The 101465-nt window shown below is 65.1% G+C and carries 94 protein-coding genes, 1 tRNA gene and 1 riboswitch (1 of these 96 cut by a window edge); of the genes, 37 read left to right on the top strand and 58 right to left on the bottom strand.

Annotated elements, in window-relative coordinates; genetic code table 11:
* Nucleotides 1-191 precede the first annotated feature (191 nt).
* Both DOM67_RS01950 and DOM67_RS01945 read left to right on the top strand, forming a co-directional pair.
* Nucleotides 192-1121 carry a transposase gene (locus DOM67_RS01950; RefSeq protein ID WP_110673984.1) on the top strand — a complete coding sequence of 310 codons (930 nt, stop codon included), beginning with the start codon at nt 192-194 and terminating at the stop codon, nt 1119-1121.
* Between the two features lie 106 nt (nt 1122-1227).
* Nucleotides 1228-1515: a DUF4235 domain-containing protein gene (locus DOM67_RS01945; RefSeq protein WP_110673983.1), complete on the top strand. Its 288-nt coding sequence runs from the start codon at nt 1228-1230 to the stop codon at nt 1513-1515.
* 39 nt (nt 1516-1554) lie between these two features.
* On the opposite strand, the gene fhuE is transcribed toward DOM67_RS01945, so the two are convergent.
* The 3 genes from fhuE to DOM67_RS01930 all read right to left on the bottom strand — a co-directional run bounded on the left by fhuE (nt 1555) and on the right by DOM67_RS01930 (nt 6274).
* Nucleotides 1555-3729 (bottom strand): ferric-rhodotorulic acid/ferric-coprogen receptor FhuE, encoded by a 2175-nt coding sequence (fhuE, locus tag DOM67_RS01940; protein WP_110673982.1) that lies wholly within the window; start codon nt 3727-3729, stop codon nt 1555-1557.
* Nucleotides 3730-3934: 205 nt separating this feature from the next.
* Nucleotides 3935-5242: an AGE family epimerase/isomerase gene (locus DOM67_RS01935; protein WP_110673981.1), complete on the bottom strand. Its 1308-nt coding sequence runs from the start codon at nt 5240-5242 to the stop codon at nt 3935-3937.
* 168 nt (nt 5243-5410) lie between these two features.
* A complete protein-coding gene (locus tag DOM67_RS01930; protein WP_110673980.1) occupies nt 5411-6274 on the bottom strand; it encodes an SDR family oxidoreductase in 864 nt (287 codons plus the stop codon).
* Nucleotides 6275-6978: 704 nt separating this feature from the next.
* Between DOM67_RS01930 and DOM67_RS01925 the strand changes: the two genes are divergently transcribed.
* The 4 genes from DOM67_RS01925 to DOM67_RS01910 all read left to right on the top strand — a co-directional run bounded on the left by DOM67_RS01925 (nt 6979) and on the right by DOM67_RS01910 (nt 11702).
* Nucleotides 6979-7887: a LysR family transcriptional regulator gene (locus tag DOM67_RS01925; protein WP_110673979.1), complete on the top strand. Its 909-nt coding sequence runs from the start codon at nt 6979-6981 to the stop codon at nt 7885-7887.
* On the top strand, nt 7888-9468 hold the full coding sequence (locus DOM67_RS01920; RefSeq protein ID WP_110673978.1) for a BCCT family transporter: 1581 nt from the start codon (nt 7888-7890) through the stop codon (nt 9466-9468). It abuts the gene before it with no gap.
* A gap of 88 nt (nt 9469-9556) precedes the next feature.
* Nucleotides 9557-10426: a hypothetical protein gene (locus DOM67_RS01915; RefSeq protein WP_110673977.1), complete on the top strand. Its 870-nt coding sequence runs from the start codon at nt 9557-9559 to the stop codon at nt 10424-10426.
* Nucleotides 10427-10430: 4 nt separating this feature from the next.
* Nucleotides 10431-11702 carry a Xaa-Pro peptidase family protein gene (locus tag DOM67_RS01910; protein WP_110674007.1) on the top strand — a complete coding sequence of 424 codons (1272 nt, stop codon included), beginning with the start codon at nt 10431-10433 and terminating at the stop codon, nt 11700-11702.
* A gap of 216 nt (nt 11703-11918) precedes the next feature.
* On the opposite strand, the gene DOM67_RS01905 is transcribed toward DOM67_RS01910, so the two are convergent.
* On the bottom strand, nt 11919-12626 hold the full coding sequence (locus DOM67_RS01905) for a VIT family protein (protein WP_110673976.1): 708 nt from the start codon (nt 12624-12626) through the stop codon (nt 11919-11921).
* A gap of 190 nt (nt 12627-12816) precedes the next feature.
* Here DOM67_RS01905 and DOM67_RS01900 point away from each other — a divergent pair, with 190 nt between their 5' ends.
* The gene (locus DOM67_RS01900) at nt 12817-13356 is read left to right on the top strand and encodes a cytochrome b (RefSeq protein ID WP_110673975.1); all 540 of its coding nucleotides are present in this window, start codon (nt 12817-12819) and stop codon (nt 13354-13356) included.
* Nucleotides 13357-13437: 81 nt separating this feature from the next.
* On the opposite strand, the gene DOM67_RS01895 is transcribed toward DOM67_RS01900, so the two are convergent.
* Together DOM67_RS01895 and denD are read right to left on the bottom strand one after the other, a co-directional pair.
* Nucleotides 13438-14823, bottom strand: a complete 1386-nt coding sequence (locus tag DOM67_RS01895; RefSeq protein WP_110673974.1) for a gluconate:H+ symporter — start codon at nt 14821-14823, stop codon at nt 13438-13440.
* Nucleotides 14820-15803 (bottom strand): D-erythronate dehydrogenase, encoded by a 984-nt coding sequence (gene denD / locus DOM67_RS01890; RefSeq protein WP_110673973.1) that lies wholly within the window; start codon nt 15801-15803, stop codon nt 14820-14822. The genes DOM67_RS01895 and denD overlap by 4 nt, the downstream gene beginning before the upstream one ends.
* Nucleotides 15804-16028: 225 nt before the next feature.
* On the opposite strand from denD, the gene DOM67_RS01885 reads away from it, so the two are divergent.
* The 3 genes from DOM67_RS01885 (at nt 16029) to otnI (ending at nt 18624) form a co-directional block, all read left to right on the top strand.
* Nucleotides 16029-16781 (top strand): FadR/GntR family transcriptional regulator, encoded by a 753-nt coding sequence (locus DOM67_RS01885; protein WP_110673972.1) that lies wholly within the window; start codon nt 16029-16031, stop codon nt 16779-16781.
* A 15-nt stretch (nt 16782-16796) separates the two neighbouring features.
* The gene (gene ltnD / locus DOM67_RS01880) at nt 16797-17744 is read left to right on the top strand and encodes an L-threonate dehydrogenase (protein WP_198651696.1); all 948 of its coding nucleotides are present in this window, start codon (nt 16797-16799) and stop codon (nt 17742-17744) included.
* A 103-nt stretch (nt 17745-17847) separates the two neighbouring features.
* Nucleotides 17848-18624: a 2-oxo-tetronate isomerase gene (gene otnI, locus DOM67_RS01875; protein WP_110673971.1), complete on the top strand. Its 777-nt coding sequence runs from the start codon at nt 17848-17850 to the stop codon at nt 18622-18624.
* 1 nt (nt 18625) lies between these two features.
* On the opposite strand, the gene DOM67_RS01870 is transcribed toward otnI, so the two are convergent.
* A complete protein-coding gene (locus tag DOM67_RS01870; RefSeq protein WP_110673970.1) occupies nt 18626-19315 on the bottom strand; it encodes a S1-like domain-containing RNA-binding protein in 690 nt (229 codons plus the stop codon).
* A gap of 301 nt (nt 19316-19616) precedes the next feature.
* Between DOM67_RS01870 and DOM67_RS01865 the strand changes: the two genes are divergently transcribed.
* Nucleotides 19617-19979 (top strand): hypothetical protein, encoded by a 363-nt coding sequence (locus tag DOM67_RS01865; RefSeq protein WP_110673969.1) that lies wholly within the window; start codon nt 19617-19619, stop codon nt 19977-19979.
* Nucleotides 19980-20543: 564 nt separating this feature from the next.
* Here DOM67_RS01865 and DOM67_RS19945 read toward each other — a convergent pair.
* Nucleotides 20544-20888 (bottom strand): hypothetical protein, encoded by a 345-nt coding sequence (locus DOM67_RS19945; RefSeq protein ID WP_198651695.1) that lies wholly within the window; start codon nt 20886-20888, stop codon nt 20544-20546.
* 162 nt (nt 20889-21050) lie between these two features.
* Here DOM67_RS19945 and DOM67_RS01855 point away from each other — a divergent pair, with 162 nt between their 5' ends.
* The 3 genes from DOM67_RS01855 (at nt 21051) to DOM67_RS01845 (ending at nt 22839) form a co-directional block, all read left to right on the top strand.
* Nucleotides 21051-21449 (top strand): helix-turn-helix transcriptional regulator, encoded by a 399-nt coding sequence (locus tag DOM67_RS01855; RefSeq protein ID WP_110673968.1) that lies wholly within the window; start codon nt 21051-21053, stop codon nt 21447-21449.
* 231 nt (nt 21450-21680) lie between these two features.
* The gene (locus DOM67_RS01850) at nt 21681-22061 is read left to right on the top strand and encodes a hypothetical protein (protein WP_110673967.1); all 381 of its coding nucleotides are present in this window, start codon (nt 21681-21683) and stop codon (nt 22059-22061) included.
* 79 nt (nt 22062-22140) lie between these two features.
* On the top strand, nt 22141-22839 hold the full coding sequence (locus tag DOM67_RS01845; protein ID WP_110673966.1) for an aspartate/glutamate racemase family protein: 699 nt from the start codon (nt 22141-22143) through the stop codon (nt 22837-22839).
* Nucleotides 22840-22879: 40 nt separating this feature from the next.
* Here DOM67_RS01845 and DOM67_RS01840 read toward each other — a convergent pair whose 3' ends face one another.
* Nucleotides 22880-23290, bottom strand: a complete 411-nt coding sequence (locus DOM67_RS01840) for a helix-turn-helix domain-containing protein (protein WP_232825103.1) — start codon at nt 23288-23290, stop codon at nt 22880-22882.
* A gap of 65 nt (nt 23291-23355) precedes the next feature.
* On the opposite strand from DOM67_RS01840, the gene DOM67_RS01835 reads away from it, so the two are divergent.
* Nucleotides 23356-24054 carry a cation diffusion facilitator family transporter gene (locus tag DOM67_RS01835; protein WP_110673964.1) on the top strand — a complete coding sequence of 233 codons (699 nt, stop codon included), beginning with the start codon at nt 23356-23358 and terminating at the stop codon, nt 24052-24054.
* Between the two features lie 89 nt (nt 24055-24143).
* On the opposite strand, the gene DOM67_RS01830 is transcribed toward DOM67_RS01835, so the two are convergent.
* Nucleotides 24144-24220, bottom strand: a tRNA-Arg gene (locus DOM67_RS01830).
* 342 nt (nt 24221-24562) lie between these two features.
* Here DOM67_RS01830 and DOM67_RS01825 point away from each other — a divergent pair.
* The gene (locus tag DOM67_RS01825; RefSeq protein ID WP_198651694.1) at nt 24563-26242 is read left to right on the top strand and encodes a methyl-accepting chemotaxis protein; all 1680 of its coding nucleotides are present in this window, start codon (nt 24563-24565) and stop codon (nt 26240-26242) included.
* A 162-nt stretch (nt 26243-26404) separates the two neighbouring features.
* Here the strand turns inward: DOM67_RS01825 and metC are convergent, their stop codons facing one another.
* From metC to DOM67_RS01810, 3 genes are all read right to left on the bottom strand, one after another.
* Nucleotides 26405-27574 (bottom strand): cystathionine beta-lyase, encoded by a 1170-nt coding sequence (gene metC, locus DOM67_RS01820; RefSeq protein WP_110673962.1) that lies wholly within the window; start codon nt 27572-27574, stop codon nt 26405-26407.
* A 108-nt stretch (nt 27575-27682) separates the two neighbouring features.
* Nucleotides 27683-29248 carry a rhodanese-like domain-containing protein gene (locus DOM67_RS01815; RefSeq protein WP_110673961.1) on the bottom strand — a complete coding sequence of 522 codons (1566 nt, stop codon included), beginning with the start codon at nt 29246-29248 and terminating at the stop codon, nt 27683-27685.
* Nucleotides 29248-29850, bottom strand: a complete 603-nt coding sequence (locus DOM67_RS01810; RefSeq protein WP_110673960.1) for a cysteine dioxygenase family protein — start codon at nt 29848-29850, stop codon at nt 29248-29250. The genes DOM67_RS01815 and DOM67_RS01810 overlap by 1 nt, the downstream gene beginning before the upstream one ends.
* A 138-nt stretch (nt 29851-29988) precedes the next feature.
* Between DOM67_RS01810 and DOM67_RS01805 the strand changes: the two genes are divergently transcribed.
* Nucleotides 29989-30846 (top strand): LysR substrate-binding domain-containing protein, encoded by an 858-nt coding sequence (locus tag DOM67_RS01805; protein ID WP_110673959.1) that lies wholly within the window; start codon nt 29989-29991, stop codon nt 30844-30846.
* A gap of 42 nt (nt 30847-30888) precedes the next feature.
* Here the strand turns inward: DOM67_RS01805 and DOM67_RS01800 are convergent, their stop codons facing one another.
* The 4 genes from DOM67_RS01800 to rep all read right to left on the bottom strand — a co-directional run bounded on the left by DOM67_RS01800 (nt 30889) and on the right by rep (nt 36033).
* Nucleotides 30889-32400: a tripartite tricarboxylate transporter permease gene (locus DOM67_RS01800; RefSeq protein WP_110673958.1), complete on the bottom strand. Its 1512-nt coding sequence runs from the start codon at nt 32398-32400 to the stop codon at nt 30889-30891.
* 19 nt (nt 32401-32419) lie between these two features.
* Nucleotides 32420-32875 carry a hypothetical protein gene (locus DOM67_RS01795; RefSeq protein ID WP_110673957.1) on the bottom strand — a complete coding sequence of 152 codons (456 nt, stop codon included), beginning with the start codon at nt 32873-32875 and terminating at the stop codon, nt 32420-32422.
* On the bottom strand, nt 32872-33828 hold the full coding sequence (locus DOM67_RS01790; protein ID WP_110673956.1) for a tripartite tricarboxylate transporter substrate binding protein: 957 nt from the start codon (nt 33826-33828) through the stop codon (nt 32872-32874). The genes DOM67_RS01795 and DOM67_RS01790 overlap by 4 nt, the downstream gene beginning before the upstream one ends.
* Nucleotides 33829-33969: 141 nt before the next feature.
* On the bottom strand, nt 33970-36033 hold the full coding sequence (gene rep, locus DOM67_RS01785) for a DNA helicase Rep (RefSeq protein WP_110673955.1): 2064 nt from the start codon (nt 36031-36033) through the stop codon (nt 33970-33972).
* A gap of 78 nt (nt 36034-36111) precedes the next feature.
* Between rep and DOM67_RS01780 the strand changes: the two genes are divergently transcribed.
* The gene (locus DOM67_RS01780; protein WP_110673954.1) at nt 36112-36567 is read left to right on the top strand and encodes a GNAT family N-acetyltransferase; all 456 of its coding nucleotides are present in this window, start codon (nt 36112-36114) and stop codon (nt 36565-36567) included.
* 21 nt (nt 36568-36588) lie between these two features.
* Here DOM67_RS01780 and trmL read toward each other — a convergent pair whose 3' ends face one another.
* From trmL to pyrE, 3 genes are all read right to left on the bottom strand, one after another.
* Nucleotides 36589-37059 carry a tRNA (uridine(34)/cytosine(34)/5-carboxymethylaminomethyluridine(34)-2'-O)-methyltransferase TrmL gene (gene trmL / locus DOM67_RS01775; protein WP_110673953.1) on the bottom strand — a complete coding sequence of 157 codons (471 nt, stop codon included), beginning with the start codon at nt 37057-37059 and terminating at the stop codon, nt 36589-36591.
* A 138-nt stretch (nt 37060-37197) separates the two neighbouring features.
* Nucleotides 37198-37767, bottom strand: coding sequence for a YfaZ family outer membrane protein (locus DOM67_RS01770; RefSeq protein WP_110673952.1), 570 nt, complete (start codon nt 37765-37767; stop codon nt 37198-37200).
* Nucleotides 37768-37917: 150 nt separating this feature from the next.
* The gene (gene pyrE, locus DOM67_RS01765) at nt 37918-38619 is read right to left on the bottom strand and encodes an orotate phosphoribosyltransferase (RefSeq protein WP_110673951.1); all 702 of its coding nucleotides are present in this window, start codon (nt 38617-38619) and stop codon (nt 37918-37920) included.
* Nucleotides 38620-38746: 127 nt separating this feature from the next.
* On the opposite strand from pyrE, the gene DOM67_RS01760 reads away from it, so the two are divergent.
* Nucleotides 38747-39514 (top strand): exodeoxyribonuclease III, encoded by a 768-nt coding sequence (locus DOM67_RS01760; protein WP_035470213.1) that lies wholly within the window; start codon nt 38747-38749, stop codon nt 39512-39514.
* A 121-nt stretch (nt 39515-39635) separates the two neighbouring features.
* Here the strand turns inward: DOM67_RS01760 and poxB are convergent, their stop codons facing one another.
* On the bottom strand, nt 39636-41369 hold the full coding sequence (gene poxB / locus DOM67_RS01755; RefSeq protein WP_110673950.1) for a ubiquinone-dependent pyruvate dehydrogenase: 1734 nt from the start codon (nt 41367-41369) through the stop codon (nt 39636-39638).
* 159 nt (nt 41370-41528) lie between these two features.
* Nucleotides 41529-42251, bottom strand: a complete 723-nt coding sequence (gene rph / locus DOM67_RS01750; protein WP_110673949.1) for a ribonuclease PH — start codon at nt 42249-42251, stop codon at nt 41529-41531.
* Between the two features lie 214 nt (nt 42252-42465).
* Between rph and DOM67_RS01745 the strand changes: the two genes are divergently transcribed.
* Nucleotides 42466-43329, top strand: a complete 864-nt coding sequence (locus DOM67_RS01745) for a YicC/YloC family endoribonuclease (protein WP_110673948.1) — start codon at nt 42466-42468, stop codon at nt 43327-43329.
* 115 nt (nt 43330-43444) lie between these two features.
* On the opposite strand, the gene DOM67_RS01740 is transcribed toward DOM67_RS01745, so the two are convergent.
* The 4 genes from DOM67_RS01740 to chrA all read right to left on the bottom strand — a co-directional run bounded on the left by DOM67_RS01740 (nt 43445) and on the right by chrA (nt 47112).
* Nucleotides 43445-43780 carry a DUF190 domain-containing protein gene (locus DOM67_RS01740; RefSeq protein ID WP_110673947.1) on the bottom strand — a complete coding sequence of 112 codons (336 nt, stop codon included), beginning with the start codon at nt 43778-43780 and terminating at the stop codon, nt 43445-43447.
* A gap of 60 nt (nt 43781-43840) precedes the next feature.
* Nucleotides 43841-44368: an inorganic diphosphatase gene (gene ppa / locus DOM67_RS01735; RefSeq protein ID WP_110673946.1), complete on the bottom strand. Its 528-nt coding sequence runs from the start codon at nt 44366-44368 to the stop codon at nt 43841-43843.
* A 31-nt stretch (nt 44369-44399) separates the two neighbouring features.
* Nucleotides 44400-45704, bottom strand: coding sequence for a phosphopyruvate hydratase (eno, locus tag DOM67_RS01730; protein WP_110673945.1), 1305 nt, complete (start codon nt 45702-45704; stop codon nt 44400-44402).
* Between the two features lie 60 nt (nt 45705-45764).
* A riboswitch (Fluoride riboswitch) is annotated at nt 45765-45827 on the bottom strand.
* A gap of 82 nt (nt 45828-45909) precedes the next feature.
* Nucleotides 45910-47112 carry a chromate efflux transporter gene (gene chrA, locus DOM67_RS01725; RefSeq protein ID WP_110673944.1) on the bottom strand — a complete coding sequence of 401 codons (1203 nt, stop codon included), beginning with the start codon at nt 47110-47112 and terminating at the stop codon, nt 45910-45912.
* Between the two features lie 496 nt (nt 47113-47608).
* Between chrA and DOM67_RS01720 the strand changes: the two genes are divergently transcribed.
* Nucleotides 47609-48769: a carbohydrate porin gene (locus DOM67_RS01720; protein ID WP_157958768.1), complete on the top strand. Its 1161-nt coding sequence runs from the start codon at nt 47609-47611 to the stop codon at nt 48767-48769.
* On the opposite strand, the gene DOM67_RS19720 is transcribed toward DOM67_RS01720, so the two are convergent.
* A complete protein-coding gene (locus DOM67_RS19720; protein WP_157958767.1) occupies nt 48760-48990 on the bottom strand; it encodes a hypothetical protein in 231 nt (76 codons plus the stop codon). The two genes, DOM67_RS01720 and DOM67_RS19720, sit on opposite strands and share 10 nt — an antisense overlap.
* 317 nt (nt 48991-49307) lie before the next feature.
* Between DOM67_RS19720 and dsbD the strand changes: the two genes are divergently transcribed.
* The 3 genes from dsbD (at nt 49308) to dsbG (ending at nt 52878) form a co-directional block, all read left to right on the top strand.
* On the top strand, nt 49308-51200 hold the full coding sequence (gene dsbD, locus DOM67_RS01715; protein WP_110673942.1) for a protein-disulfide reductase DsbD: 1893 nt from the start codon (nt 49308-49310) through the stop codon (nt 51198-51200).
* A 2-nt stretch (nt 51201-51202) separates the two neighbouring features.
* Complete coding sequence (locus tag DOM67_RS01710) at nt 51203-52027, top strand: redoxin family protein (protein ID WP_110673941.1); 825 nt, start codon at nt 51203-51205, stop codon at nt 52025-52027.
* Between the two features lie 68 nt (nt 52028-52095).
* Entirely contained in the window at nt 52096-52878 is a 783-nt protein-coding gene (gene dsbG / locus DOM67_RS01705) for a thiol:disulfide interchange protein DsbG (protein WP_232825102.1), read from the top strand.
* Nucleotides 52879-52961: 83 nt separating this feature from the next.
* Here dsbG and DOM67_RS01700 read toward each other — a convergent pair whose 3' ends face one another.
* From DOM67_RS01700 to DOM67_RS01670, 7 genes are all read right to left on the bottom strand, one after another.
* A complete protein-coding gene (locus tag DOM67_RS01700) occupies nt 52962-54266 on the bottom strand; it encodes a sensor histidine kinase (RefSeq protein ID WP_110673939.1) in 1305 nt (434 codons plus the stop codon).
* Nucleotides 54263-54958 (bottom strand): response regulator, encoded by a 696-nt coding sequence (locus DOM67_RS01695; RefSeq protein ID WP_110673938.1) that lies wholly within the window; start codon nt 54956-54958, stop codon nt 54263-54265. Before DOM67_RS01695 ends, DOM67_RS01700 begins: the two co-directional genes overlap by 4 nt.
* A 75-nt stretch (nt 54959-55033) precedes the next feature.
* A complete protein-coding gene (locus tag DOM67_RS01690; RefSeq protein WP_110673937.1) occupies nt 55034-55447 on the bottom strand; it encodes a DUF6691 family protein in 414 nt (137 codons plus the stop codon).
* The gene (locus tag DOM67_RS01685) at nt 55444-55920 is read right to left on the bottom strand and encodes a YeeE/YedE family protein (protein WP_110673936.1); all 477 of its coding nucleotides are present in this window, start codon (nt 55918-55920) and stop codon (nt 55444-55446) included. Before DOM67_RS01685 ends, DOM67_RS01690 begins: the two co-directional genes overlap by 4 nt.
* 43 nt (nt 55921-55963) lie before the next feature.
* Nucleotides 55964-57754, bottom strand: a complete 1791-nt coding sequence (sulP, locus tag DOM67_RS01680; protein ID WP_110673935.1) for a sulfate permease — start codon at nt 57752-57754, stop codon at nt 55964-55966.
* Between the two features lie 52 nt (nt 57755-57806).
* On the bottom strand, nt 57807-59069 hold the full coding sequence (locus tag DOM67_RS01675) for an FAD/NAD(P)-binding oxidoreductase (protein WP_110673934.1): 1263 nt from the start codon (nt 59067-59069) through the stop codon (nt 57807-57809).
* Nucleotides 59070-59135: 66 nt separating this feature from the next.
* Nucleotides 59136-60050 (bottom strand): MBL fold metallo-hydrolase, encoded by a 915-nt coding sequence (locus DOM67_RS01670; RefSeq protein ID WP_110673933.1) that lies wholly within the window; start codon nt 60048-60050, stop codon nt 59136-59138.
* A 612-nt stretch (nt 60051-60662) separates the two neighbouring features.
* On the opposite strand from DOM67_RS01670, the gene DOM67_RS01665 reads away from it, so the two are divergent.
* Both DOM67_RS01665 and DOM67_RS01660 read left to right on the top strand, forming a co-directional pair.
* Nucleotides 60663-61118 (top strand): NUDIX domain-containing protein, encoded by a 456-nt coding sequence (locus DOM67_RS01665; protein WP_110673932.1) that lies wholly within the window; start codon nt 60663-60665, stop codon nt 61116-61118.
* A 34-nt stretch (nt 61119-61152) separates the two neighbouring features.
* Nucleotides 61153-61716 (top strand): AAA family ATPase, encoded by a 564-nt coding sequence (locus DOM67_RS01660; protein WP_110673931.1) that lies wholly within the window; start codon nt 61153-61155, stop codon nt 61714-61716.
* A gap of 406 nt (nt 61717-62122) precedes the next feature.
* Here the strand turns inward: DOM67_RS01660 and DOM67_RS01655 are convergent, their stop codons facing one another.
* A complete protein-coding gene (locus DOM67_RS01655; protein ID WP_232825101.1) occupies nt 62123-63574 on the bottom strand; it encodes an aspartate ammonia-lyase in 1452 nt (483 codons plus the stop codon).
* 277 nt (nt 63575-63851) lie between these two features.
* On the opposite strand from DOM67_RS01655, the gene DOM67_RS01650 reads away from it, so the two are divergent.
* The 3 genes from DOM67_RS01650 to DOM67_RS01640 all read left to right on the top strand — a co-directional run bounded on the left by DOM67_RS01650 (nt 63852) and on the right by DOM67_RS01640 (nt 66880).
* The gene (locus DOM67_RS01650) at nt 63852-64985 is read left to right on the top strand and encodes a tyramine oxidase subunit B (RefSeq protein WP_110673930.1); all 1134 of its coding nucleotides are present in this window, start codon (nt 63852-63854) and stop codon (nt 64983-64985) included.
* A gap of 82 nt (nt 64986-65067) precedes the next feature.
* Nucleotides 65068-65493, top strand: coding sequence for a Rid family hydrolase (locus tag DOM67_RS01645; RefSeq protein WP_110673929.1), 426 nt, complete (start codon nt 65068-65070; stop codon nt 65491-65493).
* Nucleotides 65494-65584: 91 nt separating this feature from the next.
* On the top strand, nt 65585-66880 hold the full coding sequence (locus DOM67_RS01640) for an FAD-binding oxidoreductase (protein WP_110673928.1): 1296 nt from the start codon (nt 65585-65587) through the stop codon (nt 66878-66880).
* 23 nt (nt 66881-66903) lie between these two features.
* Here the strand turns inward: DOM67_RS01640 and DOM67_RS01635 are convergent, their stop codons facing one another.
* Nucleotides 66904-67821 carry a helix-turn-helix domain-containing protein gene (locus DOM67_RS01635; RefSeq protein WP_157958766.1) on the bottom strand — a complete coding sequence of 306 codons (918 nt, stop codon included), beginning with the start codon at nt 67819-67821 and terminating at the stop codon, nt 66904-66906.
* Nucleotides 67822-67984: 163 nt separating this feature from the next.
* Between DOM67_RS01635 and feaR the strand changes: the two genes are divergently transcribed.
* Nucleotides 67985-68923 (top strand): transcriptional regulator FeaR, encoded by a 939-nt coding sequence (gene feaR, locus DOM67_RS01630; protein WP_110673926.1) that lies wholly within the window; start codon nt 67985-67987, stop codon nt 68921-68923.
* A 139-nt stretch (nt 68924-69062) separates the two neighbouring features.
* Here feaR and DOM67_RS01625 read toward each other — a convergent pair whose 3' ends face one another.
* From DOM67_RS01625 to DOM67_RS01615, 3 genes are all read right to left on the bottom strand, one after another.
* Nucleotides 69063-70547, bottom strand: a complete 1485-nt coding sequence (locus tag DOM67_RS01625; RefSeq protein ID WP_110673925.1) for an aldehyde dehydrogenase family protein — start codon at nt 70545-70547, stop codon at nt 69063-69065.
* A gap of 367 nt (nt 70548-70914) precedes the next feature.
* Nucleotides 70915-72258, bottom strand: coding sequence for an alginate export family protein (locus DOM67_RS01620; protein WP_232825100.1), 1344 nt, complete (start codon nt 72256-72258; stop codon nt 70915-70917).
* Nucleotides 72259-72748: 490 nt separating this feature from the next.
* Nucleotides 72749-74635 carry an FAD-binding monooxygenase gene (locus DOM67_RS01615; protein WP_110673924.1) on the bottom strand — a complete coding sequence of 629 codons (1887 nt, stop codon included), beginning with the start codon at nt 74633-74635 and terminating at the stop codon, nt 72749-72751.
* A gap of 441 nt (nt 74636-75076) precedes the next feature.
* Here DOM67_RS01615 and DOM67_RS01610 point away from each other — a divergent pair, with 441 nt between their 5' ends.
* From DOM67_RS01610 to DOM67_RS01590, 5 genes are all read left to right on the top strand, one after another.
* The gene (locus DOM67_RS01610) at nt 75077-75463 is read left to right on the top strand and encodes a 5-carboxymethyl-2-hydroxymuconate Delta-isomerase (RefSeq protein WP_110673923.1); all 387 of its coding nucleotides are present in this window, start codon (nt 75077-75079) and stop codon (nt 75461-75463) included.
* Nucleotides 75464-75491: 28 nt separating this feature from the next.
* Nucleotides 75492-77000, top strand: a complete 1509-nt coding sequence (hpaE, locus tag DOM67_RS01605; protein WP_110673922.1) for a 5-carboxymethyl-2-hydroxymuconate semialdehyde dehydrogenase — start codon at nt 75492-75494, stop codon at nt 76998-77000.
* Nucleotides 77001-77070: 70 nt separating this feature from the next.
* Nucleotides 77071-78051, top strand: a complete 981-nt coding sequence (hpaD, locus tag DOM67_RS01600) for a 3,4-dihydroxyphenylacetate 2,3-dioxygenase (protein WP_110673921.1) — start codon at nt 77071-77073, stop codon at nt 78049-78051.
* 71 nt (nt 78052-78122) lie between these two features.
* Complete coding sequence (locus tag DOM67_RS01595) at nt 78123-79013, top strand: fumarylacetoacetate hydrolase family protein (protein ID WP_110673920.1); 891 nt, start codon at nt 78123-78125, stop codon at nt 79011-79013.
* The gene (locus tag DOM67_RS01590) at nt 79000-79800 is read left to right on the top strand and encodes a 2-oxo-hepta-3-ene-1,7-dioic acid hydratase (RefSeq protein WP_110673919.1); all 801 of its coding nucleotides are present in this window, start codon (nt 79000-79002) and stop codon (nt 79798-79800) included. Before DOM67_RS01595 ends, DOM67_RS01590 begins: the two co-directional genes overlap by 14 nt.
* Nucleotides 79801-79812: 12 nt before the next feature.
* On the opposite strand, the gene hpaA is transcribed toward DOM67_RS01590, so the two are convergent.
* The gene (gene hpaA, locus DOM67_RS01585) at nt 79813-80712 is read right to left on the bottom strand and encodes a 4-hydroxyphenylacetate catabolism regulatory protein HpaA (protein ID WP_110673918.1); all 900 of its coding nucleotides are present in this window, start codon (nt 80710-80712) and stop codon (nt 79813-79815) included.
* A gap of 284 nt (nt 80713-80996) precedes the next feature.
* Between hpaA and hpaI the strand changes: the two genes are divergently transcribed.
* Nucleotides 80997-81803: a 4-hydroxy-2-oxoheptanedioate aldolase gene (gene hpaI / locus DOM67_RS01580; protein ID WP_110673917.1), complete on the top strand. Its 807-nt coding sequence runs from the start codon at nt 80997-80999 to the stop codon at nt 81801-81803.
* Between the two features lie 167 nt (nt 81804-81970).
* On the opposite strand, the gene DOM67_RS01575 is transcribed toward hpaI, so the two are convergent.
* The 4 genes from DOM67_RS01575 to DOM67_RS01560 all read right to left on the bottom strand — a co-directional run bounded on the left by DOM67_RS01575 (nt 81971) and on the right by DOM67_RS01560 (nt 86524).
* Nucleotides 81971-83416: an amidase gene (locus DOM67_RS01575; protein WP_110673916.1), complete on the bottom strand. Its 1446-nt coding sequence runs from the start codon at nt 83414-83416 to the stop codon at nt 81971-81973.
* Between the two features lie 10 nt (nt 83417-83426).
* The gene (locus DOM67_RS01570) at nt 83427-84668 is read right to left on the bottom strand and encodes an MFS transporter (RefSeq protein WP_110673915.1); all 1242 of its coding nucleotides are present in this window, start codon (nt 84666-84668) and stop codon (nt 83427-83429) included.
* 9 nt (nt 84669-84677) lie between these two features.
* The gene (locus DOM67_RS01565) at nt 84678-85562 is read right to left on the bottom strand and encodes a transporter (RefSeq protein WP_232825099.1); all 885 of its coding nucleotides are present in this window, start codon (nt 85560-85562) and stop codon (nt 84678-84680) included.
* A 101-nt stretch (nt 85563-85663) separates the two neighbouring features.
* On the bottom strand, nt 85664-86524 hold the full coding sequence (locus tag DOM67_RS01560; RefSeq protein ID WP_157958765.1) for a helix-turn-helix domain-containing protein: 861 nt from the start codon (nt 86522-86524) through the stop codon (nt 85664-85666).
* Nucleotides 86525-86998: 474 nt separating this feature from the next.
* Here DOM67_RS01560 and hpaR point away from each other — a divergent pair, with 474 nt between their 5' ends.
* On the top strand, nt 86999-87433 hold the full coding sequence (gene hpaR, locus DOM67_RS01555) for a homoprotocatechuate degradation operon regulator HpaR (protein WP_110673912.1): 435 nt from the start codon (nt 86999-87001) through the stop codon (nt 87431-87433).
* 98 nt (nt 87434-87531) lie between these two features.
* On the opposite strand, the gene DOM67_RS01550 is transcribed toward hpaR, so the two are convergent.
* The 14 genes from DOM67_RS01550 to DOM67_RS01485 all read right to left on the bottom strand — a co-directional run.
* On the bottom strand, nt 87532-88926 hold the full coding sequence (locus tag DOM67_RS01550; RefSeq protein WP_110673911.1) for an APC family permease: 1395 nt from the start codon (nt 88924-88926) through the stop codon (nt 87532-87534).
* A 217-nt stretch (nt 88927-89143) separates the two neighbouring features.
* Nucleotides 89144-90349 (bottom strand): MFS transporter, encoded by a 1206-nt coding sequence (locus tag DOM67_RS01545; protein WP_110673910.1) that lies wholly within the window; start codon nt 90347-90349, stop codon nt 89144-89146.
* A gap of 129 nt (nt 90350-90478) precedes the next feature.
* Nucleotides 90479-90955, bottom strand: coding sequence for a MarR family transcriptional regulator (locus DOM67_RS01540; RefSeq protein WP_110673909.1), 477 nt, complete (start codon nt 90953-90955; stop codon nt 90479-90481).
* A 157-nt stretch (nt 90956-91112) separates the two neighbouring features.
* Nucleotides 91113-92045 carry a helix-turn-helix domain-containing protein gene (locus tag DOM67_RS01535; RefSeq protein ID WP_110673908.1) on the bottom strand — a complete coding sequence of 311 codons (933 nt, stop codon included), beginning with the start codon at nt 92043-92045 and terminating at the stop codon, nt 91113-91115.
* A 78-nt stretch (nt 92046-92123) separates the two neighbouring features.
* On the bottom strand, nt 92124-93452 hold the full coding sequence (locus tag DOM67_RS01530) for a hypothetical protein (protein WP_110673907.1): 1329 nt from the start codon (nt 93450-93452) through the stop codon (nt 92124-92126).
* A 79-nt stretch (nt 93453-93531) separates the two neighbouring features.
* On the bottom strand, nt 93532-94962 hold the full coding sequence (locus tag DOM67_RS01525; protein ID WP_110673906.1) for an aldehyde dehydrogenase family protein: 1431 nt from the start codon (nt 94960-94962) through the stop codon (nt 93532-93534).
* Between the two features lie 43 nt (nt 94963-95005).
* Nucleotides 95006-96448 (bottom strand): APC family permease, encoded by a 1443-nt coding sequence (locus tag DOM67_RS01520; RefSeq protein ID WP_110673905.1) that lies wholly within the window; start codon nt 96446-96448, stop codon nt 95006-95008.
* A gap of 214 nt (nt 96449-96662) precedes the next feature.
* Nucleotides 96663-97517 (bottom strand): intradiol ring-cleavage dioxygenase, encoded by an 855-nt coding sequence (locus tag DOM67_RS01515; protein WP_110673904.1) that lies wholly within the window; start codon nt 97515-97517, stop codon nt 96663-96665.
* Between the two features lie 53 nt (nt 97518-97570).
* A complete protein-coding gene (locus tag DOM67_RS01510) occupies nt 97571-98629 on the bottom strand; it encodes a maleylacetate reductase (RefSeq protein ID WP_110673903.1) in 1059 nt (352 codons plus the stop codon).
* Nucleotides 98630-98637: 8 nt separating this feature from the next.
* Nucleotides 98638-99204, bottom strand: coding sequence for a nuclear transport factor 2 family protein (locus tag DOM67_RS01505; protein WP_110673902.1), 567 nt, complete (start codon nt 99202-99204; stop codon nt 98638-98640).
* 84 nt (nt 99205-99288) lie between these two features.
* Nucleotides 99289-100215 (bottom strand): flavin reductase, encoded by a 927-nt coding sequence (locus DOM67_RS01500; protein WP_110673901.1) that lies wholly within the window; start codon nt 100213-100215, stop codon nt 99289-99291.
* A 33-nt stretch (nt 100216-100248) separates the two neighbouring features.
* A complete protein-coding gene (locus DOM67_RS01495; RefSeq protein ID WP_110673900.1) occupies nt 100249-100440 on the bottom strand; it encodes a 2-hydroxymuconate tautomerase in 192 nt (63 codons plus the stop codon).
* Nucleotides 100441-100460: 20 nt separating this feature from the next.
* Complete coding sequence (locus DOM67_RS01490; protein WP_110673899.1) at nt 100461-101432, bottom strand: PDR/VanB family oxidoreductase; 972 nt, start codon at nt 101430-101432, stop codon at nt 100461-100463.
* A 5-nt stretch (nt 101433-101437) separates the two neighbouring features.
* Nucleotides 101438-101465, bottom strand: the end of a protein-coding gene (locus tag DOM67_RS01485) for an SDR family oxidoreductase (protein ID WP_110673898.1). 731 nt of this gene lie beyond the right edge of the window; 28 of the gene's 759 nt are visible here — the last part of the coding sequence; its start codon lies beyond the right edge, outside the window — the gene reads right to left on this strand; its stop codon occupies nt 101438-101440.

Here is a 101465-nt window from a genome sequence, read left to right as displayed (position 1 = left end):
GCGTGAGATATCCGCGCGCAGGTCCCATCCAATACGGTAATTGCCAAATAAAAGAAGGGTTATGGAAGCAAATCGATAACGCGTTACGCTAGTGAGGGCCTATCCGACGCCCGATACGCCACGCCATCGGGCACGCCACCATGGTCACACCATAATCGTCACGTCATCATATTCGGGAGAGCGTATTGCGCATGGCGACCGCCGATTCGACGCCATTTTCGACCTTCGAGATCCCGCCGACACGCCGCCACGTCGAGACCATCGATTTCATGCTGTCGCGCCCTGCCCTGGCGCTGCTGCCGGAGTCGCTGCGCCCGGCGGCGCGGGGATTTCTCGCCTATCTAGCCACGCTCCCCGGCAGCGCACCGCACGCCTGCCCCGTCTGTGACAGCCGCGCGATCCACCTGGCCATGCCCGCCGGTACCCGCGGCATGCGCCGCGACAGCTACCTCTGCCGCGACTGCCGCAAGCGCTTCACCGTCTTGACCGGCACGCCGCTGCGGCTGCTGCGCTCGGAGGAGAAGTGGAAGCCCTGGATGAGCTACCGCTTTCAGGGCTTCTCCCAGGAGCTGATCGCCAACTTCCTGGGCATCAGCAACAAGGCCTCGATGACCTGGAGCCGCGCCTTTCTCAAGGCCATGGCCGACTATGACACCGAGCTCCACGCCTGGTGGCAGGCGCATCAATCCACCGAGATCTCCGAGCTGACCGAAGAGGCGGCGCGGGCACTGGCCGAATGCCAGGCGATGCTGGCCGGGCTACGCGACACCAGCGACCGGCGCTGCCCCCACTGCGGCTCCGCCTCGGTTCAGGTGATCACCAGCCGCCGCGCCACCGAGTACCAGTGCCACGGCTGCCAGCGGCGCTACAGCAATCTCACCGAGACGCCGCTCTCTCATCTCCAGCACATCGAGCTATGGCCGGACTATGTGCGCCATCTCGTACTCGGCTATCACGACACCGAGCTGGAGCAGATCTTCGACCTGAGCAAGCCACTGACCAACCTCTGGCGCCAGCGCTTTCTGCAGCTACTCCAGGCGCGCTGGCCGCTGCTGGCCCACTGGACGCTGTGGCAGTGGTCGCGCCGCCGCGCCAACCCCGGCAGCGTGCCGCTGGCCTGAACTGCGAGCATGTGCTGCCAGCCCGCAGCGCCAGCACCATAGCCCCGCTGGCGGGGCGCCCGGGGATCGACCATGCTGGGGATTCAACCCCGGCAAGGAGGCCTGCATGAAACCGCAAACGCTATGGACACTCGTGGGCACCACGATGGCGATCGCCTCGGGCGTGGCCGCCCGGGAGGCGCTGAAGCACACCGCCAAGCGCAGCGCGTTCGAGCCACCGGTCAACCCCGATGACCCCGATGTGCGCTGGCGCGAGGCACTGCTGTGGGGCGCGGCCTCCGGTGCCGCCGTGGGCCTGGCGCGTATTCTGGGCTGGAAGATGGCCTCCAGCGGCATGCGCCGGGCCCGCCGTTCGCGGCATGGCCAGCGGCTGCTGTCACGCCTGGAGCGTTGACCCCGCTAGCCGGGAAAACCGCCAGCCGCCGGGGACGCCTCAAAACGTGTAGCTCAGCGTCGAGGTCACGTTGAGCGGTTCGCCATAGACGCCGTACGTATCGAAGTAGGCGTAGTACTTGCGGTCGAACAGGTTGTGCACATTGACCTGCAGCGCCAGATTCGACGTGAACTGGTAGCGCCCGAAGAGGTCGGCAAGAGTGTAGCTGGGCTGCTCGAAGTCGCGGGTCACGCCCTTGGGGCCGACCTGGCTGGCGTAGGTGCGGCTCTGCCAGCGCCAGCCGCCGCCCAGGGTGAGCTGGCGCCACTGCGGTACCCGGTAGCTGGCGAAAAGATTCGCCTGGGTGCGCGGCCGATCGCTGTTGAACGCGCCTTGCGCCGAGGTCGCCGTGTAATGGGTGAAGCCGGCTGTCAGCTCCAGATCGTCGGTGACCGCACCGCTGATCTCCATCTCGAAACCTTCACTGACCACGTCACTCACCGGGGTCGCCGTGGTGACCAGCGAGCCGGGGGTCAACACGATATCCGCCACGTTGTCCTGTTCGAGCCGGAACACGGCGAACGAGGCGTTGAGCAGGCCGTCCAACCAGGCCGCCTTGAGCCCGGTCTCGTAGTTCTTGCCCACCAGCGGGTCGAGATAGCCGTTGCCATCGGCCAAGCGGTAGCTCTGCGGCTGGAAGATCTCGGTGTAGCTGACATAGGCCGACCAGGTGTCATCGATCGCATAGATCAGCCCACCGTAGGGCGTGATATCGCTCTCGTGCTGCGCATGGTTGCCCAGCGTGCTCGACCAGGTCCGCCCGTGCCAGTCGGTGTAGCGTGCACCGAGAATCAGTGTCAGCGGGTCGGCCAGGGAGAAGCGAGCCACGCCGTAGAGCGCCTTCTGGCGGCTGCTGGCGCGCTCCGAGGGCGAGAAGTCGGGCCACGCCTGTGCCGGCGTGGCGCCGTTCCAGGCATCGAAGTCGTCGACCGCAAAGCCGTTGGTGAAGGCGTTCTCGTAGTCATTGGACTGGTCGTGATAGCTGCCCCCGAGCACCAGCTGGTGATGGCGGCCGAACAGCGAGAACGGCCCCTCGACATAGCTATCCACGCCGTCGACCCGGCGCTCACCGGTGTTCCACCCGGTGTAGTAGTAGACGCCCTGCCCCGTCTCCCGGTCCGGAAAGCCGTAGGGATAGGCGAGCCGCGAGTCCAGCGTGCTCTCTTCGTGGGTCGCCACGCCGTGCAGCGTCCAGCCCCCACCGAAGCGATGCTCGAGCTGGGCAAAGGTCTTCTTCGACTCCCACTCGTTGTAGGACCAGTCCGGCGCCACGCTGAACCCGCGGGTATAGTCCGTCTCGCTGCCGTCGCTGTACCACAGCGGCAGGCCACCCCAGGTCGGCGACGAGGTGCGGCCGCGCTGCGTGTCGTAACCCAGCGATAGCGTGGTGTCGTCGGTGACGTCGGCATCGATCACCAGATAACCGTAGCGCTTGCGCTCGCCGAAACGCTCGAGATAGCCATCACCCTCTTCATAGCCGCCGACGAACCGCGCCCGTACGTCACCCGAGCGGGTCAGCGGCGTGGTGACATCGACCACACTGCGCGAGCGATGCCAACTGCCGTAGCTAGCGCTGAGCGAACCGGTGACTTCACGACTGTCGGCATGCTTGCGCACGAAGTCGATCGAGGCGCCGGGGTTGCCCGCCCCGGTCAGCAGGCCGTTGGCACCGCGGACCACCTCGATCCGGTCATAGATCGCGGTGTTCAGCGCGCCATCGCCGAAATACCAGCGGCTATCGGTGTTGAGCGTGGGGATGCCGTCGTACTGGTAGCTGTTGATGCGAAAACCACGGGAATAGAAGTCGACGCGGCTGCTGTCGATCTGGTTCACCGAGACGCCCGTGGTGTGACTCAGGACATCCTCGACATCCCACAGCCCCTGATCCCGCATACGCTGCTGGGTGATGATGCTAACCGCCTGCGGCACCTCACGCAGTGTAACGTCGAAGCGCGTGCCGGCGGTGGTGGTGCGACGGGTATAGCCAACATCGTCATAGAGGCTCGGGGCGGAGACGGTCAGCGTCTGCAGCGCGGTCGTCTCCTCGCTGTGGGCCATGGTGGGCGAGAGCGGCAGCAGCGCAGCGGCCCCCAGCAGCAGCGGCAGCCGCGGACCGAGCGGCGTGCGCGCAGCACACGCCGACGGCGGCGCCCGATGGAGAACGGGGGTTGGCATGGTAGATCCCTTGGGTGGCATCGCAGTGCGACGCTCGTTGTCATGGCATCGCCGATGCCCAGCGAGCAAGCGCAGGCCCGGCGATTGCCCAGGATCTTATGCAAACAATTCTCATTTATCAACGCATGTGATAATCATCTTCAATTATGCACAGCGCGACTTCATCACCGCCTACCTTGGCGTCGAGCCGCGATCGCTCCGCGCCCTATAGCGCCCCATCGGCAATGGCGCGGGCCAGCGTGGGTGACAGCGGCAGGCGCGGCAGCAGCGTGGCCTGATAGGCGTGATAGAGATCGGGCTTGCCCGACCACACCTCGTTCGAGGGGCGGTTGTGACGGTCGAGCTCCTGCCACCAGCTGCCTCGCTCACGGTCGACCAGGTAGCTGTCGATGTAATCCCAGAAACGCCGGTACCAGGTTTCGTACTCGGCATCGCCGGTGCGCTTGAGCAGCGCCGCGGCCGTTGATGCTGCCTCCGCCAGGGTCCAGTGCATGCGCTCGTGCACCACCGGGTGGTCGTTCCAGTCGTGGGTGTAGATCAGCCCCGGTTCACCATCGACGTGCCAGGCCAGCTCGGTGGCGCGCCGGAACAGCCCCTGGGCATCCTCCAGCAGCCAGCCGGGGACGCTCTCGCCATGACGCTGCAAGCCACCCTCCAGATGCAGCATCAGCCGCGCCCACTCAAAGGCGTGGCCTGGGGTGGCGCCGTAGGGGCGAAACGGGTCCTTGGGGGTATCGCGGTTGTAGTCGCGCCACTCCTGCCACTCGCTATCGAAGTGCTCGACCACGCGGTAGTCGTTGGGACGCGCATGGGAATGGATGATCTTGTCGACGATGGAGAGCGCGCGCCGGTGCCACTTGGGCGCGTCGAGCACGTCGCCGAGCTGCAGGAAGGCCTCGGTGGCATGCATGTTGCTGTTGCCGCCGCGATACGCCTCGCTGTCGCGCCAGTCGCGCGAGAACCCTTCGCGCAGGCGGCCTTCGTCTTCGGACCAGAAGCGTGTCTCGATGACCTCGACGATCTCGTCGAGCAGCGCCTTGGCCGCCGGATCGCCGGCCTGCCAGGCGCTGGCAGCGGCCAGGGCGACGAAGGCGTGGATGTACGCCTGCTTGGTCTGGCTCTCGCCTTCCCGCGGTAACGCACCGTACCAGCCGCCGTGCTCGGCATCCCTGAGCGGGCCGCACAGGGCCGCCACGCCGTGGGCCACCAGCGGCGCCGCTCCGGGCTCGCCGCGCATCGTCGCCAGGGCGAAGCAGTGGGTCATGCGCGCAGTGATCATGGTGTCCGGGTGGGCATCCTCGGGCAGACGGCCATCGTCGTCCAGGGCAGCAAAGCCACACTGGGGATGGCGCGAGGCGCGATAGAACGCCAGCAGACGCCGCCCCTCCGTCTCCAGCCAGGCCCAGTGCGAGAGGCGGTTCAACCAGCTATCGCGCCGCGGCGGCAGATCCGACGAAGCGGCGGGCCGATAATTGCCCGTCAGGGGTATCCCGTTGCAATGACTATCAGACATGGATAACGGGCCTCCTCATGCCCGGGTGTCACGTTCACGCCTTGGCGCCCAGTGTCGGAGCCGTGCCCCGCTGCATCGATAATCCAGCGGTGCTAACTCATTGTCGATAACCCAGCGCCCATAACCCCCTGTGGGTAAGTCAGTGTCGAACACCCAACGCTGCAATTCTCAACCGTTGACCACGACGCCGCCATTGGGGTGAAGGGTCTGGCCGCTGATGAAAGAGGCATCCAGCGAGGCCAGAAAGACATAGCAGGGCCCCAGTTCCCAGGGCTGGGCGGCACGCCCCATCGGGGTCTCGCTGCCAAAATCCTCGAGCATCTGCGGATCGTGCGCCCCCAGCGTCGCCGGCTGCAGCGGCGTCCACACCGGCCCCGGCGCCACCGCGTTGACGCGCAACCCACGCCCGACCACCTGATTGGAGAGCGCGCGGGTAAAGCTGATGATCGCACCCTTGGTCGCGCTGTAGTCGACCAGAAAATCGGGGCCGATATAGGCGTTGACCGAGGCGGTGTTGATGATCGCATCGTCCTCGCCCAGATGCGGCAGCGCCGCCTTGGTGAGATAGAACATGCCATGCATGTTGGTGGCAAAGGTCTCCTCCCACTGGGTGTCGCTCAGCTCGGCGAGGTCGTTGCTCACCTGCTGGGTGCCGGCGTTGTTGACCAGGATATTGAGCCCGCCGAAGTGATCGATCACCTTGTCGAGCGACGCCCGACAGAAGGCCGCATCGCGCATGTCGCCAGCGATCAGCAGACAGCGGCGGCCCTCGGCCTCGACCAGGCGCTGGGTCTCGCGGGCATCGTCGTCTTCGCTGAGATACATCACCGCCACGTCGGCGCCCTCACGCGCGAAGTGGATCGCCACCGAACGACCGATGCCGCTGTCGGCACCGGTGATCAGCGCCACCTTGCCTTCGAGCTTGCCGCTGCCGCGATAGCCGTCACGGATGAAGACAGCCGGCGGCTGCATCAGGCTCTCCTTGCCGGGCAGTGTCTGCTGCTGGGCATGGATGTGGGTCTTCTTGACCATGATGTTACTCCCTGTAAGTGACCGTTTAACGAAAACACGACTTCACGCCGAGATGAATCGAATCAGCACGCCGAACGTGACAATAAAAGGCTTATTCGACATGACGTCGAGAGCTGCTTTCACACCTAGTTCAGGGTGCCCGTCCTGGCAAGCGCCGGCTCGTACAGACCGGTCTGGAAGCGACGATAAACGGCTGACCCGACATGGCATCGAGAGCGACTGTCACACCGGGTTCAGGGGCACGTCCTGGCAAGAGAGGGCCTGAACGGAACGGTCTGGAAGGGTTGACCTGAAAGACGGGCCTGGCCGGACGGGTCGCCCAAGCCACCGACGCCGTGGCCGTGGCCGTGGCCGTGGCCGTGGTGCCAGCCACTTTCTTCAGGCTCACCAGCGCGCAGTGCGATCTATACACGTAGCGAGAGCGGAGCGATGGCGGTGGTCATGGCCATGGCCATGGCCATGGCCATGGCAAAAGCGTCACTGATGGGGCACGTGTTGCACTTGGTCGTTGAGAGCACCAAATCTCAATCCATCAGCGTCGCCTTCGGGCACCGCTTTTTGTCTCAAATGGCTCATCGGCCTGACACCGCAGGGCGGCATTCATTAGAAATTCGTCGCAAAAGTGATGCAAACACTTATTTGACTGTGGGTTACCATGAGTATCGAATAGATTGCATATCAAGAACAAAAATGATGACTAGCGAATGCTCGATATCAAATATTACGTCTTGATCGACGCGGTCGAGCGACATGGATCTCTCCAGGCGGCGGCGGCCGCTATCGGTCTGACCCAGCCGGCGGCGACCCATCGCATCCGCGAGATGGAGCGAAGGCTGGCAGTTTCACTGTTCGAAAAGCGCGGCCGGCGTCTGTTTCTGACGCCGGCGGGATGGCGTTTGCTCGAGGCGGGCCGCGAGGTCATTCCCATTCTGATGGCAGCCGAGAGCGAGGCGTCTTTACTGGCACGTGGCGACCAGAAAGCGCTCAAATGGGGCGTCGACGCCTACGACATCGTGGATCGTATTCTGAGCAAGAGCATGGAGTACGACGTTCACCCGATCGAACTCCATCGGTTTTCTCCTCACACGATCCTCAGCGCGTTGTTCGATCAGCAGATCGACCTGGTACTGACGACCAATCCGCCTGTGCAGAAAGGCATCGAGACACTTCAACTGTTCGAGGACGAGCTCAAGGCGGTAGTGCCTGCAACGCACCCATTGGCCAGGCGAGAGTCCGTCAGCGCCGAGGAGATTGCAAGCGAGCCCTACTTGACCTTCAGCGCGGCTAGAGAGCCTGGCTACGAGTTCGATCTTTTTTTCCATCCGAGCCGTCAGGTGCCAGAGTCGATTCAGATCATTGAATCCGTCCGCTCGATTCTGGATGTCATCGCCACCACTCAGCGGGGCGTAACCATCCTTTCCTCCTGGATCATCGAGGCGGCTCAGATGCAGAAAACGCTCAAGACCATTCCTCTGCAGGACGTCAAAATTCCGGTGACCTGGCATCTCGCTTACCTAGACAAGGAGAGCATCAAAGAGCGGCTTCCGGCGCTAAAGGCAGTGTTTCAAAGCCTCATGAGAAGCCCTGACAGTCAATCAAAACGGAGTCCGTGAATGAGCAAAACCTCACTACGAAAAGCCACGTTTTATCCCTCGCTGACGCTATTGGGTGGAATGACAATTCTCGCCCTAGAGAACAGCGAATTCCTCCTCAAGATCACCAGCACCATACACGAATTCCTGATGAATGAGTTCAGCTGGCTCTATGCGCTATCCGCTTTTGCCCTGGTGCTCGTCGCGGCGGGCACTATGTTCTCTCCGATCGCGAAACTACGTATCGGTGGCGAGAGCGCAAAGCCTATATTGACCCGTTGGCAGTGGTGCTCCATCACGCTGTGCAGCTCGGTAGCCATAGGGCTACTTTTTTTTGCCGCCGCGGAGCCGATCTTTTTCATGTCGGCCCCACCCTTGACGCTCGGCGCCAAGGCGTTCTCGACCGAAAGCGGAGTAAACGGTATCGCTTCGCTCTACATGCACTGGTCCTTTACCACCTACGCTATCTACACCGTGCCCGCTTTGATGTTCGCGATCGCCCACTACAACCTGGGCATGAAATTCAGCATTTCATCGGCCATGACCGCGGCCCTCCCCATCAAGATGGGCCCCGTAACGCGTCAGATCATAGATGCGCTGGCACTGATCGCGCTGGTTGCCGGCATGGTCGCCTCCCTGGGTACCGGCGCCATGATGCTGGGCGGCGGCATCAATCGCTTGTTCGGAGTAGAGGTCACCGACTCGCTGATCGGTGCGCTGTGCATGATCGTCATGCTGGCCTCGGCGCTCTCCGCAGCGACGGGCCTGCTCAAGGGCATTCGCATTCTCTCCAGCTGGAACGCCCGCGCGCTGGTCTTCATGGCGGCGCTGGTACTGATTTTCGGCCCGACCTCTTTTATCGCCAACGGCGGTATCGATGCGCTGGGGCGCTATCTTTCCGGATTCGTCAAGAACAGTCTCAATACCGGCACGATCAACGGAAACGGCTGGCCACGCGCCTGGACGCTGTTTTTCTGGGCAAACTGGTTCGCCTGGGCCCCCGTCACCAGCATGTTCCTGGGCAAGATCTCGCGCGGCTACACGGTGCGCGAATTTCTGCTTTTCAATTTCCTCCTGCCGGCTTCATTCGTCCTGGTATGGTGTGCCACCTTCGGCGGCCTTGCGGTATTCACCGAGCTCAATAGTGCCCATATCCTCAGCCAGGCCTTGAAGAATAGCGGTCCGGGTGACGTCATCTGGGTGCTCCTGGAACAGCTCCCGGCGGCCCTGCTCTTCGTGGCGTTGTTTCTGTGTCTTTCGCTGGTCTCCTACATAACCGCTGCCGACTCAACCATCGACGCCATTTCTGGCATGTGCTGCAACAGCAGCACCAGCAGCGAGATCAACTCATCGCCCTACTACATCAAGCTGATCTGGGGTGCCATCATCTCCATCATCACCCTGGTGCTGACCGTCAACGGTGGCCTGGAAGCGCTCAAAATGATCTCGACCATCGGTGGCTTCATTGGACTCTTGATCGTCATGTGCGCCGCCGCTTCTCTAGTCAGAATCATCTGCTGGCCAACCCTGCTGCCCGAGTTAAAAGGCGGCGCAATCCTGCCCCCCTTGAAGACACCTAGCGTCAGGCACAACGACATATAATTTTTACATCGCCCGGACGTGCTGAATCTTCATTATTCATTTATCGAGATCTCAGTAGCATGAAGTTATCAGCCAAGGAGATATCATCATGGGTTTACAGCAGAAAAGACAGGATATGGCCACCCTCGAAGACATCGTCAACCTGGAGCGCTATCCGCTCAACGCCCCTGATTCCGAAAAATATCGCGAGTGTGTCGAGCGGATTAGCCGTCAGCTGGACGAGGATGGTTGCGCCCATTTCGCGCGCTTCATCCGCAGCGACCTGATCGAACGCCTGCGCGAAGAGAGCGAAGAGGTCGCGCCCAAGGCGCACTATCACAGTAATAAGGTCACACCCTACGCAACCGCCGATGACGACGCCTACCCGGAAGATCATCCCATGCGTCGCTTCCAAGCATTCAGCAACGGCTTCGTGGCCAAGGATCTCATCGACGAAGACAAACTCGTTCAGCGTCTCTATCGCAATCCGATCTTTCAGCAGTTCATCGCCGACTGTCTCCAGGAGGAGCGCATCTACGAATACGCCGATCCGATCGCTGGACTGGTCATCAACGTGATGCCGGAAAACACCACCTTGCCGTGGCACTTCGACACCAACGAATTCATCGTCAGCCTGATGACACGGCGGCCCGAGTCCGGCGGCGACTTCCAGTATGCGCCCAATATACGCACCCCGGGTCATGAGAACTTCGAAGAGGTTCAGCGCATACTCGATGGCGACCATGGAAAGGTAAAGTCGCTCACGCTCAACACCGGTGACCTTCAGTTGTTCAAAGGCCGCTACTCCATGCACCGTGTCGCCCCCACTCAAGGTCAGCGCCTTTGCGCGCTGCTGGGCTACGCCAAGGAGCCGGGCATGATCGGTCGCGTCAAGCGCACCCAGGATGTCTACGGGCGCGTCACCCAGGCGCACATCGATGCCGAAAATGCGCAGCGCGAAGACTCACTGGCTGGTTGATATCATGACAACACTTTACTCGACTACGTCGCAGCCCCATCCGGCGCTCAACTACAGCACGGTCGATTTCAAGGACACTCCGATCGACCGGGCACTGGAGCATCGCGTGGCGCTCTATCGCCTTGGCCGCCTGCGCCAGCAGGTCAAGGAGCACGATTTGAATGCGGTGGTGCTCTTCGATCCCATCAACATCCGCTACGCCTGCGGCGTGCGCAACATGCAGGTCTATTCCCAACGCAACCCGGCTCGCTACCTGGTCGTCCCGGCCGAGGGGCCGGTGGTGCTGTTCGAGTACCGTGCCTGTGGTCACCTCGCCAAGGATATGCCCACGATCGACGAGATTCGCGGCGCATCACCGATCATGCCGCTGCACAGCGGCCCGCACTCGCCCCGTCACGTCAGCCACTTCGTCGCCGATATCGAGGACGTGATGAGCCGTTCGACCTCGGGCGGCAAGCGCATCGGTATCGAGAGCGCGCCAACGGAAGTCGTGAGCGCCATGATCGAGCACGGCTACACGCTCGTAGACGCCTCGCGGCCGGTGGAGATCGCCAAATCCATCAAGAGCTTCGATGAACTCACCTTGATAGCCAAGTCGGTCGAGCTGACCGAGCAGGCCATGACCGTGATGGAGCGCGCCATCGAGCCCGGACTGACCGAAAACGCCCTGTGGTCGATTTTCCAGCAGAAGGTCATCGAAACCGGTGGCGAGTACATGGAGACCCGGCTTCTGAACTCCGGCGATCGCACCAATCCGTGGTTCCAGGAAACGTCGGACAAGAAGCTCGCCGCCGGCGAACTGATCGCCTTCGACACCGACACGGTCGGCGTCTACGGCTACTACACCGACTTCTCGCGGACCTTCTTCGTCGGCAGCGAAGGCGCAAGGCCCAGCGCCAAGCAGAAGGAGCTCTATTCACTGTCGCGAGACGAGATCGAGACCAACATCGCTTTGATGCGCCCGGGCATGTCGTTTCGAGAATACTCGGAAAAGGCGTGGAAGATTCCGGAAGGCTACCAGGAGCACCGTTATCTGGCCGTGGTCCACGGCTGCGGCATGACCGGCGAGTGGCCGATCATCTCGCACAGCATGGACTGGGACGAGGTCGGTTATGACGGTGTCATCCAGCCGGGCATGACACTGTGCGTCGAATCCTTCTGCGGCCACCGCGACGGCGGCGAAGGGGTCAAGCTCGAGGAGCAGGTGCTGGTGACCGAAACCGGCATACGCCGCATGTCCACCTACGGCTACTCGGACATCCTGACGCTGGACTGACATACGTTTCCCGCCGAGAGCGCGATGGCCTGGTGTCTGCTGGCGCTGGGCACGTTCGGGGTGGGCTTCGTGATCCCCTCGCTCGGCGGCACTCCTCTGGGCATCCACGCCGAGCGGGTTGACCGCCGCCCGGCGCTGACGCTCACCATCATGCTGATCGCGAGTGCGATGCTGTCAATCGGGTCTCGCCGTCGGGATACCGACGAACGGCCGGGCTCACCCCCCGGCGATCCCGAAGGCCCAGCCCACCACCGCCGTGGCGAGCATCGCCAGCACGCCCCAGAAGGTGACACGCACCACCGCCACCCGCGCCCGGGAGCCGCCGATACGCGCCGAGACCAGCCCCAGCAGCGCCAGGGCCAGCAGCGACCCAAGCGCCACCACCAGGGGTATCGCCAGTGCCGCGCGGGATAGCGCCCCTAACAGGGTAAAGGCCAGCGGCAGGGCCGCACCGGAGAAGAAGGAGAGTGCCGAGGTCCAGGCTGCCTGCAGCGGCTGCGCCGAGTTGACGCTGCTGAAACCCAGCTCGTCACGCGCGTGGGCGGCCAGCGCATCGTGCTGCATCAGCGTCTCGGCGACTTCATGGGCGAGCGGTGGCGACAGCCCACGGGTTTCGTAGATCTCCGCCAGCTCGCGCACCTCGAGTTCATAGTTGGCCTTGAGTTCGCGCCGCTCCCGCGCCAGATCGGCGTGCTCGGTATCCTTCTGCGAACTCACCGAGACGTACTCGCCGGCCGCCATCGACATCGCCCCGGCCACCGCCCCGGCGACACCGGCGGTCAAGACGCCGCCCAGGCCGGCACCGGCCGCCGCCATGCCGATCACCAGACTGGCGGTCGAAACGATACCGTCGTTGGCCCCCAGCACCGCGGCGCGCAGCCAGCCCACGCGGTCGGAATAGTGGCGCTCCTTGGGAATGTTCATCGCAGGCTCCTGTAGGGTCCGTTCCCATCTCATCGCGATGAGTTTGGCGTTGTTACCTTAAGACAAACCTAAGCCTGCCGCCTGTAGTCTGACCCCGTCGAACGCTCCCCGGGGGGCGGCGGCCGAAACCCGCCCCGGGAAGTGTGTCTCGACCTCGACGCCGACTCGTTCATCACCAGGACTGCCCGCCGTGAACTCGACATCTCCCCAGCGATACTCCGCCAAGGCCCGCCACTTCCACTGGAGCGTGGCATCCTTCGTCGTGCTGGCCTATGCGCTGATTCTCTCGACGGACCTCTTCCCACGCAGCAGCGGCATCCCCGAAGTGCTGCTGCAGAGCCACTTCTGGGCCGGTATCGGCGTGCTGCTGCTGGCGATACCGCGTTTGCTGGAGCGCCTGCGGCGCACGCCGCCGCCGGTCACTCCGGCGCTGCACCCGCAACTCGAGCGACTCTCGCGGGTCACCCACTGGGCGCTCTACGCCTTCCTGTTCGCGCAGCCGCTGCTCGGCATCTTCACCGTGTGGCTGAGCGACGGCGCCATTCCCGTGCCCGGCACGTCGCTGGCGCTGCCGTCGCCCTTCCCGGTCAGCCCCGCGCTGGGGCATGACGTGGAGTCCATACATACCACCCTGGGCACGATCTTCTACTACGTCATCGGGCTGCACCTGGCCGCGGTGTGCTGGCATCAGTTCGTGCGTAAGGACAATCTGCTCAAGCGCATGCTCTGACCCTCAGCCAAGCCATTAATCGACAGCGCCCGGGACTCTCGCGAGCCCCGGGCGCTGTCAGTGGAGAGACCACTGGGGTCACTACCCCAGGAAGGCGTTGGCGATCAGCAGCGCCACCAGGCTAGTGGCCCAGCCCAGCGTGGTCGGCACCGACAGCACCAGCAGCTGGTGCTTGGCGGTCTTGACCCCGAGCAGACGGTTGACCACCCAGAAGTAGCTGTCGTTGAAGTAGCTGAAGAAGAGCCCGCCCAGACACGCCGCCTGCGCCGCCAGCACCATGTTGACGTCGGGCATGGCGGAGAGGATCGGCGCCGAGATCGAGGCCCCGGTGATCATCGAGACCGTGCCGCTGCCCTGTACGAAGCGCACCAGGGTGGCGATCAGAAACGGAATCAGCACCGCCGGCAGCGCCAGCCCGGCAATGCTCTCGCCGATGTAGTCGCCGGCGCCGCTGGCCCGCAGCACCGCACCCAGCGCGCCCCCGGCACCGGTCACCAGCAGGATGATACCGGCGCTCTCGACCCCCTTCTCCAGGTGCGCCAGCACCTGATCCTTGGGCATCTTCGGCACCAGGCCGTAGACCGCCACCAGCACCCCGATGCCCACCGCGATGACCGGGTGGCCGATGAACTGCACCCCCTGGACGAAGGCACCCGGCGCACCGCTACCGCCGACCAGGGCGGTCACCAGGGTGTTCAGGAAGATCAACGCGATCGGCAACGCAATCGGCAGCACCGCCTTGGCCAGGGTCGGCAGTTCGGACTCCGCCAGCGGCGTGGCGACCGGGTCCGTCTCATCACGCTTGAGTGAGCCGGGCACGTCGCGCTCGATCATCGCTTCGATGCGTGGGCCCATGATGCGTGCATAGAGCACCATCACGATCAGCGCCGGCGCGGTGAACACGATGCCCCAGGCGATCATCAGCCCGATATCGACACCGAAGATACCGGCCACCCCGAGCGGGCCCGGGGTCGGCGGCACTGCACTGTGGGTCACCGCCAGCCCCGAGGCGAGCGCGATGCCCAGGGTGAGCACCGAGCGCCCGCTGTTGCGCGCCAGCGCCCGCACCAGCGGGTTGAGGATCACGTAGGCGGAGTCGCAGAAGATCGGAATCGAGACGATATAGCCGGTGATCGCCATGGCCCAATCCTCGCGCTCCTTGCCGAGCAGCCTGAGGATCGCGTAGGCCATGCGTTGCCCCGCCCCGGAGACTTCGAGAATCCGCCCCATCATCACCCCGAAACCGATCACCAGACCGATGGTGGAGAGCGTCTTGCCGAAACCGGTGGTGATCGCATCGATCACCGCATTGGGCGACATGCCGCCGATCAGACCGGCGATCGAAGCGGCGATCACCAGCGCCAGCAGCGCGTGCACCCGGGTTTTGATGACCAGCGCGATCATCACGAAGATGGCGATGCCCAGGCCGATGATGACCTGAGGCCCCGCGGCAGCAGCGTCTGTCATGAGTGGACTCCTTGATTGGATTTATCGTTGAGTTCGTCTTCCCGGTAGGCGCGGATGATGGCGTCGAAGTCGGCATCGGCACGCAGGCCCAGGGCCAGCGATTGCGTGACTTCCAGCCCGCCGGGCCAGCTGGCGACGATGGCATCGATGCGGTCATCGGGTACGAAGCGCACCCGTTCGCGCGCGGCCGCGCCGGCGCTGCGTTCGAGCGCCGCCAGCATCTCGTTCACGCTGACCGTGATGCCGGGCAGATTGAGGGTGCGCCAGGCGCCGAGCCGGGCAGCCGGCAGCGCCAGCGTCTGGGCCAGGTTCTCGACCACGGTGCGGGGTGATGAGAGCCACAACGGCAGCTCGCCGGACACCGGGCAGGTGGTCTCGACCCCGGCCAGCGGCTCGCGGATGATCGCGCTGGCGAACGACGACGCCGCCTGATTGGGCTTGCCGGGGCGCACCACGATGGTGGGCAGACGGCACACCCGGCCGTCGACGAAGCCACGTCGGCTGTAGTCGTTGACCAGCAGCTCGCCGATCGCCTTCTGCGCGCCGTAGGAGGAGCGCGGCTGCGGGCCGACCGCCTCGGCCACCGGCTGTGCCAGCCCCGGCCCGAACACCGCCAGCGAACTGGCGAACAGGAAACGCAGCGGCTGCGGGCGGTTGCGGCAAGCGTCGAGCAGCGTCCGCGTCGCCTCCAGATTGACCCGCATGCCGAGCTCGAAATCCGCCTCGGCCTGGGCGCTCACCACCGCGGCCAGGTGGCACACGGCGCCGGTATCCGCAGCAAACGCCGAGGCCACCAGCGCCGGATCGGCGACATCCCCGATCAGCGACTCCACCCGCGCATCGGCCAGCGGGCACGCCGCCAGATCGATCGAGGTCACGCGGGTGACCGGCCGTCCGTCGATGGCGATCTCTCCCGACAGCAGCCGGCTGATCAGTCTGGCGCCGAGAAAACCGGCGCCCCCTGTGACGATGACATGCATGCTAACTCTCCTGGTTGAGCGCCCCCGTCCGGCACCTGGCACTGCGGGGTCTGAATCCGGACGACTGCCTGACCAAAGGCGAATGGCGCTGGCGTTTGAGATTTAGCATCTTGTCTGACAAATTATGCATGGCAGCAATATCGCCATTGGTCGGATAGGGTCTACAGAGGCGCCACGACGGGGTTTCCCGGCGGCACACTACGACCAACGGATAAGGAGAATCCCTTGAGTGGAGACACCTCGACGCCCTCGCGCGGCCCGCAGCTCTCGGAGCAGGTGGCCGCACGTCTGAGCGATGCCATTCAGAGCGGCGAGTGGGCCCGCGGCGAGCGCCTGCCCACCGAGGCCGCCCTGGGCCAGCGCTTCGGCATCAGCCGTTCGGTGGTGCGCGAAGCGATCTCGATGCTGCGCAACGCCGGCCTGGTCACCTCGCGTCGCGGCAGCGGCAGCTTCGTCGCCGACGCGCCGACCGTATCTTTGCGTCTGGCCCTGCCCGACTCGGATCTGAGCTCGGTGATCGAGGTGCTCGAGCTGCGCCGGCCGCTGGAGGTGGAAGCGGCACGGCTCGCCGCCAGCCGCCGCACACCCTCGCAGCTACGGCGCATCCGCAACGCCATGGTGGATATCGACGAAGCGGTGGAGGCGGGCCTCTCCGGGGTGGAGCAGGATCTGGCCTTCCACCGCGCCATCGCCGAAGCCGCGCACAACGCCCACTTCACCGCGGTGCTCGACTTCTACAACCGCTTTCTGCACCACGCGATCCATGTCACGCGGACCAACGAGTCGCTACGCGAGACCTTCATGCAGCAGGTGGTCGCCGAGCACCAGACCATCGTCGACGCGATCGCCGCCGGCGACCCGGAAGCCGCGGCGCAGGCCGCCGCACGCCATCTGGAACACGCCGAGGTGCGTCTGCGCCAGGCACCCGAAGATCTGATCGCGCGTGTGCGGGCCCAGCGCCCGAACGCACCGGACTAACACAGGAGAGAAGGCATGACACAGACACACAGCGGCGCCGGCACCGTCATCGGACCCAGGGTCGGACTGATCGGGCTCGGCTCGATGGGCATGGGCATGGCCACCTCACTGGTCAAGGCCGGTTTCGAGACCTGGGGCTGCGATCTGCGCCCGGAGGCCCGCGAGCAGTTCGCCGCCGCCGGCGGCCACGCCGTCGCCACGCCGGCCGAGATGGCCACCGAGGTCGAAATCGTGCTCACCGTCGTGGTCAATGCCGAGCAGACCCGCGCGGCACTGTTCGGCGACGCCGGGTTGGTGCAGGCCAGCGGCGGCCTGGCGCCGGGCAGCGTGGTGATCTCGTGTGCGACCTGCGCCCCGGAAGCGGTGCGCGAACTCGGTGCGGAGCTCGCCGCCCACGATGTCCAGCTGCTCGACGCGCCGATCTCCGGCGGCTCGGTGAAGGCCGCCCAGGGCCAACTGACGATGATGATCTCCGGCCCCGCGCCGCTCTACGTGCGCACCGGCACGGTGCTCGATGCGCTCGCGGCCAAGGTCTTCCGGCTCGGCGACCAACTCGGCCAGGGCTCCCAGGTGAAGCTGGTCAATCAGTTGCTGGCGGGCGTGCATATCGCCGCCGCCGCCGAGGCGATGGCCTACGGCATTCGCGGTGGCTGTGACCCGCAGACCCTCTACGAGGTGATCACCCAGAGCGCCGGCAACTCCTGGATGTTCGAGAACCGGGTGCCGCACATCCTCGCCGGCGACTACACCCCGCACTCGGCAGTGGATATCTTCGTCAAGGATCTGGGGATCGTTCACGATACCGCCCATCGCGACAAGTTCCCGCTGCCGCTGACCGCCCAGGCGCTGAGCCAGTTCACCCTCGCCTCGGCCCAGGGCCTGGGGCGCGAGGACGACTCGGCGGTGGTCAAGGTCTACCCGGGCATCACCCTGCCCGGCAGCGCCGCCAACGACCCCGGCTGAATGGAATGCCCCTCGTCGAAAAGCGATAGTCGAAAAGAGACCGTCGAAAAGAGACCGTCGAAAAGAGACCGTCGAAAAAAGTAGCCGAAAAGAGAGCCACGCCATGCCACGCTTTGCCGCCAACCTGAGCATGATGTTCAACGAGGTGCCGTTTCTCGAGCGCTTCGCCCGCGCCGCCGAGTGCGGCTTTGCCGGGGTCGAGTTCCTGTTCCCCTATGCCTGCGAACCGGCGGCCATCGCCGCCGAGCTGCAGCGCCACGGGCTGACCCAGGTGCTGTTCAATCTACCGCCGGGGGAGTGGGAAGCGGGAGAGCGGGGGCTGGCCGCGCTGCCGGGGCGCGAGGCGGACTTCCGCGCCAGCGTCGACACCGCGCTGCGCTACGCCGAGGCGCTCGGCTGCACGCAGCTGCACGCCATGGCCGGGCTGGTGGCAGAGGGCGTATCACATCAGGCGATGCGCGAGGTCTATCTAGAGAATTTGCGCTTCGCCGCGCGCAAGCTGGCCGAACAGGGGCGCACGCTGCTGATCGAACCGATCAACACCCGCGACATGCCAGGCTACTTTCTCAACCACCAGGCCGAGGCCCACGCCCTGCTCGCCGAACTCGGCGAACCCAACGTCAAGGTGCAGATGGACTTCTATCACACCCAGATCATGGACGGAGACATCTGGAAGACCTACCAGCGCTACCGCGACGGGGTCGGCCACATTCAGATCGCCGGGGTGCCGGAGCGCCACGAGCCGGACACCGGCGAGGTCAACTATCCCTGGCTGTTCGGCCAGCTGGATGCGGCGGGCTACGCCGGCTGGCTGGGGTGCGAGTATCGGCCGCGGGGGGAGACAGCGGCGGGTCTGGGCTGGCTGGCAGCGTGGCGCTGATTCAGTCGGCGTCAGCGTCCCCGCGCAGGCGGATGCCGTCGGTCTCGATCACGATGCGGCGCTGCTTGTAGAGCCTGCCGATGGCCTGCTTGAAGGCGTTCTTGCTGACGCCGAGGCGGGCCTTGATCGTCTCCGCCGGGCTCTTGTCGCCAAGCGCCAGGAACCCATCGTGGCGGGCCAGTTCGGCGAGGATCTTCTCGCCCACCACGTCGAGCCGCGCCGAGCCCGGCGGCAACAGCGAGAGATCGAGCCGGCCATCCTCGCGCACCCGCTTCACATAGCCCTGGACACTATCGCCCCGGCGCAGCGGGCGGCTCATGTCATCGTGGTAGAGCAGGCCCCAGAAGCGGTGATTGACCACCGCCTTGGCGCCCAGGTCGGTGAGATCGGCGATGATCAGCTGCACCGCATCGCCCGCCGCCAGCCCCTCGGCCTCATCCTGCAGAAAGCGGTCGAGCTTCATGCTCGCCACCGGCCGCATGCGATCGTCGACATAGATCATCACCAGCACGCGCTTGCCTTCGTCGGGACGAAAGCGCTGCTCGCCGAACGGCAGCAGCAGCTCCTTGGGCCGGCCCCAGTTCAGGAAGGCACCGATATCCGTGACCCGCGACACGCGGAGATAGGCGACCTCGCCCACGTTGGCGTGGGGCTCGGCGCTCGGGCCAGCAGCAGGGGGGCGTGAAGACATGGGCAGATTCCTGAAGGGTGCATGGGCGGGCGATCGCGGCCCATCCTAGCGTGCCGACGCACCGGTGCAAGGCCGGGACATGGCGAGATACCACTTTCGTATCAATCGCATCGATAATCGAATTCGTCAGACTTGATTAGCAGACTAACGTAACCCTCTCCATACTGTCGTCAACGGTCGGGGGCAAGGAGACGCCCCCCGAAAACGGCCAGGAGCCGCTTTCGACGTCGCCCAGCGACGACCCGAAAGGGTGACCGCCACGGATGGCGGATCACACAACGATATGATTGGAGGTAACACCATGAAAGCACGTATTCTCGCAGCCGTCGCACTTGCCGTTGCACTGCCGACCGCCGCTCAGGCCAACAGCTTCATCAACGAGCACATCTTCGAGCAGCAGAGCGAGCAGCTCAACACGCAGCAGACCGCTCAATACCAGGCACTGCCGACCGCCTACAGCGTCGATACCGTCAGCGGTGGCCACAGCGCCGCAGCCGATCAATCGCTGCACAACGTCGCCGAAAAGACCCAGCTCTCGACCCAGATCCCGGCCGGCGGCAGCAGCCTGATCGCCCAGGGCCACAGCGCCGCAGCCGCTCAAGGCCTGGCCAACGCCAATCAGACTGGCCAGGACAACGGCAGCGTGAGCTTCTCCACGCTGTAATCGATACGCCAGACGGCTTATCATCGCCAAAACCGCCGGCCCAGTGCCGGCGGTTTTGCGTTCATGGTGCGATGAATCCCTGAGCACATGGCGAATTTACCGCCAGCAAAGCGTGCCTAAGGCTGATCGCCATGCGTCCGTTTGCGATACGGCAAACCTGTTTGCATTTCATGGCTCCCATCGAATGCAAGAGTCCCGCAGCCACTGTCGTCAACCAAGCTCTCTTGGCGCTGACATCCGCGGCAGAATCCCGGATCGCGGTGCCCACCATTGGGGCACTCGCCAGAGATCCCTCGAGTGTGATCCAGGCAAGGTCATACTCTCTTGTCCAGACTTTTTACGAAAATCAACTCCGCTCACTGATTTTTCTTATAAACCCTATGGTTTTGACTACTCTTCTGCCAAATCGCGCCAGGGATTCATGGCCTCGGGTTCGTTATCTGTCATCGTAAAGGGCCCGATATCGCTCTTCGGTAAACACCGGCTCGATGGCACGATACAACGACTCTTAAAAAACACCTGCACTCATTAGGTATTTGTATTTTAACTGCCCCCGGCAGGTCGCTATGATGAGCGCTCATGGTCTGAATACTGCCTGGCTTCGGCTGGGCTTTTTTGTGCCCCTTTCTCCTGCCGTCTCTCTGCCGCATTTGCCCCGCTCTCCTTCGGCTCCAGCGCTCGGTGGGGTAACGCGACAGGCTTGGCATTCGCCAGCAGCCACACGGCGCTGAACGCCCCTTCGCTGGCCATGGCCATGCGCTGCGCGTGGTGCGTCTCACCGGTGTACTCCGTGCGCGGCAGGCAGTCGCGGCGCAGCCATTTGCACACCGCCGAGGGAGAGACCCGGCAAATTCGCGCGCAGCGTGACACCCCGCCCACCCGCTCCACCGCAAATCGAATGGCACTCATGGCACCCTCGCTGAGCGTGTACTTTGGGTACACACATATCAGGCACTGAAAGTACATTCAAGCAGTGAGACTATTGAACCTATGGTTCACACTGGTCATCGAGACGATTTCAGCGCTCGTCTGCTCGAAGCACTCCGTCACGCAGGAAAGGACGGCCATGGGATGGGCGCTCGCCTAGCCCGAGCCGTGCGCGTCACGCCCAAGGCGGCAAGCAAATGGATCCACGGTGAAGCGCGCCCCAGCCATGACAAGAAGATCGCGCTGGCGCGCTGGCTGGGAGTACGCGAAGCCTGGCTGGACTACGGCCAGGGCCGCATGCTGCGCGATGACGCAGAGGCCGAAGCGAACTATGCGCGCCCCCCGCGAGAGGCCCTGGAGGTCGCGGAGCCATCGCCGGCCCGGCCGTTAGCGAGCGTCGAGCACACGCTGTCGCTCATCGAAGAGGCCGTGCTCGCCGGCGAACTGGAAGAGTCTGACCTACTGCTGCTGGAGCAACTGGTACAGCGCTTGCGGCGGACCAGTCATCCCCCCGCGGGCCAGCATGACGACGCCGACGCCTGAGCCACGCCACTTTATGGCTCTATCCCTATCGTAACCCTTCCTCGACAGCTCCGCTTTCCGACAACGCGGCTTTCTAGCAGCACGGCTTTCAAGCAGAGCGGCTTTGGCGACAACGCCGATAAAAGAGATTGAACTTACAGTCCTTTTATTATGTACTATAAGTACATTATTGGTAATTGTCTACGACCCGCCACCGCGCAGTCTGGCTCGGATGTTGATCACGAGGACGCCATGAACCGTTTTCGCTACAAAGACACGCTGGTGCTCGATGATGACTGGCTGCGGTTCGAAGTACCGATGCCGCCGCAGCGCTTTCGCTATACCGGCCGGCAGATCGCCACGATCTACGATAGCCATATCTGTCAGGCCGGCATTCCCGATATCGATACCGTCTACTGCGCGCACATTCAGCACGCCCCGAACATCGATAGCTATCAGCCGGCGCTCTACGTGCCGAGCCAGCACCACGCCATCGTCGTCATCGACCACCGCTTCGCGCTGGCGCGTCACGCCAAGGCGTGGATCGCAGATCGCGTGCGTGAGCTCATCATCGCCCGCCGCCAACCCTGGCCCGGCAGTCACCGTTCCCCCCTGCTCTCGAACCCCGCCTAGGCCCCGGCTCTCGCTTCCTGGCGACACTGGCATCGAGCGATCATCGATGATGTAGTGGCTGGCCAACAGGGAGGAACCCATGAAGACGATCGGTGTACTCGGTGGCATGAGCTGGGAATCGACCCAGAGCTACTATCGCCTGCTCAATGAAGGCGTGCGTCAGCGCCTGGGCGGGCACCACTCGGCCAGGATCGCGCTGGTGAGCGTCGACTTTGCCGAGATCGAAGCCCTACAGCGCAGTGGCCAATGGGACGAGGCCGGCCAACAGCTCGCGAAGGCGGCAGGCCAGGTGGAAGCCGCCGGTGCCGAGTGCCTGCTGCTGGCCACCAACACCATGCACAAGGTCGCCCCGGCCATCGACTCGGCGCTGGGCATTCCGCTGCTGCATATTGCCGATGCCACCGGCGAACGCCTGGCGGCAGACGGCATCGACCAGGTAGGGCTGCTGGGCACACGCTTCACCATGGAGCAGCCCTTCTATCGTGAACGCCTCACCGAGCGCTACGGCATTCACTGCCTGATCCCCGAAGAGGACGAGCGCGAGGCGGTCCACCGCATCATCTTCGAAGAGCTGGTTCAGGGCGTGATCAGCGAGGCGTCCCGCGAGCACTATCGCGACATCGTCGCCAACCTGCACGCCCGCGGCGCCCGCGCGATCATCCTAGGCTGTACCGAAATCGCCCTGCTGCTGAGCCCGCAGGACAGCGCACTGCCGCTCTACGACACCACCGCACTGCATGTGGAGATGGGGCTCGCCTTCGCGCTCGACGGCCGCTGAAAGACGACCGTTGAGAACGCCCGCCTGCCAAGGCAGGCGGTCAGGGGCCGTGGGCCCGCGAGAGCGACTCGATGATCTGGCAATCGGCGATCTTGTCGCCGTGACAGCAACGCTCGAGCCGGTCGAGTTCCTGCTCCAGCTGGCGAAGGTGCTTCAATCTCTCCCTGACCCGCGCCAGCTGTACATGAATGATCTCATCGACCCGATCGCACGGGGCCTCGTCGTCGTCGGCGAGCCCCAGCAGCGCTTTGACATCCTCCAGACTCAACCCCAACTGACGAGCGTGCTTGATGAAGATCAGGCGATCCCGCTCGCGCGCCGTATACAGGCGATAACCGCCCGCCGTCCGGGTGGCCGGCGACATCAGCCCCGCCCGCTCGTAATAGCGGATGGTCACCGCCTTGGTCTCTGTCGATTTGGCGAGCTGACCGATCGTGAGTCGCGACTCCATGACGCTTGACCCTATAGCCACTAGAACCTTCATGCTAGCAGCCGGTCATTCGAGGAGGTATCGGCATGGACTCCTGCTGCGAGAGCAAGGCTGGCGAGCTGGCACGGTTACGTGGCGCACAGGCCAGGGTGCTGTACGGGGTACTCGGCATCAACGGCGCGATGTTCGTGATCGAGTTCGTGGCGGGTTGGCTGGTCGGCTCGACCGCCCTGCTGGCGGATTCACTCGACATGTTCGGGGATGCCACCGTCTACGTGCTGACCCTTTACGCGCTCAACCGCAGCGAGAAGACGCGAGCCGGCGCGGCGCTGATCAAGAGCCTGTTCATGTTTGTCTTTGGCCTGGCGGTCATCGCCGAGGCCATCCACAAGAGCATCACCGGTAGCGTGCCCGACGTCGGCGCCATGGGTGCCATCGGGGCGCTGGCACTGGCGGCCAACACGGCCTGCTTCCTCATGCTGCTGCGCTACCGTTCGGCGGATCTCAATATGCGCTCGACCTGGCTCTGCTCGCGCAACGATCTCATCGCCAATAGCAGCGTGGTGCTGGCAGCGGTCGCGGTCAGTGTCACCGGCACGCTCTGGCCCGATGTGATCGTGGGGCTGGCCATCGCCGCGCTGTTTCTACACTCGGCCTGGCGGATCGGACACGAGGCGCTAGCCGCGTGGCGGGAGGCTGGGGCAGCCCGCGAAGAGACACCTCGGCCTGCCGGCAACGCCGAAGCCAGTAGCTGCTGCGGCGCGAAATCCTGTTGCGGTGATTGAGACGACTGGCGTCACGGCAGGAACAAGCCGCCCCCACAAACGAAAACCGCCACCCGGCGTGAGCACGGGTGGCGGTCTTTGTAACAATATGGCGCGCCCTAAAGGATTCGAACCTTTGACCTTTGCCTCCGGAGGGCAACGCTCTATCCAGCTGAGCTAAGGGCGCGTAGTGCAGGTTGTCACAAGCGGTGGTTCAACAAGCGCTTGGCCGTTCTGCGAACGGTGATTCGCCCGTTTGCGGCGCGGCCATCCTACCTGCTCGCCTGCAGGGTGTCCAGCCTCGGGCTGGCGCTGTCGTCATGATGGGCTAAGCTCAGCGGGCCCAAGGCTACGCAAATCTAAAATATTGTTACAATAGAAAACACTAATTGAACTTAGACGCGTTTTCTGCCGATATAGCTACTGGACACGCAAGCAAAGAATGAAGAAGAGCGCCGTCAAACCGGTGCCACCATCCGCCCAGCCAGGCGTGCAGGCAGCGGAACCACTATCCAAGGACACCCAAGCCATGTCATTCCTCAAGCGCAGCGTCAAACTCAGGCTCGGCACGAGTCTAGGCCTGTGTATCGCCATGCTGATCGCCACCGGCCTGATCGGGCTCTACGGCGCCAGCCAGGAGCGTGATCACGTCGAACGGACTTACACCAACAACCTGCTGCCCATCACCACACTGGCCCAGGTCCGTGCGGGTATTCTGCTCAACCGGGGGCTGATCGGCGAAGCGCTGACCTCGGGCCAGGACGCCGATCTGACCGAGATCAGACAGGAGATCGACGAGAACCGCCAGAGCGTCAAGGAAAACTGGGCCCGCTATGACAAGAACAGCGTCAAGAATGGTGCCGAAGCGGCAGCCGCCAAGGCGTTTCCCGAGCGCCTCGCCACCCTGGAGTCTCAACTCAATGGCATCATGAGCGACCTCAACGCCGGCAACCTCGCCAGCGCCACGGCGGCCATGAATGGCCCCGTGAAGCAGAGCTATGATGACACGCTGGAGAGTCTGCAGCAGGCGATCCAGGCCAATATCTCCCAGGCCGACACCGGCTTCGCCTCGGCTGAGAAGAGCTTCAGCGACCTGCGCATGCTGATCATCGGCAGCATCGTGCTGGCCACGCTGCTGGCCGTCTTGCTCACGCTGTGGCTGGTGCGCGGTGTCATGACCCCGCTGAGCAAGGCGCGGGAACTGGCCACGGCACTCGCCGAAGGGCGTCTGGATACCCATATCAATGTTACCTGCCAGGATGAGTTCGGCGACATGCTGCGCGATCTCACCTCGATGCAGGAACGTCTGACCCAGGTCGTCACCGCCGTACGCCATAACGCTGAATCCGTGCAGCAGGCGGCCGACGAGATTGCCCAGGGCACCGACGACCTCAACCGTCGTACCCAGGAGCAGGCCGCGAGTCTCGAGCAGACTGCCGCATCGATGGATGAGATCACCGCTACCGTGCGCCACAACGCCGACAACTCCTCCCAGGCCGATACACTGGTCGACGAAGTCAGCCTGCGTGCCCAGCAGGGCGGCGTGGTGGCCAAGCAGGCGATGCAGGCCATGGCGGAGATCAACGATTCGAGCCAGCGCATCTCCAGTATCGTCGGACTGATCGACAACATCGCCTTCCAGACCAACCTGCTGGCGCTCAACGCCTCGGTGGAAGCGGCACGTGCCGGCGAGCAGGGTCGTGGCTTCGCGGTCGTCGCCGGCGAAGTTCGCACCCTGGCCGGGCGCAGTGCCGATGCCGCCAAGGAGATCAAGGAGCTGGTGAAGGAGAGCGTAGAGAAGGTCGGCTCGGGCACACGCCTGGTGGATGACGCCGGCAACGCGCTCAACGAGATCGTCGAGGGGGTCAAGCGGGTCAACGACCTGATGGGCGAGATCGCCGTGGCCAGCCGCGAGCAGTCCCAGGGTATCGATCAGGTCAACCAGGCGGTATCGCAGATGGACACCGCGACACAGCAGAACGCCGGGCTGGTCGATCAATCGAGCACCTCCAGCCGTCAGCTGCTGGCACATGCCCGGTCGCTGTCCGAAGAGATGGCTTTCTTCAAGGTGAAAGAAGACCACGCCGCGTCGGCCAAGCGCCGCCCGCAGCCGTCGGTGAACGCGCCCCAGGCTCGGCTGGCGAACGCCAAGCCCAGCCAACCCAAGGCTACCGCCAAGCAGCAGGAAGAGGAGTGGACGACCTTCTGAGGCCGCCAGACCGCCGGCTCGACGCGAGCCGGCGGTAACCCATGGTTCCACCGTTCGATCGTAACCTTTGAAGGCCTGGCGTATCCGCCAGGCTTTTTTTCGTGCGAGGCCGGCTTTCCTGTGGATGCGGTTGGCGGAGGCGACTCACGGCCCGGCCATGGCTCAGCGCAGAACGGCCTGCCAGGCCTGGGCCAGATCAGCCTGCAGATCTTCGACGGCTTCCAGACCGACATGCAGCCGCAGGCAGGGCCCGCGGCTAGACCAGTCGGTAGAGAGGCTGCGCGCAGCGGCCACATTGCATGGCAACGCCAGGCTTTCGTAGCCCCCCCAGGATGAGCCGATGCCAAACAGGTGGAGGCTATCCACCAGGGTATCCACCTGAGCGTCACTCACCTCGCGCTCGAACTCGAGGGTGAGCAGGCCATTGCTGCCCCGAAAATCGCGCTGCCACCAGGCATGCCCCGGGTGCTCGGGGCGGCACGGCTGGTGTACCCGGGCGACCCGCGGCTGCTCGCAGAGCCAGCCGCCGAGCGCCTCGGCATGGCGGCCGTGGGCGTCCATGCGGCAAGCCAGCGTGCGAAGACCGCGTAGCGCCAGATAGGCGTCGTCGCTGCTCAGTGACTGACCCAGCGTGACCGCCATCTCACGCAGCCGCCGGCCGGTCTCGCCATTTGCGCTGACGCTGCCCATCATCACGTCGGAGTGGCCGACCACGTATTTGGTGCCCGCCATCAGCGACACCGTGGCCCCCAGCGACAGCGGCTGCATCAGCACACCGCTGGCCCAGGTGTTGTCCACCACCAGCGGTATCTCTCGGGCGCTCGTCAGCGCGGCCAGGGCGGGCAGGTCCTGCATTTCGTAGACCAGCGAGCCCGGTACCTCGGTGTAGACGAGACAGGTGTCGTCGGTCAGGAGCGACTGCAGATGCGCGACGCTGCCGTCGAAGTAGTCGACGCGTACGCCCCAGGGCCGCAACCACCCATCGACGATGCGTCGCAGCGGCTGGTAGACGCTATCGGCGACGATGATCTGAGCGCCGGGCCGGGCCAGGGTCATCAGCACCAGGTTGATCGCGGCCACACCGGAGGGCGTCAGCAGCGTCTGTTCGGCGCCCTCGAGGCGCGAGACGGCATCCTCCAGCGCGTAGGTGGTCGGGGTGCCGCGCCGGCCGTAGCTGAACGGACGCTCGCCCTGTTCGCGACGACGCTTGGTGTCGCGCATCTGGGCGAGCGAGTCGAAGGTGACGGTGCTGGTACGCACCACCGGGGGATTGACGGAGGCCGGCCCCGATTGGGGCCGGCCGATATGAAGCAGATCGGTTTCCAGCTGCATGCATGGCTCCCTGCCGGCACTCCGAGGCTCGGGCCGGCGGCGTTAGACAAGTGTCGTTGTTGGCTGTCCGCGCTCGCCGAATCGCCCCTCGGCGAGCGCCCGGGAGGATCAGATCGCGAAGGTGGCGCGCTCTTCAGCGTCGAGCTGTGCCAGCAAGCCGGTCTCCCACGCCAGATAGCGACGTGACGCTTCCAGATTGCCGTCGTGACGGTCGTGGACGAAGAACAGGTAGTCGATACACTCGGCATCGGCAGGGCTCTCCGGGGTCGAGACCAGGTCGATACCCTGGCTACGCCAGGTGTCGAGCGCCAGCGGCAGCCACTTCACGCGGTGAAACCCGCGCATCTTCAGGTCCGGCAGCAAGCAGGCCACGGCGCCGGCATCACCTACCAGCACGGTGTGTGCACCGGGGTCGAGATCGGCGAGCTGGGTCTCCAGCAGCGCACGATTGACCCAGCGGGCACCGCGAAGATGCGCCTGGCGATAGGCCATGCCGGGCTGCAGATCGAGCAGTTGGGCGCTATCGAGGGCCGCTGCCACCTCGAGCGTCGGCACGTCGGGGGTCACTTCCGCCACCCCGCGCCCCTCCGCCACCGCGATCTCGCCCCAGCCGCGGCGACCGCCCTCCAGCCACGCCACCTCGTGCCCCATCAGCGCCAGCCATGCCGCCACCATGGGGGCACGGCAGGCATCGTCATCGAGCAACACGATCCGCGCCCGGTAGACACCGACCCAGTGATCGGTGGCCTGGATCAGCTGCCCACCCGGCGCGTGAACCGCCTCGGGATGGCCGTCGTCGTGGTACTCCTCGGCGGTACGCACATCGAACAGATAGGTGGTGCGGGTCTCGTCGGCGAGCCAGTCATTGAGGCAAGCGGTGTCGATCGCCCGCGCCCCGTGCGCCGTTGCCGTGGTCTGCGCGGCCTGCGCCCAGCGCTCATCGACCGGCGCCCGCGCCGGGTAGCGGCGTTGGCTGCCGTACTCGAGTTCGAGCCCCGCCAGCCGCCAGCCCTGGGTCCCGTTCTCCAGGGCGTAGACCGGATTGTCGACCCCCAGCCAGCGCAGCGTCTGGGCGCCGACGATACTGCGCGTGCGGCCGGCGCAGTTGATCACCACCGGCGTCTCGCGATCGCCATCGAGCAGCGCCGGCAGCCGCCGGGCCAGCTCGCCATTGGGGCAGCACACGCTGCCGGGGATGTTCATCTTGTGGTACTCGGTCAGCGGGCGACCATCGAAGATGTGCAGCGGCTCGTGCCGCGCCTGCTTCGCGGCCAGCGTCTCGGCATCGATGACGGGCGTGTGGAAGCGCTCATGGGCCAGTTCGCCGAACGTCTTGCTGACCACATTGACCCCGGCGAAGCAGCCGAATCCGGCCTCGGTCCAGCCCTCGATGCCCCCCGCCAGCACGGCCACATCGCGATACCCCAAGGCGCTCAGGCGCTGCTGCGCATGGCGGGCTCGACCTTCGTCGGCGCGATCCATCACCACGATCGGCGCCGCCAGCCTGGGCACCAACCGGGTGATACCCGCCTCCAGCCGGCTGAGCGGCAGATTGACGACGTGAAACGGATGCGACATGCCGTACTCGCCGAACTCGCGCACGTCCAGAAACGCCAGCTCCGCACCCGCCGTGCCGAGTCGTGCCTTGAGTGCGGCAGGGGAAATCGTCGACATCAACGCGCTCCCGTCGAGCGCGTCTGCACGCCGATGTCCATCAGCCGACGGGTGCCGGCCTCGACATCGAAGGTGGTACGTTCGGTGAGCGTTTCCAGCGCGCGACCATAGAGGTGCAGGTGGCGAATCGGCTGCTCGCCCTCGATGAGCACCGAGTGGATATCGTTGGGCATCAGGGCCACGCCGCTACCGGCACCGATGCGCACCTCACGATCCACCTCGATTTCGGCCCTGCCTTCGACACTGCCGTCGTCGAGCCGCCGATAGAGCGTGTTCAGCTCCTCCCCCTCGACCCCGGCAATGCAGGCCCAGGTCGTGTGATCGTGGGGCGGAATCCGCTTACCCGGGCGCATCACGTTGAGATACAGGGCAAAAGTCTGCTCGGGGGTCTGATCGATCAGATAGCGCGCCTGGCGTTCGTCGGCCCCCGGCGGCGGGAACTCCGCCTCGTTCCAGAGTTCGCGCTGGGCGGCCAGCCCCTCGAGGGCCTTCAGCACCTCCGCCAGCGCATCACGGTTGACGCCCTGGCGTTCGATGATGTCACGCACGTGATGCAGCGTGGATTCGACGGTCTGTTGACGAATTTCAGCAGTGGGAGCCATGGCACGGTTTCCTCGGTAATGACAAACGATGAGCGCGTCGCAGGCGGCGCGTCCCGGTAGGAGAACCCCAAACTACTGCATTAAAGTTCTCCGATATATTAAGCTTTCAGGCCACAAACATAACGAGGTCTTAACAATATGCGGCATCTGGATCTCTCTCTGCTGCGCACCTTCGTGGCGATCTGCGACGAGTCGAGCTTCGCCCGGGCCGCGCTCAAGGTGCACAAGTCGCAGCCGGCGATCAGCCAGCAGATGCGACGTCTGGAGGAGGAGCTGCAGGTGTCGCTGTTCTTCAAGCAGGGGCGCCAGAAGCAGCTGACGCCGGCGGGTATCCGTCTGGCCGAATACGCCCGGCGGCTGCTGGCCCTGCACGACGAACTCTGGTCGACGCTGCACGATCAGGAGTTGAGCGGTCCGGTGCGCATCGGGGCGCCTGCCGATATCGCCGATACCGTACTCCCCGGCATCCTGCAGCGCTTTGCGCGTGCCAATCCGCGCCTGTCGATGGCGATCCATGTCGGCCGCAGCCCCGATCTGATGGACATGCTGTTCGCCGGCGAACTGGACCTGACCATCTCCACACGTCAGGCCGAAGACCGCGAGCATCTGCTTCTGCGCAGCTCACCGGTGGTGTGGCTCGCCGCCAGCGACTACCAGCTCGACGAGGGCGCACCGCTGCCGCTGGTGCTGGCCGACGAGCCGAGCATTTTCCGCCGCGTCGCGCTGGAGGCGCTCCAGCGCGCCGGCTGCGCCTACAAGGAGAGCTACGTCGCCCCCAACCTGGCCGGCATCAAGGCCGGGGTACGCGCGGGGCTCGGTATTACCGCCCGCAGCGTCGAGATGGTCACGCCGGAGTTTCGCGTACTGGGCGAGCGTCAGGGCCTGCCGCCGCTGCCGGACATGAACTTCTACCTCTACCTGCGCGACGACAATCCGAGCGAGGCGGCCACCAAGCTCTATCAGTTGATCGCCAGTCAGATCGGCGGGCGGGCGTGACTCCGGCGTCTCACAAAGACGGTGCCTCACAAAGACAGTGCCTCACGAAGCCAGCGCCTGTTGCCGCCGACGGAAGTAGCGTCGCCCCAGCGGCCAGAGCAGAAACAGCAGCGTGAACAGCAGCATGCCGGCGCTCAGCGGCTGCGTGACGAAGTAGGTGAACGAACCGTTCGACAGCGCCATGCTCTGGAAGAATGCGCGCTCGATCACCGGCGCCAGCACCAGCGCCAGGATGAATGGCGACAGCGGCACCTGCAGGCGATTGAACACGAAGCCGATGCCGCCGAAACAGACCGCTACCACAACCCCGAATACGCTGTTGCCGATGGCGTAGGCCCCCGTGAGGCATAGACAGGCGATCGATGCCGCCAGCAGCGGCTGGGGGATGGCCCGAATCAGATTCGGCACCAGCCGGGCCAGGAGCAGCCCCAGCGGGAACATCATCAGGTTGGCGATCACGAAGCAGATCACGATCAGATAGGCGACGTCGGGGCTGGCCTCGAATAGCCCGGGCCCGGGACGCAGCCCCTGGATCAAGAGCGCCCCCAGGAACAGCGCCGAGGTGGAGTTGCCCGGTATGCCCAGCGACAGCAGCGGCACCATCGAGCTGGCGACCACCGAGTTGTTGGCGGCTTCCGGGGCGGCCACGCCCTCCGGCAGGCCCTGGCCGCAGCGCTCGCCGAAGCGCCGTCTCACCCGCTCGTAGGCCAGGTAGATCGCGACCAGCATGCCGGCTCCCGGCAGAATACCGATCAGATTGCCCAGCGCGGAAGCGCTCAGCCAGGTCGGGAGCAGCCGCTTGATCATCGACGCCGACAGCAGCATGTCACCGAAGCGGATCGGCGTGCGGTCGATGCGATCGCCCGCCGCCGTCTCGGCGCGGGTGGAGAGCATCTCGAACACCACGCTCAGCCCGAACAGGCCGATCAGGATCGGCGTCAGCGGCAGCCCTTCGAAGAGCCAGAAGCTGCCGAAGGTGAACCGCGGGAAGCCCGCCTCGGGACTCATCCCGATCATCGCCACCAGCAGCCCGAGTAGACACGCAAAGGCGCTCTTCATGGCATTGCCGGCGCCCATGCCGACCACCGTCGATAGCCCCAGCACACTCAGCGAGAAGTACTCCGCAGGGCCGAACTTGAGCGCGTACTGAGCCAGCAGCGGGGCGAAGAACACCAGCACCAGCGCCGACAACGTACCGGCGAAGGTCGAGCTGTAGGTGGCGATCCCCAGTGCCATGCCGGCCTTGCCCTGCTTGACCATGGCATGACCATCGATGGCGGTGAGCACCGAGGAGGCGGTGCCGGGGATCTTGAGCAGAATGGCCGGGAACGAGCCGCCGAAGCAGGCCGAGCAGTAGACCCCCACCAGCAGGGGGAAGGCGATGTCCGGCGGCATGGCGAAGGTCACCGGCACCAGTACCGCCAGGGTGATGGTGTCGTTGAGCCCGGGAATGGAGCCGACCACCAGCCCCAGCGCCACGCCCGCACACAGACTCAACAGCGGCCACAGGCTGAACGCATGCAGCCCCGCGGCCCACAACGCAGAGTAATCCATCGAATGCTCCTCGGAGGGGTCAGGCGAACAGCGGGCCGAAGATCGGGCCCGGCAGGGCGACGCCCAGCAGGCCGCCGAACACCGCGCCGATCAGCGCCACCAGGGCCAGCGCCATGACCAGCAGGCGTCCGCCCAGCGGATAGCCCATGATCCAGGCACAGCCGACGAACAGGACCCACAGGCCGATATCCGCGCCGACCCACTCGATCAGCGCGACCGCCGCGATCACCAGGACCAGGGTCATCACCAGCCTGGCGCCACGCACCGCCTCGAAGTCGGCACGCTTGCCGGGGAAGCACCCCAGCGCGACGGCGCAGGCCAGCAGCAGATAACCGATGATCTCGGGCAGTGCCGCCGCCGACTCGGGGTAGCCTCGGCTGACGATCAGTACAGCGACCGCCAGACCGCCACAGAGGAGCGCCAGCGCGAGGTCGAAGCCCCGCGCCGGCGCCGAGATTCCCAGATGACGACTCACGACTGGCTTTCCAGCAGCGGAATCACCTGCTCCATCTGGGTGGCGGTCTTGTCGAGATACTGACGGAAGGCAGCGTCGTCACGGTAATCGACCTTGTAGCCGGCTGCGGCCATCCGCTCGATGAACTCGGGAGAGGTCAGCACCTTCTGCAGACGCGAAGCGAGCTCGGCTTCGACTTCGTCGGGCAGGCCGGCCGGTGCGCCGATGCCACGGAAGGTGCCCCACTGCACGTCGTCGCCGGTCACTTCCTGATAGGTCGGCACGTCCGGTGCCAGATCACTGCGGGCCTGGTCCATCACCGCCAGAATACGGATGTTGCCATCCTTGGCCGGCCCCACCGCCTCGCCCAGCGACATGAAGCCCGCCTGCACGTGGCCACCCATGAGCTGCTGCAGCTGCATGGCAGCGCTGGCATTGTGGACATAGCGGAAATCGAGCCCCTGCTGCTGGGCCAGCGCGAGGGCGGCGATATGGTGGGAGGTGGAGTTGCCGGGGGTGGCGATGCTGACGCTGCCATGGGAAGCCGCCGCCAGGAACGCCTCGAGATCGGGAAGGTCACCCTTGGCCGAGGTGACGATGACCTCCGGATCGAGGTTGTAGAGCGCCAGCGGCGTGAAGCTGTCGAGGTCGTAGCTGACGTCTTTCATCAGCGAGTTGTTGATCACCGACGAGGTCATCGCCAGCAGCGTATAGCCATCGGCCGGCGCGGAGCTCACGTAGGTCTGACCGACGACCGCCCCGCCACCCGGCATGTTCTTGACGATGAATTTCTTGCCGTCGAAGGCTTCCGGCGCCGCTTCGGCGATCATGCGACCGGTGATATCCACCGCTCCGCCGGAGGCGAAAGGCACGACGTAATCGATGTTCTTGTTGGGATAGTCAGCCGCCTGAGCCAGTGAGGCGGAGGCCAGCATGACCAGGGCGACGGAAAACGACGAGCGGAGGCGAATCATGGGAGGTCCTTGGTTGTGTTATGTATGGGACCCCCTCACGCTATCGCCGAACAGTTACGCCATCAATTAAACAAATCCGATTAATTTATAAGCATCCTTTAACTTTGACAGCCCCTATCGGCCTCCCGGCAGCCATTTCCTCTACCCCAGCAGCGACCTCAGCCCGGCGATGGCGCTCTGGCCACGCTCCTGCTTGCGCTCCGGGTTCTCCTTGTCGGCGCGTCCTTCCCACTCCAGATCGTCCGCCGGCAGTTCGTCGAGGAAGCGGCTCGGGGTGCAGTCGAGCAGTTCACCGTAAGCCTTGCGCTGGCGCGCCAGGGTCAGCGTCAGCGTGCGCCGGGCGCGGGTGATGCCGACATAGGCCAGGCGGCGCTCCTCTTCGATGGTGCCGGCCTCGATCGCGTTGCGGTGCGGCAGCAGCTCCTCCTCCAGGCCCATCAGATAGACATGGGGAAACTCGAGCCCCTTGGAGGCATGCATGGTGAGCAGTTGCACGCGGTCGGAGTCATCCTCCTCGGCCTGCTGCTCGAGGATGTCGCGCAGCACCAGGCGCGAGATCGCCGCCTGCACGTCGTCGGTCTCCTCGCTGGCCTCGCCCTCGTCGTCGTCGCGGTGCATCGACTTCTCGAGCTGGTCGATCAGCGTCCAGACGTTGGCCATGCGGCGCTCGGCGATGGTCGGCGCGCTGGCATTCTGGTAAAGCCAGGCTTCGTAATCCATGTCGCGGATCATCTCGCGGATCGCGGCGATGGCGTCGCCCTGGTCCATGCGCTTGCGCACACCGTCGATGAAATGCGCAAAGCGGCCGAGACGCTCTACCGCACGGGTCGGCAGCACCTGCTCCAGCCCCAGCTCACCACAGGCGGCGAACATCGAGCGCTGGCGTTCGCTCGCCTGACGTTCAATGACATAGTTGGCGAGCTTCTCCAGCGTGCCGGGGCCGATCTCCCGGCGCGGCACGTTGACGATGCGCAGGAAGGCGTTGTCGTCATCCGGATTGATCAGCAGGCGCAGATAGGCCATGGCGTCCTTGATCTCGTTGCGCGAGAAGAACGAGGTGCCACCGGAGAGCTTGTAGGGAATCTGGTGGTGCTGCAGCTTGAGCTCCAGCAGCCGAGCCTGGAAGTTGCCACGGTAGAGCACGGCGAAGTCGCGCCATTCGGCACGCTCCTTGATCCGCCGGGTGAGGATCTCGCCGGCCACGCGCTCGGCCTCAGCCTCCTCGTGACGGTTGACGATCACGCGGATCGCATCGCCCTGGCCCATGTCCGACCACAGGGTCTTGTCATAGACGTGGGGGTTGTTGGCGATCAGAGTATTGGCGGCGCGCAGGATGGTCGCGGTGGAGCGGTAGTTCTGCTCCAGCTTGATCACGTTCAGGCGTGGGAAATCCTCGCCCAGGGTGACCAGGTTCTCCGGGCGTGCGCCGCGCCAGGCATAGATCGACTGGTCGTCGTCGCCGACCACGGTGAAGGTGGCGCGTTCGTCCATCAGCATCTTCACCAGCTGGTACTGGCTGACGTTGGTGTCCTGGTACTCGTCCACCAGCATGTAGTGGATACGCTTGCGCCAGCGCGCCAGGGCTTCGGGGTCGCTCGACAGCAGCACCACCGGCAGCATGATCAGGTCGTCGAAGTCGACCGCGTTATAGGCCTTGAGATGGCGGTTGTAGGCCTCGTAGATGCGCGCGGCGTACTGCTCGTCCTCGTCCGCGGCGTGGGAGATCGCGTGCCCCGGCAGCACCAGGTCGTTCTTCCACTGGGAGATCTGGCTCTGCACCGCGCCGATCTGCTCGGCGTCGGTGTCGGCCTCCTTCTGCATCAGGTCGCGCAGCAGCGCCTTGGCATCTTCCGGGTCGAACAGCGAGAAGCCCGGGCGGAAGCCCAGCGCCTTGAGCTCGCGGCGGATGATGTTGAGCCCCAGGTTGTGGAAGGTGGAGACGGTCAGCCCGTGGCCCTCACGCCCCTTGAGCATCTGCCCCACGCGCTCCTTCATCTCGCGCGCCGCCTTGTTGGTGAAGGTGACCGCGGCGATCTTGCGCGCACTCATCCCGCACTCCTGGACCAGATAAGCGATCTTGGTGGTGATCACGCTAGTCTTGCCCGAGCCGGCCCCGGCCAGGACCAGACAGGGACCATCGATATAGCGCACCGCTTCCTGCTGGCGCGGGTTGAGCTTGGCAAGGCGTTGGCGGATATCGGACATGGGGGCAGAATCGCAGAGGTAGGAACGGTGAGATCAGAACGCTGACATGAGAACGATAGACAGGGAATGATACACCCCATGCAGATCAAAAGAGACGACCTGAGCGGGCCGGAGATCGCCGCGCTACTCGAAGCCCACCTGGCGGACTTCGCCCCCCACTCCCCGCCGGAGAGCCGGCATGCGCTGGATCTCTCGGCCCTGCGCCACCCGGACATATTCTTCTATAGCGTGTGGGAGGCAGGGGAACTGCTCGGCTGCGGGGCCTTCAAGCGCCTCGACGCGACACACGCCGAACTCAAGTCGATGCGCACCGACGCGCAGCACCTACGCCGCGGCGTGGCTCGCGCGCTACTCACCCATCTGATCGACGAAGCGCGGGCGGCGGGGTTCGAGCGCCTGAGTCTGGAGACCGGCTCGGCGGCGCACTTCGACCCGGCGCACAGGCTCTATGCGGCATTCGGCTTCGAGACCTGCGGGCCCTTCGGCGATTACGTCGAAGACCCCTACAGCGTGTTCATGACCCGGCGGCTGTAAACCCGATGCCCCAGGCCGCGCTCACACATCCACCGCCCCGGCGAAGTCGAGCTGGCGCCACGCCTCGAAGACGATGATGGCGCAGGCGTTGGAGAGGTTCAGGCTGCGGCTGTCGGCCAGCATGGGAATGCGCAGACGCTGCGCCGGCGGCAGGGCATCCAGCATCTCCTGGGGCAGGCCGCGGGTCTCGGGACCGAAGACCAGCGCATCGCCCTCGCGATAGTGGATATGGTTGTAGCCGTGGCGGCCGCGGGTCGAGACCGCGAAGACCCGCTCCGGGCCGACGGTTTCGAGAAACGCCGCCCAGTTGGCATGAACCTGGACCCGCGCCCACTCGTGATAGTCGAGGCCGGCGCGACGCAGCCGCTTGTCCTCCAGCTCGAAGGCCATCGGCTCGATCAGGTGCAGCCGAAAGCCGGTATTGGCACAGAGCCGGATGATGTTGCCGGTATTGGGCGGAATCTCGGGTTCGAACAGCACGATATCGAGCATGGCGACAGCCTCGCGGTGATGACGGGCATCAGCGCATGATACGCCATCGGCGCCCACATGGGGCGCCGATGGCAGGGCCAGTTACCGTGACCGGTTAAACAGGCTGGGTATCGCCGAGCTGATGGCAGATACGCGGCATCAGAAGCCGACGCTGACGCCCAGCACCGGCCCGCTGTCCAGCGTGTGCCCGTTGTCGTTGTCGAAGTCGGTGCGCAGGTAGCGGTAACCACCGTAGACGTAGGTGTGCGAGATGATGTTCACCCGCGCCTGGGCGCCGTACTCGTAGCTCTTGTCGATATCGCCGTGGGCCAGCCCCTTCGGCGTGTAGAAGCCGTAGGCGCCCACCGAGGTGAGCGGAATCGGGGTGTCGACGAAGGCCGAACCACCCAGACCCAGGCCGCCACCATTGCCGTAGTGGGTGTCCTGGTACTGATAGCGCCCGCCGACCGAGAGATCGATCCCCGGCAGCCACGGCGAGAACATCAGCGAGCCGGAGTACGCCTTGGCGTTATGGCCGCTGTCGTCGGTATTGAGATAGCCCACCCCGGCACGCAGGCTGGGCAGAATGGTCTGGCTGGCTTCGACCCCGAAGGAGTCCTTGCCGCCGTTGGCGGATACGCTCAGCGCCATCGCCTGCTGACTGGCGAAAACGAAGGTGGCGGTGGCGAGGGCGAAGCCCAAAGGTTTGAAATGGCTGCGCTTGATCATGTCACGTCTCCAGAAAGTCGCGCCGAAACGCGTTGGCCTTGCGGCTTAAGCGTGACATAATCCGGCAAATTATCAAACGGTGTTTTTAAACCGATTGTAATTCCCCGGTGCCCGACCCGAGCCGCCGGGGGAGCGGCCGCCTCGCCGGACTCAGCGCGTTTGGGTCACGCCGTAGCGGTCGCGGTAGGCGCGAATCGCCTCGGCGTGGTGGGCGAAGTCATCCCGCTCGCCCGCGCCGGGTTCGCGCGCTTCGAGATAGGCGAGCATCTGGTCGAGATTGACGATACTGATCACCGGCATGGCGTAGGCCGCCTCGACCTCCTGGATGGCGCTGTGCGGCTTGAGGCCGTCGCCATCCTGGCCGCGCTCCTGGCGGTCCAGCGCGATCACCACGCCGGCGGCACGCGCACCGGCGGCCTCGATCAGCTGCATGACTTCGCGGATGGCGGTGCCGGCGGTGATGACATCGTCGACGATCAGCACCCGGCCGCGCAGTTCGGCGCCGACGATGTTGCCGCCCTCGCCATGGTCCTTGGCTTCCTTACGGTTGAAAGCAAAGGGAATATCGCGGTCGTGATGGTCGGCCAGGGCAATGGCTGCGCTCGCCGCCAGCGAGATACCCTTGTAAGCTGGACCAAACAGTACATCTGTCTCGATCCCGCTGTCGGCGATTGCGCTGGCGTAGAAACGCCCCAGCCTGGCCAGGGCGCGGCCGGAACGGAACAGGCCGGCATTGAAGAAATAGGGACTGACCCGACCGGATTTGAGCGTGAACTCACCGAACCGCAGCGCCCCTTCGGCGATGGCAAATTCGATGAACTCTCGTTGATATGGTTGGATCTCCGCGCTCACTCGAGCCCCCCTGTGTCAGTCCCGGCCGTTGTCTTGTGTCGCTTGCGCCCCCATTTAAGGCGCTTCGCTTTTACCTAAATCTCGCAAGCTCGGGTATCATACACGCGCGACGAAGAAGGAACACGGTATGAAAATCGCCAGCATCAATGTCAACGGGATCCGTGACGCCGTCGAACGAGGCTTTCTCGATTGGCTGGCCGAGCAGGATGCCGATGTCGTCTGCGTGCAGAACCTGAAAGCCAAGAGCTTCGAGCTGGACGACAGCATCCTCTATCCGGAGGGTTACGAAGGATACTTCCTGGACGCCGAGCAGGACGGCTTCTCCGGCGTCGGGCTCTATTGTCGCAAGATCCCCAAGGCGATCATGTATGGCCTGGGCTTCGAGCAGTGCGATCACGAAGGGCGCTTTCTGCAGGCGGACTACGACCGCTTCAGCATCGCCACTTTCCTGATGCCGGACGGCCAGGACCCGGCCGCCAAGCAGACGTTCATGACCCAGTACCTCGAGTACCTGAACAAGATGGCGCGCAAGCGGCGCGAATACATCATCTGCGGCACCTGGCACATCGCGCACAAGACGCTCGACCTGGCCAACTGGACCGACAACCAGACGACCCCCGGCTTCAAGCCCGAAGAGCGGGCGTGGATGGATCAGGTCTTCGGCCCCACCGGGTTCATCGACACCTTCCGCGAGGTCAATCGCGACGCCAACCAGTACACCTGGTGGCCCAAGCTGGATCAGGAAGTGCCGCGGGCTCGTCAGGAGGGCTGGCGTCTCGACTATCAGGTGGTCGGCCCCAACTTCCGCCGCCACGTGAAGGACGCCTGGATCGATACCGATGCCACCTTCAGCGAGTTCGCTCCGCTGATCGTGGAGTATGATCTCGAACTCTGAGGCGAACCGGCCACACCTGGCCGGGCCCGATCTCGGAAACTAGACGCCCCGCTGATGCGGGGCGTCTTGCGTTGGGTACGACAGCGGGCGGCGTGACCGCCGCTGCCAGCCGTGGCGACGACTAGCCGCGTTGCCAGGGCCAGTTGGTCTTGACCAGATCGATCACCTCATCACCCCGGCCACTCATGATCGCGCGCAGGGTATAGAGGCTGAAGCCCTTGGCCTGCTCGGCCTGGATACGCGGCGGGATCGACAGCTCCTGCTTGGCCGTGCGCACGTCGACCAGCGCCGGGCCTGGATGTTCGAACGCCGCCGTCAGCGCCGCATCGAGCGCCTCGGAAGAGTCAACCCGCTGGCTGAACAGGCCCAGCGACTCGGCAACCTCGGCGAAGTTCGCCGGCGATAGATCGGTCACCTCGTCGACGAACCCAGCGGCCTTCATCTCCATCGCCACGAAACCCAGGGTCTGGTTGTTGTAGACCACGATCTTCACCGGTAGCTGCTGCTCGACCAGGGTGATCAGATCGCCCATCAACATGCTGATGCCGCCATCGCCGGCCAGCGCCACCACCTGACGATCGGGAAAGGCCGCCTGCCACCCCATCGCCTGCGGCGTCGCGGTCGCCATCGAGCCGTGCATGAACGAGCCGGTCAGGCGCCGCTGCCCGTTCATCGCCAGATAGCGCGCCGCCCACACCGTCGGCGTGCCCACGTCGCAGGTGAACACCGTGTCCGCGGCGGCAAGCTCGCTGACCCGTGCGGTCAGATACTGCGGATGCAGCGGCTCGCCCTCGGCGCGCGGCGTGGCCAGCTCGTCGAGCCCCTGGCGCGCCTTGTGGTAGTGCGCCTGGGTCTCCTCGAGGAAACTGCGATCGGGCTGTTCGGCCAGCCGCGGCAACAGTGCGTCCAGCGTGGCGCCGATATCCCCCACCAGCCCCTGGAGCAGCGAGCAGCGGCGCCCGAGATGCGTACCCCGCTCGTCGATCTGGACGATATTGCCGTGCTCGGGGAAGAAGTCGCGATAGGGGAAGTTGGTCCCCAGCATCAGCAGGAAGTCGCACTCCTTGAGCGCGTGATAGCCGGAGCTGAAGCCGATCAGCCCGGTCATGCCGACATCGTAGGGGTTGTCGTACTCCAGCGACTGCTTGCCGCGCAGGGCGTGGATCACCGGGGCGTTGAGCCGCTCGGCCAGCGCCACCACCTGGGCGTGATGGCCGTGGCAACCATAGCCGCCGAGAATCGCGATGCGCGAGTGGCCGGCGAGGTGCTCGGCCAGCGCATCCAGCGCCTCTGGCGGCGGCACCGCCACGGCGCGTACCGGGGCGTTCCAGCTCGCCTGCTTGACCGGCGCCGGCTGGAGCGCGACATCCCCCGGCACCACGATCACCGCCACCCGGCGCTGGGTCAGCGCCGTGTTCATGGCGGTCTCGAGTACCTGCGGCATCTGATCGGGTGAAGAGACCAGCGCGCAGTAGTCGCTGCACTCGCGGAACAGGTTCTCGGGGTGGGTCTCCTGGAAATAGCCCAGGCCGATCTCGCTGGAGGGAATCTGCGCCGCGATCGCCAGCATCGGCACGCCGGCGCGCTGGGCCTCGTAGAGGCCGTTGATCAGGTGCAGATTACCCGGGCCGCAGGAGCCGGCGCAGACGCTCAGCGCCTGGGTGGCATCGGCCTCGGCGCTGGCCGCCAGCGCCGCCACCTCTTCGTGGCGCACGCCGCGCCAGCGAATCTGCTCCTGACGGCGCAGGCTCTCGGTGAGGCCGTTGAGGGAGTCCCCCGGCAGGCCCCAGATATGACGTACGCCGGCACGGGCGAGTGTCTCGATGATCAGATCCGCGATGGTGAATTCGGCCACGTTGCTCTCCTGATGATGGTGGCCGCGCCGGCACAGCGCCAGGCTCGGCCCGGTGACTGATGGCTTGGGCTGAAGACTAGACTTTAGTCTAGTCCATCCCGTCCGCCACGCGAGTCGGGCCGAGTGCGGACCGAGTGAGAGCGGCGCGCCGTGGCGCGTTCAGCGACGGACGCCGAGCACCTCGCGCTGCTTGTCGAACAGGGTCTGGCAGCCGCCCTCGGCAAGATCGAGCATGGCATTGAGTTCGGCACGCGAGAATGCCTCGGCCTCAGCGGTGCCCTGCACCTCGATCAGCTTGCCATCCTCGGTCATCACCACGTTCATGTCGGTGTCGGCGGCGCTGTCCTCGGGGTAGTCCAGATCGAGCACCGGGGTGTTCTTGTAGACCCCGACCGAGATCGAGCTGACCAGCTGGCGAAAGGGGTCAGACTTGATCAGCTTCTTGCGCTGCATGTGCTGCAGCGCCTCGACCAGCGCCACGCAGGCACCGGTGATCGAGGCGGTACGCGTGCCGCCGTCGGCCTGGAGTACGTCGCAGTCCACGGTGATGGTGAATTCACCCAGCTTCTTCAGATCCACCGCCGCGCGCAGGCTGCGGCCGATCAGGCGCTGGATCTCCAGCGTGCGGCCACCCTGCTTGCCGCGCGCCGCCTCACGCCCGCCGCGGGTATGGGTGGCGCGGGGCAGCATGCCGTACTCGGCGGTGACCCAGCCCTGGTTCTTGCCGCGCAGCCAGCGCGGCACGCCGGCCTCGACGCTGGCGTTGCAGAGCACCTGGGTGTCACCGAAGCTCACCAGCACCGAGCCCTCGGCGTGGCGGGTGAAACCGCGGGTCAGCGTGACCTCGCGGGGCTGGTCGGGGCGTCGTCCACTCGGGCGCATGAAAGCCTCATCGAAAACCTATGAATTGAGACGCCACATTCTACCCGAGTGTGCGACGAATTCCCCGCCGGCCCGCCCTTCTCCCGCGGTGGCGATGCGCTACACTCGACCCCCACGCGATCTCACGCCGAGCGTGACGCTGTCCAAGCCAGAGACTGTCTGCGCACTAGACGCGACGCAAGACCCAGATGCCCCATGCGCTCAAGGACTTCCCATGCCCCATAGCATGACCGCTTTCTCCCGCCAGACCCATGATGCCGAGTGGGGCAGCCTGCAGCTCGAACTGCGCTCGGTGAACCAGCGCTATCTGGAGCCGCACTTCCGGCTCGCCGACGCGCTGCGCGACCTCGAACCGGCCTACCGCGACGCCCTGCGCCAGCGGCTTTCGCGGGGCAAGGTGGAGTGCACGCTACGCTTCGAACCGGCGGAGGGCGGCGCCACCCCGGAGATCAATGATGCCCAGTTGGCAGCGCTGGCCCAGGCCCTCGGCCAGGTACGCCAGACGCTGCCGGAAGCGCCGATGCCCAATGCGCTCGAGCTGCTCGCCCACCCCGGTGTGATGGCGAGCCAGCGCCTCGATCTGGACGCGGTCAAGGCCACCGCCCTGGCGCTGTTCGAGACCGCACTGACGGATCTGGAGAGCGGGCGTGCCCGCGAGGGCGAGCGTCTGGCGGCGCTGATCCGCGAGCGCCTGGACGGCGTACGCGAACAGATCGCCAGCGTGCGCGCGCACTTGCCCACGATGCTCGAACGCCAGCGCGCCCTGCTGCTCGAACGTCTGGAGAGCGCCCGCGCCGAGCTCGACCCGCAGCGGCTGGAAGCGGAGATGGTCCTGGTGGCCCAGAAGGCCGATGTCGCCGAAGAGCTAGACCGCCTGGAGACCCATGTCGGCGAGGTCGAGCGTCAGCTCAGACAGAAGGGGCCCATCGGCCGGCGGCTTGACTTCCTGATGCAGGAACTCAACCGCGAAGCCAACACCCTCTCCTCCAAGGCCGTGGTCGCCGAGACGACTCGCTGCGCGGTGGAACTGAAGGTGCTGATCGAACAGATGCGCGAGCAGATTCAGAATATCGAGTAGCGCCAAGGCGCTAGGGGTTGTGCGAAAAGTCGACGTGCCAGGCAGTTTCCGTACACAGCCTGGCGCGGACATCTACGACTGCGGCGAGCCAGCCATGCGAGAAGGGCTCCCGGCCTCAGCCGTTGTGTTCGTTCAGTTGACCGAAATGGACGGGGCGGCAGAGGCAAAATACCGGGGCGCCGGTGGCTTCGATGGCGTCGATGAAGCGCTCAGCCGCTTCCTCTCCCAGGGCGTAGATGAGCTCGACCGGCTGATCCGCCAGCTCGAAGAAATGGGCGGCGTGCATCCGGCCATCTTCTCCCACGCCCTCGACATCGCGACGCCAGGTCATCCGGGTGATACCGTGCGCTTCTGCCGTGTCCGTCACCAGATCCACGACACGCTTGCCCTCGTGACGGCGTGATTCCGGCACAATGAACGTGACTTCGTAACCGCTTTTCAGACGTTGCATATCTTCACCTCCCAGCCGGGCGGCCTGTCGCAGACCGTCCGGCTGACATGGTCGTCCGACCTATGCCTGGTAGCGCTCGACGGACGAGACGATCTCCTGACGCGCCTGGTCGAGATCCCCCCAACCATCCGTGCGTACCCACTTATCCTGTTCCAGCCGCTTGTACTGCTCGAAGAAGTGCACGATGCGCGCCAGTGTCGCGGGCTCCACGTCCTGCCAGCGGTGGATATTGTCATACAGCGGCGTCAAGTCGCTGTGCGGCACCGCCAGAATCTTGGTATCCGTCCCGTGCTCATCGGTCATGCGCAGCATGCCAATGGGGCGGCTGCGAATCACCACGCCGGGGTCCAGCGGACAGGGCGTCAGCACCAGCACGTCGATCGGGTCACCATCTTCGCTCAGGGTCTGAGGAATGAAGCCGTAGTTGGCTGGATAGACCATCGATGTCGACAGAAAACGGTCCACGAACAGGGTACCGCTGGGCTTGTGGCCTTCGTATTTGATAGGGCGGTGATTGACGGGTATTTCAATCACGACGTTGATGTCGTCCGGAATCGACTGGCCGGCTGCAATCAGGTCATAACTCATGGCATGACTCCCTCTACAGAGTGATGAACGTTCAGGCACTGCGCGTGCGGAAAGTCCCACGGCCGGCGAAGCTCGCCTGGCTGCCCAGTTCGTGTTCTATCCGCAGCAGTTGGTTGAACTTGGCGACCCGTTCGCTACGACAGCCCGATCCGGTTTTCATGTGCCCACAGCCGATCGCCACGGCCAGATCGGCAATGAAGGTATCCTCGCTGTCTCCGGATCGGTGGGAGAGATAGCAGCCGTAACCATGGCGATTGGCCAGGGCCACGCAGTCGAGGGTTTCGGTGACGGTGCCGATCTGGTTGGGCTTGATCAGCACCGAGTTGGCGACACCCCGATCGATGGCGCGCTGAAGCAATTCAGGGTTGGTGCACAGCAGATCGTCGCCGACCAGCTCCACCCGGCCTGCGAGCTGCCGCGTCAGTGTTTCCCAGCCGGCCCAGTCCTCCTCGCCCAGCGGGTCCTCGAGCAACAGGATCGGGTAGCGATCCAGCCACGCCTGCCACAGTTCGATCATCTCGTCGGCACTACGCAGGGCGTTGTCCGAATGACTGAACCAATACCCCCCGGTGTCGGCCATTTCGCTGGCCGCGGGGTCCAGCGCCAGTGAAATATCCTCGCCGGGGCGATACCCGGCCGCCTCGATGGCTTGGAGGATCAGCTCTACCGCCTGTTCGTTGCTCGTCAGCATCGGCGCGAATCCGCCTTCGTCACCGATCCCGGTGCCGAGGCCACTATCGGCCAGCAGGGTCTTGAGCGCATGGAAGGTCTCTTCCCCCATCCGAATCGCCTCGGCAAAAGAACTCGCCTGGTGGGGCACGATCTTGAACTCCTGGATATCCAGGTTGTTGCTGGCGTGCCGACCGCCGTTGATGACGTTCAGGCACGGCACCGGCAGCAGATGCGCGTTGCTCCCCCCCAGGTAGCGATAGAGCGGCTGGTGGTGATGACTGGCGGCGGCGCGGGTCAGCGCCATCGATACGGCCAGGATGGCGTTGGCACCCAGCTGCGATTTGCTGTCGGTGCCGTCGAGTTCGCACATGAGGCGATCCAGCCGACGCTGTTCGTCGGCCCGCTGGCCGATCAGTGCCGGGGCGATCAGATCGTTGATGTTGGCCACCGCCTTGAGCACGCCACGCCCCTGATAGCGAGCGGGGTCATCGTCACGCAGCTCGACGGCTTCACGACAGCCGGTAGAGGCGCCCGAGGGCACGATGGCGCGGCCGCTGGAGCCATCGTTGAGGGTCACGCAGGCCTCCACGGTGGGATTACCGCGGGAATCCAAAACTTCGAGGGCGAAAAGCGAAGAGATATGACAGGCAGGTTGTGCTGGCATGATGCCGCTCCTGAACATTCGCGAAAATGCCGCCAGCGATCACGCTGGGCAAGCTTCACGGGTTGAACAGGCATCATCAGCCGAAATGGCGGTTAAAGGAGGAATGCCATCTCCTTATTCCAACGTAGCACCCCCCTGACCTCCGCGCCAGGATGAATCGACAGCCTGTTGCGTGAACAGGTCGCGATCGCTTCGCGCCTCAGGCTCAACCCACGAGTCCGATACCCACCGCGGCCGCGACGAGCAGCACGACCACCCGCCACGCCGGCCAGTGGCAGCGCGTCAGCAGCCCAAAGCCCAGCGCTGCCAGGACGATATCCAGCGGCGCGACGATGGCGCTCTGCCAGATCGGGTCATACAGCGCCGCTGCGAGGATACCGACCACGGCGGCGTTGGTGCCCTGGATCAGCCGCTGCGCACTGGCCGAGGCGCGCAGCCGCTCCCAGTGGGGCAGCACACCGATCAACAGCAGCATGCCAGGTAGAAAGATCATGACCGTGGCCAGCGCCGCCAGCAGCCAGCCGTGAGTACCGGGGGCCATCGCCGCGCCCAGATAGGCGGCAAAGGTGAACAGCGGCCCCGGCACCGCCTGCGCCATGCCGTAGCCGGTGACGAAAACGCTCTGGGTGACCCAGCCGGGCTCGACCACCGCGGCCTCCAGCAGCGGTAGCACCACATGCCCGCCACCGAAGACCAGCGCACCAACGCGGTAGAAGGCCGCCATCACCGCAATCACCGCCCCGCCCCCTGACGCCGCCATCAGCGGCAACAGCAGCAGCAGTACCAAGAACACGATCAGCGCCGGCAGGCTCCAGCGCCGCGAGGGTGTCAGAGGGTGGGCGCTGGCCAGCATCGGCACCGGGCGGCAGCGCCACAGGCCGATGCCCGCGCCCATCATGATGGCGCCCAACTGACCGGCGGCGCCACCGAGCAGCAGCGCCAGGCACAGGGCGATCAGCGCAATGGCAGCGCGGATCAGGTCGGGACAGAGCTTGCCGGCCATGCCCCAGACCGCGTGGGCGACCACCGCGACCGCCACCAACTTGAGGCCATGGAGCAGCGCCTGACCGAGCTCACCCCCTAGAGCCGAGGCGCCGGCGGCGAACAGCACCAGCGCCACGGCAGAAGGCAACGTGAAGGCGCACCAGGCGACGAGCGCACCGGGCAGGCCGCCGCGGCGCAGGCCGATGGCAAAACCGACCTGGCTGCTGGCAGGCCCGGGCAGGAACTGGCACAGCGCAACCAGGTCGGCGAAGTCCGACTCGCCGAGCCAGCGTCGGCGCACCACGAACGCCTCGCGGAAGTAGCCCAGGTGCGCCACGGGCCCACCGAAGGAGGTGATCCCCAGCCAGAGAAAGATGCGGAATAGCTCCCCCAGGTGGGCAGCGGAGGCTTTGGGCGTGTGCATATGGCTCGCGCTTCGACGACGGTTCCTCCAGCCGCCACGGCAGCGCGCCGGGCGACTCCCGATCCCGGCTGGCCGGGGCAACGGCACTATCTCAGGTTCGGCAAACACCCGCCACAGTGCCACGGCGCCGGCCATCCGCCCCGTCGTGGGGCATCGAAATACGAGACTGTTTCGCTAGAGGAAGCCATTTCGTAACCAAATGTAAACAAAGCAGGCGCCAAATACACTCCCGTGTAACAAGCGGGCGGAAAGGCCATGCCCAGTCAGCGACGGCCGCTGGCGCCCCATGCGCTCACGGTACCGAATCAAGACACGCAGACGCCGCACACCGACAACAAGAGCAAAGAGACGCAGGGAAAAGAGAGCAAGAGGAAGGGAGCTGCCGACAGGGGCCGGCAGCTCGAAGATCGCCCGGGCGTGCAGGCCCGAACGATCACATGGCGCCCCATCACCCACCAGGCATCACAACACACCAGTTGGAAACGGGAATACACCGATGAAAAGCATAGCACACGATAGCCGCCTGCCATTGGCGGCCCTGGGCCTGCTGACGCTGGCACTGACCTCCACGGCGCACGCCGACCTGCGTCAAGAGACCGACGATGGTTACCTTTCCCTCGGCGGCGACGTGGAGCTGAATATCAACGCGCAGAACAACCAGACCGCGTCCGGCCCACTCTTCTCCGGCGATGCTGCCAAGAATCACGACGAGTATGACCAGGATGGCCGCATCCGGCTGACGTTCAAGGGCGAAAAACGCCACGCCGGTTACTATGCAAACTTCAAGGCGCAGCCGACGGTAAAAACCGCCGGCAAGATGGGCGTCGACGACGCCTGGCTGGCATTGGGCAACGACGCCGGCACACAGATGAAGATCGGACGCTTCAAGGCCTTCAACCTGTTCCCCAAGGGGCAGGACGTCTTCGTCAAATATAGCGGCGATACCTCGGACAGCCTCTATCGTGACGGGCGCGGCTATATCTACCAAGCCAAAGAAGCCCGAGGGCGTGCCGGCGATGCCGGGCAGGTGATGTTCAGCCAGAAAAGCGGCGACTTCTACGCCGAGATCTCGACCCTGTTCGGCGATCGCCGCGATCTGTTCGGCTCCAAGACCTATCACGGCTACAAGATCGACCCCAAGGACAACGCCAAGGACTTCTTCATGGTACGCCCGGTCGTCGCCTGGACCCCGGGCCCCTGGACGCTGGCTGCCGGCCTCGAAACCAATCTGGTCAACGACGCCCTGGTCGACGCCAACGGCACCGACATCAGCGACCGCCACGGCTACGCCACGCGCCTCTCCTACGCCGACGGCGAATGGACGCTGAACGCCAACCTGGCCTACATGGACGCCCCGGACGAAAAGGACTTCACGCTGGGGCTGAACGCGCTGTGGAACGATTTTGGCCTCGGCTATATCCACGCCCGCAACGACATCGATAACGTCAGCGAAAACGCCGACAGCGACAAGCTCATCTCCATGGCGGGCCGCTACAAGATCGACACCGTCTACACCTCCTACCGCTTCAGCGACGTGATGTCGCTCAAGGGTATGGAGATCTACCCGGGCGCCTACTACAGCCATCTCCGCCACGACGGTTCAGACAAGGCCGTGGACCGCTATGGCGTGCGGGTACGCTTCAAGTACTACTTCTGAGGTCCCAGTCGTCCCCTGGGGATGACAGGTATCGCCGCAGGCTGGCCAGGGAAGGCCGCCTTGCCGCTCTCTCTCGCTTGCCCTTCTCTCTTGCCCTTCCCTCTTGCTAGCCCCGCCACCCAGTGGCCCGGCGCCAGCCGGCGCGCCAGCCACCAACCCACCACCAGCGCCACCAGAAACGCCGCCAGCGAGCCCGAACCAGGCACTCGATAGATCCACACTCATATCTCCTTGGATAGCGTTCGCTGCGCTACGATACCCCTCTCTACTCCGCCGCCGAATGTGCCGCTGCCGGCGTGGCGAGACGGGGGTGACTCAAGGGCGCCGCCCCTCGACCGTGCAGGGCGCACCAGGAGACGCTGACCACCAGCTTCTTGACGGGTGGCGCGGCGCTGCTGACCGGGCTCCTGGTGGTCACCCGCCAGTAGGCTGGTACCGCCGGCTCTCGATATTCAGCGTGTCAAACATCGCTTCATCTTCAGCTCATCTCTCTGGTCCAACCTGCCAGCATCGAAACGAACAGGCACAGGAGTCGAGGATGCCATCTAGCCGGGAACGCTGGGCCGTGGCGCTGGTCCTGTTCGCCATGGCCACGCTGGCCATGGCGCAGGATCCGTTCGGGCAACAGAGCGACTTCCTGCCACCGGACCAGGCCTTCGCACCGACGCTGATACAAGACGGCGACGAGGTGAAAATCGACTGGCAGATCGAGCCCGGTTACTACCTCTATCGCCACAGCTTCTCTGCTCAGGCCGATGAGCGCGAACTGTCGCTCGACATCCCCGAGGGGGAAACCATCGAGGACGAGTATTTCGGCCGTTCCGAGATCTACCGTCATGCGTTGCGCATGACCACGCAGCCCGGGGAAGCCGATACCCTCACCCTTCACTGGCAGGGTTGCGCCGATGCCGGCCTCTGCTATCCACCCCAGCAGCGGACCTTCGATCTGGAGTCGGTCGCCGAGGCCTCGGGAAGCGACACCGCGAACGCGCCATCTGCCACGTCATCATCTGTCGCACCGAGCCCCGATCCCCAGACAGGCGCGGCGATGGCGGAAGATCAGCAGCTAGCGTCGCAGCTCGCCGGTGGCAACGGCATCTGGACGCTGGCAGCGTTCTTCGGCATGGGGCTGCTGTTGACCTTCACGCCTTGCGTGCTGCCGATGATCCCCATTCTCTCCAGTCTGATCGTTGGCCAACGTCGCAGCGGAGGGAATCCGCGCACCGCCGGCTTCATGCTCTCACTTGCCTATGTCCTTCCCATGGCCGCGACCTACGCGATACTGGGTGTGGCCGCGGCCATGGCCGGCGCCAATCTGCAGATGCTGTTCCAGAACGTCTGGTTCATCAGCATTTTCTCGGTGCTGTTCGTGGTGCTGGCGCTCGCCATGTTCGGGGCCTTCGAGCTCGAACTGCCACGGGCGCTGCGTCAACGCCTGGATGCGGGGCTGTCGAGACAACGCGGCGGCCGCTTCACGGGCGTCGCTGCCATGGGGGGGCTCTCCGCCCTGCTGGTCGGCCCCTGCATGACCGCTCCTCTCGCCGGCGCCCTGCTCTTCATCGCCGACACCGGCAATCCGTGGTTGGGCGGTGCGGCACTGCTCGCGCTGGGCCTCGGCATGGGCGCCCCGCTGGTGCTGATCGGCACGCTCGGCAGCCAGTTGCTGCCCAGGCCCGGCGCCTGGATGACCCGCGTCAAAGCGCTGTTCGGCTTCGTGCTGCTGGGCATGGCGATCTGGTTCGTCGCCCGAACCCTCTCGGATGCCATCGTTCTTGGCCTGTGGGGCGCACTGGGCCTGGGGGTAGCGATCTCTCTCGTCGCCATGGCGCGTGGTGCCGACCCGAATGGCAATCGCCTGGAAGAGAATAGGACGGGTAGCGTTCTCCCCCTGATGGCGACAACGTGCGCCGCGATCATCGGCTTATGGAGCGTGTTGATCCTGATCGGTGCCGCCGGTGGCGCCAAGGATCCGTGGCACCCCCTATCGGTCTACGTCCCGAGCGGTGTGGCAGCAACCTCGCAGGGTGCCAACGGAGCTGGGCCCATCGCGTTCGACGATGTAAAGGACCTGGCCACGCTCGAACGCCGCGTCCAGGCCAGCGCCAACAGCGGCCAGATGACACTGGTCGAATTCACTGCTGACTGGTGTGTCTCCTGCGAGGTCATCGAACGGGAAGTGTTCAGCGACCCGGCCGTGAAGGATGCTCTCCAGGACGTGCAGCGACTGAGTATCGACGTTACGGATTACGACGCCGAGGGCCAGGCGATCATGCAGCACTTCGGTGTCGTTGGACCACCGACCCTGATGTGGTTCGGCCCCAACGGTCAGGAGCAGCGCAGCGTCCGCATCATCGGCGAGGTGGATGCCGAAGCCTTTCTCGACCGCTATGCGCAAGCCAGACAGCGGGCCAACGAGTCCATGGAGGGCTGACCATGAATCCGCTCGATCGCAGTATCGCTCTGGGGCCCCTGGGCGTGAGTCTGGGTCAGCTTCTGCTGGTCGTGGCCATGATCGTCGCCCTGATCGTAGGTGCTTGGATGGGCCGTCGTCGACAGATCAGCGTCGGCGATGTCCTGTTCAATGCGTTGCTGTTCGGCGTGATGGCTGCACGCATCGTGTTCGTGGCCCGCTACTGGCAGAGCTACGACACGTTCTGGTCCTGGCTAGACATCCGGGATAGCGGGTTCGAGCCACTGGCGGGGCTGGTCATCGCTTTCATCTATCTGGCTTGGCGTTTCTGGCGGCAGCCGGCCATGCGCCGCCCCCTGGGTGCAGCGGTTCTCTCGGGTGCCCTGGCGTGGTCGATGACCGCTGGCGCCCTGACATTGATGACACCCCGCGGGGCGAGCCTGCCCTCGATCCCGCTAGCAGACCTCGATGGTTCGCCGGTGGTTCTGCCCACCGTACTGCAGGAAGTCGACCAACCCATGGTGGTCAATCTCTGGGCGAGCTGGTGCCCGCCCTGTCGTCGTGAGATGCCGATGCTGGAACAGGCCCAGCGAGAGCGGGGCGACGTGTCGTTCGTGTTCGTCAATCAGGGCGAGAGCGTCGAGGTCATCAAGACGTTTCTGCAGCGAGAGTCACTCACGCTCGATCACCTCTATCGCGATCCGAACATGACCTTCGGTCGGAAGGTGGGCGCGGTGGCGATGCCGACCACGCTCTACTACGACGCCGATGGCCAGCTCGTCGACACCCACTTCGGTGAGCTTTCCCGTGCCACGCTCGATCGCAGTCTCGAGCGCTTCGCTCCATGACGCCCCGGACGCGCGTTCAACCCAAGTGCTTCATTCGCCCCGGATATCCAGAAAAGGAGACGACAACGATGCAAGACCACGCCCCCCGAAGGATGCCACTGCGCCTCGCGCTGCCATTGGCCGCCGGTATTGCCCTGGCGACGAGCCTGCCCGCCGCCGCCGGCGACTGGCCCACGCCGATCCAGGCACTCGAGCGGCAGGGCCTCACCATTCACGGTGAATTCGACGCCCCCGGCGGGCTCAAGGGCTACGCTGCCAGCATTCGAGGGCAGAGCGTGGCCGCCTATCTGACGCCGGACGGCGATCATGCCGTCGTCGGCACGCTGATCGACGCCCAGGGCCGCGACGTCTCCGCCGGGCCGCTGGAAAAGCTCGTCGATGGACCAAAGAATGCCGAGCTATGGAAGGCAATGGCGGAGCAACACTGGGTTCGCGAGGGTGATACCGATGCCTCGCGCGTGGTCTACACCTTCAGCGATCCCAACTGCCCCTACTGCCGCAAGTTCTGGCAGGATGCTCAGCCCTGGGTCGAAAGCGGTGATGTGCAGATTCGTCATCTGATGGTGGGCATTCTGAAAGCGGACAGCCCTGAGAAGGCCGCCGCGATCCTGGCGGCAGACGATCCCAGCGCCGCGATCGCCGAGCACTATCGCACCGACGCCATGCCGGACAGCGAAGGAACCGATCAGAGCGAGCGGTGGGTCGCCGACAACACGCAAGTGATGCGCGACGCCCAGCTCCATGCCACACCGGTGATTTTCTATCAGGACGACGATGGCGCGGTGCACAAGGTCATGGGCGCCCCCGCACCGGACAAGCTGCGCACCATCATGGGTAGCGACTCGCCCTGAGCTTTCCTGTCCACCCCTGCTTATCCCCCTTATTCATCCCCCTTATTCATCCCCCCTGCTCACCCTCACCCGCCCCTGGCGAATCAGGCCAGGGGCAGCGAGAGCGTAACCCGCAGCCCGACATCATCGTCGGAGGCGAGCCGCAGGCTCCCGCCGGCCCGAGTGGCGATCGTCTCGACGATGGATAACCCCAGGCCGCTGCCCTGCGGATGATTGCCGCGATGGAAGCGCTCTGTCAGTCGGGCCAGTTCATCGGGCGGGATGGTCTCGCTCCGGTTGGCGATGTCGATCACGGCCATGCCATCCGTCTCGCGTGCCTCGACCTCGATCGGGGTGTCGGGCGAACCGTGACGCATGGCGTTCTCGAGCAGATTGCGCAGCGCGATCACCAGCAACTCCCCGGACAACGCAACGTGAAGCCGACCGACCGACGCGTGCCAGTGGCATCGACCACGACTGCCGGTCTCCACCATCGCGGCCTCCAGGGCGTCGTCAAGCCACGTAGAGTCGACACTCCCCCGAGTGATCTCCTCGCTCTCCATGCGTGCCAGCAACAGCAACTGGTCGAGCGTCTCCGTAAGCCGTCCCACCCCCGCCTCCGCCTGCTGCATCGCCTCCCGGCGGGGATCGCCGTCGACGCGTCGCGCGATCTGCAGATGGGTACGAATCGCGGTCAGCGGCGTGCGCAGTTCATGCGCGGCATCGTCAGTAAAGCGCTGCTCCAACTCCAGCATGCGCCGGGTGCGTGCCAGCAGGGTGTTGAACCCCTCGATCAGTGGGCGAATTTCCCCCGGCAAGCCGCGGATCGGCAGTGCCGAGAGATCGTCGTGATCGCGTGACATCAAGCGCCGCTGCAGCCTCGACAGCGGCGACAGCCCCCGGGTCACGCCCCACCACAGCGCGATCAGACTGCCGATCGACGCGAGCAGAAAGGGATAGAAAGCGGCACGGCGTACTTGGGCCAACAGTGACGCCCGTTCCCGCAGGCGATCCGCCACGGTGATGCGCTTGTCGTCGTCGACCAGGGTATAAACGCGCCAGCGCTGCCCATTGTGATCGCGGTCGCTATAGCCTTCGTCATCGACTGCGAGAACATCGTTCATTTCCGGATGCGTACCCGCCACCACCTGCCCGCGCAGCGAAGACACCCGGCACGCAACACCCTCGAGCGCAGGGATGGTCGATGTCTCGCCCACTTCTTCATCCCAGGCCGCCGCCGGCACGCGATCGAGCAGGCCGGCCACCATTCGCGCCGACTGTGCCAGACGCTGATCCAGCGAACGCTCGAGCTGGGTCGAGAGATCGCGCATCGACCACGCCGCCGTCAGCCCCCAGAGCAGCATCAGCGTGATCCCGAGCGTGGCGACGAGACGCAGCCGCAGGCTCATGAGGGCGTGTCGCCATGCAGTCGCTCGGCGGCGGCAAGCGCGCCGAGACGGTAGCCGACGCCCCGGACCGTCTCGATGACATCGCGTCCCAGCTTGCGACGCAACTGATAGATATGCACGTTGAGGGCGTTGCTCTCGATCTCGTCATCGATGCCGTAAAGGCGATCCTTCAGCTGGTCGGCGCTCAGGACCCGCCCACGCGCCCGCATCAGCGCCTCCAGCAGCATCAGCTCGCGACGCACCAGCGCCACCGGTGCGCCATCCAACGTCACGCTGCGAGCAACGGGGTCCATCGCCAGGTGCCCGTGACGAAGGGAGCGGTCGACCTGCCCGGCGCTGCGGCGCAACAGCGCCTGCAGCCTTGCCGTCAACTCATCAAGGTCGAATGGTTTGACCAGATAATCGTCGGCCCCGCCCTGAAGCCCTTCGACACGACTGGCCACGGCGTCTCTCGCCGTCAGCATCAGTACCGGCATGGCAATACCCGCACGACGCCACTGTTGCAGCAGCGTCAAACCATCGCCGTCAGGCAGACGGCGATCGAGCACCGCGGCATCGTAGTCGATCGCGGCCAGCGCCCCGCGTGCACCGTCCAGCGTGGTCACGGTATCGACGACGAAATCGCTCAGCGCCAGTCCCGCTTCGATGCCGGCCGCCACCGGTACATCGTCCTCCACGAGCAGTACGCGCATGTTTCTCCCGTTTTCACCCGATCCATTCCCGCCACAGTCTGGCGAACGGCGATGATGCCAGGATGAGTTGGCTCCTCAGTGAGCGGGAGAAAGCCGGCGCGCGAGCCACCATCCCACCACCATGGCCGCCAGAAACGCGGCCAGCGGCCCGCTCAGCCCCGGCAGCGAGGCCACTGCCGGCCCCGGGCAGTAGCCGGAGAGCCCCCAGCCGATACCGAAGAGCGCGGCGCCACCCAGCAGACGGGCATCCAGGTCGCGCCGGGTCGGCAGCTGGAACCGCCCCGCCAGCAGCGGCGTGCCGCGGCGCCACACCAGCCGGTAACCGATGAAGGTAGTGACCACGGCACCGCCGAGCACGAAGATCAGGGTCGGGTCCCAGGCGCCGGCGACATCGAGAAAGCCGATCACCCGGGCAGGGTCGGTCATGCCGCTCAGCGCCAGGCCCAGCCCGAACAGTAGTCCGGCGAGATAACCCGCCACGGGCTTCATGCGCCACCTCCCGCCAGATGGCGCACAACGAACACGGTGAGCATCGCCACCAGCAGAAAGACCAGCGTGGCGGCCAGTGAACGTGGAGAAAGACGGGCCAGCCCGCACACCCCGTGGCCGCTGGTGCAGCCACTGCCGAGCCCGGTGCCCAACCCGACCAGCAGCCCGGCGAGCAGCATCGTCGGCGTGCCCGCGAGCGGCGCGCCGATCACCGCGCTGACGCCGTGTGCCATGTCGCCAGGAGACGCCACATTGCCCCAGTCGAGACCCAGCAGCAGCAGTAACGTCGGGCCGGAGACCAGCCCCAGCAGGAACGCCAGCCGCCAGCCGCGGTCGCCGCCGCGCTCGAACAACGCACTGGAGAGAATCCCGCTGATGCCGGCGATCCGACCCAAGAGCCCCATCAGCAGGGTGGCGGAGAGCCCGATCAGCACACCGCCAGCGAGCCCGAACCCGGCACTCGATAGGTCCATCTTCATACCTCCTTGATAGCGTTCATGATCCCGTGAGCCACTTTCACTCCGCCGCCGAATGTGTCGCTGCCGGCGTGGCGAGACAGGGATGACTCAAGGGTGCGGCACCCCGACCATGCAGAGCGCACCAGGCGTCGAAGGTGCTCAGGAAGACCCGGCCGTTGAGCGTCTCCAGCAGCTCGGTACGGCTCAAGCGATCCATCACCGGTCCCTTCACTTCGGCCAGATGCAGCCCGATGCCGCGCTCGCGCAGGCGTCGGTTGAGCGACTCGAGACTCTCCAGCGCGCTGGCATCGATCACGTTGATCGCCTGGCACGCCAGCACCAGGTCATGGGGCGGCGGCGTGCGATTGACCACCGCGGTGACCAGATCTTCCAGATGGCGCACGTTGGCGAAATAGAGGCTCTCGTCGACCCGCAGAATGGCCACTCCGGCATCGGTCTCCACCGCGTGGCGGCGCACGTTGCGGAAGTGCTCGGTCCCCGGAATGCGACCCACCTCGGCGCTGTGGGGCCGGCTGGTGCCGTAGAGATGCAGCGCCAGCGACATGCCCACGCCGACCACGATCCCCACGTCCACGCCCAGGATCAGCGTCGCCAGCGCGGTGGCGGTCATCGCCACACCCTCGCCGCGGGCGTAGCGCCAGACCCGCGCGAACGCCGGCAGATCGATCAGCGACAGGGTGGCAATGACGATCGTCGCCGCCAGGGTCGCCAGCGGCAGCACGCCCAGCCAGGGCGACAGGCACAGCATGGCCAGGGCGATACCCACCGCGGTGAAGGCGCTGGCCGCCGGGGTGCGGGCACCGGCATCGAAGTTGACCACCGAGCGCGAGAAGCCGCCGGTGATCGGCATGCCACCGGTGAAGGCCGCGGCCAGATTGGCACCACCCAGACCGATCAGCTCCTGATCCGGGTCGACCCGCTCGCCGCGGCGCATCGCCAGTGCCTGGGCCACCGAGACCGACTCCACGTAGCCGACGATGCTGATCAGCACCGCCGAGCCCAGCAGCGATTGCCACAGCGCCGGGTCCCACTCGGGCAGGCGCAGCGGCGGCAGCCCGGCGGGAATCGGGCCGATCACCGCGACCTCACCGCCCAGCCAGCCGGCGCCGCCGGCGATGGCGGCGGCCAACGCGATGGTCACGATCGGGCCCAGCTTGACCAGCATGGCGGCCGCCCCCGTGGGTACGCCACAGCGCCCCAGCAGCGCCTTGCCGTGGCGGCGGATCGCCCATAGCAGCGCCAGCGAGCCCAGCCCGACCAGCAATGTCGGCAGGCTCAGCCCCGGTAGCGCCCCGGGCAGCGCCTGAGCCAGCGCCGGCAGCGTGGCCCCGGAGAGCTCGATGCCGAGCAGCGACTTGATCTGGCTCGCCGCGATCAGCAGCCCCGAGGCACTGACGAAGCCGGTCATCACCGGGTGGCTCAGGAAGTTGACCAGAAAGCCCAACCGACACAGCCCCATGATCAGCAGGATCGCCCCGGAGAGCAGCGCCAGCACCAGCGCCGCGGCGATATACGCCGCCGACCCCGCGGGGGCGACCGGTGCCAGGGCCGCGGCGGTCATCAGCGAGACCACCGCCATCGGGCCGACCGAGAGCGTCGCGCTGCTGCCGAGCAGGGTGTAGATCACCAGCGGCACCAGGCTGGCATAGAGCCCCACCACCGGCGGCAGACCGGCGAGCATGGCGTAGGCCAGCGCCTGCGGAATCAGCATCAGCGCGACGATGATCGAGGCGAGCAGATCCTGGCCCAGCAGGCCGGCGTGGTAGTGCCGCCCCCAGTCGAGGATCGGCAGCCAGCGCGCCCACCCGCGCCGAGGCAACGGGGTCATGCGCTCACGGCTCCGCTACCCGCCCGCCGCCGGCTCAGGAACCTGCGCATGCTCACCCCCGCGCCTGCGGCTTGGCCAGCCACTCGCGCCCCTTGAGCAGCAGGTGCCAGTAGATGAAGGGCAACTGCTGCGCCTTGAGGTGCCAGCCGAGCCGGGTCGGCCGGGTGGCCTGGTTGAGCCAGGCGGGAAAGGTCGGCTGCAGCTGGCCGCCGTAGCCGAACTCCGCCAGCACCACCCGGCCGCGCTCCACCGTCAGCGGGCAGGCGCCATACCCCGCATAGCCGGAAGGCATCGGCTTACCATCAAGTGCCGCCAGCAGGTTGTCCGCCACCACCGGCGCCTGCTTGCGCACAGCGGCGGCGGTCTTGGCGTTGCTGGTACCGCTGGCATCGCCAAGACCGAAGACATCCGGGTAACGGTTGTGCTGAAGGGTCTCGGCATCGAGATCGAGCCAGCCACCGGCGTTGGCCAGGGGCGAGTCACGCACCAGCCGTGGCGCGCGCTGGGGCGGCACCACGTGGAGCATATCGAAATCGGTCTCGATCTCCTCGCTGGACTCACCGTCGGTGACGCGAAAGCGCGCTTTCTGGGCCGTACCGTCCACGGCGATGAGATCCTGCTGGAACCGCTTGTGGATGCCATAGCGCTGAACGTAGGCATCCAGCGCCGGCACGAAGTCCGGGACGCCGAACATCACCCCGCCAGCGTTGTGGAAGTTGACCTCGATATCGCCCAGGACGTCCTGCTTTTCCCACTCATGGCAGGCGAGATACATCGCCTTCTGCGGTGCCCCGGCACACTTGATCGGCATCGGCGGCTGGGTGAACAGCGCCTTGCCGCCGCGCATGCCCTGCACCAGCGACCAGGTATAGGGCGCCAGATCGAAGCGGTAGTTGGAAGTGACGCCATGGCTGCCCAGGCTCTCCTCCAGCCCCTCGATCGCCTGCCAGTCGAGTTCCAGACCCGGCGCCACCACCAGCGCCCGGTAGCCGAGCGTCGAACCGTCACCCAGTACCACCTGGCGGGACTCCGGCAACAGGCGTTCGGCGCTGGTCTGGTGCCAGGTGACGAAGCCCGGCATTACCGAGCGCATCGAACGGCGCGTCTGCTCCGGAGTGAAGACGCCACCGCCGACCAGCGTCCAACCGGGCTGATAGAAGTGATCCTGCGCCGGCTCGACGATGGCGATATCGAGATCGGACTGGCGCCGATGCAGGCTCGCCGCGGTGGCGATGCCACCGGCACCGCCGCCGACGATCACCACATCATGGTGCCGGGTGGTGGATGCCGTCGAGGCGTCTGGGGTCTCACTCATGAGGCTGTCTCTCCTGCGGCCTGTACTTGTGTCATATCGATGGGGCGGCGTAGCGAGCGGGCCACCTCACTCCCAGGCCGCGCCCTCCAGCGCATCCAGCGGGATCTTGAGGTAGCGCTTGCCGTTCTCTTCCGGTTCCGGCAGACGGCCGCCGCGCACATTCACCTGCAGCGCATGCAGGATCAGCTTGGGCATCGGCAGCTCGTGATCGCGCTGCTGGCGCAGTGCGACGTACTCCGCCTCGCTGCTCTCGCCCAGGCGATGCTTGTTGTGCTGGCGCTGCTCGCGCACCGTGCTCTCCCACTGCGGCTCGCGGCCGTCGGGCATGTAGTCGTGGCCGGTGAATAGGCGGGTGTCATCGGGCAGGGCGAGAATCGCCTGAATCGAATGCCATAACTGGTGGGCGCTGCCCCCGGGGAAGTCGGCCCGGGCGGTGCCGAAGTCGGGCTGGAACAGGGTGTCGTGGACGAAAGCGGCGTCGCCGATCACATAGGTGACCGAGGCCAGGGTATGCCCCGGCGAGTGCATCACCCGTACCGGCAGTTCGCCCAGGGTGAAGGTCTCGCCATCGCTGAACAGGCGATCCCACTGGCTGCCATCGGTGGGCAGTGCCGGCCAGTTGTAGATGCGCTTCCACAGCGCCTGGACCTCGACCACCTGGGCGCCGATCGCCGTCGGCGCGCCGGTCTTGTCGTGCAGGTAGCGCGCGGCGGAGAAGTGATCGGCGTGAGGGTGGGTATCCAGAACCCACGCCACCTCGAGCCCTTCCCGGGCGATATAGGCGAGCAGCTCATCGGCGTGGTGGGTCGCGGTCGCCCCGGATTTTTCATCGTAGTCGAGCACCGGATCGATGATCGCGCAGCGGCGCGTGGCCGGGTCACTGACGACGTACTGGACGCTGAAGGTGCGCGGGTCGAAGAAACCGGCGACATCGGGCCGGCCGTGTTCCCGATCACCACGGGAGATAGCGAAGGTGTGCATGACGGCTCCTTGGTGGGCGACTTCCTCAGCATAACGCCATTTAAGTTCTAACGTTATACCTTTTTGAAATATAACTTATGCCGTTTTTCCTGCATGGAGACAGGCTTTCCGGTGCCTTGCTGGCCGCCTTGACCTACGACCGGGCCACTGGCGCGCAGCGGAACCGGACGGGCGAGTGACGCTGCGGGCCTTGGCGCTGTGCAAGCGCGCGAGCGCGGGTTTTCGCTTGCCAAAGTGGCCTTCTAGCCAGTCAGAGAGGCCCGATGAAAACAGAAGGTATGGGAATCAATGGGCTATGATGGGCCGAATTGGGCGGCCTCTCAGGGGTGTCGTACAGACGGGTTATCCCGTGGTCGACACTGTTGTCGACGGTATGGCCGGGTGGATTTTGTTCTTTTCGGTTGTGCTGCCGTTGGTGGCACCGCCGATGCTGAGACGGCCTTGTTGAGGCGGCACGACGACAGCTATCGATCGATATCACATCAGATAGCTATCCAGTAGCTGTCGGCCGATATCCCCCGGTGGTCTCTGTTTGAGAAGTCTGCCCTGCTGAGCCCGGCGGCGCATGAGAGGCGCTGCCTGAAGTGTTGTTTCCGTTAGCGGTGGTGAACGATGGAAGTGCGTTACTGCTCCAGATTGATGCTCGTGAACGAACAGAGTGCCTTGTTGCTGTTTCAATACCAGGATGAACATACGTCGTCTGCTTTTTGGGCCACGGCAGGCGGAGAACTGAAACCGGGTGAGTCCTATCTTCAGGCGGCCAGCCGGGAACTGTACGAAGAGACGGGGCTGCGCGAGGAGATCGGGCCGCTGGTGATGGAGCGCGAAGCAGTGTTCGCCGTTGCCCGCTCGCAGCCGGCGTTGTGGCGGGAACGTTATTACCTGGTGCGCTGCCCCAAGACGTCCCAGGTTTTCGCGGCGGATTGGACCGATGAGGAAAAGGCCACCATCCAGCGATGGAAGTGGTGGTCGCAGGAGGCGATGCACGCCGAGGGACGCCAAGCCTTCAAGCCCGAGAACCTGATCGACCTGCTGGCCGATATCATTGAGGGCAAGCCGGCAAAGTGAAGATCCCATCAAAGCACGACAGTGGAGAGCAGGGATGAACAGCGCCTTCGTGATCACCGGGGGCCCCGGCGGCGGCAAGACCACATTGCTGAACGCACTGCAGGAACGCGGATATCGCATTGCACCGGAGGCTGCCCGGCGGATCATCCGGGCCAGATTGGCACAGGGGCTGCCGCCCCGGCCGGACCCGGTCGCTTTCGCCCGGGACATCCTGGCCTCGGACATGGAGCAGCACCGGGCAGCGCAGGCCCATGAGGGCGTTACCTTCTTTGACCGCGGCGTGCTGGACGCGATGTATATGCTGGATATGGCGCATGCCATGACGCGACAGGAGGCGACCGACCTTGTCCAGCGCTTCCCCTACCATAATACCGTGTTCCTTCTGCCCCCCTGGGAGGACATCTACGGCACCGATGCAGAGCGCGACCAGAGCTTCGAGGATGCGGTGCAAGTCTTCGAGGGAATGAGTCGTTGGTACGCAGAGTGGGGTTACCAGACGGTGGAAGTGCCTCGAGTGTCCGTGGAGGAGCGCGTTGCGTTCGTTTTGACAGTCGGACCCGGCCTGGCTCTTGAAGCACGGCCTGGCAAAACCGTCTGACTCGATACAACCGATTCCGGCTATCCACGTAGTTCAGCGGCGAGTATCCATTGCCCGGCATTGATAATGAGGGGCGACGGTGATTGTCTTCGTCCCTCGACAACGCTGTCGCATTGAAGGAAGCCGCGACGGTCATGACCGTCGCGGCTTCTCTGTCTGCCCCCTCTTATAGACGTTGCCCAGGGTTTGTACGAAAAGTCAGCGAGCGAAGGCCAGACCGGGGCGCGTAGCCAAGGCGAAAATCGGCGAAAACGGACCGGGCTGGCGCTCCAGTTTACGAGGTGTAAATGAGCATTTTACTCGCTCCGCTCGCCCTTCGGGCCGTCCTTCGGACGTTCTGAACGTTGTTCAGTGAGCCGATTTTTTAACGCCGTATTGCCGAGCGCAGGTAGTTTTCGTACAGAGCCTAGACCCGCAGCGGCGCTAGCCTGGGCGCGATCATATTCTCCGGGCGCAGGATATCGGCAAGCGAGGCTTGATCGAGCAAGTTCTCCTCCAGCACCAGCTCCAGCACGCCGCGGCCGGAGACCAGCGCCTCGCGGGCGATGCGCGTGGCGTTGTCGTAGCCGATATGCGGGTTGAGCGCGGTGACCAGCCCGATCGAGCGCTCCACCATCTCGCGGCAGTGGGCCTCGTTGGCGGTGATGCCCTCGATGCAGTGCTCGCGCAGCATGTGCATGGCGCGGGTCAGCAGGCGGATGGAGTCGAACAGCTTGTAGGCGATCAGCGGCTCCATCACGTTCAACTGCAGTTGCCCGCCCTCGGCGGCCATGGTCAGCGCCAGGTCGTTGCCGATCACCTCGAACGCCACCTGGTTGACCGCCTCGGGGATCACCGGATTGACCTTGCCGGGCATGATCGAGCTGCCGGGCTGGCGCGGCGGCAGATTGATCTCGTTGAAGCCGGCACGCGGCCCGCTGGAGAGCAGGCGCAGGTCGTTGCAGATCTTGGAGAGCTTCACCGCCAGGCGCTTCAACATGCCCGAGAAGAGCACGAACGCCCCCATGTCGGAGGTGGCTTCGATCAGGTCCTGGGCCGGCACCAGCGGCTGGCCGCTGATCGCGCCGAGGCGCTCCACCGCCAGGCGCTGATAGCGCGGGTCGGAGTTGATCCCGGTGCCGATGGCGGTGCCACCCAGGTTGACCTCGCACAGCAGGCGCGGAATCTGCGCCTCCAGGTGGCCCAGATCCTCGCCCAGGGTGGTGGCGAAGGCGTTGAACTCCTGGCCCAGCGTCATCGGCACCGCATCCTGCAGCTGGGTGCGGCCCATCTTGAGCACGTCGGCGAAGGCCGCGCCCTTGTCCGCCAGCGCATCGCGCAGCTGCGCCAGACTGCCGAGCAGCGCATCGTGGCCCAGCAGCAGACCGAGGCGGATCGCGGTGGGGTAAGCGTCGTTGGTCGACTGCGCCATGTTGACGTGGTTGTTGGGGTGCAGGTGCGCGTAGTCACCCTTGGCGTGGCCGAGGTGTTCGAGTGCCAGATTGGCGATCACCTCGTTGGCGTTCATGTTGGTCGAGGTACCCGCCCCGCCCTGGATCATGTCGACCACGAACTGATCGTGGTGCTCGCCGGCGATCAGCGTCTGGCAGGCGTGGCGGATCGCTTCCAGACGGGTGGCGTCGAGATAGCCCAGCTCGTGATTGGCCTCCGCCGCGGCCTGCTTGACCATGGCCAGCGCGATCACCAGCTTGGGGTAGTGCGCCAGAGGCACGCCGCTCAGGTGGAAGTTCTCCACCGCACGCTGGGTCTGGATGCCGTAGTAGGCGCTCTGGGGCACGGGCAGCACGCCCAGCAGGTCCTTCTCTTCACGGGTGGGGATCGTGTCGGCGTCAGTGCCGAGATCCGGGGTCGCCATCATGGTGGGTATCGTCTTCAGTCAGGGGGTTCGAACGGCCTGGGCGCCGGGGTGCCGGCGCCGCTGGGCGTAAGGTAACGCCGCGCCGGCTCGCCTGCCCAATGCCGTTGCGTGGTGGTGCATGCCCGCCCGGCATGGGGAGAGCATCGCTGATGAGGAGACCGGTAACGACCCGGCAGCGCGGAAACGCATATGTTGCCGATCTGTGCTAACGCTGGCTCCAGAGGGTGCGCAATATGAGTCCGTGCATATCAAGAATAATATTGCGACGGAGTCAGCAATGAACGATACGAAGATCGATTTTATCTACCTGTCCGAGCAGGACATGATCCGCGCCGGCGTCACCGATATGGCCGCCTGCGTCGATACCATGGAAGAGGTCTTTCATCTTCTCCATACCGGTGACTACCGTATGGCCGGCCCCAACAATGACTCGCACGGCGCGATGATCATGTTCCCGGAGGAGTCGCCTTTCCCCACCATGCCCAAACCGACCGCGGACCGCCGCATGATGGCGATGCCGGCCTATCTGGGCGGCAGCTTCTGCACCTCCGGCGTGAAGTGGTACGGCTCCAACATCGCCAACCGCGACAAGGGCCTGCCCCGCTCCATTCTGATGTTCACGCTGACCGACCCGGACACCGCCGCGCCCCTGGCGTACATGTCGGCCAACCTGCTGTCGGCCTACCGTACCGGCGCGGTGCCGGGTGTCGGCGCGCGTCATCTGGCACGCAAGGATTCCCGTGTCGTCGGCCTTCTGGGCCCGGGCGTGATGGGCCGCACCAGCGTCGCCGCGTTCATGGCGACGTGCCCTGACATCGACACCGTCAAGGTCAAGGGTCGCAGCGAGAAGAGCGTCAACGAGTTCATCGACTGGGCCAAGACGCACTATCCGCAGTTGACCGTCGAGGTGGTCGATACGGCGGAAGCGGTGGTGCGCGACTCCGACATCGTGACCTACTGCGCCTCCGGGGAAGTCGGCGACCCCGACCAGTACCCCCTGGTCAAGCGCGAGTGGGTCAAGCCCGGTGCGTTTCTGGCGATGCCGGCACCGACCAACTTCGATGAAGGCCTGGAAGCGCCCGAGATCCGCAAGGTGCTCGACAACACCGGCCTTTACGAGGCCTGGTACGAGGAAGTGCCCAAGCCCGCGCACCACACCATTCCGCTGATCGGCGTGAAATTCATGGACATGCTGCACGCCGGCACCCTCGATGCCAGCGCGCTGGAGGACCTGGGTGCGATCGTCTCCGGCGATAGCCCGGGGCGCAGGAACGACGACGAGATCATCATGATGTCGGTCGGCGGCATGCCGGTCGAGGATGTCGCCTGGGCGACGGTGATCTACCGCAAGGCCGTGGAACAGGGCATCGGCGTCCGGCTGAATCTGTGGGATGAACCTGCCCTGAAATGAGCCGACACGGCCCCCGTTTGCGGGCATCGGCAGTATGGCCGGTGTCCGCCTTTTTCGTCGATTGCAACATGAGCGCCCTACCATGACTCACATCACCAAGGTCAAGACCGGTTCCCCCTTCGAAGAGCACGCCAGTTACTCCCGCGTGGTAGCCGTCGACAACTGGATCCTCGTCTCCAACACCGCCGGACGCCATCCGACCACCAAGCAGATTCCCGACGACGTCGGTGAGCAGTTGAAGCAGGTGTTCGCCAATATCGAGCGCGGCCTTGCCGCGGTCGACAGCAGCCTTGCCGACATCATATCCGCGAAAATCTTCATCCAGGACCCGGCCGACACCAACACCGTCATGGGTCTGTTCGGCGAGATCATGCGCGGCATCGACCCGGTCATCACCGTGACTTGCCCGCCGCTGGGTGCCGAGGTCTACAAGGTCGAGCTGGAAGTGACCGCCTATCGCGGCGCCGGCAGCGCCGAGATCCACCGGATCGACACCTCCGCACAGTGAGAGCTCGTCCGCGCCCCATCCGGGCGCCCGACAGGTGGCTGGCAGTGACCGGCCGCCTCCGGTTTGCCGACTCATCGACCAGGACACTTTCATGGCTCCAACCATTGCACCCGTCGATACCTCCAAGGATTTTCCCGACGCCACCACCGTGGTCATCATCGGTGGCGGCATTATCGGTCTGACCGCCGCGCTGACGCTCGCCGAGCGCGGTGTGCCGGTCGTCGTGCTGGAAAAGGGCCGGCTGGCCGGCGAGCAGTCCTCGCGTAACCTGGGCTGGGTTCGCAAGACCAATCGTCATCTCGAGGATGTGCCGCTGGCACTCGCCGCTGACACGCTGTGGGCGACCATGGCCGAGCGGACCGGCAGTGACGTCGGCTATCGCCAGTCGGGGATCATGTTTCTATCGCGCACCCCCGCTCAGCTGGCCGTGCACGAGGCCTGGCTCGACTCGGTATCCGAGCTGTCGCTGGACTCCAGGCTGCTGAGCCCCCGCGAGATCGACGCGCAGGTGCCGGGCGGTCGTGGCGACTGGGCCGGTGCTATCTTCACGCCGTCCGACGGCCGCGCCGAGCCGACACTTGCCTCCAGCGCCATCGCCCGCGCGGCCATCGCCCGTGGCGCAGTGATCGTCGAACACTGCGCGGTGCGCAACATCACCCGCGCTGGCGGCCGGGTCAGCGGAGTCGTGACCGAGCGCGGCGAGATCCGCTGCGATCAGGTGCTGCTGGCCGGCGGCATGGGGTCCCGCCGCTTTCTGGGCAATATCGGCATCTCCCTGCCGACACTCCCCCTGGTCCTGTCGGTGTTTCGTACCGGCGCCATGGAAGGCCCCACCGATGTGGCCGTCGGCGGGCCGGATTTCTCGTTCAGAAAGCACAAGGATGGTGGTTTCATCGTGACCCAGCGTGGCGCGCTGGATGCCCCGCTGACGCTGGATCACCTGCTGGTCGGCGCCAAGTACTTGAGCGCCTTGCGCGCGCAGCGCGGGATGCTGCGGATCTCGCTGGGCAAGCCTTTCTGGCGGGATCTCACACTACCCAGGCGCTGGAAGCAGGGGCGATCGCCGTTCGAGCGCGAGCACACGCGCACCATCGACCCAGCGATCAACGAGGGGCTCAACCAGGAGGCGTACCGCAATCTGGCGGCGGCCTGGCCGGTGTTCGAGAACATGAACGTAGTGGAATCATGGGCGGGCATGATCGACATCACCCCGGACTCGAACCCGGTCATCGATGCGGTGCCGGGCGTGCCGGGACTGACACTGGCCACCGGCTTCTCCGGCCATGGTTTCGGTACCTCACCGGCAGCGGGGCAGCTAGCGGCCGATCTCGTCATGAACTCGGCGCCGCTCATCGATCCAACGCCCTACCGATTCGGCCGATTCTAGGCGCTGTACGACAACGGACGCCGTCAACTTGGCGACTCGAGCAATCGGGCCCGAGTCGCAGAGGGTGACTCCTGGAACAGGCGCCGGTATTCGCGGCAAAAATAGCTCTGGTGGAAAAAGCCCTGCGCGGCAGCAGCGTCCGCCAGGTACTGGGCCGGATCCTGAAGCAGGCTGCGTCGCACGGCATTGAGCCGTAGCGCGCGCAGATAGGCCACCGGCGACTGCCCCACCTCGGCCTGAAAGCTGTATTGGAGTGTGCGTCGTGAGATCTTCAACTGGTCGCAGAGTGCCATCAGCGAAGGCGGGTCCTCCGGACGACTCTGGATCAGCGCCTGGCAGCGTTCGACGATATAGCGCCGGGTCCGATAGTTGTTGGCATCCGGCTCGATGGTGGGCACATCGCTGCCGAGCAGCATGTCGATGCTCTCTTCGAGCTGATGGACCAGCGACTGCTGCAGCGCCGGCGGTATCGGTTCATGGGCGGGGCGCTGGCTCAGGTAGTCGGTCATCCACTGCCACTGCCCGCGGACCTGGTGCAACAGCCCCGGGGATACCTCGAGTCGTCGCAGTCGATACTCATCGCGCCCCAACCATTCGTGACGGCTGCGGTCAATGGAGACCACCAGCAGATCGTAATTCGAGGGCACCACGCTCCAGAACTGATCACAGCGGGGCAATAGCGTCACGGTATCGATACCGAACAGACTCGCACTGGGCCAGCGAATCGGCGTCACCAGATGCCACTGGGACTCGGGGAAATGCATGCGCTGGAACAGGCTCAGATTGGCACTTTCACGAAACAGGCGAACCGAATGGCTGGCGACATCGACGATCTCACCGGAAAAATGGCCCGCCTCGATCTGGCTGATCTCCTGCTGCCAGCCATCCAGGCGCAGGGCTTGCTCGGCAGCATCACGACAGTGGTGCAGGGTGATGTTCACGAATGACTCCTTCGAGCGCAGCGCTCGAGGCCATGGCATCTCGTTGTCGCCCGCCAGCCACGGCGACCAGCCCGTGCTGGCTCGACCCGTAAGTGGCGATGACAAGGCATCTTTTTATTCAGAACCCAAAAATAATTAGTGTGTTAGTGAAAAAGGTGACTCCATGCTCTCCACGAATGCAACCTCTCAATCGTTCGACGTCTGGCTCGATGCCATTCGCCAGATTTGTGGCAATTTCGATGCCAAGCCAAGAGAGCACCTGAACTTTCAAGGCAGTATCTCGGCACGCACCAATGGCGGCATCGATATCGCCCATATCGTCACCAACGCCGCAAAGATCACCAGCAGCCAGGCCCAGCGTTGCCACGAGGACCGTCACTGCTTTCTGGTCGTGCAGAAGCTGGGACACGCCACCCTGGAGCAGAACGACACCCAGATCACGCTGCGCCCGGGCGACATGGTACTGATGGACTCCCCCAGGGCCTTCGAGATCACGCCCCACGGCCTGGTCGAACAAAACTCCCTGCATCTCTCGCGCAGTGACATCGCCCGGCACTTCGGCGACACCGCGATCCCCTTCATGAAGATCACCGCAGACTGCGCCAGCAGCCAGGTTCTGCAGCTCATCGTCAATCGCATCGTGAGCGAGCCGTTGGCCGCGACCGACGAACGCGACCAGGGGGTCCTGGCGTCCCTGGCGGCCCTGCTGCCGGCGATCCACCAGCACCAGGCCCTCACACCCTCGTTTCTGGCGCAGGCCGATGGCACGCTCTTCACCTGTGTTCAGCAATTCATCGATCAGCATCTGCACGAAGAGGACATCGGCCCGCAGCGGCTGGCCCACGTCTTTCATATATCGGAGCGCCAGCTCTACCGCCTGTTCGAGCAGCACGATGAAACGGTGTGTCGCTATGTGCAGCGCCGCCGACTGGCCCGCTGCGCCGAGGCGCTGGCCAGCCCGGTCCTGACCAAGCGCTCGATTACTCAGATCGCTTATCAATGGGGATTCACCGACTCGGCGCACTTCAGCCGCGCCTTCAAGCGCGAGTTCGCGAGCTCGCCTCGGGAATACCGCCGTGCGCGACTCGCGCAGGTGGCCTGAGAATCACAGCCGGGCGGTCGTGCAGCAAAACGGTGCGTGAGTATGGGTCGGCGTGCCGAAAGCGTGCATGAGTGTGGGCGGTAGTACTGACACGTTGACGCGGGCCGGCCCCCGAGACCCCAGGAGGCCGGCTCCTCGCTCAATAAGCGATGCAGATCGACTTGAGCTCGGTATAAGCGTTGACCGCTTCCGGGCCGAACTCCTTGCCGATGCCGGACATCTTGAGACCACCGAACGGCATGGCCGGATCGAGCGTCACGTGGGTGTTGACCCAGACGGTGCCGGCTTCGATACGCGGTGTCATCGCCATGGTCTTGGACAGGCTCTCGGTCCAGAGGCTGGCTCCCAGACCATAATCGCTGTCGTTGACCATGCGCAGGGCCTCCTCCTCATCGTCGAACGGAATGACCGTCAGCACCGGGCCGAAGACCTCTTCCCGGGCGATCTCCATGTCGTGATTCGCGCCGCTGACCACGGTGGGCGAGATATAAAATCCCTCGGCCGGCACCTCGTTGCCGACATGCACCTGGGCACCCTGCTCCCGCGCGCGGTCGATATAGCCCTGCACGCTCACCTGCTGGCGTTTGGACACCAGCGGATTGACCTGCGCCTCGGGGTCGATGCCGGGGCCAGCCCGCATGGCGTCGACGGCCTTGGCCAGATGCTCGCAGAAGCGATCGTGCAGGCTGCGGTGCACGTAGAACCGCGAGGCCGCCGCGCACACCTGCCCCTGATTGAGCAGGCCGCCCATCAAGGCGCCATTGACCGCCTTCTCGAGATCGGCATCTGCCAGCACCAGCATCGGATTCTTGCCGCCGAGCTCCAGCGAGAAGTTCGCCATGTGCTCGACCGCGGCGTGGCCGATCTGCTTGCCGATCTCGGTACTCCCGGTGAAGGTCACTTTCTTGACGTCCGGATGCTCGGACAACCGTGTTCCCACCGTCGCCCCCGAGCCCAGCACCACGTTGAAGACCCCTTTGGGCACGCCGGCCTCGATGGCAAGCTCGGCCAGCCGCAGCACGCTGAGCGGCGTCTCGGAGGAGGGCTTCAACACCACCGTGCAGCCCGCCGCCAGCGCTGGCACCACCTTCCACAACGCGATCATCATCGGGAAGTTCCACGGCACGATGGCCGCCACCACGCCGACCGGCTGGCGCAGCGTGTAGGCGTTGAACTTCGCACCCTCGGGCATGCCGATGGAGACGTCCCGGGTGCTGCCTTCGAGCTTGGTGGTCCAACCCGCCATGTAGCGAACGAAATCGATCGAGAAGCCGACATCGACGCCACGGGCGATATTGATCGACTTGCCCTGGTTGAGTGTCTCGATCTGAGCGAGCTCGTCAGCGTGCTGCTCGATCAGGTCAGCAAAACGCAGCAGAAGCCGCTCCCGCGCGGCCGACGTCATGCCGCCCCAGCGGCCATCGTCGAAACTTTGCTTGGTCAGCGCCACCGCCCGGTCGGCAAGGGCCACATCGCCCTCGGCCACCTGAGTCAGCGGCTTGCCGGTCGAGGGGTCGAGCACGTCGCGAGGCGAGCCGTCGCTGACATAGGCACCCTCGATGAACGACCCTGTCGCCCGTTTGAAAAAATCCTGTACGGCCTGTGATGCTGAGTCCTGGCTCATGAACGATCTCCTGCGCATGCAAGGTGTCGAGAGGGACGCCCGTCTGGCGTCGCTCGACCGTAAAAGGGGTAGCTGAGGCTAGGCCTTGTCTTAAAAGTCACCGAGCGGAGGCAAACCCGGGGCGCGTAGCCAAGGCAAAAATCGGCGAAAACGGATCTGGCTGGCGCTCCAGTTCACGGAGGAGCCGATGACTCGCTCCGCTCGCCTGTCGGGCCATCCTTCGAACGTTCTGAACGTTGTTCAGTGAGCCGATTGTTAACGCCTTATGGATAAGCGCTGTACTTTTCAGACATGACCCAAGGCTAGTGCGCCATGCCCCTGAAAACTTGCCCATGCCTGCCAGGCTCATGACGCTGTCTGCCGAAGCCTAGAAATTGAATCCGGCCAGCAGCTGGGTGTAGTAGTTAGCGCCGCTGCCACCGAGCTGGGAGCCGCCATTCGAGGCCGATGCATCCGGATCGAAGCGGCCCACCAACGGCATCACCCACCAGTGGTCGTTGATCGTCCAGGTGGCATAGAGATCGATCTCGTTGCCATCGAGGTTCTGTCCCTGATCGCGATCTAGGGTGTCGAAACGATACGCCAGCATGCCCAGGCTGAGCTGTTCGGTAGGCGTGACTGACAGCGTGATCTGTTGAATGCGCGCATTGGTCTCGAACGGCCCGGCGTAGTTGGCCGCCACCTCCCCCTGGAACCAGGTACCGAGCGCCCGGCCGTTGCCGTAGAACAGCGGGTCATAGCCATCGGAGAAGCGGCTGAAGCGATAGCTGGCGTAGGGTGACCCGGGCAGCTCGTCGAAGGTCCAGCCCATCTCCAGATACCAGGCATTCTCAGCGGCACCGTTACCCTTTTCCTGAAAGGCGTACTGCCCGGACAGAAACAGGTTCTCGACACCGGCGTTGCCGTGGCCATAGAGGCTGTAGACCTTGGTGCCATCGCGGTCAGGATGGAGGAAGGCGTAGTCGTTATCGGTATCCAGCACCTTGAGGTAGGTCGCGCCGAGGGTGTTGTCGTCGCTCACGTGTTCGAGCGTACCGACCGCCATGGCGGGTTTGGCCTGGGCGGGATTGTCCGATTCGAGCCACATCAGATCGCCACGCCACCCCGAGTCGCCGCCGAGTTTGACCACGGCGGTTCGCGCGAACGCCTGCCGCGGGGCCAGATAATAGGCGCCACCCCGGTCGAGTTCGCCGCCGAGCAACCCATCGCCGACATTGAGCGAATCCCCGGAAATCAGAAACCCGTCGCCGACCTGAATGCGCTGGCGTCCCACCGACACATCGAGACCATCGCGTCCGAGCGCCGGGATCAGATCGCCGGATTTCCAGCCGACGGCCAGGTCCTCGATATGCGTGCGACGCTCATCACCCGTGGTGAATCCCCCTGCGTCACCCTGCCCCCAGGTAGCGCTCGACACCCATGCCACGTTGGCATAGAGCGAACCCGCCGTGGGCGACAGCGCCTGTGTGACGTCGACGCCGTACTTGATGAACCCTTCCTGCCAGTCGCGCCCTTCCGCCTCAGCCGTCTCCGACTGGGCGTAGCCCTTCTGGCTGTGAAACACCCCCGCCACCCCGGTGACGTTCAGATTGATCTTGGTCCTGGCGGTGTCGTAAATCTCGAGCGCCGAGGCATTTCCGGACAAGGCGAGCGAAATGACCGTGCCGGCAGCGAGTGTCGGCAGCATGGGGCGGTAGCGTGAAATCGTCATGAAGCAGTCTTCCCTTTGTTGTTGCAGTGCATGGGGTGGCAATGCTCGTTGTTACGGGGATTGTCGCTACGACACTTATCGTTGTAGTGCTCCTGGGGCGAGTGATCTCAGGCGTCAAAGGGACATCCCCGATGGACAGGCTAGCGAGACTGGCTGCGCGACTCTTGTCCGCTCCTGACAAAAACCTGCCTCAAGTTGCCACAATGCGAACTCCAGACGAGTTCAGGAAAGCCTGACCGTCGATGACACAATGGCTCATCCAGCGCCGAGAGCAACAGCGACGCTGCGGTTGTCTCCCTCCAACATCAAAGCATGCTCAATCCACTGACCAGGCCAGTGCAGACGCGGTACCCACACCACCACCGCGATAGACACCCCGTCCGCCTCCAGAAAGGGCACGCTGCCCCGGCTGACCGTGCCGAGCGAGGCGGTGCGGTTGTCTTTCAGACGAACGGATCGAGCGGCATGCCGATCGGGATGGTCAGCAGGATCATGGACATCGCATCAATATGGGCTTGAAAAAGGCCGCCAACTCGTCAGTGGCTGTCAGAGGCAGGACATTGGCCACGTATTGATCCGGACGGACCACCACCAGCGCACCGGCGCGGTCGATGCCACGAACCTCGAAGATATCCTCATCGGCTGCCACGCCGTAGACGTTCTCGAGATCCACCAGCGCAAACGGGCCGACCTCGGGCGTGAAGACACTCGGCACCTCGCCCATCGCAACGTCCTCGTGGCGCTGCTGATAGATCACCTTGACGTCGAACCAATCAACCCAGGCGCCGCCCGGCAAGGCCGCATTGAGGGGAGAGTCGGGCGAGTGCACCAGCCATTCGGCGAGGTGTCGGGTCTTCGAGTCGGCCCCGGGGCTCGCGGTGTCGGCAAACACATAGAAGCGCCACCGGCCATCGGCCCTGGCCTGATGCCCGAGCTGTAGCGGGTTGCCGTCGCAGACCCGCGAGGCCCTTGCCGACTTGAACCGCTTGCCGATGGGAAAGCCGGTCGCAAGCGCCTGATGGTCAGCGGAATGGGTGATCAGCGACGGCTCGTACTCGGTCATGAAACCGGCCGGGAACTCGATGGTTCGGGTGTAGAACGCTTCCAGTTCGTTGGGATCCTCGAACGCTTCCGGATGCTTGGCCATCATCGTCGACCACTGCTTGTCGAAATCGATCAGGTTCCTGGCCACCACCTGACGCTCGGTGGAGTAGGTCGACAGCAGGCTGGCCGGGCTGCAACCGGACAGCACATGGCCAAGCTTCCAGCCCAGATTGAAGCCATCCTGCATCGAGACGTTCATGCCCTGACCGGCCTTGGCACTGTGGGTATGGCAGGCATCGCCGGTAATGAACACCCGAGGCAGCCGCCCGGACCCCGGATTCTCGACGTCATCGAAGCGGTCGGTCAGGCGATGGCCGACCTCGTAGACGCTGTGCCAGGCCACGTTTCGCACATCGAGCGTGTAGGGCGTGAGAATCTCGTTGGCCTTGGCGATGATCCGCTCGATGGGCGTGTTGCGCACGGCGCTGCTGCCATCGGCCGGTACTTCGCCGAGGTCGACGTACATCCGAAACAGATGCCCGCCCTCCCGCGGAATCAACAGGATGCTGCCGCCGGCATGGGACTGGATGGCGCACTTGGTGCGGATATCCGGGAAATCGGTGCGCGCCAGCACATCCATCACGCCCCAGGCGTGGTTGGCCTGATCGCCGGCAAGGGTGCAGCCGATGGCCCGCCGCACGCCGCTTCGCGCCCCGTCGCAGCCCACCACGTACTTGGCCCTCACCGTACGTTCGCGGCCCTCTTCCGGCCCGGCCACCTGCGCGAGCGCCACCGTGACCGGGTAGTCACCCTCCTCCTCGACCGTCAGCCCCTTGAACTCGATGCCAAAATCCGGACGGATACGTGCCGGCCCATTAGCGGCCGACTCGGCCAGGTAATCGAGCACACGCGCCTGGTTGACGATCAGATGAGGAAACTCGCTGATGCCTTCCGGATCATCGGCCGTGCGAGCGGTACGGATGATGTACTCGGGCCGCTCCGGATCCGGCTTCCAGAACGCCATCTCGGTGATGCGATACGCCTCGGCCGTGATCCGATCGGCGAAGCCGAACGCCTGGAAGGTTTCGACGCTTCTGGCCTGAATGCCATCGGCGTGGCCGATTTCGAGCCGCCCCGCCCGGCGCTCGATGATGCGGGTACGGATGTGGGGAAACTGGGCAAGCTGCGCGGCCATGATCATGCCGGCAGGGCCGGTGCCGACGATCAGAACATCGACTTCGTCGGGCAACGCCTCGGGGCGATCGAGCCCCTCGCCGAGCGCGGGCTGAACGCGGGGGTCGCCGGATACGTAGCCGTAATGGTGAAACTGCATGGTCTTCTCCTCATGGAACCTGCTGCGCTGGGCGGCAGACGTGGCAGCGCGCTCGGCGAGCGTCCCCGGTGATAAACAGCGTCTGGGCCCTGATGCCGTCCATGCTGAATACCCCCTGGCACGATGAGGATGTGTTTTACATCGCCATGATTGTACTTTTCATAAATACACGCCCTACCTTAGTCGGCCCACCCACCACACACCTCATCCACTCGTTAATCTATGAACAATCTGGGCACGTCAGTGCTCTCGAACCGGTGAGATGGCGCTCTCTGACCCAGAAATCGCGGCATCCCCCGTGCCTGGCGAATGCCATTCATGTAGATCCAAATGATGAGGAAGGCTCTCTTGACACAGTACTTCTGCAATATTGTTAATTTATTAACGAAATAGAGATACCCCGGTCGGCCACGCCCACTGCCGGCATGAAAGGAGAACGACGTGCCCCACTTGCATATCGAATATTCACCCCACCTCGAACAGCGCGTCGACGTGCACGAGGTCTGTCTGGCCGCCCACCGGGTGATGACGGCATCCCCGCTCTTTCCACTGGCAGGCATTCGCATCCGTGCCTTTGCCGCCGATCACTGCATCGTGGCCGACGACCACCCCGACAATGATTTTCTGGCCATGACCCTGAGCGTGGGCAGCGGCCGAGCCCAGGCGGACCTCGAGGCTGCGGGCGACCAGCTGTTCGCCGCCGTGCAGCGCGTGCTTGCCACACCGCTTTCCACAGCGCACTTCGCCCTCTCGCTCGAGATCCGCGAGATCGATGCCGCGCTGAGCTGGAAAGACACGCCGATCCATTCCCGGCTGTCCCGACAGTGAGCCCAACACCCCCTCCGGAGAATTCTCGATGAGCCAATTGAACGACAACATCGCCCGCGCGCAGGGCTACATGAAGCGCTTTCGCGATCAGGGCGTCTTGAATCACATCAACGGCGAGTCGGTGCCGGCCGATTCCGGCAAGACGTTCGAAACGATCTCGCCGGTCGACCTCACCCCCCTTGCCGAGGTGGCCCATGGCGGTGCCAGTGACATCGACCGCGCCGTCAAGGCTGCCGAACAGGCGTTCAAGCGCTGGAGCAAGACTCCGGGCAAGGAGCGACGCGCGATCCTGATCAAGGTTGCCGAAGCCATCGAGGCCCGCGCCGAAGAGATCGCCTTTACCGAGTGCATGGACACCGGGCAGTCGCTGCGCTTCATGTCGAAGGCCGCCATGCGCGGTGCCGCCAACTTCCGCTTCTTCGCCGACCGCGCCCCCCAGGCCGAGGATGGGCTGTCGCTTCGAAACGAGACCCAGATGAACGTGACCTCCAAGCGCCCGCTGGGCCCGGTCGGGGTCATCACGCCGTGGAACACGCCGTTCATGCTCTCGACCTGGAAGATCGCACCGGCACTGGCCTCTGGCTGTACCGTGGTGCACAAGCCGGCCGAGTTCTCGCCGATGACCGCCAAGCTGCTGGTCGAGATCGCCGAGGAAGCCGGTCTCCCGAGAGGGGTATTGAACCTGGTCAACGGCATGGGTGAAGACGCCGGCAAGGCGCTGACCGAGCACCCGGGCATCAAGGCCATCGCCTTCGTCGGCGAAAGCCGCACCGGCCAGATGATCATGGCTCAGGCGGCACCGACGCTGAAGCGCTTTCACTTCGAGCTCGGCGGCAAGAACCCGGTCATCGTGTTCGACGACGCCGACATCGACCGCGCCGTCAACGCCGCCACCTTCATGATCTACTCGCTCAACGGCGAACGCTGCACGTCCTCCTCGCGCCTGCTGGTTCAGGAAAGCCTCTATGAAGAGTTCACCCGCCGCGTGGCGGAGGTGGCCAATGGCGTGAAGGTCGGCCACCCGCTGGACCCGGAGACCGTGGTCGGCCCGCTGATCCACCCGGAGCACGAAGAGAAGGTGCTGTCGTACTTCGACAAGGCGCGTGAAGAGGGTGCCACCATCGCCGCCGGCGGCGAGAAGGTCGGTGACGCAGGCTGCTTCATCCGCCCGACGCTCTTTACCCACGCCACCAACGACATGTCGGTCGCTCAGGAGGAGATCTTCGGCCCGGTGCTCACCGCCATTTCCTTCAAGGATGAAGAGGAAGCACTGCGTCTGGCCAACGAGACCCAGTACGGCCTGGCCGCGTATCTGTGGACCAGCGACCTCGACCGCGCCATGCGTCTGACCGACGAACTGGAAGCCGGCATGATCTGGGTCAACTCCGAAAACGTCCGTCACCTGGAGTCGCCGTTCGGCGGCGTCAAGGCGTCAGGCATTGGACGCGATGGCGGTGACTGGTCGTTCGATTTCTACATGGAGACCGTCAACGTCTCCTTCCCGCGCAAGCCCCATCAGGTGCCGAAACTCGGGTGATCTCACCTGCGCAGGACGATATCGACCGCCCTGCTTCCGAACATCCGTGAGCCGAAGAAGGAGTCTCACCATGCCTATTCCAACGCCCAATCTTTATCCTGCGTTCAACATCATTCGCCTGAGCCACGTTGTACTGGGCGTCAGCGACCTGGCCAAGAGCCGTCACTTCTACGTCGACACCCTGGGTCTGCAGGTCACCGATGAGGACGACAGCCGCCTCTACCTGCGCGCCATGGAAGAGCGCGGTCACCACTGCATCGTGCTGGAAGAGAGTGAGCGCGCGGTCGTCAAGTCGCTCTCTTTCAAGGTCTTCGATGAGCAGGAACTCGACAAGGCCCACGACTGGTTCCAGCAGAAGGGACACCCGGTCGAGTGGGTGGAGCGCCCCTACCAGGGCCGCACGCTGCGCACCACCGACTGCTTCGACGTGCCGATCGAGCTGTACTTCAAGATGGATCGGCTCGCCCCGATCCATCAGCAGTACGCGCTCTACAAGGGCGTCAAGCCGCTGCGCATCGACCACTTCAACCTGTTCTCGCCCAGCGTCGATGAGGCGGTCGATTTCTATAACCAGATCGGTTTTCGCGTGACCGAGTACACCGAGGACGAAGGCAGCGGCAAGCTGTGGGCGGCCTGGACCCACCGCAAGGGCGGCGTGCACGACATGGCCTTCACCAATGGCCGCGGGCCCCGCCTGCACCACACCGCGTTCTGGGTGCCCACGCCCTTGAACATCATCGATCTGTGCGACCTGATGGCCACCACCGGCTACGTCGACAACATCGAGCGCGGCCCGGGCCGCCACGGCATCTCCAACGCCTTCTTCCTCTATATCCTCGATCCGGACGGTCACCGCATCGAGATCTACTGCTCGGACTACCAGACCGTCGACCCCGATCTGGAAGCGATCAAGTGGGATCTGAAAGACCCGCAGCGCCAGACGCTCTGGGGTGCCCCGGCACCGCGCTCCTGGTTCGAGCACGGCTCCGAGTTCGACAATCTCGAGCCCAGGGATTCCCAGCTCAACGCTACGCCGATCGTCGCGCCCTGAGCCGACCGGCACTCGCGTCTCACCCATGAGTCAAGAGGTCCGAGCCCGCTCGGGCCCTCAGGAGATAGCCCATGAACAACGCCCTTCCCCCGCGTCTCGCGGCCTTCCGCGCCCATGGGGCCGACCGTTTTGGGGTCGTCACCGACGAAGGCATCGTCGATCTGACGCCGGAATTCGGCCCCCGCTTCAAGGGCCTCAAGGAAGTGATCGAGGCCGGCGCCATCGACGAACTACTGAGCGCCGCCGACGGCCGCACCCCGAGCTACCGTGAAGACGACGTCACCTTTCTGATTCCGATCGCCAACCCCGAGAAGCTGATCTGTGTCGGCGTCAATTTCCCCTCGCGCAACGAAGAGTACAAGGATGGCCAGGCCGCCCCGAGCAAGCCGTCGCTGTTCATTCGCTTCCCCAGAAGCTTCGTCGGTCACAACGAGAATCTCGTGCGCCCGCCGGAGAGCGAACAGCTCGATTACGAAGGCGAGATCGCCATCGTGATCGGCAAGGGCGGCCGCCGGATCTCGCGCGAGAAGGCCTATGAGCACATCGCTGCGCTGACGCTGTGCAACGAAGGCACCATCCGCGACTGGGTCCGTCACGCCAAGTTCAACGTCACCCAGGGCAAGAACTTCGACGCCACCGGTGCCATCGGCCCGTGGCTGGTGCCGTTCAAGCGCGCCGAGCAACTCGATGACATCGAACTGACGACCCGCGTCAACGGCGACGTGCGCCAGAAGGATCGCACCTCGCGGATGATGTTCGATTTCCGCTACATCGTGAATTACGTGTCGACCTTCACCACCCTGGTGCCGGGCGACGTGATCGTGTGCGGCACCCCCACCGGCGCCGGCGCCCGCTTCGATCCGCCGATCTGGCTCGAACCGGGGGATGTGATCGAGGTCGAGGCCGACGGTATCGGCAGGCTGGTCAATGGCGTGGAGGACGAACGACATGGCACTGAGTGACACCCAGGTTGCCGAAGCTGCCGAGGCGCTGCTGGCCGCAGAAGCGACCCGCGAACAGATCGGACTGCTGTCCCGACGCTACCCGAACATGACGCTGGACGATGCCTACGCGATCCAGACCGCCCAGATGACGCGCAAGACGCGGGATCACGCCATTATCGGCTGGAAGATCGGGCTGACCTCCAAAGTCATGCAGGACGCCCTCGGCATCGACACGCCCGACAGCGGCGTGCTCTACGACTACATGCGCCATGACACCGGCGCCGTCATTCCCAGGGGCCATTTCATCGCGCCCCGCGTCGAAGCGGAGATCGCCTTTGTGATGAAGGCACCGCTCGAGGGCGACGTGACGCACGAGGAGGTGCTGGCCGCGACCGAGTACGTGACGCCGGCCCTCGAGATCCTCGATACCCGCATCGTGCGAAAGGACCAGGAGACCGGTCAGGCGCGCGTGATCGTCGACACCGTATCCGACAACGCCGCCAATGCCGGCATCGTGCTGGGCGCCGAGCGCCACGATCCGAGCGCGCTCGATCTGCGCTGGGTCGGCTCGATCGTCAAGCACAACGGCGTCGTCGTGGCGACGGGCCTTGGCGCCGGCGTCCTGGATGATCCGGTCACCGGACTGGTATGGCTGGCGCGGCGGATGGCGACGTACGGCCAGCGCATCGAAGCCGGTCAGGTCATCCTGTCGGGCTCGTTCATCGGCCCGATCGAATGCCCTTCCGGCAGCCGAATCGACGCCGACTATGGCGCGTTCGGCAGCGTATCGCTGACGTTCGACTGAACGGCAGGCCAGCTACCGGTGGCCCGGCTGGACGCGACGGTAACCCGAGGGGGTGGTGGCTGCATGACGTGCAAAGAATCGACAGAAATAGCCCGGATCCTGAAACCCGAGCCGATAGCCGATCTCGTTGATGCTCATGCGGGTAAAGGTCAGCAGGCGTCGCGCCTCCTGCATCAGACGGTCGTGCACCACGCGCTTGCTGGGCACCCCGGCGATGCGGCGGCAGACGCTGTTGAGCCGGGCCTCGGTCACATTGAGCGCGTGGGCGTAATCCGACAGCGTCCAGTGCGCGGTGTAGTGGGCCTCGATCTCCAGATTGAAACGGTGAAACAGCGACAGCTCGCCGTGCCGCACGCTCTGGGCCGGCAGCGAGTTGGCCGACAGTCGAAACAGGCTCATGAAGATCAGCCGGGTAAGCGTTGTCAGCGCGCCCTCACGGCCCGGGCGGTCGGCCTCGAACTCGAGACACAGCTCATCGAACAGCCGCTCGACGCGGTTGACGTCGAGTCGCTCGTCGTCAGTCACCCGGCCGGTCGCCACGCATACCGGTGCCACCGCCGAGGCGTCGCCCAGCTCGGGAAACTCGTCGAGCAGCGACCACACCAGCTGCTGACGCACCGTCAGCACGTGGCCATCGCTGCCGTCCTCGGTGGTGAAGGAGTGCGGCACGGTCGGTGGGGTCAGAAAGAACATCGGGCCCTGCTGGTGAAACTGCCGCTCGTCCAGATAGACCCGCACCATGCCGCGCTTGACGTAGTGGACCTGAAAGAAGCGGTCGTGATGATGCACCGGCATGTTACGCCCGTAGAACTCCGCCATGCGGCCCAGGGCGTCGTAATGCACGGTGGCATCGGCGTACCGCTGGTCGTACTCCTGGCCGATCGTGATGTTGGGAATGGGTTCCAGCGCCATGGCTTGACTCCTGAGTTCGCGCCGGGGCATCGCTCGACAAGACGCTATCTTAACCACCGACGGGCGCGGCGCTCCATGGCGTCGCCGTGGCCGTCGACCCACTGGCAGATCGACCTCGGTACCACATCAACTGAGACAGCCAGGTGGAGGGCGTGTCCCCCGGCCACCAGCGACCGTCTTTCATTGGCACCTGGCCGACAGCGCCGACGGCGACCACGGGCTCGGTCAGATCAACGCCGTACTTCCCCTGTCATTGTGATACGACAACGCACGAGGAATGCCTCATGGAGATGCCCATCAACACCTTTAAACAGGCGCTTGGCCGCAAGGATGCTCAGATCGGCCTCTGGCTCGGGCTGGCCAACGGCTACTGCGCCGAGCTTGCCGCCAACGCCGGTTTCGACTGGCTTCTGATCGATGGCGAACACGCCCCGAACGACCTGCGCACCATACTCGCACAGCTTCAGGCCATGGCGCCCTACCCGGTGCACCCGGTGGCCCGGCCACCGATGGGCGACGCCGCGACGATCAAGCAGTACCTGGACATCGGCGTGCAGACCCTGTTGGTACCGATGGTCGATACCGCCAGGCAGGCCCGCGATCTGGTCCGTGCGACCCGCTACCCGCCTGACGGCATTCGCGGCGTCGGCAGCGCCCTGGCCCGCGCTTCGCGCTGGAACTCGATCCCGGGCTACCTCGACCACGCCGATGAGGAGATCTGCCTGCTGGTGCAGATCGAGAGCCGCCAAGGGCTCGAGAACCTGGATGAGATTGCCGACGTCGACGGGGTCGACGGGGTTTTCATCGGCCCGGCGGATTTGAGCGCCTCACTCGGTCATCGCGGCAATCCCGGGCACACGGAAGTGCAAGCGGCCATCGAAGATGGCATCGCGCGGATTCAAACGGCCGGCAAGGCTGCCGGCATCCTCTCGGCCAACAAGCCCCTGGCACGACGCTATCTCGAACTCGGTGCCTCCTTCGTGGCGGTCGGCGTGGATACCAGCGTGCTGATGAACGCGCTGACGGCGCTGGCCGGCGAATTCAGGGGCGATGACTCCCCGGCAGCAGCAGCGGCACCGTCGGTGTACTGATGCGATCTCCCTTGACCCGATCCACCGGGCCCGGCCCCGTGGCAGGCACCACGAGTCAGGCGGTAGCGTCTTCGAGGCGACCTTCGACAGCTCGGTCGTAGGCATCGGCGACACCGGACGCTACCCGGTGTCGCCCCATGGTCAGGGCGTCAGGCGCGGGAGCGCTGTCAGCGACAGCATGCGTTGATCCCCGGTACCCGCCCGGTCCAGGGATGGGCGCGCTCCAGCTGTGCCGCCAGCGAGAACAGAAGGTTCTCTTCTCCGAAGCGACCGGCAAAGTGGCTACCCAGCGGCAGACCGTCATCGGTCCAGAACAGCGGCACCGACATCGCCGGCTGGCCCGTGGCGTTGCACAGCGCCGTGAACGGGCAGTAGCTGTGAAAGGCGTGGATGACCTCATCGAGCGAGAGCCGATCATCGAAGGCGTCCAGCGTGCCGATCACCGGCGGCTTGCGCGCCAGCGTCGGCGACAGCAGCACATCGACATCCAGCATGGTGGTCGCGATCTTGCGTCCCAGAGCATGGAGGTAATTGATCGCCGCGATATAGCGGGTGGCGTCGATGTGACCTCGCTCGCGCAGCATGATCCGCGTGCGCGGCTCGATCTCCTCGTCACTGACCGGCTGTCCGCGCAGGTTTCCGATCATGTCGAGCAGCTCCTGGGTGCTAGGGCCGATCACATCGAAGCAGCGCTGATAGAGCGCCTCCCACTCGAGCGGCAGGGTGACCCGCTCCACCCGATGGCCGAGCGACTCACACAGCGTCGTCGTCTGTTGGAGCACCTTCGCCGCCTCCGGCGCCAGCTCGGGCCCATCGATCACACCAATACGAAGCGTACCGGGATCGCGCCGAGTGGCTTCCAGACAGGAGAACGCACTCACCGGAGCCGCGTAAGGGGCCCCCGTGTCCATGCCGGCCGTGGCATCCACCAGCGCGGCGCTGTCGCGTACCGAACGGGTAATGGCGTGGGAGGTGCCCATGCCGCCCCAGCCTTCGCCGGCCATCGGCCCCGACGGCATCAGCCCCCGACTCGGCTTGAAACCGAAGACGCCGCAGCACGACGCCGGCACCCGCAGCGAGCCGCCGCCGTCGTTGCCGTGGGCAAAGGGGACCACGCGCGCCGCCACCAGCGCCGCGGCGCCGCCGCTGGAACCGCCCGCACTGCGCTCGGGATCCCACGGATTGCGGGTGGCACCATGACGCGTGGACTCGGTGGTGTAGGAGGTGCCGAATTCCGGCGAGGTGGTGGTGCCCACGAACACGCAGCCGGCGCGACGCAGCCGTGCCACGGCTTCGGCATCGAATTCGGCTCGCACGTCGCCGCCGACCAGCGATCCCTGGGTCATCCGCGCCCCCTTGAGCGGCGAGAAGAGATCCTTGACCAGCGTCGGCACCCCGGCGAACGGCCCACCGGGCGGCTGCGGCTGACGGCTCTCCTCACGGGCCGCCTCATAGAGACGATCCACCACGGCATTCAGGCGCGGTTCGACCCTTTCCAACCGCTCGATGACGGCCTCGACCAGCGCCTCGCGGGAGATGTCGCCGGCATTGACGCCCTCGCCCAGGGCAATGCCGTCATGGGAATCAAGCAGATGGTGAAGTTCATGGCTCATGATGATGCTCCTAGGACAACAGGTGAGAGGTGGAGTCGGTCGCCGAACGGGCGTCGGAGTGCCTGAACAGGGCGCCCAGCCCCCAGACGGCGGCATAGAGCGTCAACAGCCCGGCAAGGGCAAGGATGCCGTTGGTCAATCCACCGGCCTGAGAGGCCGCCAGACCGACCACCAGCGGACTGATGAACTGTCCTAGGTAGAGAAAGGCGGTAAAAAAGCCCATGCCTCGCCCGCGACTGGTCGGAGGCAGGGCGTTCATGACCGGCGCCATGGCATTCGGCACCAGCATGCCCACACCGATGCCATGGACCACGATCGAGATCAGCATCGTGGCATAGCTCTGCGCCAGCACCAGCCCGGTCAGACCGCCCGCCCCCAGCAGCAGCAGCAGCGCATTGCAGCCCCGTACGCCCAGCGTGCGTCTGACCAGCGGCCACATCAGCGCACCGGCCAGCGAGGCCAGAAGCCCTGTGCCGGTGGCCAGTCCGATCAGGGTCGTGGAAGTCACCCCCAGCCCGACCAGCAACACGGGCGCCTGCACCGGTACCACGAAGCTCATCACCATGCCGATGCCGATCAGCAGATAGCCTGCCAGCAGGGCCGGCAGGTTGACCCGGCCATTGGCAAGCGGGTGTATCTGTCCGGACACGGGTGCCGAGGCGCGCGACACGACAGGTTCCCACAGCACCCGTGCCATGAATGGCAGCAGCAGCAAGGGCAGCAGGTAGAGAGAGAACGGAGAGCGCCAGGAGTGTTCCCCCAGCATGCCGCCGATCACGAAGAAGGCCGCGCCGACCACCGCGATGGTCACCACCTGCCGATTGACGTATTTCAGACGCCGCTCACCCTGCCAGTAGTCGGCAATCAGCGTCGAACACACCGTCATGACCATGGCCTCGGCCAGCCCGAAGAGCAGACGCACACCCACGATGCCTGCCAGCCCATCCAGCAGGGCGGGCAGAGCACCCAGCAGGGCGTAGCAGAGTGTGGCGAGCATCAGCATGCGCTTGCGTCCGAACCGGTCCGCCAACCAGCCGGCCAGCGGGGCAAAGAGCGCAATGGCCAGTGCCGGGCCGGTGATGGCCAGCGGCACCCACAGGGAGGCCTGCGGGTTCACCGGAGCAAAGGCTTCGATCATGCGTGGCAGTACCGGTGCCACCATGACCGATCCTATGATGGTCAGACTGCTGGCCAGCAGCAGGATGGCCCCCTCCCGGGCGCCGGCCTGACGATGTACGGATGTCGTTGTCATGATGCCCCCCTAGAAGCTGTAGGCGACGCGAACCGCTGCGTTATAGCCTTCGGTCCGGTTCTCGGCGCCAAACTCCTTGTAGACGTGGAACCAGACCGCCGGCAGACCGGGAGACAGAAAGCTGACGGCCGGCCCGGCCGCCCACACACGGGCGCGATTACCATCGTCAATTGTCAGTGACGGGCTCTTGTCGTCGCTGATCTGGTCGTAGTAATAGCCGCCAAGACCCAGCGTCCAGACATCGACATGCTGGCCAATACCGAACTCGTTGCGATACTCCACGCCGCTGCGATAGTCGGTGTCGGTATTGCGGGTGTTGACATCGAACTGGGAGAGGGTCGAGAACTCCAGACCACCCTGCGTGACATAGGTGAAGCCGACGATGGGCGAGAACGTCCAGTGGTTGAGACCAGGGTTGACCAGACGGTCCTTGTCATACTCCCCGGTGGGCGCCTGGATCTGGAACTGTGCACTCACGCCCATGTTCGGTGCGGGCTGCCAGGCCAGCATGAGCGGCACGATCTGGACATCGGCCTGGGCCAGTACGTGTGTGTCGTCCTGAAACACGGTCAGCCCACCGGCATTGACGTCCAGCGACGCCTTCATGTCGAAAAAGGGCAGTACGCCGCCGAAACCGTAGCGCGCGCCGAACAGTCTCTTGTCCGTCATGCGGATATAGGCGACCCCGACCGAGAGCACGTCGAGGGAGAAATCGTTGGGCGATCTCTTGCCGCCTCTGGTACGCAGGTCATCGGCCGTGTAATAGGCCGTGCGCAGACCGATGGTGCCATTCGGGGTCGTGGGTGGAAGAAAACCGGAACCGAACTCGTAGACGCCCATGGGGGTGGTGGGCGCGCCATTTTCGGTGGCGAAGGATGAAGCCGCGCAGGTCATGCCAGCCAGCGCGAGACAGACAGGGACTATTATTTTCATTGTGCACCGTGTCATCACATGGGTGGTGCACCAGATTATGTTGGCCCTGATCGTGATCGTTATCAGGATTCGGCAGGATTCAAGCGGCCGCGCTGCAGGGTTTCCGAGGGGCGCTCACCAAACAGGCGACGGTACTCCAGCGCAAAATGGCCGAGATGGAAGAAGCCCCAGCGCACCGCCTCATCCTGAACCCACTGGGTCTCGCCGCGTGCTAGCGTGCGGTGCACGGCATTGAGCCGAGCCAGACGCATATAGCTGGCCGGGCTGATGCCCAGGTATTCCTGAAAGCAGTACTGCAGCTTGCGCCGGCTGACGCCGATGCGGTGACAGACGGAGGGAATGGCGATGGGCTCGTCCTGGTGGGCATCGATCACCTCGCGGGCGCGATCCACCACACGCTTGCGCACCGAGGGGGTGACGCGCTCCATCGGCCCCTGCTCCATCACATCCAACACGTGACCCAGAAAGGCGTCCCGCAATGCGTGACGACAGACCAGATCGGGTCGCAGCACCAGCCACTGACAGGCCAGATCGAACAGCAGCATCAGTGCCCGATGGTTCGAGGCCACCGGCAGATAGCCCGGCCCAGCCCGCAGGCTGTCCATCGCCTCACGGGTCTCGCCGGACAGGATTGCCAGTTTCTGATAGTCGAGGCTCAGAGAGAGCAGGTCCAGATTGGCCGCCACGCGAACCTCCGGCAGATCCCCACCCATGACGGCCAGCACGCCGGCCTGGGTATATTGTCGCCCCTGACAGATCAGCGGAGCATCGGGTCTTGACAGCGGAAAACTGAACCCGACGAAGGCGCTGCCGAGTCCACCCCGCTTGAGCAGCGCCTGGCTGCTGTGATCGCGGACCAGCCGCAACCCCTCCAGCTCAAAGTGAGTCACACGACCCTCGAAGCGCCCCTGTGAGAGCTGCATGAGCTGCAGCTCCCAGCCCTGATATTGCTCGATGTGCTGTTCGATACCCTGCGTGCGATGACAGGACAATGGCGAGGGTGCCAGCGAGTGTCGATCTTCCTTCGGAACGCACATGAGCTCATCCTCGTTCGGCGATCGCTATCGGTTCCCGTGGCAGTCGGGGCGCTCTGGCCATCGTTCAATCCAGCGCGAACGCTGCGGCCTGCCGAGGCAACGTCAGGCGTTGTCCACACTGCTGCTGGCCCCGCATCGTCCCGCCCGCCTCCCGGCAGCACGCCGATGCCGGCGTGTCGTCCGAGCGGGCGAGTATGGTAAGGTCAGGCTCCCGCGGAAAAATCGCTTCTGCCATCATGACCCGACAGCCCGCAGAGCCACTCCGGGGCTTCGTTCTATCCTATCGGACGAGCGGCAAACCGCCTTGCATCCCGCGACAGGTAGCGGATCGTTTCCGACTTCCTTTTGAGAAGGCACAACATGGCGCGCCCGACTCCCTCTCTCACTATGGCACTCCTGCGGGCCCGTGAATCCGCTATGGGCTTTTTCCGGCCACACCTCAACCGCCACAACGTCACCGAACAGCAATGGCGCGTCATTCGCACCTTGTGGCAGGCCGAAGCGCAGACGCTGGAGAGCTATCAACTGGCCGAACGGGCCTGCATCCTGCGCCCCAGTCTGACCGGGGTGCTGGTGCGACTGGAGCAGAGCGGCCTGGTCAGGCGCTGGAAGCCCGAAGCCGACCAGCGGCGGCTGTGTGTCACGCTGACGCCCGAGGGCAATGCGCTGTTCGACGACATGAAAGGCGAGATGATGCGCCAGTATCAACGTATTCAGCAGCATCTCGGCCCGGAGAAATACCGTACGCTGATGAGCCTGCTCGATGAGGTGCAGCGGCTCGATCCCCAGGAGTGAGCTTCGTGAAGCTCCATCCATGGCCATGCCAGACCCGCGCCGTCTGAAACGAGCGCGGCGCCTCCCCTCGAGGCGCCCCACTCGTCACCCGGCACGCATCAGTCACTCAGGTCCGCCTCGAACAGCCCCTTTTTCATCTTGAACTTTACCCAGACGAGTGCGATCAGGCTGACGATACCCAGGACGACGCCAAGAAGCGTATAGATCGTGGCGGTCATCTCCGGCGAGGGCGAGGCATGGAACACCACGTAGGCCATGCCAAAGATGCCCACCATCTGCGGCAGCGGATAGAAAGGCGTGCGGTACGGACGGCGATGCTCGGGGTGGCGCCGACGCAGCACGATCACATCGATATGCGCCACGATGTAGGCCATCAACCAGCTGGTCGCCGCGGCGATCACCAGCGCAATGATCTGCTGGGGATTGACCATCAGGAAGGTAATGACGACGACGACGGTCAAGAACAGGATGCCGACCCAGGGGGTGTTATAGCGCGGATGCATCTTGCCCATGATGGAAAATACCTGGCCGTTGTCGGCCATGCCGGACAACATGCGCGGTACCGCCGCCAGTACCGTGTTGACCGTGCTGCAGGTCGCGGTCATGCCCATCACGGTCGCGATGATCAACCCGGTCTTGCCGAAGACGCCATCGACCAGATCCAGATAGGGCAGCGGTGACGTGGTCAGGGTTTCGGCGGAGAGGTAGCGCCCTCCTCCGAGGCAGAACAGGAGAAAGAGCACGAAGATGATGCCCAGCGACAGGAACATCGCCCTGGGAATGCGCTTTTCCGGCTGACGAATGTCACTGATCATCGGACACACGAACTCGCAGCCGACAAACATCCACATGGCCAGCGCCACCAGCCCGATGAAACTGCCATCGAAGATGCCTCCCAGCCCCCAGTCGATGCCCGCCGCGTCGCGGGCCACGTTCGGCGCAGGCGACTGGATCAGTGCTGTCACGCCAACCAGCAGGAGGGCGCCGATCATGGAGAAGGTGAACACATTCTGCAGCCGGGCGAAGACATCGGTACCCAGGATATTGAATACGGCAATCGCTGCCAGTATCAGGAGCGGCACCAAGTGCGTGGGTAATGTGTCAGGGAACAGTGCCTGAAGCAGCGCATCGACCAGCAGGAATTCGGCCGGGATAGCGAAGACGGCCACCACGACGTAGCCCGCAAACACCGACACGATGGCCGGGAAATGCCCGATGGCCTTCTGGGTATAGGTGGCCAGCGTACCGGCCTGTGGATACATCAACGAGAGTTCCGAAAACGAGATGGCGTTGCAGACGGCCAGCAGGGCCGCGACCAGCATGGCGGCCAGAAAACTCAGGCCGCCGATGCCGAACCCCAGCAGCCCTGATGCCATCACCCCCTGTACCACCACGGTGCCTACGCAGATGGCGATCATGGTATTGAAACCGATGGCCCGTCGGGCGGGGGGAGTAGCAGGTATCGCTGGAGCGACTTTCGTGGTATCGAGCATGGTCAATGACCTCCGTGAGACAGGGTCGGTTTTGTTATTGGCGGGTACTGACAGAGGCGTCACAGCCTAATGCTCCAACCTACGTCTGCCGGACACGACGTTCTTGTTCTCTCCTGCCAGAAACTTTCCTTTCCCTGCCTTGCATTGCCCATCGGGGCCAAGGCGAGCGCCACCCCAGCAGACGATGGGTGGCGGTGGCCATGGGGAGGTCTCCAGCTCAGAGCGGGGGTTGGTCCTGCCGGGAGGTAGCCAGACCCGCGCGGCCGCGCAGTGCGACACCGCTCCAGCCCACGGCGTAGAGCACCGCGAGTGCGACGAGCAGCAGGATGCCCCGCCGCAGATCGCCGCCGAGGCTCACCGCCAGCCCCACCACCAGCGGACTGACGAACTGGCCGATATAGAGACAGCCAGTGAACAGCCCCATGCCGCGACCGCGGGTCTGCGGCGTGAGGGCGTTCATCACCGGCGCCATGGCGTTGGGCACCAGCATCCCGGCCCCGATCCCGTGGACGGTCACCGCCAGCAGCACGCTCGCATAGCCGGGGGCCTCGGCCAGTATCCACAGCCCGCCGGCAAGCAGTAGCAGCAGCAGTCCATTGCAGCCGTGCAACCCCAGCCCTCGTCGCGCCAAGGGCCACAGCAGTGCCCCCAGCAGCGAGGCGAGCAGTGCCCACCCGGTGCACAACCCGATCAGGGTGCTCGATGTCACGCCCAGGCCGACCAGGATCACCGGCGTCTGGATGGTGACGACGAAGCACAGCACCATGCCCACGGCGATCAGCGCGCAGCCGGCCACCAGCGCGACCCGGTCTACCCGGTCCGTGCCGCGCGCCTGATCGCGAGCCTGCTGCTGCGCCAACGGCGGCTCCCACAGGATGCGCAGCATGAACGGCACCAGCAGCAGCGGCAGCAGATAGAGATAGAAAGGGGTACGCCAGGAGGACTCGCCGAGCACCCCACCGGCGACGAAGAACAGAGCGCCGACAAGGCCGATGGTCACCACCTGGCGATTGACGTAGCGCAAACGCTGTTCGCCGTGCCAGTAGTCAGCGATCAGGGTCGAACAGCCGGTCATGACCATGGCCTCGGCCACCCCGAACGCCAGCCGAGCGGCGACCACGCCCATCAGCGCGTCGAGCTGTGCCGGCAGCGCGCCGAGGATGGCATAGAGCAGGGTCGCGGCCACCAGCATCGGCTTGCGTCCGACACGATCCGCCAACCAGCCGGCCACCGGCGCGAACAGCGCGATCGCCAGCGCCGGCCCGGTGATGGCGAGCGGCACCCAGAGGCCGGCGTGCGGCTCGCTGGGCATGAACGCCGCCATCATCTTGGGCAGGACCGGCGCCACCATCACCGAGCCGACAATGGTCAGACTGCTGCCCAGGAGCAGCACCGCGCCCTCGCGCGTCCCAGCCTGGCGCATGATGCACCTCGATCATTGTGATTGTGATGGCGATCAGACTAGGCACAAGACGCGCACGGGCGTTATCCCGAATCGGCAATATTGGCAGCGCGGGCAGGCCCGGGGGATCGGGCCAGGTGCGAGGTGACGTCAGGGCGTGTTGAGGTTGCGGAACATCTTGCTCAGGCACTGGTTGACATAGACGATCTCCGCCTTCCCCAGGCCGTCGAACGCTCTCTCCACCACCCGCGCGGTGAGCTCTCTGGCCACCGCCAGCCTGGCTTCACCCTCGGCGGTCAACGTGACCTCGGTGACCCGGCCATCCTGCGGCGAGGGCGCGGTCTCGAGCAGCCCCGCCTCCTGCATCTTGTAGACGATCTTGGTCACCGTGGAGAGCTTGGCCACGACGTGGGTGGCGATGTCAGACATGCTCAGGCGACCCTGTTCGTGGAGGATCACCAGGACCCGCCACTTGGACGAGCTCAACCCCTGGGGCTTGAGCAGCGCGTCCACCTCGGCGCTGTACTTCGCGTTCAGCCGCGCGACCCAGTAGAGCGGGAAATCCTGGGCGCGATACTCATCGGAGAGCGGAAAGAAGGAGGAAGCCAGCTCATCCTTGTCGACCATGCGAGGGCGCTCCAAGGCGATAAAATAGTTGAATAGTCTAACATATCGCCTGACTCACAAAAGCCACTCCAGGGGCGCAACAGCGCATCATCGGGCGCTGCGAGACCCCGCCTACACTGACCTCGAGCGCCTCATCGATTCGCCAGCGCCACTCGGGTCAGGCCCGCTGGAGGGTCTCGGAGGGGTATTCGCCGAACAGCTCGTGATAGCTCGCCGAGAAGTGGCTGAGATGACGGAAGCCCAGGTCGTGGGCCACATCGCCCACCGTCAGATCCTCCGCTGGCGCACTCATCAGCCGGCGGCGCACGGCGTTGAGCCGAATGCTGCGCAAAAACGCCACCGGACGCATGCCCACCACCCGCTGGAAGCTGTTCTGCAGCGTGCGGCGGCTGACATGCAGCTGCTCGCACAGGTCGAGCACGCTGAGCGGCCGTTCCGGGTCGGCCAGCATCAGCTCCTGGCTACGCCGCACGATATACGAACTCACCGCGAGCTCGTGGCGCCGTCGCTCGCCGCTGGCCTGCAGCAGCAGATCGAGCAGCAGCGTCATCAGCGCCTCCTCGATACGCTTCTCGTGCAGGCCATCGGTGTCCGCCCCGCGCTGACCGAGGCCGGCGACGTGACGGAAGATATCCCGCTTGATCGATTTCAACAGCCCCTGCGGCACCTCGAGCCCCGGCAGCCCTGCCAGGCGCGCGAACTGGGCGCTGCCCAGTTCGAGCTCGGCCAGGCGGCTGAAGCGTTCGATATCGACGCTCAGCGACAGAAACGCCATGCCTTCCGGCGCGTGCAGCATGAACTCCTCGCCATCGCGCAGCATCAGAATGCTATTGGCGCTGACCTTGCAGCCCTGGATGACCGGCATCTTGGCGGTGGAGAAAGAGACGCAGAAGCGCTGCCGCGGTGCCTGACCATACTGCACCACGCGTTTGTCGAGCGCTTCGTGGAAGAGCTGGAAATGCTCGCCCGAGACCAGCAGCAGTTCACTCCTGAGGCGCCCGGCCCCGAGCTGGTCGTAGACCTGCTGCCAGCCGCTGATCGCCGCCGCATGCTGCTGGGAATCCTGGAAGGAACGCACCTCGTATCGCATACCTACCCCCTGAGCGCGCCGCGGTCGCGGCGCTGCCGAGGTCGAGCCCGCCGAACGGGCACCGCCCAAGGCGCCCGTCTAGAAGAACGCGGCCACGACCAGTTGCGCATAGACGTTGGTGCCGTTACCCCCGACCTGGCTGCCCCCTTCGGCGGCGCTCTTGTCGGGTTTGTAGAAGCCCAACAGGGGGCTGATGGCGATATGTTCGGTCGCCATCCAGCTCGCGTACAGATCCAGCTCCCGGGCATCCAAATTACGCGTATCGCGCCGCTTCAGGGTAGTGAAGTCGAAAAACAGTGCCCCCAGACTCAGACGCTCCGTCGGTTCCAAGCGCAGGCCGAGATGCTGGATACCCGTGTTACGCGCGAAGATCCCGGCATAGTTGGCCGCCACTTCGCCCTGGAACCAGGTGCCCAGTTGGGGACTGTTCTGGCCGGTGAACAGCGAGTCCCAATCCGCGGAGTAGCGGGTGTAGCGGTAGGTCAGGGTCGGTGTCCAGGCGAGTTCGGCGAAGGTGTAGCTGGCCTCGGCGTACCAGGCGCTCTCGCTGCCGCTGCGCTTGTACTGGCGCGCGTACTCGGCGGCAAAGGCGGCATTCTCGATCCCCAGATCGCTCTCTCCGCGCAGGCTGTAGACGTTCATGCCATCGCGCTGGCGGGTGAACTCGTTGGCCCAGCGGTCGTTGACATCGAGGCCGTGCACCGCGGTCAGACCGACGGTACCCGCCGCGCCGGTGTAGTCGAGGGTACCGGCAAGCAGCTCGGTATCGGCCTGGGCACGGTTGTCCGACTCGAGCCAGGCGGCGGTGCCATGCAGGCCCTGCTCGCCCCCGATGCGCGCCACCGCGGTGCGTGCGAAGGCGTGACGCGGTGCCAGGTAGTAGGCGCCCCCCCGGTTGAGGGCGCCTCCGGCCGGACCCTTGCCGAGATTCAACCCATCGTCGTTGATGATGAAACCCCGGCCGAGCTGGACCACCTGCCGGCCGGCGGAGAGATCCAGTCCATTCGTGCCGAGAAAGGGAAAGCGATCGCCCGAACGCCAGCCCAGGTAGGCCTCTTCGAGCGAGGTCCGCCGCTCCGAGCCCAGGCTGTTGCCACCGGCATCGCCGTCGCCCCAGGTCGCGGAGCTGACCCAGTCGAGCGCAGCGTAGAGCTCGCCGCGGTCGCCCAGGGTGCGATGGCCGCTGAAACCATACTTGATATAGCCCTCGCGCCAGGTACTGCCGCCGTCGCGGCCGGCGTAACTCTTGCGGCTGTCCATCCAGCCGTGAACGGCCGTGACGTCCAGGTTCAGCGCCCCCTTGGGACTCGCCAGCAGCTCGTAGGCCTGGGCGCTACCGAGCGGCGCCAGGACCAGGCCCAGCGCGGCGCAGCCGCCGACGAGCCGATGCCTCTTGTGTGCCGTCATGGTCTCTTCCTATCACTGTTGTTGTTATCACTGTTGTTGTTCGCGCCCTCGCTGCCGCGGGGCGCCGGGCGCGCACCGCTCAGCTCGCCGCCGGGGAGGGCAGCGGGCGCGTGAAGCGCAGTTGCGGCGTGGTGAACTCGAGCAGCCCCTGTAACCCGAACTCGACCCCGAAGCCGGACATCTTGCAGCCCCCGAAGGGCGTGTTGGGCTGAATCTGGGCGTGACAGTTGACCCACGACACGCCGCTCTCCAGGCGATTGGCGATAGCCTGGGCGTGGGCCTCATCGGCCCCCCACACCGAGCCGCCCAACCCCATCGACGAGGCGTTGGCGCGGCGCAGGGCATCCTCGACGTGGGTATAGGCGATCAGCGGCAGCACCGGGCCGAACTGCTCCTCGTCCACCAGCCGCTGGCCGTCGCTGACGCCGATGACGATGGTCGGCGGATAGAAGAAGCCGGGGCGATCCAGGCGCTCGCCACCGCACAGCACCTCGGCGCCCTGGGCGCGAGCGTCGTCGACCAGCTCACACACCAGCGAGAGCTGATCGGCATTCTGCAGCGGGCCGAAGGTCACGCCCGCCTCCAGGCCATCGCCGACCACCTGGCGCCGCGCAATGTCGGCCAGCGCCTCGGCCAGTTCGCGATACTGGGATTCGTGCACGTAGAGCCGCTTCAGCGCCGCGCAGGTCTGCCCCATGTTGATGAAGGCGGCATGGAAGATCTCTTCGGCCACCGCCGCCACCGGCGTCTCCGGCAGCACGATGGCGGCGTCGTTGCCGCCCAGCTCCAAGGTCAGGCGCTTGAGATTGCCGGCCGCGGCCTGCATCACCTGCTGCCCGGTGGCGGTGGAGCCGGTGAAGACGATCTTGTCGATGTCCGGATGCGCGGTGATGGCACCGCCGAAGCCGTGCCCACCGGTGACCCCGTTGATCACGCCGCGGGGCACATGACGGGCGATGATCTCGATCAGCCGCAGGGTGCTCAGCGGGGTCAGGCTGGAGGGCTTGCTGACCACGCAGTTGCCCGCCCGCAGCGCCGGCATCAGGTGCCACACGGCGATCATGAAGGGCCAGTTCCACGGCGTGATCGAGGCCACCACCCCCACCGGGCGATGGTGCAGCTCGATCTGCTGGGTCGGCGACCGTTCGATCGTCTCCACCGGGATCTCCTGGCTCGCCGCATAGCGCGTCCAGGCCACCCCACCGCCGATCTCCGCGTGCGCCAGCGCCAGCGGCTTGCCCTGCTCGCGCACGATCAGCCGTGCCAGCTCGTCGGCCTCGCGCTCGATGTCGTCGGCGATGCGGCCGAGGGCCTCGCAGCGCTGCGCGTGGCTGTAGGCCTGCCAGGCGCCGAAGGCGGCACGGGCGGCGGCCACAGCGCGATCCAGCTGGGCAAGAGAGCCCGCCGGACACTCGGCGAAGGCGCTACCGCTGGCCGGATCGATCACCGCGAAGTGCCCCTCCTCCCCGGCCACCTGCTCGCCGTCGATCACAAGTCGATAGTCATGCATCACGATTCTCCTGGTGTGTGTCGTTGTCACGGGTGTCGCCGGCCTAGATGCGATGGAGGCCGAGCTGTGAAAAGCGTTCCGGCTCGGCCCGGCGCAGTCGCATCGCCATCAAGCCGCCGATGGCGAGGGAGAGCACGATGAGCAGACAGAGAGCGTAGGAGAGCATCTTGCTCGATCCGGTCAGCACGTCGAAATGGGCCACCGCGATGACCATCACGCCCAACAGCAGCGCACTGGCGAGCAGCGGCAGGAGACGCCCGCGCCACACGCCCACGCCGAGTTCGGGATGACGCTGGAAGTAGCACGCCACCGCCAGCGAGGTGAGCGCCATCAGCAGGATCAGCGACAGCGCCGCCAGGCTCGAGAACCAGGCGAACAGCTCGAGGATCGGGTCACTGCCGCAAGCGGCGAAGATCAGCACCGCGGCAGCGGCGATCAGCGTCTGTACCAGGGAGCCGACGTAGGGGCTCCGGTGCCGCGGATGCGTGCGTCCCAGGGCCCCGGGCAGCAGCCCGTCACGCCCGATGGCATAGAAGTAGCGCGCCGCCGAGTTGTGGAACGCCAGCAGTCCGGCGTAGATGCTGACCAGAAACAGCACCCGCGCGATCTGGGTCAGGGCACTGCCGACATAGTGATCGGCCAGACCGTAGATCAGTACCGTGGGGTCCTTGAGCTGGACGAGCGTCTCCACCACCCGGTCCGACCCCACGCCGACGATCATGGACCAGGTGGAGAAGGTGTAGAAAAAGCCGATCAGCAGGATCGAGGCGTAGGTCGCCAGGGGAATGTCGCGGCGCGGATTCTTCGCCTCCTCCCCATAGATGGTGGTCGCCTCGAAGCCGATGAAGGCTGCGAAGCAGAACAGCAGCCCGATCGACGGTGAGCCGCTCAGCACGCTCTCGGCCTGGAACGAGGCAAAGTCCACCCCATGCGCACCGCCACTGGAGAGGATCGCGATATCCAGGACCAGGATGACGCCATACTCGGCCATGACGATGAGGCACAGCACCTTGGCGGAGAGATCGATCTTGCGATAGCCGAAGGCGGAGATACTCGCCATCGCCAGCAGCGCGCAGAGCCACCACGGCAGGGAGAGGCCGAATAACGCCTTCAGGGTGCCGGCGGCGACACCGCCGAACATGCCATAGAGCCCGATCTGCAGGATGTTGTAGGCGAACAGGGCCAGCCCCCCGACCGCGCCGCCGGGGATGGGCCCCAGGCCCCGGGTCGAGAAGGCATAGAAACCGCCAGCGTCGGTCACGTGCCGGGCCATGGTGGTGTAGCCCACCGAGAACAGCAGGAGTATCGCGAGCACCATCAGAATGAGCGACGGCGTCCCGGCACCGTTGCCAAGCATGATGCCGATGGGAAAACCGCCCGCCAGCACGCTGAAGGGACTCGCGGCGGAGACCACGAAAAAGATGATGAAACCGACGCCCAGGGCGCCACGCCTGAGCTCCGTCGTGGGGGAGGAAGTAACGTTCATGGCTGTGCCTTCGTCATTATGATTGTAGGAACACGCAACGCTTCCACTCATGCTAGCCCCGCAGCCCACCTCGACGTTATCCCAAATTGGAACCAATAATTTCTTTTAAAACAAAAACTTGAAACAAAGCACCGGCAGGCGCCCGAGGCCCCACCTCGAGTCGCCCTGAACGTTCTCGCGTCGCCGGCGATTCGTACCCGGACCCCGCTGCCCCTCAGCGGGACGGGGGTTTCACCATCACGAAGTCGGCCGCCGCTTCCCACTCGGTATCGCCCTGGCTCACCGGCCGGTACGCCACGATCAGCGAGGCCTTGACCCCGAACACCGCATCCGAGGCCAGGTAGTCGTCACCGGCCACGAAGAGATGGGTGACGATACGTTCGTAGTCCGGGTGGGTGAGCAGGAAGTGCATATGGGCCGGCCGCCAGGGATGGCGCCCGAGCCGGGTCAGCATATGGCCCACCGGGCCGTCGTCGGGGATCGGATAGGAGACCGGCTTGATGCCGACGAAGTCATAGCGGCCGTCGGGGCCGGTGACGAACACGCCGCGGTTGTTCCATGTCGGCTGCTGGCCGGGCTGCTGGACGTCGTAGAAGCCGTCGCTGTTGTCCGACCAGACATCGATCCGCGCCCCCGCGATGGGCTGGCCCTCGAGATCGAGAACGCGCCCCGTGTAGCGGCACGACTCGCCCTTGCCATCGAGCGAGATGCAGCTGCCCATGGGCAGTTCCGGCGCCCCGTCCACATGGAAGGGGCCGAACACGGTGTTCTCGGTGGCACCCGCCGGGCGGCGATGCGCGAGCGCATCCACCAGCATGGAGACGCCGAGGGTATCGGAGAGCAGGATGAACTCCTGGCGTTGGGCGTCGCACAGCTGGCCGGTCCGGGTCAGGAAGTCGATCGCGACCTCCCACTCGGCCTGGGTCAGCCCGACCTCCTTGACGAAGTCGTGCAGATGACGAACCAGCGACGCCATGACCTCGCGCAGTCGCGGGTCGGTCGCCTCGCCCATACGCGCATTGACCGCCTCGACGGAGTTGGCTTCGGTGAAGTAGTCGATCTGGGGCATGCTCACTCCTCCTTGTCGGCCCGGTGCCAGGGCCTCGACATGTGATCGCGACCCTAGGCCGGGCGCTCGCCACGCCAGGCGCGGCCCAACAGCTCGCGGATGGCATGGCGCTCGATGGGGCGCGGATTCCAGTAGGGGTTCATGACCGCCAGCTCGGCCGCGCGGTCCAGGTCGGACTCGCGCATCCCCAAGGCCTCCAGGGCCAGCGGCGCGCCCAGGCCGGCGGCGAAGTCGTGCAGCCCGCCGCCCAGATCGCCACCGAACAGACGTGCCGCCGGCGCCAGGACATCGGCCGCCGCCCGGGCGTTGTAGGCAGCGGTGTGCGGCAGCAGGATGGCATGGGTCTCGGCGTGGGGCAGATCGAAGCTGCCGCCCAGGGTGTGGCACAGCTTGTGGTGCAGCGACATGCCGACGCTGCCCAGCACGCTGCCGCACAGCCAGGCGCCGTAGAGCGCGTCGCTGCGCGCCTCCAGGTCGTGTGGTCGGGCGACGATCGCCGGCAGCGCCCGCTGCAGGCTCTCGAGCCCTGCCACAGCCATCAGCCCGGTCAGCGGGTTGCGATCGCGGGCATAGAGCCCCTCCACCGCGTGCGCCATAGCGTTCAGCCCGCTGGTCACACTGATCGCCGGCGGCAGGTCGAGGGTGAGTTCGGCGTCGTAGATCACCACCTCGGGCAGGATGTCGGGCCCTCTGATCGTGGTCTTCAGGCCGTTCTCGGTCTGCCCCAGAATGGGCGTGACCTCGGAGCCGGCGTAGGTGGTCGCCACCACGATCTGCGGGGCGTCGTTGCGGTGGGCGATCGCCTTGGCCAGCCCCACGGTCGAGCCACCGCCCAGCGCCACGACACAGTCGGCCTCGACCTGCGCGAACGCCGCCATGGCGCGCTCGGTCACGGCTACCGGGGTGTGCATGGCGGCCTCGCTGAACACCCCCACGCTCAGCTCGCCGAGCCGGGCCTGGAGCGCGAGCGCCGCGTCGCGACGGCTGGGCGTGGAGAGCACCAGCGCCCGGCGGCACGCCAGGCGGCGGATCTCGTCGGCGATCCGGGCCTGGCTGCCAGGCCCGAACAGGATGCGCGCCGGATTGGCGGTGTAAACGAACTCGTGCGCCATGACGCCTCTCACTCCTTGAGCAGCACCGACTCGCTGGGAAAGTCCGTCGCCCAGCCTTCATGGAGCGGCGCCACGAACACGTTCTCGGTGCGCGTGCGGGTGATCTTCCACTGCCCGTCGGGCTCCTTGCGAAACGCATTGTTGAGCCGCGACGAGCGCAGCAGCGCCTTGCCGTTGGCGAAGATCCAGGGCTGGCAGTGAACCCACTGCCCCTCGGCGACGTCACCGCGGACCTGAATCTGCTCGGAGGTCAGGTAGTGGACGTTGAGCAGCAGCTTGGGGTCCTGGTCTTCTTTCCAGAAGCCCTCGAAGTGCCGCCGGATCGCCGCTGCCCCCTCGGCGCGCCCGAACTGGTTGTCGTAGTACTCGCCGACGCCTTCCCAGACCGCATCTTCGGTATACAGCGCCATGATCCGATCGATACGTTCGGCGTCGCTGGTCACCCCGTACTCGGGAATCGGGGTGTCGCAGAGGAACATGTAGCGCGCCTGCAGACGGCGGATCTCGGCCTCGGCTTCCAGCGTCTCGATACGCCCCACCAGGGCTTTCACTTCAGCACTCGTCACTTCCGACATGATCGGTCTCCTTATCTGGCTTATCCGGCTTATCCGGCTTGGCTTACGTGGCTTGCTTGCACAGTGACCGCTCGCCCGGAGAGGTCACGAAGGGGCGCCGAGACGCTCGATCACGCGTCCCAGTCCCGACTTGAGGGCGTCGACTTCGTTCGCTGCCAGGCTCTCGAACAGCCGCCGCTCGTAGTCGTCGGCCACGGTCAGCAGCCGCAGCGCCAGCGTCTGCCCGGCCTCGGTGAGGCGCACGCTCTCGACGTCATCCACGCTCAGCAGACCGCGCTCACGCAACGCGGCGAGGGTATCCTCGAGCTCCGCGAGGGGTTGCGACACGCGCCGCGCCAGCACCTCGGCGGCCAGCGGCCCGCCATCGGCGAGCAGCGTCAACACCCGCCACTCGTTGTCATTGACGCCAAGGCTGGCGAGCCGCGGGTAGAAATCCCCCCGGTAGGCCGCCAGCGCCTGACGCATCAGGTAGAGCAGGTGCTGGCCCAGCCGGCCATCCATCTCCGTCGGTTCGCCGACGTCGAGCATCAGCGGATGCGGCTCGGGCACGGCGTAGCGGCCGTTGTGGAAGACCAGGGCGCTGCCCTCATTGCGGTAGGCGTAGTGCAGCACTTCGCCGACGATGATCAGGTGATCGCCGCCCTCGTAGACGTTCCAGGTCCGGCATTCGAAATGTGCCGCGGCCCCCGTCACCCGGGCGACGCCACCCAGGCCCTGATCGGTGGCGATGCCGGCGAACTTGTCCTCGCCGCGCCGGGCGAAACGGTTGGAGATGTCGACCTGCTCGTTACCGAGCACGTTGACCACGAAGTATTCGGCGTGGCGGTAGGCATCGAGGCTGTAGGCGCCCTTGTCGATGCTCCACAGGATCAGCGGGGGATCCATCGACACCGAGTTGAAGCTGCTGGCGGTGACGCCATGGTCCTCTTCGCCATCGCGTGTGGTGACCACCGTCACCCCGGTGGCGAACTTGCCCAGCGCGCTGCGGAAATCTCTCGTATCGAAATTCATCGGCGATGCTCCGTTGCGGTCGTCAGAGGTTTGTCAGCGGCCCAGGCGCTCGGCGGTCTCGCCGCCGATGCCGTAGTCGCTCTTGGGAATCTCGCTGATGATCACGCGCACGTTGGCCGGCGGCGCCTGGAGAGAGTCCGCCACGGCATCGGTCACCTGGCGGATCAGGGAGGTCTTCTGGTTCGGGGTACGCCCCGCGATCATGTAGACGTGAACGGTTGGCATTGTTGTGTTCCTTGCTGGATTCAGAGATCGAGAACGAGTCGCTTGCCCCGGGCCCGGGAACAGCAGACGCACATCTGGTCGCCATCCTCGCGCTCGTCGGCGGTGAGAAAGTGGTCGCGGTGATCGATCTCGCCATCGAGAACGTCGGTCACGCAGGTACCGCACACGCCCTCCTCGCACTTCACCTCGACCTCGACCCCGGCTCGCGCCAGCGCCTTGGCGATGGTGTCCTCGGCGCCCACGCTGACGGTGACACCGGAACGTTCGGCGACCACCTCGAAGGCCTCGCCCGAGACGTCGACGTCGGCGGAGAAGAACTCCCGGTGAATGCAGGCATCATCGATACCGAAGGCACCGGCACGTCCGATCACCCAGTCCATGAAGCCCTGCGGGCCGCACACGTAGACGTTGACCCCGTCACGTGCCTCGGCCAGCACGGCATCCAGATCGAGCCGGGTCGCCGCATCGTCGTCGTGGTGATAGACCACGGCATCGGCCAGACCGGCGGCCGCCAGCGCATCGCGGAAGGCGGTGACCTCCCGCGAGCGGGTGCAGTAGTGCAGCGCGAAGTCCTGCCCCAGCGCGTGCAGCCGCCGGGCCATGGCGATCATCGGTGTCACCCCGATGCCGCCACCGAACAGCAGGCTCTGAGGCGCCGCCTCGTTCAGCGGGAAGTGATTCTTCGGCCCCTCGACCTCGAGGGTGCCGCCGGTTCGCACGATCCGGTGCAGGGTCTCGGAACCGCCACGACTGTTGGGGTCACGCAACACGCCGATCTCGTAGAAGGCGGTCTCGGCCGGGTCCGAGCAGAGCGAGTACTGCCGCCACAGGTCGACGTCGGCGTCGCGGATGTGCACGTCCAGGTGGGCACCGGCGGTGAACGGCGGCAGCGGGGCGCCGTCGAGTGCGCGCAGTCGCACTCTGGCGATGTTGCCGGGCTCGTCGATGCGTTCGTCGATGGTCAGCGCCAGGCGCGCTTTGGGAGTCTCCATTGGCATTACCTCATGTAGATCCCGCCGTTGACG

Source organism: Salinicola sp. RZ23, from assembly GCF_003206675.1.
Taxonomy (GTDB): domain Bacteria; phylum Pseudomonadota; class Gammaproteobacteria; order Pseudomonadales; family Halomonadaceae; genus Salinicola; species Salinicola endophyticus.
Note: the sequence above shows the minus strand (reverse complement) of the source record. Positions and strands in the feature narration are given on the sequence as shown.

Bases quoted from the DNA above. Each gene is read 5' to 3' on its own strand.
- DOM67_RS01950 (WP_110673984.1), top strand. From the start codon at position 192: ATGGCGACCGCCGATTCGACGCCATTTTCGACCTTCGAGATCCCGCCG.
- DOM67_RS01945 (WP_110673983.1), top strand. From the start codon at position 1,228: ATGAAACCGCAAACGCTATGGACACTCGTGGGCACCACGATGGCGATC.
- fhuE (WP_110673982.1), bottom strand. From the start codon at position 3,729: ATGCCAACCCCCGTTCTCCATCGGGCGCCGCCGTCGGCGTGTGCTGCG.
- DOM67_RS01935 (WP_110673981.1), bottom strand. From the start codon at position 5,242: ATGTCTGATAGTCATTGCAACGGGATACCCCTGACGGGCAATTATCGG.
- DOM67_RS01930 (WP_110673980.1), bottom strand. From the start codon at position 6,274: ATGGTCAAGAAGACCCACATCCATGCCCAGCAGCAGACACTGCCCGGC.
- DOM67_RS01925 (WP_110673979.1), top strand. From the start codon at position 6,979: ATGCTCGATATCAAATATTACGTCTTGATCGACGCGGTCGAGCGACAT.
- DOM67_RS01920 (WP_110673978.1), top strand. From the start codon at position 7,888: ATGAGCAAAACCTCACTACGAAAAGCCACGTTTTATCCCTCGCTGACG.
- DOM67_RS01915 (WP_110673977.1), top strand. From the start codon at position 9,557: ATGGGTTTACAGCAGAAAAGACAGGATATGGCCACCCTCGAAGACATC.
- DOM67_RS01910 (WP_110674007.1), top strand. From the start codon at position 10,431: ATGACAACACTTTACTCGACTACGTCGCAGCCCCATCCGGCGCTCAAC.
- DOM67_RS01905 (WP_110673976.1), bottom strand. From the start codon at position 12,626: ATGAACATTCCCAAGGAGCGCCACTATTCCGACCGCGTGGGCTGGCTG.
- DOM67_RS01895 (WP_110673974.1), bottom strand. From the start codon at position 14,823: ATGACAGACGCTGCTGCCGCGGGGCCTCAGGTCATCATCGGCCTGGGC.
- denD (WP_110673973.1), bottom strand. From the start codon at position 15,803: ATGCATGTCATCGTCACAGGGGGCGCCGGTTTTCTCGGCGCCAGACTG.
- ltnD (WP_198651696.1), top strand. From the start codon at position 16,797: ATGACACAGACACACAGCGGCGCCGGCACCGTCATCGGACCCAGGGTC.
- otnI (WP_110673971.1), top strand. From the start codon at position 17,848: ATGCCACGCTTTGCCGCCAACCTGAGCATGATGTTCAACGAGGTGCCG.
- DOM67_RS01870 (WP_110673970.1), bottom strand. From the start codon at position 19,315: ATGTCTTCACGCCCCCCTGCTGCTGGCCCGAGCGCCGAGCCCCACGCC.
- DOM67_RS01865 (WP_110673969.1), top strand. From the start codon at position 19,617: ATGAAAGCACGTATTCTCGCAGCCGTCGCACTTGCCGTTGCACTGCCG.
- DOM67_RS19945 (WP_198651695.1), bottom strand. From the start codon at position 20,888: ATGAGTGCCATTCGATTTGCGGTGGAGCGGGTGGGCGGGGTGTCACGC.
- DOM67_RS01855 (WP_110673968.1), top strand. From the start codon at position 21,051: ATGGGCGCTCGCCTAGCCCGAGCCGTGCGCGTCACGCCCAAGGCGGCA.
- DOM67_RS01850 (WP_110673967.1), top strand. From the start codon at position 21,681: ATGAACCGTTTTCGCTACAAAGACACGCTGGTGCTCGATGATGACTGG.
- DOM67_RS01845 (WP_110673966.1), top strand. From the start codon at position 22,141: ATGAAGACGATCGGTGTACTCGGTGGCATGAGCTGGGAATCGACCCAG.
- DOM67_RS01840 (WP_232825103.1), bottom strand. From the start codon at position 23,290: ATGGAGTCGCGACTCACGATCGGTCAGCTCGCCAAATCGACAGAGACC.
- DOM67_RS01835 (WP_110673964.1), top strand. From the start codon at position 23,356: ATGGACTCCTGCTGCGAGAGCAAGGCTGGCGAGCTGGCACGGTTACGT.
- DOM67_RS01825 (WP_198651694.1), top strand. From the start codon at position 24,563: ATGTCATTCCTCAAGCGCAGCGTCAAACTCAGGCTCGGCACGAGTCTA.
- metC (WP_110673962.1), bottom strand. From the start codon at position 27,574: ATGCAGCTGGAAACCGATCTGCTTCATATCGGCCGGCCCCAATCGGGG.
- DOM67_RS01815 (WP_110673961.1), bottom strand. From the start codon at position 29,248: ATGTCGACGATTTCCCCTGCCGCACTCAAGGCACGACTCGGCACGGCG.
- DOM67_RS01810 (WP_110673960.1), bottom strand. From the start codon at position 29,850: ATGGCTCCCACTGCTGAAATTCGTCAACAGACCGTCGAATCCACGCTG.
- DOM67_RS01805 (WP_110673959.1), top strand. From the start codon at position 29,989: ATGCGGCATCTGGATCTCTCTCTGCTGCGCACCTTCGTGGCGATCTGC.
- DOM67_RS01800 (WP_110673958.1), bottom strand. From the start codon at position 32,400: ATGGATTACTCTGCGTTGTGGGCCGCGGGGCTGCATGCGTTCAGCCTG.
- DOM67_RS01790 (WP_110673956.1), bottom strand. From the start codon at position 33,828: ATGATTCGCCTCCGCTCGTCGTTTTCCGTCGCCCTGGTCATGCTGGCC.
- rep (WP_110673955.1), bottom strand. From the start codon at position 36,033: ATGTCCGATATCCGCCAACGCCTTGCCAAGCTCAACCCGCGCCAGCAG.
- DOM67_RS01780 (WP_110673954.1), top strand. From the start codon at position 36,112: ATGCAGATCAAAAGAGACGACCTGAGCGGGCCGGAGATCGCCGCGCTA.
- trmL (WP_110673953.1), bottom strand. From the start codon at position 37,059: ATGCTCGATATCGTGCTGTTCGAACCCGAGATTCCGCCCAATACCGGC.
- DOM67_RS01770 (WP_110673952.1), bottom strand. From the start codon at position 37,767: ATGATCAAGCGCAGCCATTTCAAACCTTTGGGCTTCGCCCTCGCCACC.
- DOM67_RS01760 (WP_035470213.1), top strand. From the start codon at position 38,747: ATGAAAATCGCCAGCATCAATGTCAACGGGATCCGTGACGCCGTCGAA.
- rph (WP_110673949.1), bottom strand. From the start codon at position 42,251: ATGCGCCCGAGTGGACGACGCCCCGACCAGCCCCGCGAGGTCACGCTG.
- DOM67_RS01745 (WP_110673948.1), top strand. From the start codon at position 42,466: ATGCCCCATAGCATGACCGCTTTCTCCCGCCAGACCCATGATGCCGAG.
- DOM67_RS01740 (WP_110673947.1), bottom strand. From the start codon at position 43,780: ATGCAACGTCTGAAAAGCGGTTACGAAGTCACGTTCATTGTGCCGGAA.
- ppa (WP_110673946.1), bottom strand. From the start codon at position 44,368: ATGAGTTATGACCTGATTGCAGCCGGCCAGTCGATTCCGGACGACATC.
- eno (WP_110673945.1), bottom strand. From the start codon at position 45,704: ATGCCAGCACAACCTGCCTGTCATATCTCTTCGCTTTTCGCCCTCGAA.
- chrA (WP_110673944.1), bottom strand. From the start codon at position 47,112: ATGCACACGCCCAAAGCCTCCGCTGCCCACCTGGGGGAGCTATTCCGC.
- DOM67_RS01720 (WP_157958768.1), top strand. From the start codon at position 47,609: ATGAAAAGCATAGCACACGATAGCCGCCTGCCATTGGCGGCCCTGGGC.
- dsbD (WP_110673942.1), top strand. From the start codon at position 49,308: ATGCCATCTAGCCGGGAACGCTGGGCCGTGGCGCTGGTCCTGTTCGCC.
- DOM67_RS01710 (WP_110673941.1), top strand. From the start codon at position 51,203: ATGAATCCGCTCGATCGCAGTATCGCTCTGGGGCCCCTGGGCGTGAGT.
- dsbG (WP_232825102.1), top strand. From the start codon at position 52,096: ATGCAAGACCACGCCCCCCGAAGGATGCCACTGCGCCTCGCGCTGCCA.
- DOM67_RS01700 (WP_110673939.1), bottom strand. From the start codon at position 54,266: ATGAGCCTGCGGCTGCGTCTCGTCGCCACGCTCGGGATCACGCTGATG.
- DOM67_RS01695 (WP_110673938.1), bottom strand. From the start codon at position 54,958: ATGCGCGTACTGCTCGTGGAGGACGATGTACCGGTGGCGGCCGGCATC.
- DOM67_RS01690 (WP_110673937.1), bottom strand. From the start codon at position 55,447: ATGAAGCCCGTGGCGGGTTATCTCGCCGGACTACTGTTCGGGCTGGGC.
- DOM67_RS01685 (WP_110673936.1), bottom strand. From the start codon at position 55,920: ATGGACCTATCGAGTGCCGGGTTCGGGCTCGCTGGCGGTGTGCTGATC.
- sulP (WP_110673935.1), bottom strand. From the start codon at position 57,754: ATGACCCCGTTGCCTCGGCGCGGGTGGGCGCGCTGGCTGCCGATCCTC.
- DOM67_RS01675 (WP_110673934.1), bottom strand. From the start codon at position 59,069: ATGAGTGAGACCCCAGACGCCTCGACGGCATCCACCACCCGGCACCAT.
- DOM67_RS01670 (WP_110673933.1), bottom strand. From the start codon at position 60,050: ATGCACACCTTCGCTATCTCCCGTGGTGATCGGGAACACGGCCGGCCC.
- DOM67_RS01665 (WP_110673932.1), top strand. From the start codon at position 60,663: ATGGAAGTGCGTTACTGCTCCAGATTGATGCTCGTGAACGAACAGAGT.
- DOM67_RS01660 (WP_110673931.1), top strand. From the start codon at position 61,153: ATGAACAGCGCCTTCGTGATCACCGGGGGCCCCGGCGGCGGCAAGACC.
- DOM67_RS01655 (WP_232825101.1), bottom strand. From the start codon at position 63,574: ATGATGGCGACCCCGGATCTCGGCACTGACGCCGACACGATCCCCACC.
- DOM67_RS01650 (WP_110673930.1), top strand. From the start codon at position 63,852: ATGAACGATACGAAGATCGATTTTATCTACCTGTCCGAGCAGGACATG.
- DOM67_RS01645 (WP_110673929.1), top strand. From the start codon at position 65,068: ATGACTCACATCACCAAGGTCAAGACCGGTTCCCCCTTCGAAGAGCAC.
- DOM67_RS01640 (WP_110673928.1), top strand. From the start codon at position 65,585: ATGGCTCCAACCATTGCACCCGTCGATACCTCCAAGGATTTTCCCGAC.
- feaR (WP_110673926.1), top strand. From the start codon at position 67,985: ATGCTCTCCACGAATGCAACCTCTCAATCGTTCGACGTCTGGCTCGAT.
- DOM67_RS01625 (WP_110673925.1), bottom strand. From the start codon at position 70,547: ATGAGCCAGGACTCAGCATCACAGGCCGTACAGGATTTTTTCAAACGG.
- DOM67_RS01620 (WP_232825100.1), bottom strand. From the start codon at position 72,258: ATGACGATTTCACGCTACCGCCCCATGCTGCCGACACTCGCTGCCGGC.
- DOM67_RS01615 (WP_110673924.1), bottom strand. From the start codon at position 74,635: ATGCAGTTTCACCATTACGGCTACGTATCCGGCGACCCCCGCGTTCAG.
- hpaE (WP_110673922.1), top strand. From the start codon at position 75,492: ATGAGCCAATTGAACGACAACATCGCCCGCGCGCAGGGCTACATGAAG.
- hpaD (WP_110673921.1), top strand. From the start codon at position 77,071: ATGCCTATTCCAACGCCCAATCTTTATCCTGCGTTCAACATCATTCGC.
- DOM67_RS01595 (WP_110673920.1), top strand. From the start codon at position 78,123: ATGAACAACGCCCTTCCCCCGCGTCTCGCGGCCTTCCGCGCCCATGGG.
- DOM67_RS01590 (WP_110673919.1), top strand. From the start codon at position 79,000: ATGGCACTGAGTGACACCCAGGTTGCCGAAGCTGCCGAGGCGCTGCTG.
- hpaA (WP_110673918.1), bottom strand. From the start codon at position 80,712: ATGGCGCTGGAACCCATTCCCAACATCACGATCGGCCAGGAGTACGAC.
- hpaI (WP_110673917.1), top strand. From the start codon at position 80,997: ATGGAGATGCCCATCAACACCTTTAAACAGGCGCTTGGCCGCAAGGAT.
- DOM67_RS01575 (WP_110673916.1), bottom strand. From the start codon at position 83,416: ATGAGCCATGAACTTCACCATCTGCTTGATTCCCATGACGGCATTGCC.
- DOM67_RS01570 (WP_110673915.1), bottom strand. From the start codon at position 84,668: ATGACAACGACATCCGTACATCGTCAGGCCGGCGCCCGGGAGGGGGCC.
- DOM67_RS01565 (WP_232825099.1), bottom strand. From the start codon at position 85,562: ATGACCTGCGCGGCTTCATCCTTCGCCACCGAAAATGGCGCGCCCACC.
- DOM67_RS01560 (WP_157958765.1), bottom strand. From the start codon at position 86,524: ATGCAGCTCTCACAGGGGCGCTTCGAGGGTCGTGTGACTCACTTTGAG.
- hpaR (WP_110673912.1), top strand. From the start codon at position 86,999: ATGGCGCGCCCGACTCCCTCTCTCACTATGGCACTCCTGCGGGCCCGT.
- DOM67_RS01550 (WP_110673911.1), bottom strand. From the start codon at position 88,926: ATGCTCGATACCACGAAAGTCGCTCCAGCGATACCTGCTACTCCCCCC.
- DOM67_RS01545 (WP_110673910.1), bottom strand. From the start codon at position 90,349: ATGCGCCAGGCTGGGACGCGCGAGGGCGCGGTGCTGCTCCTGGGCAGC.
- DOM67_RS01540 (WP_110673909.1), bottom strand. From the start codon at position 90,955: ATGGTCGACAAGGATGAGCTGGCTTCCTCCTTCTTTCCGCTCTCCGAT.
- DOM67_RS01535 (WP_110673908.1), bottom strand. From the start codon at position 92,045: ATGCGATACGAGGTGCGTTCCTTCCAGGATTCCCAGCAGCATGCGGCG.
- DOM67_RS01530 (WP_110673907.1), bottom strand. From the start codon at position 93,452: ATGACGGCACACAAGAGGCATCGGCTCGTCGGCGGCTGCGCCGCGCTG.
- DOM67_RS01525 (WP_110673906.1), bottom strand. From the start codon at position 94,962: ATGCATGACTATCGACTTGTGATCGACGGCGAGCAGGTGGCCGGGGAG.
- DOM67_RS01520 (WP_110673905.1), bottom strand. From the start codon at position 96,448: ATGAACGTTACTTCCTCCCCCACGACGGAGCTCAGGCGTGGCGCCCTG.
- DOM67_RS01515 (WP_110673904.1), bottom strand. From the start codon at position 97,517: ATGCCCCAGATCGACTACTTCACCGAAGCCAACTCCGTCGAGGCGGTC.
- DOM67_RS01510 (WP_110673903.1), bottom strand. From the start codon at position 98,629: ATGGCGCACGAGTTCGTTTACACCGCCAATCCGGCGCGCATCCTGTTC.
- DOM67_RS01505 (WP_110673902.1), bottom strand. From the start codon at position 99,204: ATGTCGGAAGTGACGAGTGCTGAAGTGAAAGCCCTGGTGGGGCGTATC.
- DOM67_RS01500 (WP_110673901.1), bottom strand. From the start codon at position 100,215: ATGAATTTCGATACGAGAGATTTCCGCAGCGCGCTGGGCAAGTTCGCC.
- DOM67_RS01495 (WP_110673900.1), bottom strand. From the start codon at position 100,440: ATGCCAACCGTTCACGTCTACATGATCGCGGGGCGTACCCCGAACCAG.
- DOM67_RS01490 (WP_110673899.1), bottom strand. From the start codon at position 101,432: ATGGAGACTCCCAAAGCGCGCCTGGCGCTGACCATCGACGAACGCATC.